This is a genomic window from Streptomyces sp. ST2-7A (assembly GCF_021390475.1).
Lineage (GTDB): Bacteria > Actinomycetota > Actinomycetes > Streptomycetales > Streptomycetaceae > Streptomyces.
This window is the reverse complement of record NZ_JAJUWS010000024.1, coordinates 1-98,086: the sequence shown is the minus strand read 5'-3', so window position 1 is coordinate 98,086 and position 98,086 is coordinate 1. Positions and strand designations below refer to the sequence as shown.

The 98,086-nt window shown below is 72.5% G+C and carries 79 protein-coding genes and 3 pseudogenes; 42 read left to right on the top strand and 40 right to left on the bottom strand.

Going from position 1 to position 98,086, the window contains the following annotated elements; translation table 11 throughout:
- Window positions 1-57: 57 nt before the first annotated feature.
- The 12 genes from LZF96_RS15970 to LZF96_RS15915 form a co-directional block, all read right to left on the bottom strand.
- Window positions 58-2,151: an ATP-binding protein gene (locus tag LZF96_RS15970; protein ID WP_374203252.1), complete on the bottom strand. Its 2,094-nt coding sequence runs from the start codon at window positions 2,149-2,151 to the stop codon at window positions 58-60.
- Window positions 2,152-2,326: 175 nt separating this feature from the next.
- Window positions 2,327-2,638: a hypothetical protein gene (locus LZF96_RS15965; RefSeq protein WP_233872249.1), complete on the bottom strand. Its 312-nt coding sequence runs from the start codon at window positions 2,636-2,638 to the stop codon at window positions 2,327-2,329.
- 21 nt (window positions 2,639-2,659) lie between these two features.
- Window positions 2,660-3,145, bottom strand: a complete 486-nt coding sequence (locus LZF96_RS15960) for a hypothetical protein (protein WP_233872246.1) — start codon at window positions 3,143-3,145, stop codon at window positions 2,660-2,662.
- A gap of 79 nt (window positions 3,146-3,224) precedes the next feature.
- Window positions 3,225-3,467, bottom strand: a complete 243-nt coding sequence (locus LZF96_RS15955; protein ID WP_233872243.1) for a hypothetical protein — start codon at window positions 3,465-3,467, stop codon at window positions 3,225-3,227.
- Complete coding sequence (locus tag LZF96_RS15950; protein ID WP_233872240.1) at window positions 3,464-3,769, bottom strand: hypothetical protein; 306 nt, start codon at window positions 3,767-3,769, stop codon at window positions 3,464-3,466. Before LZF96_RS15950 ends, LZF96_RS15955 begins: the two co-directional genes overlap by 4 nt.
- Window positions 3,766-4,167 (bottom strand): RRQRL motif-containing zinc-binding protein, encoded by a 402-nt coding sequence (locus LZF96_RS15945; RefSeq protein ID WP_233872238.1) that lies wholly within the window; start codon window positions 4,165-4,167, stop codon window positions 3,766-3,768. The genes LZF96_RS15950 and LZF96_RS15945 overlap by 4 nt, the downstream gene beginning before the upstream one ends.
- A complete protein-coding gene (locus tag LZF96_RS15940; protein ID WP_233872235.1) occupies window positions 4,164-4,790 on the bottom strand; it encodes a DNA cytosine methyltransferase in 627 nt (208 codons plus the stop codon). The genes LZF96_RS15945 and LZF96_RS15940 overlap by 4 nt, the downstream gene beginning before the upstream one ends.
- The gene (locus LZF96_RS15935) at window positions 4,787-5,953 is read right to left on the bottom strand and encodes a conjugal transfer protein (protein ID WP_233872231.1); all 1,167 of its coding nucleotides are present in this window, start codon (window positions 5,951-5,953) and stop codon (window positions 4,787-4,789) included. Before LZF96_RS15935 ends, LZF96_RS15940 begins: the two co-directional genes overlap by 4 nt.
- Window positions 5,950-6,330: a hypothetical protein gene (locus LZF96_RS15930; protein ID WP_233872228.1), complete on the bottom strand. Its 381-nt coding sequence runs from the start codon at window positions 6,328-6,330 to the stop codon at window positions 5,950-5,952. The genes LZF96_RS15935 and LZF96_RS15930 overlap by 4 nt, the downstream gene beginning before the upstream one ends.
- Window positions 6,327-6,587 carry a hypothetical protein gene (locus LZF96_RS15925; protein WP_233872225.1) on the bottom strand — a complete coding sequence of 87 codons (261 nt, stop codon included), beginning with the start codon at window positions 6,585-6,587 and terminating at the stop codon, window positions 6,327-6,329. The genes LZF96_RS15930 and LZF96_RS15925 overlap by 4 nt, the downstream gene beginning before the upstream one ends.
- 87 nt (window positions 6,588-6,674) lie before the next feature.
- Window positions 6,675-6,821, bottom strand: coding sequence for a hypothetical protein (locus LZF96_RS15920; RefSeq protein ID WP_233872222.1), 147 nt, complete (start codon window positions 6,819-6,821; stop codon window positions 6,675-6,677).
- 639 nt (window positions 6,822-7,460) lie between these two features.
- The gene (locus LZF96_RS15915; protein ID WP_233872219.1) at window positions 7,461-8,177 is read right to left on the bottom strand and encodes a GntR family transcriptional regulator; all 717 of its coding nucleotides are present in this window, start codon (window positions 8,175-8,177) and stop codon (window positions 7,461-7,463) included.
- A 59-nt stretch (window positions 8,178-8,236) separates the two neighbouring features.
- On the opposite strand from LZF96_RS15915, the gene LZF96_RS15910 reads away from it, so the two are divergent.
- The 3 genes and pseudogenes from LZF96_RS15910 to LZF96_RS15900 all read left to right on the top strand — a co-directional run bounded on the left by LZF96_RS15910 (window position 8,237) and on the right by LZF96_RS15900 (window position 12,635).
- Window positions 8,237-9,046, top strand: a complete 810-nt coding sequence (locus LZF96_RS15910) for a bifunctional 2-polyprenyl-6-hydroxyphenol methylase/3-demethylubiquinol 3-O-methyltransferase UbiG (protein WP_233872216.1) — start codon at window positions 8,237-8,239, stop codon at window positions 9,044-9,046.
- A gap of 259 nt (window positions 9,047-9,305) precedes the next feature.
- Window positions 9,306-9,392, top strand: a pseudogene (locus LZF96_RS15905) (glutamine synthetase); the annotation flags it as partial.
- A gap of 135 nt (window positions 9,393-9,527) precedes the next feature.
- Window positions 9,528-12,635 carry a bifunctional [glutamine synthetase] adenylyltransferase/[glutamine synthetase]-adenylyl-L-tyrosine phosphorylase gene (locus LZF96_RS15900; protein WP_233872213.1) on the top strand — a complete coding sequence of 1,036 codons (3,108 nt, stop codon included), beginning with the start codon at window positions 9,528-9,530 and terminating at the stop codon, window positions 12,633-12,635.
- Between the two features lie 412 nt (window positions 12,636-13,047).
- Here the strand turns inward: LZF96_RS15900 and LZF96_RS15895 are convergent.
- From LZF96_RS15895 to LZF96_RS15885, 3 genes and pseudogenes are all read right to left on the bottom strand, one after another.
- Window positions 13,048-13,881: pseudogene (locus LZF96_RS15895) on the bottom strand (phosphatase PAP2 family protein); the annotation flags it as partial.
- A gap of 36 nt (window positions 13,882-13,917) precedes the next feature.
- Complete coding sequence (locus tag LZF96_RS15890; protein ID WP_233872210.1) at window positions 13,918-14,985, bottom strand: LacI family DNA-binding transcriptional regulator; 1,068 nt, start codon at window positions 14,983-14,985, stop codon at window positions 13,918-13,920.
- Window positions 14,986-15,124: 139 nt separating this feature from the next.
- Complete coding sequence (locus LZF96_RS15885; protein WP_233872207.1) at window positions 15,125-16,516, bottom strand: extracellular solute-binding protein; 1,392 nt, start codon at window positions 16,514-16,516, stop codon at window positions 15,125-15,127.
- Window positions 16,517-17,030: 514 nt separating this feature from the next.
- Here LZF96_RS15885 and LZF96_RS15880 point away from each other — a divergent pair.
- From LZF96_RS15880 to pulA, 7 genes are all read left to right on the top strand, one after another.
- Window positions 17,031-18,293: an extracellular solute-binding protein gene (locus tag LZF96_RS15880; RefSeq protein WP_233872204.1), complete on the top strand. Its 1,263-nt coding sequence runs from the start codon at window positions 17,031-17,033 to the stop codon at window positions 18,291-18,293.
- 53 nt (window positions 18,294-18,346) lie between these two features.
- The gene (locus LZF96_RS15875) at window positions 18,347-19,387 is read left to right on the top strand and encodes a carbohydrate ABC transporter permease (protein ID WP_233872201.1); all 1,041 of its coding nucleotides are present in this window, start codon (window positions 18,347-18,349) and stop codon (window positions 19,385-19,387) included.
- Entirely contained in the window at window positions 19,384-20,424 is a 1,041-nt protein-coding gene (locus tag LZF96_RS15870; protein WP_233872198.1) for a sugar ABC transporter permease, read from the top strand. The genes LZF96_RS15875 and LZF96_RS15870 overlap by 4 nt, the downstream gene beginning before the upstream one ends.
- Before the next feature lie 75 nt (window positions 20,425-20,499).
- Window positions 20,500-22,161, top strand: coding sequence for a glycoside hydrolase family 13 protein (locus LZF96_RS15865; protein WP_374203251.1), 1,662 nt, complete (start codon window positions 20,500-20,502; stop codon window positions 22,159-22,161).
- On the top strand, window positions 22,158-23,210 hold the full coding sequence (locus tag LZF96_RS15860; protein WP_233872194.1) for a LacI family DNA-binding transcriptional regulator: 1,053 nt from the start codon (window positions 22,158-22,160) through the stop codon (window positions 23,208-23,210). Before LZF96_RS15865 ends, LZF96_RS15860 begins: the two co-directional genes overlap by 4 nt.
- A 493-nt stretch (window positions 23,211-23,703) precedes the next feature.
- Complete coding sequence (locus LZF96_RS15855) at window positions 23,704-25,440, top strand: carbohydrate-binding module family 20 domain-containing protein (RefSeq protein ID WP_233872192.1); 1,737 nt, start codon at window positions 23,704-23,706, stop codon at window positions 25,438-25,440.
- A gap of 213 nt (window positions 25,441-25,653) precedes the next feature.
- The gene (gene pulA / locus LZF96_RS15850; protein WP_233872189.1) at window positions 25,654-31,137 is read left to right on the top strand and encodes a pullulanase-type alpha-1,6-glucosidase; all 5,484 of its coding nucleotides are present in this window, start codon (window positions 25,654-25,656) and stop codon (window positions 31,135-31,137) included.
- Between the two features lie 103 nt (window positions 31,138-31,240).
- On the opposite strand, the gene LZF96_RS15845 is transcribed toward pulA, so the two are convergent.
- The 6 genes from LZF96_RS15845 to glnII form a co-directional block, all read right to left on the bottom strand.
- The gene (locus LZF96_RS15845) at window positions 31,241-32,005 is read right to left on the bottom strand and encodes a peptidoglycan-binding domain-containing protein (RefSeq protein ID WP_233872186.1); all 765 of its coding nucleotides are present in this window, start codon (window positions 32,003-32,005) and stop codon (window positions 31,241-31,243) included.
- Between the two features lies 1 nt (window position 32,006).
- Window positions 32,007-32,264 (bottom strand): hypothetical protein, encoded by a 258-nt coding sequence (locus tag LZF96_RS15840; RefSeq protein ID WP_233872183.1) that lies wholly within the window; start codon window positions 32,262-32,264, stop codon window positions 32,007-32,009.
- 341 nt (window positions 32,265-32,605) lie between these two features.
- Window positions 32,606-33,760 (bottom strand): alkaline phosphatase PhoX, encoded by a 1,155-nt coding sequence (locus LZF96_RS15835; RefSeq protein ID WP_233872264.1) that lies wholly within the window; start codon window positions 33,758-33,760, stop codon window positions 32,606-32,608.
- Between the two features lie 263 nt (window positions 33,761-34,023).
- Window positions 34,024-36,132, bottom strand: a complete 2,109-nt coding sequence (locus LZF96_RS15830; protein WP_233872180.1) for a hypothetical protein — start codon at window positions 36,130-36,132, stop codon at window positions 34,024-34,026.
- Between the two features lie 180 nt (window positions 36,133-36,312).
- A complete protein-coding gene (locus LZF96_RS15825) occupies window positions 36,313-37,413 on the bottom strand; it encodes a phosphatidylinositol-specific phospholipase C domain-containing protein (RefSeq protein ID WP_233872177.1) in 1,101 nt (366 codons plus the stop codon).
- 378 nt (window positions 37,414-37,791) lie between these two features.
- A complete protein-coding gene (gene glnII, locus LZF96_RS15820; RefSeq protein ID WP_233872174.1) occupies window positions 37,792-38,811 on the bottom strand; it encodes a glutamine synthetase in 1,020 nt (339 codons plus the stop codon).
- A 148-nt stretch (window positions 38,812-38,959) separates the two neighbouring features.
- Here glnII and LZF96_RS15815 point away from each other — a divergent pair, with 148 nt between their 5' ends.
- From LZF96_RS15815 to LZF96_RS15765, 11 genes are all read left to right on the top strand, one after another.
- Window positions 38,960-39,856 (top strand): Gfo/Idh/MocA family protein, encoded by an 897-nt coding sequence (locus LZF96_RS15815; RefSeq protein WP_233872171.1) that lies wholly within the window; start codon window positions 38,960-38,962, stop codon window positions 39,854-39,856.
- A gap of 384 nt (window positions 39,857-40,240) precedes the next feature.
- A complete protein-coding gene (locus tag LZF96_RS15810) occupies window positions 40,241-40,891 on the top strand; it encodes a polysaccharide deacetylase family protein (protein ID WP_233872169.1) in 651 nt (216 codons plus the stop codon).
- A gap of 158 nt (window positions 40,892-41,049) precedes the next feature.
- Window positions 41,050-41,493 carry an SPW repeat protein gene (locus tag LZF96_RS15805; RefSeq protein WP_233872167.1) on the top strand — a complete coding sequence of 148 codons (444 nt, stop codon included), beginning with the start codon at window positions 41,050-41,052 and terminating at the stop codon, window positions 41,491-41,493.
- A gap of 451 nt (window positions 41,494-41,944) precedes the next feature.
- Window positions 41,945-43,297, top strand: coding sequence for a polysaccharide lyase family 1 protein (locus LZF96_RS15800; protein ID WP_233872164.1), 1,353 nt, complete (start codon window positions 41,945-41,947; stop codon window positions 43,295-43,297).
- Window positions 43,298-44,854: 1,557 nt separating this feature from the next.
- Entirely contained in the window at window positions 44,855-45,604 is a 750-nt protein-coding gene (locus LZF96_RS15795; RefSeq protein WP_233872161.1) for a GntR family transcriptional regulator, read from the top strand.
- A gap of 180 nt (window positions 45,605-45,784) precedes the next feature.
- Window positions 45,785-46,288 (top strand): hypothetical protein, encoded by a 504-nt coding sequence (locus LZF96_RS15790; RefSeq protein WP_233872158.1) that lies wholly within the window; start codon window positions 45,785-45,787, stop codon window positions 46,286-46,288.
- Window positions 46,288-46,968, top strand: a complete 681-nt coding sequence (locus LZF96_RS15785; protein WP_233872155.1) for a hypothetical protein — start codon at window positions 46,288-46,290, stop codon at window positions 46,966-46,968. Before LZF96_RS15790 ends, LZF96_RS15785 begins: the two co-directional genes overlap by 1 nt.
- A gap of 5 nt (window positions 46,969-46,973) precedes the next feature.
- Entirely contained in the window at window positions 46,974-47,339 is a 366-nt protein-coding gene (locus LZF96_RS15780; RefSeq protein WP_233872152.1) for a hypothetical protein, read from the top strand.
- Window positions 47,336-48,832 carry an ATP-binding protein gene (locus tag LZF96_RS15775; RefSeq protein WP_233872149.1) on the top strand — a complete coding sequence of 499 codons (1,497 nt, stop codon included), beginning with the start codon at window positions 47,336-47,338 and terminating at the stop codon, window positions 48,830-48,832. Before LZF96_RS15780 ends, LZF96_RS15775 begins: the two co-directional genes overlap by 4 nt.
- Before the next feature lie 178 nt (window positions 48,833-49,010).
- Entirely contained in the window at window positions 49,011-49,205 is a 195-nt protein-coding gene (locus LZF96_RS15770) for a helix-turn-helix domain-containing protein (protein ID WP_233872146.1), read from the top strand.
- Between the two features lie 177 nt (window positions 49,206-49,382).
- Window positions 49,383-50,633 (top strand): site-specific integrase, encoded by a 1,251-nt coding sequence (locus LZF96_RS15765; RefSeq protein ID WP_233872143.1) that lies wholly within the window; start codon window positions 49,383-49,385, stop codon window positions 50,631-50,633.
- A 107-nt stretch (window positions 50,634-50,740) separates the two neighbouring features.
- Here LZF96_RS15765 and glnA read toward each other — a convergent pair whose 3' ends face one another.
- Window positions 50,741-52,156 carry a type I glutamate--ammonia ligase gene (gene glnA / locus LZF96_RS15760; protein WP_233872141.1) on the bottom strand — a complete coding sequence of 472 codons (1,416 nt, stop codon included), beginning with the start codon at window positions 52,154-52,156 and terminating at the stop codon, window positions 50,741-50,743.
- Between the two features lie 230 nt (window positions 52,157-52,386).
- Here glnA and LZF96_RS15755 point away from each other — a divergent pair, with 230 nt between their 5' ends.
- Window positions 52,387-52,851, top strand: coding sequence for an RDD family protein (locus tag LZF96_RS15755; RefSeq protein WP_233872138.1), 465 nt, complete (start codon window positions 52,387-52,389; stop codon window positions 52,849-52,851).
- Window positions 52,852-53,274: 423 nt separating this feature from the next.
- On the opposite strand, the gene LZF96_RS15750 is transcribed toward LZF96_RS15755, so the two are convergent.
- The 3 genes from LZF96_RS15750 to lipB all read right to left on the bottom strand — a co-directional run bounded on the left by LZF96_RS15750 (window position 53,275) and on the right by lipB (window position 56,132).
- Complete coding sequence (locus LZF96_RS15750) at window positions 53,275-54,012, bottom strand: DUF4191 domain-containing protein (RefSeq protein WP_233872135.1); 738 nt, start codon at window positions 54,010-54,012, stop codon at window positions 53,275-53,277.
- Between the two features lie 229 nt (window positions 54,013-54,241).
- Window positions 54,242-55,186 (bottom strand): lipoyl synthase, encoded by a 945-nt coding sequence (lipA, locus tag LZF96_RS15745; RefSeq protein ID WP_233872132.1) that lies wholly within the window; start codon window positions 55,184-55,186, stop codon window positions 54,242-54,244.
- 157 nt (window positions 55,187-55,343) lie between these two features.
- The gene (lipB, locus tag LZF96_RS15740) at window positions 55,344-56,132 is read right to left on the bottom strand and encodes a lipoyl(octanoyl) transferase LipB (protein WP_233872129.1); all 789 of its coding nucleotides are present in this window, start codon (window positions 56,130-56,132) and stop codon (window positions 55,344-55,346) included.
- A gap of 235 nt (window positions 56,133-56,367) precedes the next feature.
- Between lipB and LZF96_RS15735 the strand changes: the two genes are divergently transcribed.
- Window positions 56,368-58,014: a regulator gene (locus LZF96_RS15735; RefSeq protein WP_233872126.1), complete on the top strand. Its 1,647-nt coding sequence runs from the start codon at window positions 56,368-56,370 to the stop codon at window positions 58,012-58,014.
- Between the two features lie 175 nt (window positions 58,015-58,189).
- Here the strand turns inward: LZF96_RS15735 and LZF96_RS15730 are convergent, their stop codons facing one another.
- The 3 genes and pseudogenes from LZF96_RS15730 to LZF96_RS15720 form a co-directional block, all read right to left on the bottom strand.
- Window positions 58,190-59,599 (bottom strand): FAD-dependent oxidoreductase, encoded by a 1,410-nt coding sequence (locus LZF96_RS15730; protein WP_233872123.1) that lies wholly within the window; start codon window positions 59,597-59,599, stop codon window positions 58,190-58,192.
- Window positions 59,600-59,969: 370 nt separating this feature from the next.
- Complete coding sequence (locus LZF96_RS15725; protein WP_233872120.1) at window positions 59,970-60,983, bottom strand: TIGR01777 family oxidoreductase; 1,014 nt, start codon at window positions 60,981-60,983, stop codon at window positions 59,970-59,972.
- Window positions 60,984-61,103: 120 nt separating this feature from the next.
- Window positions 61,104-61,631 (bottom strand): annotated as a pseudogene (locus LZF96_RS15720) (DUF4240 domain-containing protein); the annotation flags it as partial.
- 308 nt (window positions 61,632-61,939) lie between these two features.
- On the opposite strand from LZF96_RS15720, the gene LZF96_RS15715 reads away from it, so the two are divergent.
- On the top strand, window positions 61,940-62,860 hold the full coding sequence (locus LZF96_RS15715) for an SDR family oxidoreductase (RefSeq protein ID WP_233872261.1): 921 nt from the start codon (window positions 61,940-61,942) through the stop codon (window positions 62,858-62,860).
- Between the two features lie 215 nt (window positions 62,861-63,075).
- On the opposite strand, the gene LZF96_RS15710 is transcribed toward LZF96_RS15715, so the two are convergent.
- From LZF96_RS15710 to LZF96_RS15690, 5 genes are all read right to left on the bottom strand, one after another.
- Complete coding sequence (locus LZF96_RS15710) at window positions 63,076-64,122, bottom strand: YafY family protein (protein WP_233872116.1); 1,047 nt, start codon at window positions 64,120-64,122, stop codon at window positions 63,076-63,078.
- A gap of 154 nt (window positions 64,123-64,276) precedes the next feature.
- On the bottom strand, window positions 64,277-66,055 hold the full coding sequence (gene sucB / locus LZF96_RS15705) for a 2-oxoglutarate dehydrogenase, E2 component, dihydrolipoamide succinyltransferase (protein ID WP_233872113.1): 1,779 nt from the start codon (window positions 66,053-66,055) through the stop codon (window positions 64,277-64,279).
- 56 nt (window positions 66,056-66,111) lie between these two features.
- Window positions 66,112-67,500: a dihydrolipoyl dehydrogenase gene (gene lpdA, locus LZF96_RS15700; RefSeq protein WP_233872111.1), complete on the bottom strand. Its 1,389-nt coding sequence runs from the start codon at window positions 67,498-67,500 to the stop codon at window positions 66,112-66,114.
- Window positions 67,501-67,911: 411 nt separating this feature from the next.
- Window positions 67,912-69,507, bottom strand: a complete 1,596-nt coding sequence (locus LZF96_RS15695) for a leucyl aminopeptidase (RefSeq protein ID WP_233872108.1) — start codon at window positions 69,505-69,507, stop codon at window positions 67,912-67,914.
- A 167-nt stretch (window positions 69,508-69,674) separates the two neighbouring features.
- Complete coding sequence (locus tag LZF96_RS15690) at window positions 69,675-70,589, bottom strand: adenosylcobinamide-GDP ribazoletransferase (RefSeq protein WP_233872105.1); 915 nt, start codon at window positions 70,587-70,589, stop codon at window positions 69,675-69,677.
- Between the two features lie 149 nt (window positions 70,590-70,738).
- On the opposite strand from LZF96_RS15690, the gene LZF96_RS15685 reads away from it, so the two are divergent.
- On the top strand, window positions 70,739-71,536 hold the full coding sequence (locus LZF96_RS15685) for a hypothetical protein (protein WP_233872102.1): 798 nt from the start codon (window positions 70,739-70,741) through the stop codon (window positions 71,534-71,536).
- Between the two features lie 31 nt (window positions 71,537-71,567).
- Here LZF96_RS15685 and cobT read toward each other — a convergent pair whose 3' ends face one another.
- Window positions 71,568-72,842 (bottom strand): nicotinate-nucleotide--dimethylbenzimidazole phosphoribosyltransferase, encoded by a 1,275-nt coding sequence (gene cobT, locus LZF96_RS15680; protein ID WP_233872099.1) that lies wholly within the window; start codon window positions 72,840-72,842, stop codon window positions 71,568-71,570.
- Between the two features lie 47 nt (window positions 72,843-72,889).
- Window positions 72,890-74,089, bottom strand: coding sequence for a bifunctional adenosylcobinamide kinase/adenosylcobinamide-phosphate guanylyltransferase (locus LZF96_RS15675; RefSeq protein WP_233872095.1), 1,200 nt, complete (start codon window positions 74,087-74,089; stop codon window positions 72,890-72,892).
- 96 nt (window positions 74,090-74,185) lie between these two features.
- Here LZF96_RS15675 and LZF96_RS15670 point away from each other — a divergent pair, with 96 nt between their 5' ends.
- Window positions 74,186-74,416 (top strand): hypothetical protein, encoded by a 231-nt coding sequence (locus LZF96_RS15670; protein WP_233872092.1) that lies wholly within the window; start codon window positions 74,186-74,188, stop codon window positions 74,414-74,416.
- 134 nt (window positions 74,417-74,550) lie between these two features.
- Here the strand turns inward: LZF96_RS15670 and LZF96_RS15665 are convergent, their stop codons facing one another.
- Window positions 74,551-75,147, bottom strand: coding sequence for a DUF3043 domain-containing protein (locus tag LZF96_RS15665; RefSeq protein WP_233872089.1), 597 nt, complete (start codon window positions 75,145-75,147; stop codon window positions 74,551-74,553).
- Between the two features lie 374 nt (window positions 75,148-75,521).
- On the opposite strand from LZF96_RS15665, the gene LZF96_RS15660 reads away from it, so the two are divergent.
- The 5 genes from LZF96_RS15660 to LZF96_RS15640 all read left to right on the top strand — a co-directional run bounded on the left by LZF96_RS15660 (window position 75,522) and on the right by LZF96_RS15640 (window position 79,347).
- The gene (locus LZF96_RS15660; protein WP_233872258.1) at window positions 75,522-76,301 is read left to right on the top strand and encodes a PspA/IM30 family protein; all 780 of its coding nucleotides are present in this window, start codon (window positions 75,522-75,524) and stop codon (window positions 76,299-76,301) included.
- Between the two features lie 287 nt (window positions 76,302-76,588).
- Window positions 76,589-76,885 carry a hypothetical protein gene (locus LZF96_RS15655; RefSeq protein WP_233872255.1) on the top strand — a complete coding sequence of 99 codons (297 nt, stop codon included), beginning with the start codon at window positions 76,589-76,591 and terminating at the stop codon, window positions 76,883-76,885.
- A 104-nt stretch (window positions 76,886-76,989) separates the two neighbouring features.
- Entirely contained in the window at window positions 76,990-78,432 is a 1,443-nt protein-coding gene (locus LZF96_RS15650) for a histidine kinase (protein WP_233872086.1), read from the top strand.
- Entirely contained in the window at window positions 78,429-79,184 is a 756-nt protein-coding gene (locus LZF96_RS15645) for a response regulator transcription factor (RefSeq protein ID WP_233872083.1), read from the top strand. The genes LZF96_RS15650 and LZF96_RS15645 overlap by 4 nt, the downstream gene beginning before the upstream one ends.
- Before the next feature lie 7 nt (window positions 79,185-79,191).
- Entirely contained in the window at window positions 79,192-79,347 is a 156-nt protein-coding gene (locus LZF96_RS15640; RefSeq protein WP_233872080.1) for a hypothetical protein, read from the top strand.
- A gap of 84 nt (window positions 79,348-79,431) precedes the next feature.
- Here LZF96_RS15640 and nadA read toward each other — a convergent pair whose 3' ends face one another.
- Window positions 79,432-80,622, bottom strand: coding sequence for a quinolinate synthase NadA (gene nadA, locus LZF96_RS15635; protein WP_233872077.1), 1,191 nt, complete (start codon window positions 80,620-80,622; stop codon window positions 79,432-79,434).
- A 623-nt stretch (window positions 80,623-81,245) separates the two neighbouring features.
- On the opposite strand from nadA, the gene erpA reads away from it, so the two are divergent.
- On the top strand, window positions 81,246-81,599 hold the full coding sequence (erpA, locus tag LZF96_RS15630; RefSeq protein ID WP_143617914.1) for an iron-sulfur cluster insertion protein ErpA: 354 nt from the start codon (window positions 81,246-81,248) through the stop codon (window positions 81,597-81,599).
- Between the two features lie 151 nt (window positions 81,600-81,750).
- Here the strand turns inward: erpA and LZF96_RS15625 are convergent, their stop codons facing one another.
- Entirely contained in the window at window positions 81,751-83,556 is a 1,806-nt protein-coding gene (locus tag LZF96_RS15625; RefSeq protein ID WP_233872074.1) for a hypothetical protein, read from the bottom strand.
- A gap of 239 nt (window positions 83,557-83,795) precedes the next feature.
- Between LZF96_RS15625 and LZF96_RS15620 the strand changes: the two genes are divergently transcribed.
- On the top strand, window positions 83,796-84,776 hold the full coding sequence (locus tag LZF96_RS15620) for a carbohydrate kinase family protein (RefSeq protein ID WP_233872071.1): 981 nt from the start codon (window positions 83,796-83,798) through the stop codon (window positions 84,774-84,776).
- Here LZF96_RS15620 and LZF96_RS15615 read toward each other — a convergent pair.
- A complete protein-coding gene (locus tag LZF96_RS15615) occupies window positions 84,766-86,298 on the bottom strand; it encodes a cysteine desulfurase/sulfurtransferase TusA family protein (RefSeq protein WP_233872068.1) in 1,533 nt (510 codons plus the stop codon). The genes LZF96_RS15620 and LZF96_RS15615 overlap by 11 nt on opposite strands.
- 269 nt (window positions 86,299-86,567) lie before the next feature.
- Between LZF96_RS15615 and coxB the strand changes: the two genes are divergently transcribed.
- From coxB to LZF96_RS15595, 4 genes are all read left to right on the top strand, one after another.
- Entirely contained in the window at window positions 86,568-87,527 is a 960-nt protein-coding gene (coxB, locus tag LZF96_RS15610) for a cytochrome c oxidase subunit II (protein WP_233872065.1), read from the top strand.
- A complete protein-coding gene (gene ctaD / locus LZF96_RS15605) occupies window positions 87,524-89,284 on the top strand; it encodes a cytochrome c oxidase subunit I (RefSeq protein ID WP_233872062.1) in 1,761 nt (586 codons plus the stop codon). The genes coxB and ctaD overlap by 4 nt, the downstream gene beginning before the upstream one ends.
- Window positions 89,281-89,679, top strand: coding sequence for a cytochrome c oxidase subunit 4 (locus LZF96_RS15600; protein ID WP_233872059.1), 399 nt, complete (start codon window positions 89,281-89,283; stop codon window positions 89,677-89,679). The genes ctaD and LZF96_RS15600 overlap by 4 nt, the downstream gene beginning before the upstream one ends.
- Before the next feature lie 218 nt (window positions 89,680-89,897).
- Entirely contained in the window at window positions 89,898-91,349 is a 1,452-nt protein-coding gene (locus LZF96_RS15595; protein ID WP_233872056.1) for an Ig-like domain-containing protein, read from the top strand.
- A gap of 93 nt (window positions 91,350-91,442) precedes the next feature.
- Here the strand turns inward: LZF96_RS15595 and LZF96_RS15590 are convergent, their stop codons facing one another.
- Window positions 91,443-91,844 (bottom strand): hypothetical protein, encoded by a 402-nt coding sequence (locus tag LZF96_RS15590; protein WP_233872053.1) that lies wholly within the window; start codon window positions 91,842-91,844, stop codon window positions 91,443-91,445.
- A gap of 420 nt (window positions 91,845-92,264) precedes the next feature.
- Here LZF96_RS15590 and LZF96_RS15585 point away from each other — a divergent pair, with 420 nt between their 5' ends.
- The 5 genes from LZF96_RS15585 (at window position 92,265) to trpD (ending at window position 97,922) form a co-directional block, all read left to right on the top strand.
- Window positions 92,265-92,885 carry a heme-copper oxidase subunit III gene (locus LZF96_RS15585; RefSeq protein ID WP_233872050.1) on the top strand — a complete coding sequence of 207 codons (621 nt, stop codon included), beginning with the start codon at window positions 92,265-92,267 and terminating at the stop codon, window positions 92,883-92,885.
- A gap of 180 nt (window positions 92,886-93,065) precedes the next feature.
- Window positions 93,066-93,875, top strand: a complete 810-nt coding sequence (locus LZF96_RS15580) for a c-type cytochrome (RefSeq protein ID WP_233872047.1) — start codon at window positions 93,066-93,068, stop codon at window positions 93,873-93,875.
- Window positions 93,872-94,954, top strand: coding sequence for a ubiquinol-cytochrome c reductase iron-sulfur subunit (locus LZF96_RS15575; RefSeq protein ID WP_233872044.1), 1,083 nt, complete (start codon window positions 93,872-93,874; stop codon window positions 94,952-94,954). Before LZF96_RS15580 ends, LZF96_RS15575 begins: the two co-directional genes overlap by 4 nt.
- Window positions 94,951-96,597, top strand: a complete 1,647-nt coding sequence (locus tag LZF96_RS15570; RefSeq protein ID WP_233872041.1) for a cytochrome bc complex cytochrome b subunit — start codon at window positions 94,951-94,953, stop codon at window positions 96,595-96,597. Before LZF96_RS15575 ends, LZF96_RS15570 begins: the two co-directional genes overlap by 4 nt.
- A 218-nt stretch (window positions 96,598-96,815) precedes the next feature.
- The gene (gene trpD / locus LZF96_RS15565; RefSeq protein ID WP_233872038.1) at window positions 96,816-97,922 is read left to right on the top strand and encodes an anthranilate phosphoribosyltransferase; all 1,107 of its coding nucleotides are present in this window, start codon (window positions 96,816-96,818) and stop codon (window positions 97,920-97,922) included.
- Window positions 97,923-98,086: the final 164 nt, after the last annotated feature.

Below are 98,086 nucleotides of genomic sequence, written 5' to 3'. Positions count from 1 at the left end.
GGGTCGGGGAGGTGGGTGGGGAGTTCTCCCCGCCTCCCCGACCGCCTCCCCTCACTCTCAGTGGGATTCGGTGGGGTTCTCGTCCCGTGCGGCGAGGGCGTCGCGGACCCGCTCGCGGGAGACGACCATCACCCCGCCGGACTTGTAGGCGTCGGCCCCGGCCGTCTCCAGGACGGCGGCGAGCCGCTGCGCGGTCCAGGCCCGGTACTCGCCCGGGTTGCGTTCGGCCAAGCGTTGGCGCACCTGGTCGGTGCGCATCCGCTTGGCGTCCCCGAGCACGGCGGCGATGTCGGCGAGGTGGTCGGCGGGTTCGTCGGTGGCCGCGGTGGCGGTGGTCACCAGGCCGCCGCGCCGGTCCTTGGCGCGGGTGGCGATCTCCTCGGCGGTGGTGTCGTCGATGAAGTGGGTGCGCACGGTGATGCTGCTCTGGGAGCCGGGGACCTTGATGCCGTCCCCGGCCACGACGACCGTGCCCTTGTCCAGGCCCTGGCGCAGCTTGTGCGGGGCCGCGCCGCCGTCGACGGCCTTGTCGCCCAGCGCCATGCGGCCCTGTTCCTCGGTGCCCAGCACCAGCGAGGCGCGGATGTGGGCGCCCTCGCGCACCAGCTTGGGCAGGTTGTCGTTGGTGGGGTCCTGGGTGCCCTGCCACAGCGTCACCGACACCGCCCGACCCTGGTTGTGGATCTTGCGGACGGCGTTGAAGTACCGGCTGGTGGCCTTGGTCCCGCCATAGGGGCGCTTGTCCTCGCCGACGGCCGGGCACATGAACGCCACCTGCGCCTCATCGACCAGCAGCACCAGGGGCGCGAACGTTGTGCCCCGGGGGGCCAGCAGGCGCCGCTCCATCTCCGCGACGCCCTCCTCGATCATCTCGGTGGCCTCGATGACGTGCTCATCGGTCGGCCCTTCGATCAAGGTGGTGGCCAGGCCGGCGAACATCGACCAGTCGCCCACGCCCTTCAGATCGGCGATGCGCAGTTCAACGGTGGGGTCCAGGGCCAGCCACAGCGCGACCGCCCGCAGCGAGGCGGTCTTGCCCTGGTTCGACAGGCCGGTGATCAACAGGTGCCGTTGGAAGACCGACAGGGCGGCGGCGTCCCCGCGCAGGTCCTGACCCCACGGGGCACGGCCGCTCTTGTAGTCGGCCGTGATGTCGGGGTCGATGGCCAACGGGGAGGGACCGATGGGTTCGTCCAGCGCCCCGGAGTCGGCGATCCACAGCCGCACGGTGCGGGCGGCGGTGGGGATGGTGATGAACACCTCGTGCTCGTGCCGGTTGAGGTTCTCCGCGAGCTTCTTGCGCCGCTTTTGCACCTCCTCGGTGGACACCCCGGAAGGGAGCGTCACATCCACCTCGACGCCGCATCCGGCGATCACGATGGGGGAGAGCATCTGCGCGCCGTGGTCGCCCATCTCCTTGATGGCCTTGCGCAGCGCCGGGATGCCGACATCGCGCAGGGCGGTGACCACGATCGAGGGGGTGATCGGAGCCCCGGCGTCCCCGGCCGCCCGTTGGGCGGCGGGCAGGGCCCAGGCGGGAGCGGTGTGGGCGCGGCGACCGATCGCCCACAACGCGGTCAGGGCCAGCCAGGGGGCGGCGGCCACGACCGGGCCCCACACCACACCGATCACGATGGCCGTCCAGTGCACCAGGCGGATCACGGCCAGGGTCGGGGTCAGCACATCGGCCCAACTCCCGGTGGCCCAGGCCAGCGCCCCGCCCAGGGCCAGCAGCACCCCGGCCCCGGCCGCCCCGCCGACGACCAGGCCGCGCGCGAGCTTGGCCGGTGCGGACAGCAGGTCCATGCGACGCTGGTGCCGCGCGGCACGGAAGGCCCGGCCGCGTTCCTCCCACACCATGGCCTGCTCGTGCAGCCCGGCTGCCTGCGCGGCCTCCATCGCGCGTTCGTAGCGGGCGGCGGTGCGCGCCGACCACGCCCGGCGGGCGACCACCCGCACCCCACCGGCGAGGTAGAGGGTGTGGCGGGCGGTGAACCGGGCCACGGTGCGGGTGCGCTCATCGCGCACCGCCGACGCCACCGCCCGGTAGGCCACCGTGATGCGGCGGCGGGGTGCCGAAGCCGCGGGCTCCTGAGCCGTCGCGTTCCCGGCGTTCTCGCGCTCGGGGTGCAGTCGCACCACCCGGGCCATCCGGTCACCCGGCTTGGCCAGGGAAACCCGGGTCCGGCCGGTGGGAATCGGCGCCCGGTGACCGGGCGCGGCCTGTGTATCGGTCATGCTGGTGTTCTCCTGTTCTCAGTCGTTGGGAACCGGGGCCCGGGGACGGCCGCGAGCTGCCAGGCGGGCAGCCGTCCCCGGGGCGCAATCAACCGCGCGGGCGACAGCGCTCCAGACGCTTGACGCGGGCCTCGGCCTCCTTGACCGCCGCCCGCGCGTCCTTGCGGGCCTCGCGGGACGCGGCCCGCTCGGCCACCCGGGCGGCGGCCAACAACGCGGTGGCCTCCTGGTGCTCGACCTGCCAGGCGGCGGCCTCCTCGACCGCCCGCAGCCGACCGCGCTCGTTGAGGGTGTCCATCCGGTTCAGGTGCCGGTCGCGGTCACCGACACCGCCCAGGTAGCCGCACACGGTCGCGATCCGGGCGGCCTTCTCGGCCGGGGTGAACCTCGGGGTGCTCATGGTTGATGTGCTCCTTTCGAGTCAGGCGACGGGGATGCCGCGACAGGCGGCGGCGTGGGCGGCGGCGGACCGTTCGGCGTCGGCGAGGTACTGCGCGCCCTCGCCCGGGCCGGGGCAGCCCTGGCACTCCCAGGTGTAGGGGTGGGGCTCCCACTCGGTGCCCCGGTCGATGACGTCGGTGGTCAGGGAGCGGTCGGCCAGGTGCTGACCGGCGAGGGTGAGGTAGCGGGCGCGGGTCTCGGGCTCGAATGCCTCGGTGGCGTCCCGGGCGTCCTGCCACTCCCGGTGGGCGCGCTCGTACATCAGGCGCAGGAACTCGTGGTCATCGGGCCCCGGGATGTTGTTGCCGGGCACGCGGGTGTCGGGCCGAACCGGCTCCGGCTCGGTGCCGTCGAACGGCCCGAACTCGAAGTCGATGCCGCCCTCACGGGTCGGTTCGGCGGCGATGAAGTGCGGGTGGTGCCACCGGGCGGTGCGGGAGACGAGCGTCTCGATACGGTGGAACACGGGTTTCTCCTGTCGGTGTCGGCCGGGGCTGTCCCGGCTCCCCTCACCGCCGGTACGCGACCGGCGGATCGGGCAGCCGTCAGCAGCGGCGCATCAGGCGACAGTTGGCGGCGTGCTCCTGCGCGGCCGGGATGAGCACCGGCAGGCCGGAGGCGACGTCCACCGTGCCGTCGGGCAGCCGAACGCCGGTGGCCTTCTCCCAGGGGCAGCACGCGCCGGTGCACACGGCGACCAGGCGGCCGTCGGCGTACTGCACGATGTCGACCGACGCACCCCCAACCGTCAGCAGTCGGGCCACCGCCCCATGGGGCCAGGCGCTCACCGCCCGGCCTCCGGCTTGGGCAGGGCCCGGCAACGCTCGGCGTGGCTCTGCGCCCACCGCCGGGCCCCGGCGGTGGCGCCTGCGCCACCGGAGTCGAGCCGCTCGCTCTGGTCCTCTCCCCGGTCCCGGGCCTCGAAGTCGAAGCCCCAGTCGCGGACGTGGCGCTCACCGCACCCGCCGCACAGTGCGACGGTCTCGGTGGGGCCCTCCACGCTGGGGTAGGCGGCGACCTCGGTGACGTCGACGGTCGCGGTGCCGACGGTCAGGTAACGGGCGACCGTGCCCGTGGGCCAGGTGCTCACAGTCGTTCTCCTTCGCTCGGGGCGGTCACGGTGGGATAGGCGCACGGCACACACATGCCGAGCGAGGTGGGGATGCAGTAGTCCGCGACCCGCCCGCAGTCGGGACAGGTACGGCGCGCGAGCAGGGCGGCCTCGATCGCCCGCCACCGGCCCGGGGTCATGGGACGGACCGGCTTGGCACGCTCGATGGCGTAGAGGTGGCCGACCAGCGGGGCCCGGCCCCGGCGGCGCAGGCGCATCACCTGCGCCGCCGGTTCCTGACCACCGGGCCGCAACCCGGCCGCCCGAAGCTGTCGGCGGGTGGCCAAGCCGTCCGGAGCGGCCCGCCACTGATAGGTGGGGATCCCGTACCGGGTGCCGTCGGGGTCGTGGACCTCGGTCCGTGCGGTGGGCCTCACGGCGTGCTCACCGCCGTGGTGTGGTCGATCGCGCGGTGGCCGATCCATTGGGTGTAGACGGGTGGGATGGCCTGGCGGCCCTCGGTGTTGGTCATCCAGGTGCAGCCCATGGCGTCCGCGTAGGCGCGCTCGCCCTTGTGGGCGAAGGGCAGGATGCGGGGGTGGTGCCAGCAGGGCGGGAGGAGTTCCCCGCCCCCGCCCCAGGAGGTCTCGAACGCCCGGTGGCGGCGGATGTTCAGGCCGAACATCGAGCCGCACAACAGGTAGTCCGGGCGGATCGGGGCCTCGGGCACGTTCTCCATCACCCACGGCCGCCCGCACCGCTCCAACAGCTCCCGGCCCGGGGTCAGCAGATCCGGATGGGAGTCGCGGGAGCCGCGCCAGGCGGTGACCCGGGCGAAGGTCTGACACGGCCAGGAGGCGTGCACCAGGTCGTAGCGCTCGATCCCCCCGGTGGCGATCAGGTCGGCCAGGTGGCCGATCGCGTCCGCGAGAACGAAGCGGTAGGGATAGTTCGGCTGGGGGCGGATGTCCACGCCGGTGACCTCGTACCCGGCCTCGGCATAGCCCCGCCCCGCACCCCCCGCGCCGCAGCACAGGTCCAGCACACGACGCCGGATCACGCCGCGCTCACCCTCTCGGCACGCTCGGCGCGCAGCGCCTCGCGCAGCTTGCGGGCATTGTCGGCGGAAGTGCGCACCGCCTGTCGGATGGCGTTGGCGGTCAACGCCTCATCGCTCCACCCGTCGGTCACCGTCCGGGCGTCGGTCAGGAGTTGGTCCCACGAGCGGCGCGGCACAGCTGTGCGGGTCGCGGACGGCGGCACCGGTGTGGTGACCCGACTCGGTCGGGGTCGGTCGGCGGCGGCCACCAGCGGTCGGGGCGGGGAGTCGGGAGCGACCGAAGCGCTCCCGGACTCGGAGTCGGGCCCGACCGGCGGGGCGACCGACTCGGACCCGGCCCCGGGGACGGACGGCTGTTCGGGCAGGCCAGGGGGCGACCACTTTGCGGTTGTCCGTGTGGATTCCTCCGCATTCGCGATCGCGTCGACCGGGGCGGCCTCCACTGCCGGGAGCGGGGTGGTCACCGGCAGCACCGGAACCCCGGTGGGGACCTCGGTCGGGGTGGTGGGGGTGCCGCCGAACATGGCGGCCAGGGCGGCGTCCGCGCCCGACTGGAGTCGGTCGCGTTGGATGGTCAGCAGCCGACCGGCAAGGGCGGGGTCGTCCCGGCCGACCCGGCGGGCGAGCTTCCACGCCCGCCGCTCGGATGCCTTGCGCTTGCGGGTGTCGGGGTGGGAGGTGGCGCGGGCCCGGTGGTAGGCCAACTCCTGGACCACCGCCGCCGCCCGGGCGTCGGCCTCCACGTCCCGGCCGCCGTTTTGGTGGACCACGATCCGCCGGGCGAGGAAGGCCATGCCCTCGGCGGCCACGGTCATGCCCATCGGGGTGATGGCGTAGACGATCATCTGCCCCGGGTCCTCGGCGGCCGTCAACGACATCGCGGACGCGGCGGCCGGGAGCAGCCACAGCCCCGCCCGCACCACCGCCGGGGAGGACTGCCCCAACAGCGTCAGCCCCAGCAGCACCAGCGCCAACACGGCCGTGGCGCCCTCACCGGCGGCCACCGCGCCCATCGCGGTGCCCGAGCCGTAGGCGGACTCGATGTTGCTGTACGTCCCGATCCCACCCGCGATGCCGGTGGCCAACATCGGCACGAACGCCGCCGTCAACACGACCTTCTGCACCCGGGTCAGCCGGGTTCCCCCCGGCGTCTGCCCGCTCATCGCTCCTCCCGGTAGCCGATGCGGGCCAGGGCAGCATGGGCGTGCCGCAGACCATCGGCCAGGCGCCCGGCGGTGCCCGCGGCCTCCCGAGTCTCGACCCCGAATGCGGCGACGTCGGCGGCCGGCTGCTCGCCGTCACCGGAGTCGTGCCGCAGCCGCCCGGTGCCGTGCAGGGACTCCAGCAACTCGCTCGCCTGACCAAGGGTCTGGGGCAGGCGCCCGACCAGGTAGGCCAGGGCGCCGATCACGTCGTAGACATCCCCCGGCATCTCCCACTGGGCCCGCTCATCGGGCCGGAAGGTCAGGTGGTTGAGCGTGCGGATGGCCTCGGCGGCGGCCCGGGCGGTCCCGGCCGCCGTGGTGGTCGGCTGGTTCATCGCACACCCCCGACCGGGGTCGGGAGGGTGGCCAGGGGGCCGGGGCGGTGGGTGATGGCCTCGGTGATGACCGCGACCACGGCCGGGGCCAGGTCGGGGTCATCGGCCAGGATGTCCAACCCGGCATCCAGCCGGGCCGCCCGCTCGCTCGCGCTCTCCCCCTCCACGCCCAACCACAGGGCCGGGTCGGTGCCAAGCGAGAGTTCGAGGTAGTCGTGGTGGTCGCGCACCTCGTGCCGACCGATGAAGCTCTTCACAGCAGGTCTCTCCTGTCGGAACACACCGTGGCACCCCACCCCCCGATCCGGGGTGGGGCGCCACGGGTGGGCTGAATGGTCGGGCGGTCAGCGACGGTTGCCCTTGAGCTGGGCGTCGCGACGGGACTGCTCGTTGCGCTCGGCGACCTTGCGCCGCAACTCCTCGCGCCGCTGCTCCTCACGCTCCTTGTCGGTCAGCGCGGTGGTGGCGGATGCGATGATGAAGACGTTCACAGGGAGTCCTTCCAGGTCATTCCTGTGGCGCGCGCCCCCGAAGCTGCTACTTCGGGGGCGCACCTGGTGGTGACCGATCGGTTCGAGCGGTCACGACCGCCCGGCAGGACCGGAGCCGCGGGCGTCGCGGTCCGGAGGGCTGCCGGGGATCGAGTGCGCTCGACGCACCGGGCCCCTGGCCACCGGCTATCCCGGCTTCACGGCGAGGGGCGGGACACACAGGCATCGGGTGCAGGGCCGGTCCGGCACGCCGCACCCGCCCCGGGTCTTCGTCGGATCACGGGCCTTCCTCTCCTCGTTCGGGCAGGGGTTGAGCACTGCAAGGGGGACTCGTGGTCCCCACACTCCGGCCGTTGCTCGCGGTCACCGGGCCACCTCGCCAGTCGGGCCGAAGCCCTGCTCACCTGGCCTTTGGCGGGATCGCAGCGTCCCCGCCCTCTTCGCCGGAAGGCAGCCCGAAGAAGGCCCCTCCGAGTGGTCGTCGACCACAGGAATAGACTGGACCGGTGGACCGGTCCAGTCAAGCTGCTCGGAGTCGCAGGGTTGCCGAGGGTGGGTGTTTTCGCAGGTAGAAGCTCTAGGATGGGCAAGAAAAAAGCTGAACCGGTGGACCGGTCCAGCTTGATTTCTCTGAGGAAGTTACATCGGGTACGTCTCCACTTGCTCCCACAGGGGCCCCGGCGTGACCCCCTCTTCACACACCAGGGGACGCCCCTCTTGGTCGCGAGCGGTGTGCAGTACGACGGCCACGGGAGTGGGCTCGGTGAGAAGCAGGTGGTGGGACTCGATCTCCGTGGCCATGCGCACGGTGGTCACGTCCGTTCCTTCGACGGGGTGTCGCCCGGTCCGTCGCTGGACGTATCGAGTGGTTCCTTCCGTGATGGGCGCGTGCTGCTCCAGGCGTGGTGCCGCGTCGGCGATCTCTGCGGGAAACCAGGCTTCGATGTAGCTGTGGGGGGTTCCGTCCGACTGCTTCATCAATCGCACGCGGCGCAGCGCTTCCATGGCCTCGCCCAGGTCAAGTGCGGCGGCCACGTGAGGAGGTGGCAGCACGCGCTCGGGAGCTCCCACTCTCGTGAAAGGCATGCCGCCGGTCGTGCGAGGGGCGCCGGGGCGCCGGTTCCCGGCGGGGCGGCCCACAGGCGTTTCGACCACCATGAACCCGGCGCCCTGCTTGGCCTCGACTACGCCATCGTTGCGCAGGACGTCCATTGCCTTGATCACGGTTGCCCGCGAGACCTGCCACTGCTCCGCAAGGTCGCGTCCGGAGGGGAGTAGTTCACCCGGCGGGAACTCACCCTTTTCGATGCGGGAATTCAGGGAGGCTGCAATCTCTTCGTACTTCAGTAGCGCCATGGTTCCTCACAGGGATTGGCAGGCTGGACCGGTCCACCGGTACAAAGCATACTGCTCACATGTCTCATCCGAAGATGTCGCCCGAAGTCGTGCACTTCTACTCGAACGTCGCAGACGAAGGGGTCAGGCTGGCCTCTTCCGCTGATGGGCGGCTTGAGATGCTGCGAACGCAGGAACTCCTCCGTCGTTTCTTGCCCTCCGCTCCTGCCCGGGTACTCGACGTAGGGGGAGGTACCGGCGTTCACGCGCGATGGTTGGTCGAAGACGGGTATCACGTCGATCTCGTCGATCCGGTGCCTCGGCACGTCGCGCAAGCCCAAGAGATCTGCAATGCCACGGTTGGGGACGCACGAAGCCTTCCGGCATCCGATGACTCCTACGACGTGATTCACCTATTGGGGCCGCTCTACCACCTCCCGGAGCGTGAGGATCGGCGACAGGCACTTGCCGAGGCGGTTCGCGTGGCTCGCTCCGGGGCCATGGTCGCGGCGGCTGCCATCAATCGCTACGCCTCTCTCTTCGAGCACGCCGCGTTGGGGAAGTTGCACGTGGAGTCACTTCAAGAGTCGGTTTCCGGGATTCTCGCCTCCTCCGTGTACGACGGGCGAGGAAGATTCACCGTTGCCTACTTCCATCGCGCTGAAGAGTTGGCCGCAGAACTGAGGGAGGCCGGGTTGGTCGATGTGGAAGTCTTCGGCATAGAGGGGCCCGCCTGGTCACTCCTCAAGGCTGTCGAGCAACAGTCGGGCAACCTGCCAAGCGAGGAATTCTTCTCCTCGGCCCTCATGGCTGCGCGGCTTGCGGAGCCCTACCCCGAGCTACTGGCCGCAAGTTCTCATCTGCTGGCAGTCGGCCACTTGCCTGACTGACGACCTGTGAGGCTGTCCCTGAAGCTCGCTTCACCGGCTGTTCGGGCGCATCCGCGACAGGCGAGCCGTCAGTTGTGCGGGCGTGGGCGCCCGAAGAGGAGAGGCCCGGGCTGTTAGCCTGAGCGCGCTCTTCCGGGGCCGTCCGGGGGCCGTGGAAGGACGACCAACGACGACCAACGACGACCAACAAGGACGGCTCAACCGCTGATCAGGGTGGTGCTCGGCGTCATCCCCCATGGTCACCGGAGCGGCACACAAGTTCCTGCGCAACAAGAAGCAGGAGTGGGAGGAGTACCGCTCCGAGGTCACCCCCTTCGAGCTGCGCAAGAACCTCCCGGTGCTGTAGAACCCCCGGTGTCGTGACCGGCACCCCTCCCGGGGGACCGGGAGGGGGCCGGGCGCATCCGGGGCGGGAACACCCCCGGCGGGGCGGGGACCACGGGCAACGGGCACACACCCCACGCAACCAAGGAGAACCACCGTGTCGCAGGGCGGGCGACGGGACAGCCGGTTCGGGCAACTGCTGCGCCGGGGGTTCACCGACCCCACCGGCGCCGTCCGGCTCCTGGACACCATCGAACCCCGGACCATCGGGGGCGGTGACACGGTCCTGCTCGACGCGCTGGGCGCCACCGCCGATCCCGACCTGGCGCTCCGCTCGTTGGCGCGCATCGTCGAGGCGCAACCGCCGGACCGGCGGTCGGTCCTGGTCGACACCGTGCTCTCGGCCAAGCCCCTGCGCGACCGCCTGCTCGCCGTCCTGGGCTCCTCCGAGGCGCTCGGCGACCACCTGGTTCGGCACCCCGACGAGTGGGAGGCACTGGCGGCCTTCCGCAGCGCCGCCGAGCTGCACCCCGGCATCACCGATTTCGAGACCGCCCTCGCCGGGGCCCGGGACGCCGACGGCCTGCGGTTGGCCTACCGACGGGCGCTGTTGCTCATCGCCGCCCGGGACATGAGCGGGACCAACGGTTTCGCCGAGGCCGCCGCCGAACTGGCCGACCTGGCCGGCGCCACCCTGCGGGTGGCCCTGCGGATCGCGGGGGAGGAGACCCCCGACGACGCCGCGCGGTGCCGGCTGGCGGTCATCGGCATGGGCAAGTGCGGCGGGCGCGAACTGAACTACGTCTCCGACGTGGACGTGATCTTCGTCGCCGAGCCCCCGGAGGGCGTGGAGGAGCACGTCGCCCTGCAGGCCGCGACCCGGCTGGCCGGCCGGATGATGCGGCTGTGCTCGGACACCACCGCCGAGGGGACGATCTGGCCGGTCGACCCCAACCTCCGCCCCGAGGGCCGCAACGGTCCCCTGGTGCGCACCCTCGGCAGCCACCTGGCCTACTACCGGCGCTGGGCGAAGACCTGGGAGTTCCAGGCGCTCCTCAAGGCCCGCCCGGTCGCCGGCGACGCCGACCTGGGCGCCGCCTACCACGAGGCGATCGCCCCCCTGGTCTGGGAGGCCGCCGCCCGCGAGAACTTCGTCCCCGACGTGCAGCGGATGCGCCGCCGGGTGGAGGAGTCCATCCCCGCCGGGCAGCTGGAACGGGAGCTGAAGCTGGGGCCGGGCGGGTTGCGGGACGTGGAGTTCGCCGTCCAGCTCCTGCAACTGGTCCACGGCCGCAACGACGCGGGCCTGCGCAGCCCCACCACCCTGGACGCCCTCGCCGCGCTCGCCGCCGGCGGTTACGTCGGCCGCCGCGACGCGGCCGATCTGGACACCTCCTACCGCTTCCTGCGCACCGTCGAGCACCGCATCCAGCTCTTCCGCCTGCGCCGCACCCACCTGATGCCGGAGGAGGAGAGCGAGCTGCGCCGGCTGGGCCGCTCGCTCGGCCTGAACCGCGACCCCGTCGCCGAGCTGCACACCGCCTGGCGCCGGCACGCCTCCGTGGTCCGCCGGCTGCACGAGAAGCTGTTCTACCGCCCCCTGCTGGACGCGGTGGCCCGACTGGAGGCCGGCGCCGCCCGGCTCGGCCCCGAGGCCGCGGGGGAGCGCCTGATCGCCCTCGGCTACGCCGATCCCGGCGCCGCTCTGCGCCACCTGCGCGCCCTCGCCTCCGGGGTGAGCCGCAAGGCCGCCATCCAGCGCACCCTGCTGCCGGTGCTGCTGGACCGCTTCGCCGACGCGGCCGACCCGGACTCAGGACTGCTCAACTTCCGCAAGGTCTCCGACGCCCTCGGCGCCACCCCCTGGTACCTGCGGCTGCTGCGGGACGAGGGAACGGCGGCGGAGAACCTCGCCCGGGTGCTCTCCGCCGGCCGGTTCGCCCCCGACCTGCTGCTGCGAGCCCCCGAGGCGGTCGCCCTCCTCGGTGGGGAGGAGGGGTTGACGCCGCGCGGCCGGGGGAGCCTGGACCAGGAGGTGATGGCGGCCGTCGGCCGGCACGCCGACCCCGGGGCGGCCGTCACCGCGGTGCGCGGGGTGCGCCGGCGCGAGCTGTTCCGCACGGCGGCGGCCGACGTGATCGAGGCCTACGCCATCGCCCCCGTCGCGGTTCGCGCCGACGACCCGACCGCGCACCCCGGCCCGACGGAACCCACCGGGCCGGGGGGCGGGTCGTCGGCCGGGTCGGACGCCGCCGACGGGGAGGACACCCCCTCGGTCCCCGGCGTGGCGGACCCCGAACGCTTCGACCGGATCGGCCGGGCCCTGGCCGACATCACCGCCGCGACCGTGGCCGGTGCCCTGCGAGCGGCGGAGCGGGCCCACAGCGGCGACGCCGAACCACCGGTGCGCCTGACCGTCGTCGGCATGGGCCGGTTCGGCGGGGGAGAGGCCGCCTACGGCTCCGACGCGGACGTGATCTTCGTGCACGAGGCCCGGGAGGGCGTATCGGAGGAGGAGGCCGGTAAGGCGGCCTTCGCCATCGCCAACGAACTGCGCCGCCTGCTCCAGATCCCGGCCACCGACCCGCCGCTGCTCATCGACGCGGACCTGCGCCCCGAGGGCCGCACCGGTCCCCTGGTCCGCTCGCTGGCCTCCTACGCGGCGTACTACCGTCGCTGGTCCGTGGCCTGGGAGAGCCAGGCACTGCTGCGGGCGGCCCCCATGGCCGGGGACCTCGATCTCGGGCGCCGCTTCGTCGAGCTGATCGACCCGCTGCGTTACCCGGAGGGCGGCCCCGACGCCGACGCGATCCGCGAGATCCGCCGCCTCAAGGCCCGGATGGAGGCCGAGCGGTTGCCACGCGGGGCGGATCCCACGCTGCACGCCAAGCTCGGCCGGGGCGGCCTGTCGGACGTCGAGTGGACGGTGCAACTGCTGCAGATGCGGCACGCCGCCCGGCTGCCGGAGCTGCGGACCCCCTCCACCCGCCCGGCGCTCACCGCCGCCCATCGGGCGGGGCTGCTGACCGACGAGGAGGCCCGGGTGCTGGAGGAGGCGTGGCTGCTGGCCGGCCGGGTGCGCAACGCCGTCATGCTGGTGCGCGGCCGGCCGGGTGACACCTTCCCCAACGAGAGCCGGGAGCTGGGCGCGGTCGCCCGTTACCTCGGCTATCCGCTCGGGCACGGCGGTGAGCTCCTCGACGACTACCGGCGCACCACGCGGCGGGCCCGGGTGGTGATGGAGGACCTCTTCTACGGGAGCTGAGACGCTCCGGAGGGCGGGCCTCCCGTCCCCGGATCCCGGGGTGGTCCGGTGAGGGGCTCGGTCGACCTCCGGTGGCGGGCGGGCCTCCCGTCCCCGGCGGGTCGGTGAAGGATCCGGCCGGCGCGCCCGGGTCGGCCGGTCAGATCGCCGGCGGACGCGGAGCCGGGGCCCGACCGACCTCCAACGGCAGGTGGACGCGCACCCCGCCCGCGCCCTCCGGGCCCCCGTTCCGCGTCGGACGGGGGATGTCGCGATCGTCCACGACCCGCTCCGGGGCCGATGCCCGGTCCCCCCGGCCCTCGCCGCCGGAGGCGCCCCCGGTGCCGCCCGCCTTCCCGGCGACGCCGGTCCGGGTGGGACCGCCGGGAGCGTGATCCCCGACATGGGTGGGGGTGTCCTCCCCGACGGGACGGCGCGGCAGCCGGTAGCACAGCCGCCCGAACCAGAGCGTGGAGACCAGGAACCCGAAGGCCAGACAGATCAGGCCGCCCACCGCGTCCAACCAGAAGTGGTTGGCGGTGGCCACGATCACGAAGAGCGTCGCCACCGGGTAGAGCGCGCCCAGGACCCGCACCCATCGTCGCCGGGCCAGCATCGCCAGGGTGATCCCGCACCACACCGACCAGCCGATGTGCATGGAGGGCATCGCCGCGTACTGGTTGGAGACCGTCTGCATGCTCTCCGAGGAGAGCGAGCCCCAGGTGTCGTGCACCAGACCGGTGTCGATGAAGTCCATGCCCTCCATCAGGCGCGGCGGGGCGAGGGGGAAGAAGTAGTAGCCGACCAGCGCCACACCGGTGGTGGCGAACAACACCAGTCGGGTCGCCCCGTAGCGCCCCGGGTGGCTGCGGAACAGCCAGACCAGTACGCCGATGGTGACGAGGAAGTGCAGGGTCGCGTAGAAGTAGTTCACCCCGGTGATCAGCCAGGTGATCTCGTTGACGGCGTGGTTGACGGCCTGCTCGAAGGCCAGCCCCATGGCCTGCTGGATGTCCCAGATCAGCTGGGCGTGCCGCTGGGCGACGGCCTCCTGGTCGGGCACCGCGTTGCGGATCATCGAGTAGACCGAGTAGCTCACGGCGATGAGCAGCAGCTCGAACCACAGGCGGGGTCGGCGCGCGACACGCAGTCGGGCGAACGGCCGGTCGCGTCCCGTCGGACGTTCACGGGGTGTGTCGCCCGCGGCCTCCGTGTTCACCCGCTGGTCTTCCTTCGCTCCGACGACTCCGGCAACCGTTTCCCCCATGGGACCTCAGTCTGCCAGAGCCGGGTGAACCGTCGATCATCCCCGGGAACGGTCTTCGCCGCCGCTCGTCCTCCCCGCGAGGGAGACACCCCCCGGGGCGGCGGTGGTGGAGCCCCTGACCACCAGCTCGGGCAGGAAGACGAACTCGCTGTGCGGGGCCGGGGTGCCGCCGATCTCCTCCAGCAGGGCCCGGACCGCCGCCTGGCCCATGGCCGGGACCGGCTGCCGGATGGTGGTCAGCGGCGGGTCGGTGAAGGCGATCAGCGGCGAGTCGTCGAAACCGATCACCGAGACGTCCCGGGGGACGGTGAGGCCGCGTCCTCGCGCGGCCCGGATGGCGCCCAGGGCCATCATGTCGCTGGCGCAGATCACGGCGGTGCAGCCGCGGTCCAGGAGCGCGGAGGCGGCCGCCTGGCCCCCCTCCAGGGTGTAGAGGGAGTGCTGGACGAGTTCCGCGCTCCCCGCCGCGTCCACCCCCAGCTCGTTCGCCATGGCGCGGACGAAGCCCTCGATCTTGCGCCGCACCGGCACGAACCGGGCGGGCCCCAGGGCCAGACCGACGCGGCGATGCCCCAGCGAGGCCAGATGGGCGACGGCCAGACCCATCGCGGCCCGGTCGTCCGGGGAGACGAAGGGGGCGCGGACCTTCGGGGAGAAGCCGTTGACCAGCACGAACGGAACGCCGTGGCCGCGCAGACGCTCGTAGCGCTCCATGTCGGCGGTGGTGTCGGCGTGCAGGCCGGAGACGAAGATGATCCCCGCCACGCCGCGCTCCACGAGCATTCCGGTGAGTTCGTCCTCGGTGGAGCCCCCGGGCGTCTGGGTGGCCAGCACGGGGGTGTAGCCCTGCCTGGTCAGCGCCTGTGCGATGACCTGTGCGAAGGCCGGGAATATGGGGTTCTCCAGCTCGGGGATGATCAGACCCACCAGGCCCGCGCTGCGCTGTCGCAGCCGGGCCGGTCGCTCGTAGCCGAGCAGATCGAGCGCGGCCAGCACGGCTTCGCGGGTGCCCGCGGCAACCCCCGGTTTGCCGTTCAGGACCCGGCTGACCGTGGCTTCGCTGACCCCCGCCTGGGCTGCGATATCGGCAAGCCGTGCGGTCACGAAATCGGACTGTACCGGTCACCGGGGGCGCTGCCCACCGTGCGGCGGTGATTTTCCGGGATTCAGCCGGAATGTGCGTGCCGTCGGGCGTCTCCCGGTCGGAATCCGCCCGACGGCACGTGGGGCCGGTGGGCTCGGCTCAGTCGCCGGAGGCGCCCGCCGTCGCCACGGTGTGGTCGTTCAGCAGCCCTCCCTGCCAGTCCAGGGCGAGGTCGGCCATGCCGTCGGCGGGCGTCGTCCCCCCGCGCAGCACGTCGGTGTACACCTCCTGCAGGTCGGCGAACATCCGTGAGCCCGCCGGCAGCGGCGTGCGGGGCACCGCCTTGGTGTGCGCGAAGTAGAAGGCGTTGCGGACCGGGTCGGCCAGCACCGCGTCGGTGTAGGCGGCCTTGCGGGTCGGCAGCAACCCCAATTCCAGGGCCACCTTCTCCTGCTGCTCGGCGGCGGTCATGAAGGAGACGAAGAGCTGCGCGGCGGTGGCGTTCGGGGTGCCGGCGGAGACCACCAGGTTGTGACCGCCGGTGGGGGAGCCGGCGGAGCCGCCGGTGCCCGCGGGCACCGGCGCGATGCCGAGGTTGGCGCCGTCGGCGAAGACGGGGGAGTCCAGCAGGTCGGCCACCGCCCAGGGTCCGTTGATCATCATGGCGGCCTCGCCCCGTTTGAACGCCCCCTGCATGGCCTCGTAGGCGTCCTTCTCCGGAGGTGCCGGCGCCGCGCCGGACTCCACCAGGGAGGCGGCGGCGGATATGCCGCGCACGGCGGCGTCCCCGGCGATCGTGATGGTCCGCGCGTCCGGGTCGATGAGATCGGTGTCCTCGCCGTGGAGGAAGGGCAGCGCGAAGTACCCGTCGGTGTTGAGCACGATCCCCTCGGCGTCGGTGGCCTCGGCGACGGTCAGGCCGTATGCCTGTGTCTCCGACCAGTACCGGGGTGGGCGGGTGAGGCCCGCGCGGTCGAAGAGGTCCTTGTTGTACATCAGTGCCAGGGTGTCGGTGACCTGCGGGGCGCCGTACACCGCGTCCCCGAACAGGACGCTGTCCACGGCGGTCTCCAGGAACTCCTCGGGGGCCGGTTCGGCCGGGGTGCCGGTGAGATCCGCCAGCAGGTCGCCCGCGACCATGTGCGCCGTCCACCCCACGTCCGCCCGCAGCACGTCGGGGGCGGACCCGGTGCCGACCGCGTCCAGGTACCGCTCCTCGGCCTCGAAGAACGGCACGGAGACGTGGTCGACGTCGATGCCGGGGTGCTCCCGCTGGAAGGCGGCCACCAGTTGGTTGAAGACGGGGGCCTCGGTCTCGTTGGAGGTGTCCCAGAAGGTGATGGAACCGCTGACGGGCTCGGCCTCCGGACCGCTGTCACCGGCCCCGCAGGCCGCCAGGGGGAGCAGTGCGAGGACCGTCACCAGGAGCGCCGCCCCCGCCGGGACGGCCCGGCGGGAATCCCGGCCGGGCCGTCGCCCGCCGAGCCGGTCCCCGGTGTTCCCCGGGTTCCCGGTGTCCCCGGACCCCTCCGGATCCCCCGTGTCGTTCATGCCGTTCACGCCGCCTCCCGCGTCCTCGCCCCGCCCCGCCGCGTCGTGCCCGGGGGCGTCCCCGGGACCGGGGCGCGTGCGGGGCCCTTGCAGATCTCCCCGGTCACGGTCCTTCCCTGAACCGCTTCCGGCCTGTAAGTACTTGCAGCAACCGCCGGCGGTGCCGACGGGCACGCGTTCCGGCCGCCGCGATCCCTCCCCGGTGCGGGGTCGCGCGGTGCCCTCGACCGGCTGTTGCCGGTTCGCCATACGGGTTCCGCGGGGGTCTCGGCGGCCCCGCGGGTCCGCGTTCGCCACCGTGGTGGTGGCCGGGAACGTAGCAGCAACGGCTGCGGAGCGGAACCCCGTCGACACGATGCGCCGATCGTTTGCAGAAAGTTGCCGCAAGCTCTTTCCAAACCGATTGCCCCACTGTTACGTTCCTGCTCGGCCCGGCGCCGCGGAGTAGCGACGCGAGGGGGTGCCGGCGCATCCGGAACACCCGGAAGAGGGCAAAACGCTTGAAGGAGTTCACATGCGGCGCAGCATAGGGACAACGGCGGTGATCGCGGCCCTGGCGCTTGCGGCAACGGCTTGCGGCGGCGGGGACAACGGTTCCAACGGCTCCGACTCGGGGTCCGGTGAGGGGCTGTCCGGCACCGTCACCTTCTGGGACACCTCCAACGAGACCGAGGCCGAGGTCTTCCGGGCGGTGGCCGAGGAGTTCTCGGAGCAGCACCCCGAGGTCACCGTCGACTACGTCAACATCGGCTGGGACGGGGCCCAGGACCGGTTCAAGAACGCCGCCGGCGCCAACGAGGCCCCCGATGTGATGCGCACCGAGGTCGCCTGGGTCTCCGACTTCGCCAACCTGGGCTACCTCGCCCCGCTGGACGACACCCCGGCCGTCGAGGACCAGGGGGACTTCCTGGAGCAGGCCTGGGCCAGCACCCAGTTCAACGACACCACCTACGCCGTGCCGCAGGTCATCGACACCCTGGCGCTCTTCTACAACAAGGAGCTGCTGGACGCCGCCGGCGTCGAGGTGCCCGAGAGCCTCGAGGACCTCAAGGACTCCACCGAGGCCCTCACCGGCGAGGGCCTGGACGCCCCCTTCTACCTGCGCGGTGACGACCCCTACTGGTTCCTGCCCTACATCTACGGCGAGGGTGGCGACCTGGTCGACGCCGACAACGAGACCGTCACCATCGACGACGCCTCCGGCGTGGCCGCCTTCGAGGCCGTGCAGGACCTGCTCGACTCCGGCGCCGCCATCACCGACACCACCGACGGCTGGCAGAACATGATGGGCGCCTTCGGTGACGGTTCCGTCGCCATGATGATCAACGGCCCCTGGGCGATCAACGACGCCCGTGAAGCCATCGGTGAGGAGAACCTGGGCGTCGCCCCGGTCCCGGCCGGCGGCTCCGCGCAGGGCGCCCCGCAGGGCGGCTGGAACTACGGCGTCTACGCCGGCTCCGCCAACCTCGACGCCTCCTACGAGTTCGTCGCCTACATGGCCTCCGCCGAGGTCCAGCAGCGCATCACCGAGGAGCTGAGCCTCCTGCCGACCCGTTCCTCGGTCTACGAGGCCGACTCGGTCGCGAACAACGAGATGGTCGAGTTCTTCGCCCCGGCCGTCGAGGTCGCGCACGAGCGCGCCTGGATCCCCGAGGCCAACTCCCTGTTCGACCCGCTGGGCGAGGAGGTCGAGGCCATGCTGCTGGGCCGCGCCACCGCCGAGGAGACCGCCGACGCCATCGGTGACCGCTACCGCGACCTGCTCGACTGGCAGTGAGTCCGAGGTGAATCGACGGTTGGAAGCCGAAGAGACGAGGGGCTGACCGACACATGGCCGGCACGAGCAGCCGGTCGGCGGTGACGACGGCCGGGGGCACCGGGAACGGTGCCCCCGGCCCGGGCCGCGCGACCGGGAGGAACGGGAAGCAGGGGCCCCCGCCCCCGCCCGGACGGTTCCGCAGGGGACTGTCCACCCACTGGTACGCCTGGGCGATGATCGCGCCGGTGGTCGCGGTGATCACCGTGATCATCGGGTGGCCGCTGGTCCGAGGCGTCTACCTGACCTTCACCAACGCCAACGAGGCGAACGTGGAGCGCCGGATCGGCGTCAACACCATCGAGGCGACCTACGAGTTCGTCGGACTGGAGAACTACCTCTCGGTCCTGGGCGGTTCCCAGTTCTGGGACCGCCTGACCTGGACGATCGTGTGGACGGTCGCCTGCGTGGCGATCACCTTCACCATCGGCCTGGTGCTGGCGAACATGCTCAACCGGCACGTGCGCGGCCGGGCGCTCTACCGCATGGCGTTGATCCTGCCGTGGGCGATCCCCGCCTTCGTCTCCATCTTCGCCTGGCGGATGCTCTTCAACGAGCGCAACGGCATCCTCAACGCCGCCCTGGAGGGCGGCGGACTGAGCGCGATGACCTGGTTGACCGACCCGTTCTGGGCCAAGGTCTCGGTGATCGGGGTCAACGTCTGGCTCGGCGTGCCCTTCATGCTCATCGCGATGCTCGGAGCCCTGCAGTCCATACCCGCCGAGCACTACGAGGCGGCGGAGATGGACGGCGCCAACGCCTGGCAGCGGTTCTGGAACATCACCCTGCCCGGTGTGCGCTCGGTCAGCTCCACGGTGGTCCTGCTCAGCTGCATCTGGACCTTCAACATGTTCCCGGTGATCTTCCTGCTCACCGGCGGCGGTCCCGCCGGCTCCACCGACATCCTGGTCACCGAGGCGTTCAAGCTCGCCTTCCAGCGCAGCCCGCGGGACTTCGCCGAGTCCGCCACCTGGGGCGTGCTCATCCTGCTGCTGCTGGTGGCCTTCGCCCTGGTCTACCGCCGGGTGCTCCGCAAGCAGGGAGAGGTGTGGTGACCATGGACACCCGCGACACCCGGGGAACCCCCGGGACCCCGGAGGCATCCGGCACCCGTGACGAGGCGGCGGTCCGCGAGGGCGACGCCCTTCCGCCCACCGGTGGCGACGCGGCTCCGGCCGTCACCGCGGTCACCGGCACCCCGGCCCCCGGTGGGGCGGCCGGCGCCGGCGCCCCGCCCGCCGACGGGCGCGCCCGTCGCGTGCGGCGGCGCGGCGAGCGCGGCCCACTGGCCTCCCTCGGCCTGCACGCGGGCCTGCTGGCGGCCGCGTTCATCGCGCTCTTCCCGCCGTTCTGGCTGTTGGTGACCTCCTTCAAGCCCCGGCAGGAGACGTTCTCGCTCACTCTGTTCGCCGGCTTCACGTGGGAGAACTACGACCACGTCGTCAACAACACCGCCTTCCTCACCTGGTTCGGGAACTCGGTCTTCATCGTGACCCTGACCACGGTGCTGGGGGTGTTCATCTCCTCGACCACCGGGTACGCGCTCAGCCGCTTCAGATTCCCCGGCATGCGATCGTTGATGTGGACCCTCCTGCTCACCCAGATGTTCCCGATGGCGGTGCTGATCGTGCCGCTGTACAACCTCATGGCCCGCTACGGACTGCTCAACCAGCCGGTCGGTCTGATCGTCACCTACCTGACGATCGCGGTGCCGTTCTGCGCCTGGATGATGAAGGGTTTCTTCGACTCCATCCCGATCGCGATCGACGAATCCGGACGGGTGGACGGGCTCAATCCCTTCGGGACCTTCTGGCGACTGATCATGCCGCTGGCCAAGCCCGGCATCGCGGTGACGGCCTTCTACAGCTTCGTCACCGGCTGGGCGGAGGTCGCCTACGCGACCGCCTTCATGACCGGGGAGCGCAACCTCACCCTCGCGGGTGGTTTGCAGACCTTCGTCAACCAGCACACCCAGGATTGGCATTACATGACCGCCGCCGCCGTCCTCATCGCGGTGCCCGCCGCCCTGGTCTTCGGGTACGCCCAGCGGCACCTGCAGGCCGGGCTCACCGCCGGGGCCACCAAGGCGTGACCCGCCCGTCCGCGCGGTCCGGCCGGACCCACCGGGCTCCGGCCGTCCCCCCTCCCGACACACCACAGGGATGACATGACCCAGCACCTCGCCGACCGCTCCCGGCCCGCAGGCGCGCATGCCGAGGCCATGACCGTGACCGACGACCGCGCGGACTGGTGGCGCGGAGCCGTCATCTACCAGGTCTACCCGCGTTCCTTCGCCGACGGCAACGGCGACGGCATGGGCGACCTGCCCGGCGTCCGGGCCCGCCTGCCGTACCTGGCCGAACTGGGCGTGGACGCCGTGTGGCTCAGCCCCTTCTACGCCTCCCCACAGGCCGACGCCGGCTACGACGTCGCCGACTACCGGGCCATCGACCCGATGTTCGGTGGTCTCCACGACGCCGACGCGCTGATCCGCGACGCGCACGAGCTGGGTCTCCGGGTGATCGTCGACCTGGTCCCCAACCACTCCTCCGACCACCACGAGTGGTTCAAGCGCGCCCTGCGCGAGGGCCCCGGCTCGCCGCTGCGCGAGCGCTACCACTTCCGCCCCGGCAAGGGGGAGAACGGCGAACTGCCCCCCAACGACTGGGAGTCCATCTTCGGCGGCCCCGCCTGGACCCGGTCCTCCAACCCGGACGGCACCCCCGGCGAGTGGTACCTGCACCTCTTCGCCCCCGAGCAGCCGGACTTCAACTGGGACAGCCCCGCCGTGCGCGACGAGTTCCGCTCGGTGCTGCGGTTCTGGCTCGACATGGGGGTGGACGGCTTCCGCATCGACGTCGCCCACGGCATGGTCAAGGCGCCCGGCCTGCCCGACATGGGCTCCGCCGGGCAGCTCAAGCTGCTGGGCAACCAGCAGCTGCCCTTCTTCGACCAGGACGGCGTCCACGAGATCTACCGCTCCTGGCGCGAGATCCTGGACGAGTACCCGGGGCAGCGCATCGGCGTCGCCGAGGCGTGGACCCCCAGCGAGGACCGCACCGCGCTGTACCTGCGCCCCGACGAGTTGCACCAGGCGTTCAACTTCCACTACCTGATGACCGGGTGGGACGCCGGTGACCTGCGACGGGTGATCGACTCCTCGCTGGACTCGATGCGGCCGGTCGGCGCCCCCACCACCTGGGTGCTCTCCAACCACGACGTGGTGCGCCACCGCACCCGGTTGGGCGGCGGCCTGCGGAGGGCCCGGGCCGCCACCCTGCTGATGCTGGCGCTGCCCGGCTCCGCCTACGTCTACCAGGGCGAGGAGCTCGGCCTGCCCGAGGTCGTCGACCTGCCCGACGAGGTGCGCCAGGACCCGTCCTTCTTCAAGGACAACGGCCAGGACGGCCTGCGCGACGGCTGTCGGGTGCCGATGCCCTGGGCTCCGAGCGGCGAATCGCTGGGCTTCGGCGAGGGCGGCAGCTGGCTGCCCCAGCCGGCCGACTGGGCCGAACTGTCGGTGGAGGAGCAGACCGGCGACCCCACCTCCACCCTGGAGATGTACCGCAGCGCGCTGGCGCTCCGCCGCGAGCACCCGGCCCTCGGCGCCGGCGACGCGGTGGAGTGGCTGGACGCCCCCGCCGGGGTGCTGGCCTTCCGCCGCACCACCCCTGTCGGTCGCTCGGTGATCTGCGTCGTCAACACCGGCACCACCCCCGCCGAACTCGCCGGAATTCTGCCGGAGAACGCCGAACTCCTCATCTCCAACGAGGACTTCGACGGAACCGGCCCGCTCCCCGGCGACACCGCCGGCTGGTGGGCCGCATGACGGAGGTGCCGGCGGCCCCCGCCCGGCTCGCCGACATCGCCCAGCAGGCCGCGGTCAGCGAGGCCACGGTCAGCCGGGTGCTGAACGGCAAGTCGGGCGTGGCCGCCGGCACCCGACAACGGGTGCTCGCCGCGCTGGACGTCCTCGGCTACGAGCGTCCGGTGCGGCTGCGCCGGCGCAGTGCCGGGCTGGTGGGGTTGGTCATCCCCGAACTGACCAACCCGATCTTCCCGGCGTTCGCGCAGGTGATCGAGCAGGCACTGGCGGGGCACGGCTACACCCCGGTGTTGTGCACCCAGTCCCCGGGCGGGGCCACCGAGGACGAGTTGGTCGAGCAACTCGTCGAGCGCGGCGTGACCGGGGTCATCTTCCTCTCCGGCCTGCACGCCGACACCAGTGCCGACCCCTCCCGCTACACCCGCCTCGCGGGGCGGGGGGTGCCGTTCGTCCTGATCAACGGCTACAACCCGCGGGTCCGTGCCCCCTTCGTCTCGCCGGACGACGCCGCCGCCACCCGCATCGCGGTGGGACACCTGCGGGACCTGGGCCACCGCCGGATCGGTCTGGCGGTGGGTCCGGAGCGCTTCGTGCCGGTGCGTCGCAAGTGTGAGGGCTTCCTCGGCGCGGTCGGGCTGACGGAGGCGGAGGCGATGGAGGCCGGCCTGGTGCAGCACACCCTCTTCAGTGTGGAGGGCGGGCAGGCCGCCGCGTCGGCGCTGCTGGACGCCGGTTGTACCGGCATCGTCTGCGGCAGCGACATGATGGCGCTGGGGGCGATCCGCGCGGTGCGTGGCCGGGGCCTGGAGGTCCCCGGCGACGTCTCCGTGGTGGGGTACGACGACTCCGACCTGTTCGCGTTCACCGACCCGCCGCTGACCACGCTGCGCCAGCCGGTGCGGGCGATGGCCGGGGCGGCGGTCAACTCGCTGCTGGAGGAGACCGGGGGGAATCCCGTCCACCACACCGAGTTCGTCTTCCAGCCCGAGCTGGTGGTGCGCGGCTCGACGGCACAACCCCGCTCGGGCCTCGTCCCCCGGGACACCCGCTGACACCGACCGTCCACGCCCCCGGGCCCCGGGGCGGGAACCCCACCGGTTTCCGCCCCGGGGCCCGGGGTCGTTCCGGGGGCGATCGTGTGGGCTCCGGTCGGCGCCCCGGGCCCGGGGGGGAGGGGCGGGGAGAGCGGGTGGGGCCGGGTGGGGCCGACGAAGTGGAACCCGGTCGGTCGGGCGCGTGGGGCCGTGGCCGGCCCCCGACCGACCGGGGGTGACGCGAGGTTAGCAGTCCGCAATTCCTTGCGAAAGAGGTTGCGTTGGGAAAACGCGTACATGACGGGGTTGTGTCCGGGGTCTTGACCGGGTTACCGGCGCGTTCTACGGTCTTCCCTGCAAGAGATTGCCGCAAGGTTCAACCACTTGCAGCAAGAGCCTTCCACGGCTCGACGGCCTTCCGGGCATGGCGCGTTGCCTTCCGGCCGCACGGACGTCCCGACGCGGGGACAGCGTCGGGACGGCACCCCCCACACCTCAACGTGGAGGACCCATGTCCGAAAGAGGCGTCAGGAGAGCCGTGCGCACCGCCCTGGTCGGGCTGGCGGCGGCCGCCACCGCCGCGGTGACGCTCGGCGCTCCCACGGCCCAGGCCGCGCCCCCCGGGAACAAGGACGTGACCGCCGTCCTGTTCTCCTGGAACTTCAACTCCATCGCCCGCGAGTGCACCGAGCGACTGGGCCCGGCCGGCTACGGCTTCGTCCAGGTCTCCCCGCCCCAGGAGCACGTCCAGGGCTCCCAGTGGTGGACCCAGTACCAGCCCGTGAGCTACAACATCTCCGGCCGGCTCGGCAACGAGCAGCAGTTCCGGTCGATGATCAACACCTGCAACAACGCGGGTGTCGGCGTCATCGTGGACGCGGTCATCAATCACATGTCCGCGGGCTCGGGCACCGGCACCGGCGGCACCTCCTACTCCAAGTACAACTACCCCGGCCTCTACGGCACCAACGACTTCGGCTCCTGCCGCGAGGACATCCGGGGCAGCGACTACGCCAACGACCGCTGGCGGGTGCAGAACTGCGAACTCGTCGGCCTCGCCGACCTGAACACCGGCAGCCCCTACGTCCAGCAGCAGATCGCCGGCTACATGAACCGCCTGCTGGGTTGGGGCGTCGCCGGCTTCCGGGTGGACGCCGTCAAGCACATCCCGGCACGGCACATGGAGCAGATCCGCGCCCGGGTCAACGGCGGCAACGTCTTCTGGAACCAGGAGGTCATCTACGGCGCCGGCGAGGCGATCACGCCCGAGGAGTACCTCAACGCCGGTCACGTGCAGGAGTTCCGCTACGCCTTCGACCTCAAGCGGATGTTCCAGGGCGACCGGATCGCCAACCTGCAGAACTTCGGTGAGAGTTGGGGCTACCTGCCCTCCAACCGCTCCGGCGTCTTCGTCGACAACCACGACACCGAGCGCAACGGTTCCACCCTCAGCTACAAGGACAACGCCGCCTACACCCTGGCCAACGTCTTCATGCTGGCCTGGCCCTACGGCAGCCCGGACGTGCACTCCGGCTACGAGTTCAGCGGCTTCGACGCCGGCCCGCCCAACAACGGCAACGTGACCGCCTGTTACCAGAGCGGGTGGAAGTGCCAGCACGCCTGGCAGGAGATCTCCTCCATGGTGGGCTTCCGCAACACCACCCGCGGCCAGGCGGTCACCCACTGGTGGTCCAACGGCAACAACGCCATCGCCTTCGGGCGGGGCAACCGCGGTCACGTGGTCATAAACCACGAGAACAGCACACTGAACCGGACCTTCCAGACCTCCCTGCCGGCCGGTGACTACTGCAACGTCCAGAACGGCACCCGGGTCACCGTCAACGGCAGCGGCCAGTTCACCGCGAGCCTCGGCGCCCGCACCGCCCTCGCCCTGCACGTCGATGCCCGGAACTGCGGTACCGGTGGCGGCGCCGGTGGCGGTGGGGACCCGGTGACCGGCGGCGCCTCCTTCGGGGTCAACGCGACCACGCAGATGGGCCAGAACATCCACGTGGCGGGCAACATCTCCGCGCTGGGCAACTGGAACACTGCCAACGCTCCCCGGATGAGCGCCGACACCTACCCGATCTGGCGCCTGGAGCTGGACCTGCCGCCCGGCACCACCTTCCAGTACAAGTACATCCGCAGGGACGCCAACGGCAACGTGACCTGGGAATCCGGGAGCAATCGCACCGCCACCGTGCCGTCCTCCGGCCGGGTGACGCTCAACGACACCTGGCGCAACTGACCCTACGCCCCCGCGCGCCCGCCCCCTTCTCACGGGATCCCCGGTGGTGGGCGCGGGGGCGCGGACACGACGCCCGGCGGGACCACTCCCGCCGGGCAGCTCGGTTCCCCCTCTCCCGTCCCCGTGTTCGTCCACCCCCCAGCCCTTGTGGCCCGACCGATCCGTTCCGCCGCTCGGTCCCCGCCCCGTTCCCCGACCCGGAGGAGCAGCCCCGTGCTGTTGCGCACGCCCACCGCGCGCAGAGGTCTGGCCGTCGCCACGGCGGCCGGTGTCCTCGCGACGCTGATCCACGCGGTGGCGGCCCCCGCCGCCCAGGCGGCACCACCGCCGCCGACCGACGCCGAACTGGCCGCCGAGCCGACCCGACACGCCCTCACCACCGAGCAGTTCTACTTCGTGCTCCCGGACCGCTTCGCCAACGGCGACCCCTCCAACGACACCGCCGGCATCCCCGGCGGCCCGCTCGACCACGGGCACGACCCCGACGACGAGGGCTTCTACCACGGCGGCGACCTGAGCGGCCTGATCGAGAACCTCGACTACATCGAGGGCCTGGGCACCACCGCCCTCTGGATGGCGCCGATCTTCGAGAACAAGCCGGTGCAGGGCGAGGGCGAGCACGCCTCCGCCGGCTACCACGGCTACTGGATCACCGACTTCACCCGGGTGGACCCGCACTTCGGCACCAACGAGGAACTCGCCGAACTGGTCGAGGCCGCCCACGAGCGCGACATCAAGGTCTTCTTCGACGTCATCACCAACCACACCGCCGACGTCATCCACCACGCCGAGGGCGTCCACGACTACCTCTCCAAGGGTGCCTTCCCGTACCTCGACACCGAGGGGCGTCCCTTCGACGACCTCGACCACGCGGGCGGGGAGGCCGGGGACTTCCCCGCCCTCGACGCCGACTCCTTCCCGTACACGCCGGTGACCACGGAGGCCGAGGCTGACCTCAAGGTCCCCGACTGGCTCAACGATCCGACGCTCTACCACAACCGCGGGGACTCCTCCTTCGCCGGCGAGAGCTCCCTGTACGGCGACTTCCACGGCCTGGACGACCTGTTCACCGCCCGCCCCGAGGTCGTCGAGGGCATGGTGGAGATCTACCGCACCTGGGTCGAGGAGTTCGGCATCGACGGCTTCCGGATCGACACGGTCAAGCACGTCAACATGGAGTTCTGGACCCGCTGGTCCGCGGCCATGAAGGAGCACGCCGCCTCCCTCGGCAACGAGGACTTCTTCATGTTCGGCGAGGTGTACTCCTCCGATGTCGCGGAGAAGGCCCGGTACGTCACCGAGGGCGGCCTGAACGCCACCCTGGACTTCGGCTTCCAGGAGGCCGCGCGGTCCTTCGCCTCGCAGGGCGGCTCCGCGAAGCGCCTCTCCGCCCTCTTCGGCGAGGACCACCGCTACACCACCGTCGACACCAACGCCCAGCAGTCGGTCACCTTCCTCGGCAACCACGACATGGGCCGGATCGGGCACTTCCTGCGCGCCGACAACCCGGACGCGGACGACGCCGAACTGCTCGGTCGCTCCCGCCTCGCGCACGAGCTGATGTTCCTCTCCCGGGGCAACCCGGTGATCTACTACGGCGACGAGCAGGGCTTCACCGGCTCCGGCGGCGACAAGGCCGCCCGTGCCACGCTCTTCGGCTCCACGACACCGCTGTACCTCCGGGACCCGCAGCTGGGCACCGACCGCACCCACGCGGAGGACGCCCACGACACCGATCACCCGCTGTACCGGGCGATCGCCGACCTCTCCGTCCTCACCCGCGAGCACCCGGCCCTGCGCGACGGCACACAGACCGAGCGGTACGCGGAGGACGGCGCCGGCGTGTGGGCCCACACCCGCACCGACGCCGACGAGCGGGTGGAGTACCTGGTCGCCGCGAACAACGCCGAGGGCGAGCGCACGGTCACCGTGCCCACCGACACCCCGGACGCCGCGTTCGAGGTGCTGTACGGGGAGGCCGCCGGCCCCGGCGCCGGCGTGACCGCCGACGCCGACGGCGTGGTCGAGCTCACCGTGCCCGCCCTGTCCACCGTGGTGTTGCGCGCCGACCGACCGCTCCCCGACCCGCAGGTCGCGCCCGTGATCGAACTCACCGCGCCCGACGCCGGCGCGCACGGCGTCGTGGAACTCTCCGCCGCGGTCACCGGCGGCGCGCTCAACCGCGTCGCCTTCGCCGCGCAGGTCGGCGACGGCGGCTGGGAGGTGCTCGGTGTCTCCGACGCCCCGCCGCACCGCGTCACGCACACCGTCCCCGCCGGCACCCCGGCCGGCACCCCGCTGCGCTACCGCGCGATCGCCGTGGACTCCTCCGGCACCACGGCCGCGACCGGCGCGGATACCACCGCCGGCACCCCGCCCCCGGAACAGGCGCCGCGCGCCGTGAGCCGGGAGTGGGCCGTCGTCCACTACCACCGACCCGATGGGAACTACGACGACTGGTCGCTGTGGGCGTGGGGGGACCTCCACGAGAGCGAGAGCTTCGAGGACTGGCCCAAGGGCCGGCCCTTCGTCGGCCGCGACGCCTTCGGCGCCTTCGCCTGGGTCCGCCTGGCGCCCGACGCCTCCGAGGTCGGCTACCTGATCGTGGACGGCGACGGCACCAAGGACGGTGACCTCGACCGGGTCATCGACCTCTCCGAGACCGGTGAGGTCTGGGTCGAGCAGGGCGAGCCGGAGGCGCTGATCGAGGCGCCCGAGGGTGTGTACCCGCCCGCCGACGAGTCGCGCGCCGTCCTGCGGTACCACCGACCCGACGGTGATTACGATGGATGGGGAGTGCACGTGTGGACCGGCGCGGCCGAGCCCACCGACTGGAGCCGGCCCGTCCCGGCCTCCGAGGTGGACTCCTTCGGCGCCGTCTACGAGATCCCGCTCGCCGAGGGCGCGACCTCGCTGAGCTACATCATCCATCGCGGCGACGAGAAGGACCTGCCCGCCGACCAGTCCCTCGACCTGAGGGCCGTCGGCCACGAGGTGTGGCTCGTGTCGGGAGAGGAGACCCCCCTGTTGCCCAGTGGCGGAGCCGCCCCCGACCTGAACCCCGAACGGGCCCGGGCCCACTGGATCGACGCCGGGACCGTCGTGTGGCCCGGTACCGTGCCGCCCGGTGGCAGCCGCCAACTGCTGTACCACCCCGAGGGCGCCATCGCACTCGAGGAGGGCGCCCTCACCGACCAGGGGCAGTGGATCCGGCTCATCCCCACCGAGCTGACCGACGAGCAGCGCGACCGCTTCCCGCACCTCGCCGACCAGCCAGCCCTACGGGTGGACCCGCGCGACGCCCACCGGATCGAGGAGGCGCTGCGCTCCCAACTGCTCGCCTCCGAGCGGGCCGCCAACGGTGCCCTGACCCGGCTCACCGGGGTGCAGATCCCCGGCGTCCTGGACGACCTGTACGCGGAGGGGGCACTGGAGGCCGGCCTCGGCCCGACCTTCCCCGACGCGAAGTCGCCCGGCAAGTCCGCCGGTAAGGGCAAGGGGGACAAGAAGGGCCACCGGGGCGACCCCGTGCTCTCCGTCTGGGCCCCCACCGCGCAGCGTGTCGCCCTGGAGCTGGACGGCGACGGGAAGAAGCTCGTCCCCATGACCCGCGACGACGCCACCGGCGTGTGGTCGGTGAAGGGGAAGAAGAACTGGTACGGCAAGTCCTACCGATACCACGTCACCGTCTGGGCGCCCGAGGCCGGCGCGGTGGTCACCAACAAGGTCACCGACCCCTACTCGGTCGGTCTGACCACCGACTCCGAGTACAGCCTGATCGTCGACCTGAACGACCCCGCCCTCGCCCCGCGGGGCTGGGCGAACCGGAACGCCCCCGAGCCGGTCGACCTCGCCGACGCCACCATCCAGGAGATCCACGTCCGCGACTTCTCCGTCGCCGACGAGCGGGCCCGCAACAAGGGGAAGTACCTGGCCTTCACCGAGCACGGCAGCCACGGCATGCAGCACCTGCGGAGGCTGGCCGAGGCGGGCACCACCCACGCCCACCTGCTGCCCACCTACGACATCGGCTCCGTCCCGGAGCGCGCCGCCGACCGGCGCGAACCCGACTGCGACCTCGCCGCCCTGCCCGCCGACTCCCCGGGGCAGCAGGCCTGCGTGGCGGAGGTCCGTGACCGGGACGCCTACAACTGGGGCTACGACCCCGTGCACTTCAACGTCCCCGAGGGGTCCTACGCCACCGACCCCGAGGGCACCGCCCGCATCGTCGAGTACCGCCGCATGGTGCAGGGGCTCCACGCCGCCGGCCTGCTGGTGGTGAACGACGTGGTCTACAACCACACCTTCGCCTCCGGCCAGGACGACAAGTCGATCCTCGACCGCGTCGTGCCCGGCTACTACCACCGCCTGCTCGCCGACGGCACCGTCGCCGACTCCACCTGCTGCCCCAACACCGCGCCCGAGCACGCCATGATGGGCAGGCTCGTCGTCGACTCGGTGGTGTCGTGGGCCGAGCACTACGGGATCGACGGCTTCCGCTTCGACCTCATGGGGCACCACCCGAAGCAGAACCTCCTCGACGTTCGCAAGGCGCTCGACGCCCTCACGGTCGAGGGGCACGGGGTGGACGGAAAGTCGGTCATCCTCTACGGCGAGGGCTGGAACTTCGGGGAGGTCGCCGACAACGCCCGTTTCGAACAGGCCACCCAGGCCAACATGGCCGGCACCGGCATCGCCACCTTCTCCGACCGGGCCCGTGACGCCGTGCGCGGCGGCGGCCCCTTCGACGAGGACCCGGGCGTGCAGGGCTTCGCCTCCGGCCTGTACAGCGACCCCAACGGGTCGCCGGCCAACGGCACGCAGGCCGAGCAGCGCGAGCGGCTGTTGAATTACCAGGACCTCGTCAAGGTCGGCCTGACCGGCAACCTCGCCGACTACTCCTTCATCGCGAGCGACGGCGAGCGGGTCACCGGTGCGGAGGTGGACTACAACGGCTCACCCGCCGGGTACGCCGCCGCACCCGGTGAGGCCGTCGCCTATGTCGACAAGCACGACAACGAGACGCTGTTCGACGCCCTGGCCTACAAGCTCCCCGACCGGGTCTCCCCGGCCGATCGGGCCCGGGCCCAGGTCGTCGCCCAGTCCACCGCCCTGTTCTCCCAGGGCCCGGCTTTCGGCCAGGCGGGCACGGACCTGCTGCGCTCGAAGTCCCTGGACCGCAACTCCTACAACTCCGGTGACTGGTTCAACGCCATCCAGTGGGACTGCCGGGACGGCAACGGTTTCGGCCGGGGCCTGCCCCCGGCGTGGGACAACGAGGCCAAGTGGCCCTTCGCGGAGCCGCTGCTGACCCACCCGAACCTCACCGTGGGCTGCGCGGAGATCCGGGCGGCGGGTGACGCCTACCGCGACCTGCTGCGGATCCGCTCGGGTGAGGACGCCTTCCGGCTGCGCACCACCGAGGAGGTACAGGAGGCGGTCTCCTTCCCGCTCTCGGGAACGGACCGGGAGATCCCCGGCGTCATCGTGATGGAGGTCGGTGACCTCGCGGTGGTCTTCAACACCACCCCGCACCGGCAGCACCAGCACCACCCCTCGCTGGTCGGGAAGGACTACCGCCCGCACCCGGTGCAGGCGGAGGGCTCCGACGAGGTCGTGCGCTCGGCCCGCTTCGACGCGGAGCAGGGCAACTTCGAGATCCCGCCGCGCACCACGGCGGTGTTCACCCTCCGGTGAGGCCGCCCGCTCCCCGCCGGTCAACCGGCGGGGAGCGGGCGGCCGATCCCGTGCCCCCGGCGCTCGAGGCGCCGGGGGCACGGTCCGTTCCGGGGATACCGGGTCAGGTGATCGGGGCGGTCCAGGCGGCGTCCCAGGTGGCGGGACCGACGATGCCGTCCACCGTCAGCCTTTTCTCCCGCTGGAACGCCAGACAGACCTCCCGGGACCCCGCGCCGTAGTGCCCGTCCACGGTGATGCTCCAGCCGCGGTCGCGCATCCGCTGCTGCCAGGTGCGCACCGAGGAGTGCGAGGTCACCGGCGGATAGCGGAAGTACACCCCCGGCCAGGGCGGGGGAGTGGGGGTGCCCCCGCCGCCACCCGGGTCCAACCGGCCATCGGTCACCAGCGCGTACAGGTTGCCCGGACAGGCCGTGGAGGTGTGGTTGCGGTGACCGTTGATGCCGTTCGCCGCCCCGCCCCGCGCGCGGAGCCGGGAGATCGCCAGGTGGAAGGCGTCGATCAGGCCGTTGGTGATGGTGTCGTAGTTGCTCGCGCTCCCGCCCACCAGGCCACAGACGGCGTACCAGTTCTGATTGCCGGAGTCGGTCCCGTTGGCGGCGGACCGGATGCCCTCGCCGCGCCCCTCGAACACGTAACCGTGTACGCACGTGAGGTGGTTGTAGGCGATGTCCTGCCACCCGTTGGTGTCCATGTGGTGGTTCTGGATCCCGCGCACCTGCGAGGCGCAGTCGGTGTGGCTCCCCCGTGCGACCCGGACCCCGTCCACATGGTGCACGGTCACCCCGCCGTTGCCGGGGGTGATGTTGGTGCTGCGGCTGCGCGGGGCCCTGGCCCCCCACTGGGCGCGGCTGACGAAGACGGCCACCTCAGATCCCCCTCCCGGCCGACAGGCCGCACCCCACGGAGGCGTTCAGCGGTTCCGCCTCCACCTCGGCGGCGCCGGGCCCCGCCCACCGGGCGGCGGGGTGGTCGGGGTGGTCGACCACCGTCGGGTCCGCCCCGGTGGCCGGCGCGGCGGCCCGGGCGGAGCCGGTGCCGACCGTCCCGAGGGCCGCCGCTCCCCCCACCGCCGCCGCGGCGGCCCCCAACAGGCCGCGTCTGGAAGGTCCGATCCGTTCGCGCATGGCGTGTCTCCTCGTCTCCCCGTGGTCGGGGGCTCCTCCTGTGCCGTGGCGTGCACGGCCGGGGCGCGACGCGGCCGTGTGGTTGGGGCCTCGACCGATCCGTCCCGGCCGAGAGGTCGCGCCCCCGGTGTTCCGAGAAGTGACATCCCCCTCCCCGGGGGTGGTTGACGCGCGTAGCGCGTGCGGATCGGGAGCGGGGCTCCCGCCGATCGTGCACCGGAACCCCACGCGTGCCCCCCTTGCACATCCCGCGCTCTCTGCTATCGGGGCCCGGTCGGCCGCGCGCTCTCCCGGACCCTCCGGGGGACCTGCGCGCGACCGACCGGACGCGGAGCCCGGGGTCAGCGTCGGAAGGGGCCCGACATCTCGTAGGTGATGCCGCCCAGGCCGGCCGGATCGCCGGCGGTGCCGCGCTGGGAGGAGAAGTACAGTCGGCTGCCGTCGGGGGAGAACGCCGGGCCGCAGATCTCCGAACGGTTCTGACCGTCGATGCGCATGATCGGCGCCACCACACCCTCGGGGGTGATGACGTTGATCTCCATGTTGCCGCCGTCCTCGGCGACGTACAGGTCGCCGCCGGCGGTACCGGTGATGTTGTCCACCCCGTCCAGCGACCCGTCCGCGTCGTAGGCGATGGACAGCGTGCCGGCCTCCGCGTCGTACGCCCACACCCGGTTGTCGCCCTTGGTGGTGAAGTGGGCGACCCCCGCGTGGTAGTGGCAGCCCTCACCGCCCCGGAAGCGCAGCGCCGAAGCCACCTGATTGCGGGTCTGCCGACCGAAGACCGGTCCGGTGGGATCGGGTACCCGCTCCCACCGCACCCCGCCGCCGGAGGTCTCGCACAGCACCTCCAGTCGCCCCCGGGAGAGGTCACCCCAGGTGTCCGGGACGTACCGGTAGAAGCAGCCGTCGCTCTCGTCCTCGGTCAGGTAGACCACCCGCCGATCCGGGTCGCAGGCGGCGGCCTCGTGCTTGAACCGACCCATCGCCTCATGGGCGACCGCCGACCGGTTGCCGTAGGGGTCGGTCTCGAAGACCTTCCCCCGGAAGGTCTCCTCGCAGGAGAGCCAGGTGTGCCAGGGGGTGGCGCCGCCCGCGCAGTTGAGGGTGGTGCCGGACAGGATCCGGTAGGCCCGGTCGATCACGCCGTCGGCGGTGAACCGCAGTGCCGAGACGCCACCGACCAGCGGCACCTCGGAATTGGAGACGTAGATCCAGCCGTCGCCGTCGGGGAAGCAGGCGCCGCCGTCCGGCGCGGGGTGCCACAGGATGCCGCGCACCCACTGGCTCGAGCGGGCGACCACGCGGATGGAGAAACCCTCGGGGAGTGCGACACCGAGGCTGTTGGGCGGGAGCAGGGGGCCGTAGGGACCGGCGGCGGCGGTGGTGCCGGCCCCCGGGGCGACGGCCCGGGCGGCTCCCTGCCAGAGACCTCCGGCCAGGGCGACGGCCCCGGCGCCCGCCGTGCCGACGCGGAGAAGGGTGCGGCGCTCCATCAGTACTCCTTCGAGGACCCGTACGCGGAAGGTGGGGTGGTACCAGGCGGTAACACCGTGCCGCACCCCGCCGCGTCCCGCCGGACCGTGTGGGCGAACTCTCGCCGACGCGGGGGTGAGCACTCGGTGCGGCGGTCCCGCTCCCGGGCGCCCCCGGCGCGACGGCCGGGTGGCGTGCCGGGCGGGCACACCGGTGCCCCGGTCGCGCGGAACACTCCGCACGACCGGGGCACCGGACACCGGAACCGCGAACCGGGCCGTGGTCAGCCGACCCCGAGGGCCCTCAGCCCGTCGCCGTCCTCGAGCCGGGCCGTCAGCTCGGTCTCCACACCCGGTTCGGCGGGCAGGATCATGGTTCGGCCCGTCACCTCGCCGGTCACCCCGCCGGCGGCGGAGATCCGGACGACCTCCTCGCTGCCGGCGGCCAACAGGTACCACTCGCCGTCCGGCGCCTGCCACAGCCCGCCCGCCAGGACGTGCGGCGAGCGCGGCCCGCACTCCGGTCCGTCCTCGGCGCGGGCGACGACCGCCCCCGGCGTGGCGGGTCCGGACTCGTCCCCGGTGTCGCCGTCCCCGCCCGACCTCTCCGTTGGGCGCGGCGGCTGGAACTGCACCAGCGTGTGGGAGCCCGCCGTCCGCCAGGTGTCCGCCCGGGTGCACACCCAGCTCGCGCTCCGCTCGCCGCCGGGCAACTCCTGCCGGGCGAACTCCCAGACCCCCACCGTCCGCACACCGGAACCGGCGACGGTCAACAGGTGGCAGGCGGTCGACGCCCACACCTGCCGGGCCCGCTCGTCCGGCGCGCCCTCCGGGCCTGCCTCCGGTCCTCCGGTGGTCAGCAGGGCGGGGGTCAACTCGCCCAGATCCGCCAACAGGTACGGGCCACGACCGGCTGGATCGGCGGTGGTGAACTCCAGCACCGGGTACGCCCCGCACTCGGTGTCCCCGGCCGGGGTCGGGAGCGCGTCGGTGGCGCCGTGCTCGTCCACCACCGCCGGACGCCCGTCGTCCCCGGTCTCGCGCAGGTCCCGCACCAGAGCGCCGGATACCCAGGGGGCGGTGAGGTAGCGGACGGTGCCCCCGCCCCGGTTGAGGACGACGACCGAGGCCATCGCCGCCTGCGCCCCATCGGTGCGGGCCAGGTCCAGTACGGCGGGGCCCCCGGCCGTGCCCGCCGCCTCGGCGTAGCGCATCAACCGCAGGCCGTCGTGCATCAGCACCACGACCGCGCCGTCCACCTCACCGGCGTACAGCAGCCGGGGCGGACCGGCCGGGGGACCGGGGTCGGTGCCCCGGGTGGTGGAGATCGTCACCCGGGAGTCGGGGGAGGTCCAGGCGGTCAGTACCCGGTCCAGCAACTCCCGGTCCCGCACGGCCGGTCCCCGGGCGGGCCAGGAGGTGAAGTCGAGTCGTCCCGCCCGCTCCCAGGCGCCGGCTTCCGCGCGCACCAGCAGCGAGGGATCGGCGGCCGCCGCGCCGGGGGCCCGGTCACTCCCACCGCCGTCGGGCTGCACCGCCATCAGACCGGCGAGCAGGGCCAGCACGCCGGCGGAGACGAGCGCCGTGCGGGTGTGCCGCCGGCGACGCAGCAGGTCGGTCGGCCCCGCCCGCAACACACACGGGTCGGGCAGGGGCAGGGCCCCGGGGGTGATCTCCCTCGGTCCCGCCGGGGCGTCGGGGTCGGCCCCGTCCCGCTCCTCGCCGAGGGCCCGCCCGACCAGGGCGTCGGCCGCGCGCACGGCGGCCCGCGCGATGTTCCCCTCGACCCCGGCCTCCTCCAGCAGCCCCCGGGCGGCCTCCGGGCTCAGCCCTTCGAGGTGTCGCAGGGCGAAGGCGGCCCGGGTGCAGGGCGCGGCGGTGCCCAACTCCCGTTCCAGGGCCGGTTCGGCGGTTCCGTCGGCACGGGGGAGGAGCCGTAGTCCGATCACCCGGGGGAACGCCCCGCCGGTGCGTCGTGGTGACAGCCGGGCGAGCAGTGGGAACTCCCGTCCGGCGATCAGGAGTGGGCGTCCGACGTCCAGCGCGGCGCGCAGCACCCGCAGCCGCGCGTACGCGTAGGCCGGGTCGTCGGGCGCCGCGCCGGCGGCGGAGCGGGGGGAGGGGACGGCCCCGGCGACCCGTCCGACCCGGCCGCGCGGCAGGGCGGCCTGGGTGATGCCGTGCGCGACGATCACCCCGCGGTGACGGCCGAGGGCGGGCGGCAGCACGAGGTAACCGAGCCGCACGAGGCGGCCGTAGTGCTCGACGATCGCCGCCGCGGCCCTCTCCGGGCCGACCTCCGCGGTCGGCCGGGCCGGGTCGCGGTCCGGTGCGCCGCGGGGTGGGGCGGGCGGGACGGTCGAGGCGGTCGGGGCAGCATCGGTGGGAGACACGCCCGGCTGAACGAGTGGATCGACGGGATGTCACCGTCCCCCGCCGATTTTCCCCCGATGGGGTGAGGCGGGTGGGACGGAGGCCGCGCGGTGAAGGTGCCGGGCGGTACCGCCGGGCCGCCTCACCCGCGCTCACACGGGTGGTCCGGGGCGGGAGGCCCGGCGGAGGTGCCCGCGGGATCAGCCGCGCGGTACGACGGTGGAGAGGACACCCGGCAGGCGGGCCCAGTCGGAGCTGACGACGCTCGCGTGCCGCCCCGACAGCAGCCGCACCCGGTCCAGGGCCTGCGCCTCGGTGGGGTTGGTGGCGGAGATCGCCGGCGCCACGGCGTGGGCGGAGGTCATCACCAGCAGGTAGTTGCGGGCGGAGTACCAGGAGGTGTCGATGGAGCCGTAGGCGGAGGCGTCGCCGTCGAAGACCACGAACCAGGGCCGGATCGAGGTCTCGGCGTATCGGGTGCGCGGGTCACCGGAGGCGGCCCGGTGCACGGCGGGGAAGGCCATCGCGCGACCGAGGTTCCCGGCGGCGGCCAGATCGCGCAGGTGGCGGGCGTACTCCACGTCGGTCCACAGGGTGTCCAGCGGGTTGCCCTCCTCGAGGGTGCCGGGGATGAGGTGGATGATGACGCGTCCGGCCAGCGACTCGTGGGTGGGCCAGCCGTCGGCGCGCACGGCGTCGTCGAGGGTGGCGTGCGCGCCGCGCAGGTCGGCGGGGCGCAGCACGGCGTCGCCCAGGATGTCCTCGATCAGCGCGTCGAGTTGGGCGGGGCCCCGGCCGAGGTTGGCGGCGAACCCGTCCTTCATCTCCAGCTTGAGCAGGATCGGGCGGTGCCTGGGGTTGGCCTGTCGCCAACCGCGCAGGTCGTTCAGGCAGCCGGCCAGGCTCTGGTTGCGGGCGCGGGTGCGCAGTTGGGAGGGGTTCCGCGCGTTCTCGCAGTTGTTGTCGTTGACGAGTGGATTGTCGTGGGACACCCGCCAACCACTGCCGAAGAAGTTGGTCCACACGTCGAGTTCGAGCATCGATGCACCGGAGTCCAGGGCGTCGGCGAAATGGGTGAATGTGGACTTCTGATAGGCGTTGTGCACGCCCACGCCGGTGGCGTCGTCGTAGGGGAGACCGTTCGCGGCGGGGAGCAGCAGCGCCAGGAGGGCGATCAGCACGCCGGCGCCGGCGCGCAGCGGGTGCCGGGCCGCGTGGGCGGGCGGGGTGTCCGGTGGGGCGGGGGAGCCGGTGGGGGAAGCGGTGGGGGAGCCGTGCCGGGGTGTCCGGTCGGTGCGCATGCGCTGTCGCCTCTCGGAGGTGGGGTGAGGCCCGTGCCCGATCGGCGCACGGGTGTTGTGACAGGCAGAACAACAGGCAAAACGGCTTCAGATTAAGGCAGTTGGGCTGGAATCCGGGTGTGTGGGGAGTGAGGTTCGGGCGAACGAGCGGTTGCCCGGGGTGAGTTCGGGAAGACCCGGGAACGACGGGCCCTCCGGGGCGGCGCGTTCGCGGACGGGGGTGTTCCCGGATGGGGTGGGGTGGGTTCCGACGACGGACACGCCGAAGGCGCCCGCCCCCGATAGGGGACGGGCGCCTTCATCGCTCCCGTGCCGCGCGAGCTGCCGACGCGGCCGGGGGTCGGAGGGGCGGCCGATTCGCCGCCCGGTGGGCTCCGATCAGACCAGTCCGGACTTCTCCAGGCGGGTACAGACGGTGTCCACCATCAGACGGGTGACCACGTACGGGTCGCAGTTGGCGTTGGGGCGGCGATCCTCGATGTAGCCCTTCTTGTCCCGCTCGACCTGCCACGGGATGCGGACCGAGGCGCCGCGGTTGGAGACGCCGTAGCTGTACTCGTTCCACGGCGCGGTCTCGTGCAGGCCGGTGAGTCGGTCCTCCACGCCCACGCCGTAGTTCTTCACGTGCTCCAGCGGCTTGCCCTCCTCACCCAGCGACTCGCAGGCGTCGATGATGGCGTCGTAGCCCTCGCGCATCGCCTTGGTGGAGAAGTTGGTGTGCGCGCCGGCGCCGTTCCAGTCGCCCTTGACCGGCTTGGGGTCCAGGGTGGCGGAGACACCGAAGTCCTCGGCGGTGCGGTAGAGCAGCCAGCGGGCGACCCACAGCTGGTCGGAGACCTCCAGTGGGCTCAGCGGGCCGACCTGGAACTCCCACTGGCCGGGCATCACCTCGGCGTTGATGCCGGACAGCGACAGACCCGCTTTCAGGCAGTTGTCCAGGTGGCGCTCGACGACCTCGCGGCCGAAGATCTCGTCCGCGCCGACGCCGCAGTAGTAGCCGCCCTGCGGGGCCGGGAAGCCACCGGCGGGGAAGCCCAGCGGCCGGGCGCCCTCGAAGAAGGTGTACTCCTGCTCGATGCCGAAGAGCGGCTCCTGGGCGGCGTACTTCTCGGCGATCGGGCGCAGCCGGGCCCGGGTGTTGCTGACGTGCGGGGTGCCGTCGGTGTCGTACACCTCGCACAGCACGAGCCTGTCGTCACCGCCGCGGATCGGGTCGGGGCAGACGAAGACCGGCTTCAGGACGCAGTCCGAGGCGTGCCCCTCGGCCTGGTTGGTGCTGGAGCCGTCGAAGCCCCACTCCGGGGGCTCCGCGCCGTCCGCCAGGATCCTGGTCTTCGAGCGCAGTCGGGCGGTCGGCTGCGTGCCGTCGATCCAGATGTACTCGGCCCTGTGACTCACGCGGGTGCTCCTTCGAGGGGTCGTCGCGGGTGCGGTGACGTGACCGCCACCCTCACCAGGAGCTTTTTCGGGGTCGTTGCCCGGCTGTTAAACGGCCGTGAACAGCGGCTTCCGTAGGATTGGTGGTTCACGTGAGGAGAACACCCGTATGCGATTCGGACTGCTGGGCACCGGCCCCTGGGCCCGCGCGACACAGGGCCCGGCCCTGATCGACCACCCCGACACGGAACTCGTCGGGGTCTGGGGGCGACGACCCGAGGCGGCCGCGGAAGTGGCGGGGGAGCTGGGCACCACCGTCTTCGAGGACGTGGACGAGCTGCTGGCCGCCTGCGACGCGGTGACCGTGGCCCTGCCGCCCCACATCCAGCCCGACCTGGCGATCCGGGCCGCCCGCGCCGGATGCCACCTGCTGCTGGACAAGCCCGTGGCGAGTGAGGCGGAGGACGCCCGTCGACTGGTGGCCGCGGTGGAGGAGGCGGGGGTGGCCTCGGTGGTCTTCTTCACCCTGCGCTTCGCCCCGCGGGCGGCCGAGTGGATCGCCGAGCAGCGGGAGGTCGGCGGCTGGCTGACCGCGCGGGCCCAGTGGCTCTCGGCGGTGCTGGGAGGCAGGGAGAGTGCCTACTCGGCCTCCCCGTGGCGTCGCGAGCGCGGCGCGCTGTGGGATGTGGGGCCGCACGTGCTCTCGGTGCTGCTCCCGGTCCTGGGCGATGTCACCGACACCGACCGGATCGCGGCGGTGCGCGGGCCGGGGGACACCGTCAACCTGCTGCTGCCGCATGTGGGTGGTGCCGTCTCGACGGTCACCCTGAGCCTCACGGTGCCCCCGGAGGCGGCGGTGGTGGAGGCCGAGCTGCGGGGACCGACCGGGGCGACCCGGCTGCCCGAGCGTGACCGGGGAGTGGCCCCGCTCGCCTTCGGCCGGGCGATCGACGCGCTGCTGGAGGCGGCGCGTGGGGGTGAACCGCACCCCTGCGACGTGCGCTTCGGCGCCCGGGTTACGGAGATCCTGGCCGTGGCGGAGGAGCGGGCCGGGAAACGGGGCTGATCGCGCCGGGGTCGCCGACCCCGGCTCACGCCACCGCCCCCGCCGGGTCCCCGACCCGGCGGGGGCGGTGGCGTACGGGCCCTCCGGTGGCCCGCACCCGATGGGGTGCGGGCCACCGGAGGGCCCGCGTGGTGTGATTCCCCCGGGCAGTCAGCATGAGAACAGTAAGGTATGACAAATGGGTCATCTGACAAATCATCCGGTGGGTGGAGTCGCCTGCCGGGCCGGCGCTCCCTCCTCGGCGTCGTCGGATGCGTCGGCCTGCTGGGGCTCAACCGTCTCCTGGTCGACGGCCCGGACCGCTTCCCCCCGGGCCCCGGGGGCGGTGTGAACCCGGCCGCCGGGGGGACCGGTGGATCGGCCCCGGCCGGGGACGTGAACCGCATGCGACCGTTCGCGGGCGGTGCGGGACCGCAGACGCCGCGCGGCGCGGTGCCGGTGCGCGAGGCCGCGCGGCTCACCCTCCCCGCGGACGGGACCCGTCGGATCGCCCTCACCTTCGACGACGGTCCGCACCCCGACTGGACCCCCGGGATCCTGGAGATCCTGCGCCGGCACCGTGCCCCGGCGACCTTCTTCGTCATCGGGGAGAACGTCCGGGCCCATCCCGACCTGCTGCGGGCGGTCGCGGCCGACGGCCACCTGATCGCCAACCACTCCTGGTCCCACCCCCGGCTGGACCACCTCTCCCGGACCCGGGTCCGGGAGGAACTGGGACGGACCTGCGACCTGCTCGCCGAGACCCTCGGCGGCCCGCCCGGCTGGGCGAGGGCCCCCTACGGCGCTTGGCACCGACCCTCGCTGGAGGTCTGCGCGGAACTCGGCATGGAACCCCTGGGATGGTCCATCGACACCGAGGACTGGACCCGGCCCGGCAGTTCCGCGATCTCCGGCACGGTGCTGGACGGTGCCCACCCCGGCGGGATCGTGCTGGCCCACGACGGGGGCGGGGACCGTTCGCAGAGTGTGGCGGCGCTCGACCACTACCTGCCACGGCTGGTGGATCGGGGTTGGACGATGGTTCGTCCGGTCTGAGTCCGCCGCCCCGATCGTTGTCGATGCCCCGTTCGGTACGGGCCCTGTTCGGCGCAGGGAAAGCGGGGGCGCTTTTGTAGTGATTCGCCCATAATTGGAGTGTGGTCCGTGGCAGTCCTGTGCAGCCGCACTCGCCCGGACCGGAGGAGGTGAGTTCGATGGCGGACGTCTCTTCGCGGCGGGGTGACTTCGCCGGGCACCCCGACGAGTCGGAGATGCAGGCCCGTTACTCCCGCGTGCTGGGAGGCCGGGACGTGGCGCTCGTGGACGGTCCGGTGTTCCTCGCGGGCCTCTACTGCGCCATCTCCCCATGGGTGGTGGACGCGATCGGGACCGGACAGTCCGATCTGGCCGCGCACAATCTGGTGCTGGGCCTCGCCATCGCCCTGCTGGCCCTGGGGTTCGCCCTGGCGCCCGCGCGCATGTACGGCCTGAGCTGGGCGATGTGTGCGATGGGAGCCTGGTTGATCTTCTCCCCTTGGGTGGTCGGCACCGATCCCACGGCCGCCGCCATCTGGAACAACATCCTGGTGGGCGGGGTGGTGCTGGTGCTCGGTCTGGTCTGTGCCCAGCAGGTGATGCGCAACCGCTCCTCGCGGTAGCCGGCGCGGACGGGAGCGCCGTCCAGCGCCCCCTTTCGCCCCGGACGTCCCGGTGTTCCCCGGTCGGTCGATCGATCGGTGGGTGCCGGGACGTCGCCGTGTGCGGGGCTCCCGGGTGGTGGGATCCGGGCGGGTCGGACGGCGCGTCCCGGTGGGGCGAATCGGGCCACTGGCCGTCACCCCCCGTGATGATCAGTGCAACCGATTGCATTATTGCCACGCTCGAAGTCGGTGAACGACCGGGTGAACCCGGGTTTCCGTGTGACATCTCTTGTCCGGCCAGGCTTTTACCACCACGATGTAGCCCCATCGCACCCGATCTCGGTGGCCATGACAACAAGCCTTTGCAGGAATCCGCGGACTTCCCGGTCCGTGAGCCTGCGTACGGGTCGGCTGTCGGAGGACGGGGCGCGATCTGGAGAGGACGACTCCGAGGGGAGACAGCTCAACGATGAGACTCAGCACGAAGGTCCTCGCCGGGGCCTGTGCCGTCGTGATGGTGGCGATCACCGCCCCCGTCGCGATGGGAGCGCCCGGCGGCAAGCCGGGCAAGCCCGAGATCCCCGGCAAGCCGGGTAAAGGGGCCGGTTACGAACTGGGCCACGAGGTTCTCGGTCCCCGGGACGGCTGGGCCGCCTACGGGGCCGGCACCAGCGGTGGCGCCTCGGCGTCGCCGGAGAACGTCCGGACCGTCACCAACCGCGCGGAACTGCTCGCCGCGCTGGGGCCGCAGAACAACGACACACCCAAGATCGTTTACGTCGAGGGCACCATCGACATGAACGTCGACGCGGCCGGCAACCCCCTGGAGTGCGCCGACTTCGCCGACCCCGAGTACTCCCTGGAGGCCTACCTCGAGGCGTACGACCCGGAGACCTGGGGCATGACCGCCCGGCCCTCCGGCCCGCTGGAGGACGCCCGGGTCCGCTCGTACCGCAACCAGTCGCAGCACATCTACCGCGTGCCCTCCAACACCACCCTGGTGGGCCTGGGCAAGGACGCCCGCATCGAGGGCGCCGCGATGTACATCCGCGACGCCCGGAACGTCATCGTCCGCAACATCACCTTCGCCGAGGTCGAGGACTGCTTCCCGCAGTGGGACCCGCTGGACGGCTCCTCGGGCAACTGGAACTCCGAGTACGACGCGATCTGGGTCTACGGCTCCACCAACGTCTGGTTGGACCACAACACCTTCAAGAGCGGCGGACGCCCGGACACCGAGTACTTCGGCCGGCCGTTCATGCGGTACGACGGCTCGGTGGACATCACCCGCGGATCCGACCTGGTCACCGTCTCGTGGAACCACTACGACGACTACGACAAGGGGATGCTGATCGGCGGCGGCGACGGCCACTCCGAGGACATCGGGAAGCTGCGCGTCACCTACCACCACAACCTGTTCGAGAACGTCCTGCAGCGCTCCCCGCGGGTGCGGCGCGGCCAGGTGCACGTCTACAACAACCACTACCTGGTCAACGACGAGGCCTCCGGCCCCTTCGACTATGCCTGGGGCGTCGGCCTGGACTCGAGGATCCACGCGGAGAACAACTACTTCGAGGGACCGATCCGCCCCGAGCAGATCGCCTACCGCTGGAACGGCACCGACCTGTACGAGACCGGCACGTACCTCAACGGCTTCGGCAAGAAGCACCGGGTCGACGTGGTGGCCGAGCACAACGCCGCCCGCCCGGGCCAGGAGATCGGCACCGATGTCGGCTGGACCCCCTGGCTGTACGAGGGTGCCGACCCGGTCGCCAAGGCCGTGAAGGACATCGCGAAGAGCGCCGGGGCCGGCAGGCTCTGACCCGCTCCGAACCGGTCACCGGTCGTCGGGCCCGCTCCGCAGGGAAACGGCCCGGGACCGACCGGCCCTCCGACGGCGGCGCCCGTCACGGGGGAAACCGGGCCCGCACGCGCCGGGACCCCGGCCGCCGATGGCGGCCGGGGTCCCGGAGGTGCTCCGACCCGGAGAGGCGAGCGGGTCACCCGGCGCGACTCACACGTCGAAGAACTGACCGCCGCTCGGGACGCCCCTGCTCACAGGGCCGTTGACCAGTGGGGGAGTGGAACGGGGCGGTCATTGTTGGTCATCGTTGGTCGTCCCGGGCCGTCCTCTCACGGCCCGGGGACGGCCCCGGGACCGTGACAGCAAGAGGAGCACGCGGCGCCTGGTGCTCCTCTTGCTCTCACAGCCGACCGCTCTCACGGCTTGTCGCTTGTCGCCTGTCTTGTCGCTTGGCGTCTCCCTGGTCAGGGGGAGGGACGCCCGGGCTGGAGCCCGTTCTTGCCGGACGGCAGATGACAGGCGACAAGCGGCCCGTACTGGCTACTGGCTACCGCCAAGTTGGCGGTAGCCGGTGACCCCCTCGGGGCGCCATCCGCACCCCGCCAGGGTCGCCCGTCGCTTGCCGGTAACCGGTAGCCGGTAGCCGGTACAAGGGCATGAAGGAGCGGCCTTCGGCCGCGCGTTCCTCGGTCGCCTCCGGCCGGGAAGGGTGCGCCCGGTACGGCGGGGTGCCGGTACACAGTGGCCGGGCGTGGTCTCTTAGGGGAGCGGAGGTTCGGCGGGGCACCTGTCATCCGGCTTGTCACTGTCACCTGTAACTCACAGGTCAGAACCGCCTTCCAAGGGGGGTGGACGCCGCTCACCCTGGGGTGACAGGTGACAGACCGGGGAGTCGTCCCACGGTCGGGCACCTGGTGTCGAAGTCTTGCCCGGAGAGACACCCCTCTCCCTTCCTCCTTGGAGATTGAGGGAATACAGCGTCCGCAGCGTCCGCCTCCCCTTGGAAGGCCTCTTTGACCTGCGAGAACGTGGCGGACGCTGAGGCGGACGCTATCTCGGTCAGCGTCCGCCCTCCCATTTCCTCGAAGGCATCACCCCAGGTCAGAGCGGTCTTCCGTGGGGAGGCGGACGCTAGGGCGGACGCTGCCTCCCCTCCTAAGAGCCCACGCCCGGCCACCGTGTACCGGCACCCCGCCGTACCGGGCGCACCCTTCCCGGCCGGAGGCGACCGAGGAACGCGCGGCCGAAGGCCGCTCCTTCATGCCCTTGTCACTGACCGCGACAGGGAGGCCGCAGGGATGCGGGGAGAACTCCCTACCTGCCTCCCTCACCCTGCCTCCCTCAGCTGATCAGGGAATTTCCATAGGAGGGAGTCAGGAGAGGCGCCTCGAACCGGGTTCTCCCGGGGCCTGAGCGCCCATTTCCCGAGCGTCCTCCTGCCTCCCTCCCCGGTGCGCACTGTCACGAGAGAGCGGCACACAGGAGGCGTGACGGACCTCATGCGCACCCGCCCCGATAGCGCGCTACAGTTGGTGGTGGCCTAGGCCACCACCAACTACCGAAGGACAAGATCCCATGTCTCCGAAGATCGAAAGGCCGTTGCCGCCCTATCTCCAGATCCTCCAGTCGATCCGAGCGCAGATCACCGACGGCGTTCTCGAAGAGGGCAGCGCCGTGCCGTCCGAGCGGCAGATCAGCTCCGAGTGGGGTGTGTCGCGGGCCACGGCCACCAAGGTGCTTGCCGCCTTGCGTTCGGAAGGGCTTGTCGAGTCCATCCAGGGCGTGGGCACGGTGGTGAGTGCCCAGCCGTCGGCCGGGGGTTCGGCGCAGGCTCGCTTCACCGCGATGCGGCGCACCGGCCGCATCTACGGCACCGGCGAGTACGCGAAGATCGTGTCCGCCGAACTGGTGAGCGCTGACGAAAGGGTCGCGGCGGCTCTGGGGCTTGAAGCGGGCGTCGAGGTGATTGAGCGGCAGCGCGTCACCTACAAGGACGATGAGCCGGTCTCGGCCTCCCGGTCTTGGTTCGACGGCTCCTTGGCCGCCTCCGCTCCCAAGCTGCTGGAGACCGAGCGAATCCCGGAGGGGACTCCCGGCTACATCCAGACGGCCACCGGCCGCCGTTACGTCACGGGGCGGGACCAGGTGACCGCCCGGGCGGCGACCGCAGAGGACGCGGCGCGTCTGGGAGTGGCCGAAGGGTCGCCGGTGCGGGCCGGGCGGAATTGGCTCTACGACGGTGAGGGCAGCGTGATCGAGTACGGCGAGTCCGTCTCGCACCCCGGTCGATGGGCTTCCTACGACTACGACGTGACCAGCGACTAGCAGAGGCCCCACAGGGAGCTCCAGGCGGCCGGGTAGGGAAATTTCCTCTACCCGGCCGCTTTTGGTAGACAGTGGCCTAGGCCACCGCTAGGCTGTGGTCCACGCAAAAAGGCGGGGAGCGGCTTCCTACCGCCAAGCAGACAGCCGCTCCCCTGAACCCCTGAAAGGGGCTGTTTCATCATGCCTGATCTGTTGGTGGCGCCGCGCGTTGGAGCGGCTTCCAGCCCTTCACCGAGCGGAACGGTGAAGCTGTCGGACCTGTCGGACCTGTCGGACCTGTCGGCCGGGGAGCGGGGGATGGCGTTGTACGTGTCGGAGATGCCCACGGGGTACCGGTACCGGCGTGGTGACGAAGGTCTGGTGGAGACCTGGATCAGCCAGGGGGCAGAGCGGGTCGGCACGGAGACGCTGCACGAATGGGACCTCCTCCAGCGCGGGTACGTGCTGCTGGATCTGGAGGAGCTGGCCACCGAGGAGATCTCGACCCGGCACCGGGCGCTGTTCCCCAACGCCCGGCGGGTGGTGCGCAGTCGGCAACTGGGGGCTCTGACGATTCTGTGGCAGTCCTCCTCACCGGAGACCATCGCCCGGGGCGCCGTTGACGCCGCCGCCCACACCTGGCGGGCCTACACCGGCACGGACCTGTACCCGGGCTACGAGTGGGACACCGAGGGGGACTTCTGATGCGGCGCGGGGAGAACGCTTCGGCGGCTGTGCTGACCCATCGGGTGTTGCCGGGGGCGTTGCTGCCGACAGTGCCGCTGCTGGGTGTGGAGCTGACCTATCCGGAGGTGGGCACGGCGTTGTTCGAGTCATGCGCGGAGATGCTGCCCGACCACCGGTTCGGACCGTTGACCGGCGCGGTGACCAACGCGCTCCTGACCTTCGGGGTGGACGGCATCCGGGAGACCGTGGCCGTGTTCACCGACCTGGAGGACGAGGAGTTCCCCGAGGTGGCCGCCTGCCGGTACGCGGCCTACCGGCTGTGCCTGGCCCACTGGTACGCCCGGGCCACCACCCGGCCGATGAGTGCGGGGGAAGCGACGGTGTGCCTGTACCTGGCCACCGACGGCCCGGCGGCCGGGGCGCCACCGCTCCCGGCGCCGGTGCTGGCCGAGGTGGGCGAGATGGTGACGGTGGAGTTCGCCGACCGCCGCCACCCGGCCGACCCGACCGGCCTCTACCGGTCCCTGCTGCCCGACGCCACCCGACGGGCGAGCTGCTGGAGTCGGGCCCTGTACGGCACCCACCGCACCTTCCCGCTGATGGTGCGACCCGACGGCGGGGGACCGGTGACCTACGGCACCACACCCCCACCCCCACCCTCGACCGCCCCCGACCGACCCGTCCGCGAGGGGTGGTGACCACCGTGAACCACACCACCCGGCGCCGGGTGTTCACGACCGCTCCCGGACTGTTCATCCCCGGCCGACCGGCCACCGGTCGGTTGCCGGTCGGCGGGCGACCGGTCGTCCCGGCCATCGTGAGTGGTCGCCCCCTCACCAGCGACGCTGCCATCGTGAACACCCGACCGGTCACCGTGAACACCGACGGGATGACCAGCGGGGCGCCCCTCGGAGTGACCGCCCAACCGGTACCCCGACCGGTCGGGGTACCGGTCATCCCGGTGGTCGCCGTGAACACCCTCCGGGACGCGGGGAACGCCCACCGGTTGGCCGTGAACACCACCGGTCGGCCGACCGACCCGATGACCGGTCGGGGGGTGGTCGCGTGAGCGGGGAGAAGAAGCAGTCGGTCGCCTCCCGACTCGTGGAGCTGGCCACCGCCCGGTACGACCTGGTGACCGGGGCCGACGGGAACCGCCCCTACGCCATCGAACGCGACGGGCCGAACGTCGTGCTGCCGCTGCGGGGCAAGGCCGGGTTGCGCCAACGTCTGGCCCGGACCTTCACGGCCGCCAACGCTGGTGAGGTGCCCTCTCAATCCGCGCTCGCGGACGCCATGACGGTGCTGGAGGGCATCGCGGGGGAGTCCGATCCGGTACCGGTGCACATGCGGTGCGGACGGGCCGCCGACGGCTCGATCGTGGTTGATCTGGGCACTGCGGATGGCCGGTGCGTGGTCGTCTCCCCCTACGGCTGGGAGCTGACCGAGCGGTCTCCGATCCTGTTCCGCCGGTCCGGGGCCATGGCACCGATGCCCATCCCGCGCGCCGACGACGACTTCGGCGGCCTGGAACGTCTGCGCGCACTGATGAACATCGACGACACCGGCTTCCGGCAGCTCGTCGCCTGGATGGTCGCGGCCTGGATTCCGGATCTGCCCCACCCGATCCTCACCCTGAAAGGGGAGCAGGGGACGGGCAAGTCCAAGGCCGCGTCGATGGTCATCAACCTGATCGACCCCTCCGACGCCCCCAAGCGCTCTCTCCCCCGGGACGTGAAGTCGTGGTCGGCGCAGGCGTTCAACTCATGGGCGCTCTGTCTGGACAACGTCTCGGTGATCCCGCCGTGGCTCTCGGACACGCTGTGCAAGGCCGTGACCGGTGACGGCATCGTGGATCGAGCCCTGTACACCGATGACGACGTGGTGGTCCTGTCCTTCCGCCGGGTGCTGGCCATGACCACCATCGACGCCGGGGCGCTGGCCGGGGACCTGGCGGAACGGCTGCTGATGTTGGACCTGGAGCTGATCGACTCCAGCCGCAGAAGCGGTGAGGCCGAACTCGACGCGGCCTTCGACGCCGCCCGACCGGCCATCCTCGCGGCCCTGTTCGATCTGCTCGCCTCGGTGATGGCCGTGCTGCCCGGGGTGCGCCTGGCCTCTCTGCCCCGCATGGCCGACTTCGCCCGTGTGCTGGCGGCCGTCGATGCGGTCCAGGAGTGGAACACCCTGTCCGCCTACCTCTCCGCCAGTGCCAACGTCGCCGCCGACGCGCTGGAGGGCGACCCCTTCGGCGCGGCCGTCGCCGCTCTGGTGGAGCGCCACGGCACCTGGTCGGGGACCGCCGCCGCGCTACTGGAACTCCTGCTGCCCGCCGGTGTCGAGGGCCACCGGCCCCACGGCTGGCCCAAGGACGCCACCCGGGCCGGAGGCAAGCTCAAGCGCCTTGCCCCCCTGCTGCGCTCCATCGGCATCAACGTGAACGAGGCGCGCACCGGCAAGCAACGTCAACGGATCTACACCCTGACCACCGGACCCCGGCAACCAGCCTTGCCCGAAGCGGCTCCTCCGACCACCCGTGCCAGCGCTTATCACACGCGGTAGCGAAATCCGGGGCGGTCGCTGCAATCCGTAGCGTCCGCCCAGTGTCCGCCCTAGCGTCCGCCCCGTTTCCGCAGCTCACAGCGGCTTTCCCGGGGGGTGCGGACGCTGCGGACGCTGCGATGCACGAACTCTCTCCTTCCCCCTCCCACGCCCGTGACCGGCACAAGGAGTCACCACCGTGTCCGCACCCTCCACCGGCCTCCCGGACCGCTACCTGACCCCCACCGAACTCGCCGACCTGCTGAGCGTGCCGCTGGAGACCGTCCGCGCCTGGCGCCGACGGCGCACCGGCCCCCCGGCCGTCCGCGTCGGCAAGCACCTGCGCTACGACCCCGCCGCAGTCCGCGACTGGATTCACCGCCACACGGTCTGAACGGCCGCTAGGGCTAGCGGCCGGTGCCGCTAGCCCTAGCACCCCCGCTAGCGCCTCACACCCTCGCTGAGCTGCCCGCTAGTGCCTAGCGGCACTGTCGGCGACTCGCCCCGAAACGTCTCCCGCCCCGGTCCCGGCCGGGGCCCCTCCCGCCGCTCGAAGGAGTGCATCCACCCCATGGCCGGACACATCCAGGATCGCTGGTTCAAGGACGTGAAGCAGCCCGACGGCAGCGTTCGCCGGGTCAGGACCGACCGCCACGGCACCGGCCTGCGCTACCGCGCCCGCTACATCGGCCCGGACGGTGGCGAGAAGTCCAAGAGCTTCCCCGACCGCCAAAAGCGCCTTGCCGAACAGTGGCTCGCTCGCATCGAGGCCGACATGCTGAGGGGGCAGTACATCGACCCCTCGGACGGCAAGGCGACCTTCAAAGAGTTCGCCACATCGTGGCTGGCCTCACAGGTGGTCGATCCGTCCACGGCCGTGTCGATGGAGCTGCGGTTCCGGCTGCACGTCTTCCCCCACCTGGGGGCGCGCTCGATGAACTCGTTCCGCCCCGGCCATATCCGGGAATGGGTCCGCGCTCTCAAGGACTCGGGAATGGCGGCCTCCTATCAGCGCACCATCTTCGCCAACGTCTCCGCGGCTTTCGGGGCCGCCGTGGATGACGGGCTCATCGCGCGGCACCCCTGCCGGGCCACCTCCGTGCGGGCACCGAAGCTCGACCCCCGCAAGGTGCGGCCGTGGACCCGGGAACGTGTGCTCGCCGTGCAGGCCGGGCTGCCCCGCCAGTACGCGGCCGTGGTGGACGTGGGCGCGGGATGCGGCTTGAGGCAGGGAGAGATCTTCGGCCTGTCCCTTGACGACGTGGACTTCGAGGAAGGCGTGATTCACGTCGTGCGACAGGTGAAGCTCATCGGGGCGCGCATGGTCTTCGCCCCGCCGAAGGGTGGGAAGCTGCGCGACGTGCCGCTACCCGACACGGTGTCGCGGGCTCTGGCGACGCACATCACCCACCGGCCCCCGGCCGAGGTGGCGTTGCCGTGGAAGACGCCGGACGGGCCGATGGAAAAGGCTCTGCTGCTGTTCTACTCGCGGGAACGGAAGGCACTGAACCGGAACTACATCAACGGGTTCCTGTGGAAGCCCGCTCTCGTGTCCGCCGGGGTGATCCCGGAGCGCGTTCCGGGCCGGACCTTCGAGAGGTCCCGTGAGCACGGGATGCACGCCTTGCGGCACTACTACGCCTCGGTACTGCTCGACGCGGGGGAGAACATCAAGGCGTTGGCCGAGTACCTGGGGCACTCCGACCCGGGCTTCACCCTGCGGACGTACACGCACCTCATGCCGAACAGCCATGACCGCACCCGGAGGGCGATCGACTCGGCATTCGAGCGGCCCGACTCCGCGAACGAGGGCACCGACTGAGGGGACGGGAACGGCCGTCGGCCGCTCGCTTGCGGGGAGCGAAGCGAGCGGCCGACGGCCCACAGACGGCCCATGGGCACTGACAAGCGCCCTGAGCTGCGGTTATGTCACACGTCGAAGTAGAGCTCGAACTCGTGCGGGTGCGGACGCAGCTGCATCGGGGCGATCTCCTTCTCCCGCTTGAAGTCGATCCAGGTCTCGATCAGGTCGGCGGTGAAGACGCCACCGGCCTGGAGGTACTCGTTGTCCTCCTCGAGGGCCTTGAGGACCTCCGGCAGCGAGGTCGGCACCTGCGGGATGCCCGCGTGCTCCTCGGGGGCCAGCTCGTAGAGGTCCTTGTCGACCGGCTCGGCGGGCTCGATCTTGTTCTTCACGCCGTCCAGGCCGGCCAGCAGCAGCGCGGAGAAGGCCAGGTACGGGTTGGAGGACGGGTCCGGGGCGCGGAACTCGACGCGCTTGGCCTTCGGGTTGGAACCGGTGATCGGGATGCGCATCGCGGCGGAGCGGTTGCGCTGCGAGTACACCAGGTTCACCGGGGCCTCGAAGCCCGGCACCAGACGGTGGTAGGAGTTCACCGTCGGGTTGGTGAAGGCCAGCAGCGACGGGGCGTGCTTGAGGATGCCGCCGATGTAGTAGCGGGCGGTGTCCGACAGGCCCGCGTAGCCCTGCTCGTCGTAGAACAGCGGGTTGCCGCCGCTCCACAAGGACTGGTGGACGTGCATGCCGGAGCCGTTGTCGCCGAAGATCGGCTTGGGCATGAAGGTCGCGGTCTTGCCGTTGCGCCAGGCGACGTTCTTCACGATGTACTTGAAGAGCATCAGGTCGTCGGCGGCGGCCAGCAGGGTGTTGTACTTGTAGTTGATCTCGGCCTGACCGGCGGTGCCGACCTCGTGGTGCTGGCGCTCGACCTCCAGGCCGCCCTTCATCAGCTCCAGGCTGATCTCGGCGCGCAGGTCGGCGAAGTGGTCCACCGGCGGGGCCGGGAAGTAACCACCCTTGTACCGCACCTTGTAGCCGCGGTTGCCGCCCTCCTCGATGGCGCCGGTGTTCCAGGCGCCCGCCACGGAGTCGATGTAGTAGTAACCGGCGTTCGACTTGGTCTCGAACCGCACGTCGTCGAAGACGTAGAACTCGGCCTCGGGACCGAAGTAGGCGGTGTCGGCGATGCCGGAGGAAGCCAGGTAGGCCTCGGCCTTCTTCGCGATGTTCCGCGGGTCGCGGCTGTAGGCCTCGCCCGTGATCGGGTCATGGATGAAGAAGTTGATGTTGATGGTCTTGTCCTTGCGGAACGGGTCCACCCGCGCGGTGGACAGGTCCGGGACGAGAGCCATGTCGGACTCGTGGATGGCCTGGAAGCCGCGGATCGACGAGCCGTCGAACATCAGCGACTCGGCCGGGTCGAAGGACCCGGCCGGAACGGTCACGTGCTGCATGATGCCCGGCAGGTCGCAGAAGCGGACGTCGATGAACTTGACGTCCTCGTCCGCGATGTACTTGCTGATCTCGTCGGCGTTCTGGAACATCCGAATGTCCTCCCAGCCCGCCGGGACCGGCGGGACGTTTCGCAGCTCGGGGTGCAGTCCGGTGGCCTGCCGCGGTCGACACTAAAGACCCGCCATTACTCGGGCATGACCCGACTGTTTCGCCGATGTTAACCGGCGAACCCTCTTCCGAACGGGTCACCGGGCCGCCCCGCCGGTGTTTCTCCGGCCCGCCCGCCCGGCCCCGTGCGCGCCGCGCTACGGTGGGAGGCGTGGACAAAAGGCAGGCAATCGGATCATGGCTGTCCGGCCCGCGGGCCGGTGCGGAGAGCATGGGCGCGGACCTCGGGCACCGGGGAAGCTCCTTCGGTCTGCCCGAGCACGGGCCCGGGTCGGTCGCGCCCCCCGGTCGCAGGCTCCTGGCGATCACCCTCGACTGGGGTCTGTGCATGCTGATCGCATACGGTTTCCTGACCCGCGGGCAGGCCGGTCTCGGCAACTGGACCCTGGCCGTCTTCGTCGTGATGGCCGTGCTCACGGTCGGCACCATCGGCTGCACGCCCGGCAAACGGCTGCTGGGCCTGCGGGTGATCTCGGTGGAGGGACGTCGGCTGTCCTTCCCCCGTACGGTGCTGCGCACCCTGCTGCTCGCGCTCGCCGTCCCCGCCCTGATCTGGGATCGGGACGGCCGCGGTCTCCACGACCGCTTCTCCCGCGCGGTGCAGGTCCGCATCTGACCACCGGGCCCCGGGACACCGGACGCGTTCCGGGGAACTCCCGGCGCCGACCACCGCCCCGTGCCCGCCCCGACCACCGTTCCCCGCCGCCCGGACACCGCCCGGTCCGCGGGGCGTCCGCGGTGGCCGCCCGGTCGGGCGATCCGGTTGCCCCGACGTCCCTCCGGCGCGCTCCCGGTGCCCGTGCCGTCGGTCGGGCGCGTTGCCCTCTTCGCGGCCGGGAACGGCCGCGGTGCCGGGGCCCGCGCGCGCGTGGGCCCCGGCCGATGGCGTACGGCCGGGGCCCGGAGGCGGTGCCCCGCGAATTCCCGTCGGCGTCTCACCCGCCCGGAGGAGTGGGAGACGCTCGGGGAAGCGTCGAGGGAACGTCGCGTGTGTTTTTTTCCCGGGAACGGCCCCGGGAGGAACGCCGCGGGCAGGAGCTCAGCGACCCCGGGGCATCTGGCCCTTGGGCAGCTTCAGCCCCTTGGGCATCGGCCCCTTCGGCACCGGCATGTTGCTCAGCAGATCACCCATCGCGCGCAGTCGGTCGTTGACCTCGGTGACCCGCGGGCCCGCCAGCACCCGCGGGAACTTCAGGATGGTGGAGCGCAGCTTGCGCAGCGGCACCTGCCCCTCCGCGTCCCCGACGATCACGTCGTGCACCGGGACGTCGGAGACGACCCGGGCCATCTTGCGCTTCTCGCCCGCCAGCAGGGTCCGCAGCCGGTTCGGGTTGCCCTCGCCCACCAGCACGATGCCGCACTTGCCGACCGCGCGGTGCACGATGTCCTGCTGCCGGTTCATCGTCACCGCCGGCGTGAAGACGATGCCGCGCTTCATGTTCTCCAACACGGCCGCGGCGGCGCCGGGTCGGCCCTCCATCTGGGAGAAGGCCGCCCGCTCGGCACGTCGGCCGAAGACGATCGCGGTGGCCAGCAGCGCGATGAGGACGCCGAACAGCCCCAGGTAGATCGGGCGACCGATCAGGAAGCCGATGGCGAGCATGACGCCGAACGTGCCGAGGCCGACCGCCGCCAGGATCCAACCGATCCTGCGGTCGACCCGCCTGGCCATCTTGTAGGTCAGGCCGATCTGCTTCAGCCGCCCGGGGTTCTCGGTGCTCTCCGGGCTCTCCGTGCTCCCCGGGGCAGCGGAGTCCGCCTTCTTCTTCCTCGCCATGTCGGCAAGTCTACGGCCAGGGGCACGGGGGCGGATCCCGGGGCGCCGGTCGATCGTCCGAGCCCCGGGCGGGGACGGTGACACCCCGCTCCCGGGACCCGACGCCGGGGCGCCGGTGCCCCTCACGGGGTGGAGCGGAGGGGTGCGGGGGCGCCGGACCGGCGTCGCGGGAACCGGACCCCGGTACCGAGCCGCAGCGCCTCGGATCGGGGTCCGGGCCGGCGGTCGCTCAGGCCGCGGGGGAGGCCGCGCCGCGCTTCTCCAGGGCCTGCTTGTACAGCCGTCCGGCACGGTAGGAGGAACGCACCAGCGGCCCCGACATCACACCGGCGAAACCGATCTCCTCGGCCTCCGTCCCGAGCTCGACGAACTCGTCGGGCTTCACCCACCGCTCCACGGGGTGGTGCCGGGGGGTGGGCCGCAGGTACTGGGTGATGGTGATCAGCTCGCATCCCGCGGAGTGCAGGTCGCGCAGGGCCTCGGAGACCTCCTCGCGGGTCTCGCCCAGCCCCAGGATCAGGTTCGACTTGGTGACCAGACCGTCCTCGCGGGCCCGGCGGATCACCTCGAGGGAACGCTCGTACCGGAAGGCGGGACGGATCCGCTTGAAGATCCGGGGCACCGTCTCCACGTTGTGCGCCAGCACCTCCGGCCGTGAGGAGAAGACCTCGGCCAGTTGCTCGGGCACCGCGTTGAAGTCCGGGATCAGCAGTTCCACACCGGTGTCCGGCATCAGGTCGTGGATCCGGCGGACGGTCTCCGCGTACAGCCAGGCACCACCGTCGGGCAGGTCGTCCCGGGCGACACCGGTGATCGTCGCGTACCGCAGTTCCATCTGCCGCACCGACTCCGCGACCCGTCGCGGTTCGTCACGGTCGAACTCGGCGGGCTTGCCGGTGTCGATCTGGCAGAAGTCGCACCGCCGGGTGCACTGCTCGCCGCCGATGAGGAACGTCGCCTCGCGGTCCTCCCAGCACTCGAAGATGTTGGGACAGCCCGCCTCCTGGCAGACCGTGTGCAGGCCCTCCCGCTTCACCAGACCCTGCAGTTCGCGGTACTCGGGGCCCATCCTCGCCCGGGTCTTGATCCACTCGGGCTTCCGCTCGATGGGGGTCTCGCTGTTGCGGACCTCCAGCCGGAGCAGCTTGCGACCGTCGGGTGCGACAGCGGACACGTCCGACTCCCTACGACTTTCGATTCCTCGGCACACCCCAGGGTACGCCTTGACTTCCGGGGCCCGGAGCCGGTCCTTCCCCACTTTCCCGGGGCCCCGCCACCGGGGCGGGGCCGTTCCCCGGCGGCGGGGCCCCGGTGGCGGGAGGGGCGTCCGGTCAGACCGGACGCGGTTCGGCCACCTCGGCGCCCATGACGGCCGCCAGTTCCCGCTCCACCACCGGCAGCACCTCCCCGACGGTCACCTCCCGCCCCAGCTCCCGGGAGAGCGAGGTGACCCCCGCGTCCCGGATGCCGCACGGCACGATCCGGTCGTAGGAGGTGTTGTCGGGATTGCAGTTCAGGGCGAAGCCGTGCATGGTCACGCCCTTCGCCACCCGGATCCCGATGGCGGCCAGCTTGCGGTCCTCGCCCCGCTGGCCGGCGTTGGACGGGGCGTACTGCGGGCCGCACAGGCGCGGGTCGAACTCCTCGTCGTTCAAGCGGGGGTCGAAGTCCAGTGACAGTCCACCGGTGGGGGCGGGAATCGTCCCGGTCGAGGTCTCGCCCAGTACCCACACCCCGCTGCGGCCCTCCACCCGGGTGGTGGTCAGACCGAAGACGGCGCAGGTGCGGATCAGGGCCTCCTCCAGTCGGCGCACGTGGGCGATCACGTCCACCGGGCGGGGGAGCTTGAGGATGGGGTACCCCACCAACTGCCCCGGGCCGTGCCAGGTGATCTTGCCCCCCCGGTCCACGTCCACCACAGGGGTGCCGTCCAGGGGTCGTTCCGCGTCCTCGGTCCGCCGACCGGCCGTGTAGACCGGTTGGTGCTCCAGGAGCAGGCAGGTGTCCGGGATCACGTCGGCGAAGCGGTCGGTGTGCACCCGACGCTGCTCCTGCCATCCCGCGTGGTACTCGACCGCCTCCGGACCGAACCCGAGGTGGACAAAGCGCAGCTCACTCACTGCGGCGCTTCCTCTCGTCTCCGCGCCGCTGGAGCCGGTCGTTCCGATCCAGGAGGGCGCCCGGGACTCCACTCTACGACTGCCGGAGGGCCACGGGATACGCCCCCGGTGCTCACACGTACGGATGAATCATGAGGCGAAACGCCCGAATGCGGCAATCCTCCGGCTACATTCACGCCGTTCCAGCAGGGCACCCGGGTGCCGCACGGCCGTATGGCAGGAGACCGCATAGCTGATGTCCACGGAACGCCCCGGAGACTCCTCCACCCCCCAGTCCCCCCGCCGCCCCCCGAACCGCCAGCTCGCCGCGCTCATCGCGGAAGCGGGCTTCTCCCATGCCGGGCTGGCCAGACGGGTCGATCAGTTGGGCCTCGAGCACGGGCTGGACCTCCGCTACGACAAGACCTCCGTCACCCGCTGGCTGCGCGGCCAGCGCCCCCGGGGCACCACCCCGGCGCTGATCGCCGAGGTGTTCACCCGTCGACTGGGTCGCCGGCTCTCGGCCCGCGACCTGGGCCTGGAGGCCTGCGCACCGGTCTACGCCGGATTGGAGTTCGCCGCCGGCCCGCACGAGGCGGTGGAGATCGTCTCCGGCCTGTGGCGCAAGGACACCGGCGGGTACGCGGAGCTCAGACGCATCGCCTTCACCCCGGCGGGACTGGTGGTGCCCAGCCGCGACTGGCTGATCGGCCGGCCCGACGAGCGGGTCTCGCGCGGGGTTCCCGCGCCCGGCGGGCCGGGCGGGCTCCTCGCGGACCGCCCCGACCGTCCGGCCCGCGTCCCCGAACAGGGCAGGAGCACCGGCGGGCGCCCCCACCTCGGCACCGCGGGCACACCGGGCATCCCCGGCCCCGCCGCCCCGGGCCTCCCGGCACCCCTGGCCATCGGCGCGCGGGGCGGGGCCCCGATGGCCGGGCGGGATCCGGTCGAGCGGGGCCCCGGCCGGCGGGTCACCGCGGGGGACCTCGCCGCCCTGCGCTCGGTGGCCGAGCTGTTCCGCACCCTCGACCACGCCTACGGCGGCGGCCACGCCCGACAGGCCCTGATCCGCTACCTCGAGCACGAGCTGGAACCGCTGCTGCGCGGCACCTACGGGGAGCAGATGGGCCGGCGGCTCTTCGGGGCCGCCGCCGACCTCACCCGCCTGGCCGGGTGGACCGCCTATGACATCGGGGCGCACGGCCTGGCCCAGCGGTACTTCGTACAGGCGCTGCGGCTCTCCCAGGCCGCCGGCGACCGCGTGCACGGCGCCTTCGTGCTCGCCGCGATGAGCCGTCAGGCCGCCCATCTGGGGCACGGCCGCGAGGCGGTGCAGCTCGCCCGGGTCGCCCAACAGGGGCTTTCCGGTACCGCCCCGCAGCAGGTGCAGGCCCTCCTGCACGCCGCCGAGGCCCGGGGGCACGCCCTCCTGGCCGACACCCGCTCCTGCACCGCGGCGCTCACCCGGGCCGAGCGGGCGATGGAGACCGTCCGTCAGGGGGAGCGCCACACGGAACGTCACGGCGAGCGCCACGGGGAGGACGTCCCGCCGTGGATCCGCTTCTTCGACGAGGCGCAGCTCGCCGACGAGTTCGCCCACTGCCACCGCGACCTCCAGCAGTACCGCTCGGCGGCGCGGTACGCCGACCGGGCCCTGCAACTGCGGGCCCCCGCCTACGCCCGCAGCCGGCTCTTCACCCGGGTGGTGCTGGCCACCGCCCGGTTGGGGCTCGGTGAGGTGGAGCAGGCATGTGTGCTCGCCGCCGAGGCCGCCCAGCAGGCGGTGGAGATGCGTTCGGTGCGTGCCCACGAGTACCTGCGGGATTTCGAGCGACGGCTGGAGCCGCACCGCGACACCACCGCGGCGCGCAGCTATCGCGAACGGATCTCCGCCACGGGCTGATCCGGGCCCGTGCCGGAAGTGGTCCCGTCCTCGGCCCCTCCCCGGTCCCGGCCATGACCGGCGGGGATCGGGCTCGGGGGCGTACGGGAAGGGCCGACGGGTGCCCCGTCTCCTCCTCCGGGGTTCCCGCCGGCCCGTCGGCGGGTACGGAACCCGTCCCGTGCCCCGGGCGGGATCAGGCGGCGACGCGGTCGTCGGCGGTCGTCCGACGCCCCCCCAGGTCGGCCAGCACGGCCTCGGCGGCCAGCCGGGCGGAGGCGAGTTCGCCGCCCGCTCCGGGGGTCGCCCGGTGTCCGCCGCAGACGTACAACCCCTCCAGCAGCCGGGTCCGCCGGCGCGGGGCGTAGGGCGGCGGCAACGCGGGAGCGGCCCGGGGGTCGTGGCAGGCCGCCAGCAGTTCCCACTCCTCGGCGCGGACGCCGTGCAGCCTGGCCAGTTGGCTCCGGGCCGCTTTGTCCAGGGTCTCGATCGGTTCCCCTGCCTCCGCGCCCAGCACCACCGAGGTGATCAGGGCGCGTCCGTCCGGGGCCCGTTCCGGGTCGACGGCGGAGACCGCCGTGGTGTGCGCGATCGGTCCGCCCCGGGCGGTGTCGACGATCAGGGTCGGGCCCGCGTCGGGGAGGTGGTCCGCCGTGTGGTGCAGCACCGTCACGGGGTGGTGGTCGGGCCGGCGCAGGCCGGGCAGCAGCCGAGCGGCCTCCTCGGCGTCGGTGGCCACGACCACGGCCCGGCAGCGCAGCGTGCCGTGGCCCTCGGTCTCGACCTCCCGGGTGCGCACGGCCGAGACCCGGACACCGGTGCGCACGCAGCCGGGCGGCAGGTCGGCCGCGAGCCGCGCCGGCAGCCGATCGGTTCCGCCGGCGACCAGTGCCAGGCCACCGCGTGCGAAGGCGCGCAGTCGCAGGTCACCCAGCCGGCAGGAGGTGGTCAACAGGGGGTCGCACAGCAGGGCGGCCAGCAGCGGTCGCAGGAAACCCTCGGCGATCCTGGCGGGGACGCCCCGCGCCTCCAGCGCCCGGTCCACGGAGGTCTCCGGGCGGGAGGCCAGTCTCTCCTCGTCGAGGAGGGCCAGGCGGCCGAGGTTGGCGCGCAGCCACGCGTGGTCGAGCGCGCCGGTCAGGGAGCGACCGCCGTGGCGGGGCAGGCCGTCGGAACGGTGGCCGGAGCCCCCCAGCCGGTGGGAACGGCCGTCGGCGTGCAGCAGGACACCGCCGGTGAGGGCCCGGACACGGGGCGGATCGGGGAGGTGGGAACGCAGTTCCGGGCCGTCGAGTCCGGGCAGGGCGGGCCACCAGCCGCGATCGAGGCGGAAACCGTCCCGGTGGTCGGTCGCCATGCGTCCGCCGATCCGGTCGCGGGCTTCCAACACGGTCACCGGGATGTCGGCCAGGGCGAGCAGTCGGGCGGCGGCCAGGCCGGCGGGCCCGGCGCCCACCACGACGACATCGGCCGCCGGCGCGGGTCGGTCGGTGTCCCCCTTCCCGGCCGGGTGGGGGTCCCCGGAACCCGGGAGGGGGAAGTTCCCGTCGGGCGGTCGGGACGTGTCGGGCACGCCCCGGGGGGCGGGACGTTCGGGACGATCCATGGGATCGGGTGTTCGACTGTCGAGCACATGCCCTCCCGTGGGTGATCGGCCGGCGCGACCCGGGGACGGGCCGTTCCGCCGTCGGAAGTCTGTTCGCCTCATGCCCACCGACGCGTCGGGAAATACCCGGAATCTCCCCCCGGCGGGGAAGGGGGCGGATGGCGGGAGACGGCGCGGGGAGAGGAGGCGGTTGGAACCGTACGGTGGCTCCGGTGCCCGGTCCTCCGGGCACGGACCGGGCACGGGGGCACCGGGGGCGCACGCCACGGCGGGGTACCCGGGGTCGCACCGTCCGAACGACCCGCCACCGGCGCGTCCCCGGGGGAAACGGGTCGCCGGCGGCGCCCGCCGGGCCCGGCGCCCCCGGTGCTCAATCGCCCGTTTCCAGGGCCGCCCGCACCGCGTCCTCGATACCGGGATGGGCGAACCGGAAGCCCGCCTCCAGCAGTCGGCGCGGCACCACCCGTTGGCTGCCCAGCACATCCGTGGCGAACTCGCCGAGCGCCAACCGCAGGGCCGGCCCCGGCACCGCGAAGACCGTCGGCCGCCCCAGGATCCGCCCCATCGCGGCGGTCGCCTCCCGGTTGGTCACCGGCTCCGGCGCGGTCAGGTTCACCGGCCCGGAGAGCGCGTCGGGGGTCTCCCGCAGCAGGAAACGCGTCGCGGCCACGTGATCGGCCAGGGAGATGTGACTCCAGTACTGCCCGCCGTCGCCCAACCGCCCGCCCAGCCCGGCCCGGAAGATCGGGAACAGTCGCCCCCAGGCCCCGCCCCGCCGGGAGACCACCAGTCCGGTGCGGAGGAAGACGGTGCGCACCCCGGCCGCGACGGCCGGCTCGGCAGCCGCCTCCCAGGCCACGCTCACCTCCGGGAGGAAACCGGTTCCCGGTGGAGCCGACTCGTCCACCCGCCGCTCTCCGGTGTCGCCGTAGAAGCCGATCGCGCTCCCGCACAGGAACACCCGGGGACCGGTTCCCGTCTTCGCGAGTTCCGCGACCGCCTCCGCCACGGCGGTGGTGCCCAGCACCCGGCTGTCACGGATCTCGCGCTTGTAGGAGTCCGTCCACCGCCGGTCGCCGACGCCGGCACCCGCCAGGTGGACCACGGCGTCGCACCCCTCGAGCGCGGCGACGGTCGTTCCCGGGTCCCGGGCCAGGGCGTCCCAGCGGGCCTCGTCGGGCGCGGAGGGCGCGCGGCGGACGAGACGGACGACCTCGTGGCCGTCCGCCCGCAGGGAACGGACCAGGGCGGAGCCGATCAGCCCGGAGGCGCCGGTGACGGCGATCCGGTGCGGGGTGTCGGGCGCGTCCTCGGACTCCGGCCCCGACGGGGTGTCCGACGGCGGGTCGGGGGGAGCGGGGAAAGGGGGAGGAGGGGGTGTCATGCGGTAACCCTAGGCAACACCGGGCATTCGACCCGCGTTTCCGCGCGCCGCGTCGCACCCGGGTTCACCGCCCGTTCCACCGTTCCCCTCCCCGGTCGCCGGGGCGTTCGTCGCCCCGGACCGGTACCGCGCCCACAGCCGGGGGTAGGCGCGGGCCAGCTCCCGCTCCTCCTCGAAGTCCAGGGGCGTTCCCAGCGGTTCCCGCGGTACCACGGGCAGGCCGAGGTCGGGGAGTTCCTCGCCGGTCAGCTGCTCGTGCGCGTCGAAGGCGGCGAAACCGATCTCCTCGGCCTCGCCCTCCGCGTCGGGGTCGAACCCCGTCAACAGGTGGGCGAGGGCGTCCGGATCGTGCAGGGCCCCTTCGAACACGCGTCGGCCCCGTGAGATCAGCCAGCACCGGAAGTTCTCGAAGCAGTCGTCGCTGGCGCCGTTGAGCAGCACCCACGCCGCCCCCCACAGATCCCAGCGGTAGGCGCGCACGAACCGGGACTCGAAGTGCCGGGCGAAGTCCACCACGGTCTGCGGATCCAGATCGGTCAGCCGATCCACCAGGAGTTCGGCATGGCGGTCCGGATCGCCTCCCGCCGCCTCGCGGGTGGAGTCGATCAACTCCCAGAACTCCGTCTCGTCCAGCACGTCATCCAGCATCCGGCCTCCGGGCCGGTCCCGCACCCGGAGAGCGGCCCCGGGGACGGGGTCCACCGGCCCCACCGGGGTACCCGGCGGGACGGCCGGGAGAAGACGCCGGTGGCGAGCCCGATGGAGTACCGGATCAAAAACCGGACAAGAGGTGTCGGGTATCGCCGGCAGTGTCGTTCGGGCGGGGCCGATCGGTCCCGCCGCTCGAAGGGAACAGTGACGTGACATCCGCCGAAGTCGGTACCGAAGCCACGACCGCGCCCACCCCGCCCGGAGCCGGTCGCTCCCCCGCCGTCGATCCCACCGCCGGGGCCCCGTTGCGCGACCGGATCACGCTCGTCGCCGGCGCCACCCGGGGCGCCGGCCGCGCGATGGCCGTGGAACTGGCCAGGGCCGGGGCCCTGGTCTGGGTCACCGGTCGCACCACCCGCGAACGGATCAGCGAGGTGGGGCGTGCCGGGGAGACCATCGAGGGAACGGCCGAACTGGCGACCGCCGCCGGTCGGGAGGCCGGTTCCGGCGGCCGGGCCGTCGCCGTGCCGACCGACCACCTGCGGCACGAGGAGGTGCGGGCCCTGGTGGAGCGGATCGACGCCGAATCCGGCCGGCTCGACCTCCTGGTCAACGACATCTGGGGAGCCGACCACCTCGTCGAATGGGACCGACCCCTGTGGGAGCACGACCCGGAGAAGGGGATGCGGGCGCTGAGGCTGGGCGTGGAGACGCACCTGATCACCTCCCGGTACGCCCTGCCGCTGCTGATGCGCCGTCCCGGAGGACTGCTGGTGGAGGTCACCGACGGGACGGCGGAGAGCAACAGCGACTACCGGGCACCGCTCTACTACGACCTGGCGAAGAACGCGCCGATCCGGATCGCCCGCTGCCTGGCCGGGGAGCTGCGTCCGCACGGGGTCTCGGTGGTCTGCCTGACGCCCGGCTGGCTGCGGTCGGAGGCGATGCTGGACACCCACTTCGAGGTCACCGAGGAGAACTGGCGGAAGGGGGCGGAGAAGGACCCGTCGTTCGCGATCTCCGAGTCGCCGGTGTACGTGGCCCGTGCCCTGGTCGCCCTCGCCGGCGATCCGGCGGTCGCCCGGTGGTCCGGCCGTTCGCTGTCCGCCGCCGATCTCGCCCGGGAGTTCGGCTTCACCGACGCCGACGGCTCCCGTCCGGACGCCTGGGGGTACCTGACCGCCCGGGCCCGGGACGCCTCCGTCGACCCCGCCGACTTCCGCTGAGCCGGGGGTGAGCCCACCGCCGGTAGCGGTGGGGTCGGTGAAACGGGGTGGTGGCCCGGTCGGCCCGGAGCCCCGGCCATGCCGGCGCGGCCGGTGTCGGGGCCGATGACGGCGGTTGGGCGGGGTGGCCGGGGCCGCTCGAAGCGGCCGTGCCCGACGCGGTCGTCGATCCCCGCGCCGGGCCCGGGACGCCTCCGGCACCGGATGGGGGTTTTTTACAGGGCCGGGTCGGGTGGGGGCGGTGCGACCGGGTCGGGTGGGGGCGGTGCGACCCGGTCGGGTGGGGGGTAGAGGGCGGCGGCGCGGTGCAGGAGGTCGGTCAGGCGGGCGCGGAACCCCGGCGGGGCCAGCGCCTCGGCCTCCGGCCCCAGCCGGAGCACCTGGTCGGCGGCGACCTCCACCGACTCCACGGCCAGGACGACCGTCCGTCGGCCCGTCGGGTCCGGCGGTTCGGCGGACGCCAGCGCCTCCTCGGCGGCCCGCCGGTCGGTGACGTGCGGCAGCCGACGGGCCCCGGCCTCCGTGAGCCGCACCACGACGGTCTCCCGCAGCAGTGAGCGGGCGAACTCCACCGCCCGCCGTTCCCACAGCGCCGCCAGGTCCAGCCCGGGGTCCCGCTCGAAGCGGGCCCCGGTCGGCTCGGCGGCGAGAAACCTTTCGGCGCGATAGGTCCGGTGGTCGTCCGTCCCGCTCCCGGCGGGGCGGGCGACGAGGTACCAGACACCCGCCTTGAGCACCAGGCCGTGCGGTTCCAGCGGTCGCTCCACCACCTCGCCGTCACCGCGCCGGTAGCGGCAGGACAGGCGCAGGTCGTCGCGGACGGCCCCGGCCAGCACGGACAGCAGCGGGGGAGTGGGGGCGGAACGCCACCAGTCGGGGGCGTCCAGGTGGAAGCGCTCGGCGGTCCGGCGGCCGAGGTCGGCCGCCTCCGGTCCCAGCGCGGCGGCCAGTTTGAGCCGGGCCGGACCCGCGGCGCCGTCCAGCCCGAGGTCGCGGACGGCGGCGGGTACCGCCGAGAGCAGCAGCGCGGCGGCCTCCCGGCCGTCCAGGCCGGTCAGTCGGGTCCGGTAGCCGGCCACCAGGGAGTAGCCGCCCGCTCGTCCGCGCTCCGCGAGCACCGGGATGCCGGCCTCGGCCAGGGCCGTGACGTCCCGGGCCACCGTGCGTTCGGAGACCTCCAGCTCGGCGGCGAGCTCGGCGGCGGTCATCCGGTGGCGTTGCTGGAGGAGCAGGACCAGGTGGATCAACCGGGCGGCACGCACGGCACCATCCTGCCCCGGGACCGGAGGGGCCGGGCGGTTCGGGGCCGGCCTCGGCGACCGGTACCCGGGGTTCGGCGACCGGTCGGCCCCGGACGCGACGGTGCCCCGTCGGTCCGCGGGGGACCGACGGGGCACCGTCGAGCGGGCGGGGAGGTTACAGCCCCAGCTCGCCCTCGAACCCGCCCGCCTCCAGGCGGGTCTTGATCTCGTTGAGGTAGCGGGCCGCGTCCGCGCCGTCCACCAGCTGGTGGTCGTAGGACAGGGTCAGGTAGACCATGTCGCGGATGGCGATGGTCTCGCCCAGCTCCGGGTGGTCGATGACCACCGGGCGGCGCACGGTGGCGCCGATCCCCAACTCGGCGACCTGCGGGTAGTTCACGATGATCGTGTCGAACAGCGCGCCCCGCGAACCGGTGTTGCTGATGGTGAAGGTGCCGCCGGACATGTCGTCCGGGCTCAGCTTGCCGCTGCGCACCTTGCCCGCCAGCTCGGCGGTCCGCTTGGCGATCCCGGCCAGGCTGAGGTCGCCCGCGTCCTTGATCACCGGGACCATCAGGCCCTTCTCCGAGTCCACCGCGATGCCGACGTTCTCGACGTCGTGGTAGGTCACGGTGCCGTCGTCGTTGATCCGGGCGTTGATGACCGGGTGGGCCTTCAGCGCCTCGGCGGCGGCCTTGACGAAGAACGGCATCGGGGAGAGCTTGACGCCCTCGCGGGCCAGGAAGTCCTCCTTGGCCCGGGCGCGCAGGCGCATGACCCGGGTGACGTCGACCTCGACGACGGAGGACAGCTGCGCCTGGTTGTGCAGCGCCTTCATCATGTTCTCGGCGATGACCTTGCGGATGCGGGTCATCTTGACCGTCTTGCCGCGCAGCTCCGCCGCGGCGGCGGGCACGGCCGCCGGGGCGGAAGGAGCGGAGGGGGCGGCGGCCGGGGCCGGCCGCTCCTTCGCCGCACGGGCCTCCTCGGCGGCCGACAGCACATCCTGCTTGCGGATGCGGCCGCCGACACCGGTGCCCTTGACGGTGGACAGGTCCACGTCGTGCTCGCCGGCGAGCTTGCGCACCAGCGGGGTGACGTAGGCGCCGTCGGTCCCCGGAGCGGGGGCGGCGGGCTTGGCCGCCGGGGCGGGGGCCGACGCGGGCTCCCGCTTCGGCTCGGCCTTCGGCTGCTCGGCCCGCGGCGCGGGGGCCGGGGCGGGCTTCTCCTCGGCCTTCGGCGCGGGCGCGGGCTCGGGCTTCGGTTCGGCCTTCGGCTGCTCGGCGGCGGGGGCCGGGGCGGCACCCTTCTCGCCGACCACCGCGAGCCGCGCGCCGACCTCGGCGGTTTCGTCCTCGCCGACCAGGATCTCCAGCAGGGTCCCGGAGACGGGGGAGGGGATCTCGGTGTCGACCTTGTCGGTGGAGACCTCGAGCAGTGGCTCGTCGGCCTCGACCTCCTCGCCGAGTTCCTTGAGCCAACGGGTGACGGTGCCCTCGGTGACGGACTCGCCCAGCGCGGGCAGGGTCACGTCGGTGCCCTGCGCCGAACCGCCGGAGTCGGCCGATTCGGCCGCTTCGGGGGCCGGGCCGGAGTAGTCCGCTCCGGAGGAGGAGGCGGAGGAACCGGCGGGCTCGGAGGAGGTGGAGGCGGCCGGCTCGGCCTCCGGCTCGGGAGCGGACTCCTCCGCCGGGGCCGGGGCGGAGTCGTCGCCGGTGCCGTCGTCGATGATCGCCAGCTCGGCGCCCACCTCGACGGTCTCGTCCTCGGCGACCTTGATGGCGGAGAGCACGCCGGCCGCCGGAGCGGGGATCTCGGTGTCGACCTTGTCGGTGGAGACCTCGAGCAGTGGCTCGTCGGCCTCGACCCGTTCACCCTCGGCCTTCAGCCAACGGGTGACGGTGCCCTCGGAGACGCTCTCGCCGAGCGCCGGAAGGGTTACGGAAACCGCCATGGTTTCGGTTGCTCCTTACGGGAAGTACGGATGGGGGCGCGCCTCGGGCGGGCCGGTCAGTCGTGCGAGTGCAGCGGCTTGCCGGCCAGCGCCAGGTGCGCCTCGCCGAGGGCCTCGTTCTGGGTCGGGTGCGCGTGGATCAGCTGCGCGACCTCGGCGGGCAGCGCTTCCCAGTTGTAGATCAGCTGGGCCTCGCCCACCTGCTCGCCGAGCCGGTCGCCGACCATGTGCACACCGACGACGGCGCCGTCACGGACCTGGACGAGCTTGATCTCGCCCTGGGTCTTCAGGATCTTGCTCTTGCCGTTGCCGCCCAGGTTGTACTTGAGGGTGACGACCTTGTCGGCGCCGTACAGCTCCTTGGCCTTGGCCTCGGTGATGCCGACGGAGGCGACCTCGGGGTGGGAGTAGGTGACCCGGGGGACGCCGTCGTAGTCGATCGGCACCGGGTTCTGTCCGGCGAGCCGCTCGGCCACCAGGATGCCCTCGGCGAAGCCGACGTGCGCCAGCTGGAGGGTCGGGATGAGGTCTCCGACCGCCGAGATGGTGTCGATGTTCGTGCGGCAGTGCTCGTCGACGGTCACATAGCCGCGGTCCATCGCGACCCCGACCTCCTCGTAACCCAGGCCCTGCGAGACCGGGCCGCGACCAATGGCCACCAGCAGCAGTTCGGCCTCGAAGGTCTTGCCGTTGGCCAGCGAGACCTTCACGCCGTCGTCGGTGTACTCGGCCTTCTCGAAGAAGGAGCCCAGGGAGAAGGCGATGCCGCGCTTGCGGAAGGCGCGCTCCAGCAGCTTGGAGCTGTTCTCGTCCTCGGCCGGCACCAGGTGCGGGAGGCCCTCGACGATGGTGACCTCGCTGCCGAAGGAGCGCCACGCGGAGGCGAACTCGCAGCCGATGACGCCGCCGCCCAGGATGACGACCGACTTCGGCACCCGGTCCAGCTTCAGGGCGTGGTTGGAGGAGATGACGCGGTCGCCGTCGATCTCCAGGCCCGGCAGGGACTTGGGCACCGAGCCGGTCGCCAGCAGGATGTGGCGGCCGGTGTAGCGCTCGCCGTTCACGTCCACCGAGGTGGCGGAGGAGAGGCGGCCCTCCCCCTGGACGTAGGTGATCTTCCGGGAGGCCACCAGGCCCTGCAGGCCCTTGTAGAGGCCGGAGACCACGCCGTCCTTGTAGGAGTGCACCTTGGGCATGTCGATGCCCTCGAAGGTGCTCTTCACGCCGAACTGCTCGCCCTCACGGGCGGCGTCGGCGACCTCACCGGCGTGCAGCAGTGCCTTGGTGGGGATGCAGCCGTAGTGCAGGCAGGTGCCGCCGAGCTTGTCCTTCTCGATCAGGGCGACGTCCAGCCCGAGCTGCGACGCGCGCAGGGCCGCGGCGTAGCCGCCGCTCCCGCCGCCGAGGATCACTAGGTCGAAAACGGTGCTGGCGTCGTTCGCCACGTCACGTCCTCCATGCATGGGGTTCGCCGGATCCGGTCGCCCATGACCGTTCCGGCGGATGTGTGTGCGCCGCTGGAAAAACGGCTAGTGGTGACTCGTACTCCCGTTCAGCGGATGAGCCGGGCCCCTGTCCTGCCGGAACACCATCTTCGCACCTGTCCGGGGCCGGCGGGACGCGGGGCCGTCGGACGAAGTGGTGCCGAATGGTGTTCATCGGGCATTGCGGGCGGTTCTCGGGCGCAGTCGTGCCGATTACCCGTCGGTAGTACCACTCGGTGCCGCTCGGTGGCGTTCCACACCGCCCACCGACATCCCCGACCGTCCGCCGATCCCCGCCACCCGCCCGCCGGGCCGGCGATCCGCCGCCCGCCGGTGCCGACGCGGGGTCGGCACCGGCGGGACGTGCCGGTGTCAGCCCGGCAGGCCGTCCTCGGCCACCCGCTCGATCAGCCGCACCAGGGTGCGCACGGACGAGCCGGTGCCGCCCTTGGGGGTGTAGCCGAAGGGGGAGCCGTCGTTGAAGGCCGGACCGGCGATGTCCAGGTGCGCCCACGGGGTGCCGTCGGCGACGAACTCCTTCAGGAACAGCCCGGCCGACAGGCCGCCGCCCATCCGGTCGCCCACGTTGGCGATGTCCGCCACCGAGGACTTCAGGCCCTCCATCAGGTCCTCCGTCAGCGGCATCGGCCACGACTGCTCGCCGACCTCGCCCGCGATCCCGTGCACCAGGTCGCGGAAGGAGTCCTCGTTGGACATGACGCCGAAGGTCCGCTTGCCCAGCGCCACCACCATCGCGCCGGTCAGCGTCGCCACGTCCACCAGCGCGTCCGGGGAATCCTCGCCCGCGCGCGCCAGGGCGTCGGCCATCACCAGCCGCCCCTCGGCGTCGGTGTTGAGCACCTCCACCGTCTTGCCGCTGTACATGGTCAGCACGTCGCCCGGACGGGTCGCCGAACCGGAGGGCATGTTCTCGGCCAGCGCCAGCCAGCCGGTCACGTTGACCCGCAGGCCCAGCCGCGCCGCCGAGACCACGGCGGCGAAGACCGCCGCCGCGCCCGCCATGTCGCATTTCATGGTCTCGTTGGACCCGGCCGGCTTCAGCGAGATGCCGCCGGAGTCGTAGGTGATGCCCTTGCCGATCAGCGCCAGCGAGTGCTGCGCCTTGGAGTGCCGCCAGGTCAGCCGGACCAGCCGGGGCGGGCTCTGGGAACCCTGGCCCACGCCCATGATGCCGCCGTAGCCGCCCTTGCCCAGGGCCTGCTCGTCCAGCACCTCGATCTTCAGGCCGTGCTCCTTGGCGGCCGTACCCGCCAGAGCGGCGAACTCCGCCGGGTTCAGGGCGTTCGGCGGGGTGTTGACCAGGTCCCTGGCCCGGGCGATCTCCTGCGCGAGCACCTCGGCCCGCTCGGCGACCGCCTTCAGCTCCGAGCCCTTGGCGCTCTTGGCGTCCAGACCCGCGATCGTCACCTCGGCGAGCGGCGCGGAGGCGTCCCGGCCGTCCTCCTTGCGCCCCCGACCGAACCGCCGGCCCCGACCGGACTTCCCGTCGCCGTCCTCCCCGGCGCCCCGGAACTCGGTGAAGGCGTAGGAACCCAGCAGCGCCCCCTCGGCCACCGCGGCGACCGCGGCCGGGTCCGAGGAGGACAGCGCGAAGGCGGCGTGCCCGGTGCCGGTCAGCGCGCGGGCCGCCGCGCCGGCCGCCCGCCGCAGCGTCTCGGTCGCCGGGGCGGTGTCGTCGGCCGGCGCCGGACCGAGCCCGACCGCCACCAGCAGGTCCGCCTCGAAGCCCTCGGGCGCCGGCAGCTTGGTGATCTCGCTCTCGGCGCCGGTGGCCCCGAGCGTGGTCAGCAGCGCGGCCAACCGGCCGCCGAAGGCGGCGTCCACGGCGTCCGAGGCCTCGACACCGGGTGTCGGCAGCGGGCCGTCCCCGCCCTTGACGACGCCGATCACCACGGCGTCCGCACGCACTTTCGCGGCGGTGGAGGAACTGAGGGTCAGTGCAGTCACGGTGAGGAGAGTCCTGTTCGTTTCGATGATGGATCGTCCGGACACCGGAGGGGGATCCCGGGAGGGTCGCCCCCGGGGCCGCGCTCCGGGCTCCCGAGCCTACGCCCCGCCCCACCGGCACCGCTCGGCCGACACCTCCTGTCGGAGCAGCCCGGGTCACCCCCGCGTCACCCCGCGGCGATCCCCGCGGCCACCGCCGCGACGACCAGTGCCGTGGTCGTCGCGCTCTCCGCCAGCGCCCCGAAGACGTCCCCCGTCACCCCGCCCAACCGGCGACGGCAGCGTCGCAGCACCGCCTCGGAGACCACCGTTCCACAGATCACCACCGCCGCGCCGGCCACCCCGCCGAGCACCGCGCCACCGACCCCGCCGGCCGGGACGCCGGGCGGGCCCGCGGCCCCCGCCACCGCGCCGGCGCCCGCGCCGAGCAGTGTCACCGCGCCCGTCCGCAGCATCGCCCCCGTCCTCGGCACCGTGCCCGCCACCATCGCGCCCAGCCCGCCGGGGCGGGCCGCCGGCACCCCCCGGCGCGCGGCCAGGGTCAGGGCCGTCCGGCCGGTGACGTGCGCGAGGCACACCGCCGTCGCTCCCATCGCCCAGCCGTGTGCGAACAGCGCCTGCGCAGCCGCCACCTGACCCAGCAGCACCAGGACCAGGGTCACCACGCCGAACGGTCCGATGTCCGAGCGCTTCATGATCCGCAACGCCTCGTCGGCGGGTTTCCCGCTGCCCAGCCCGTCGGCCACGTCGGCCAGCCCGTCCAGGTGCAGGCCGCGGGTCAGGACGGCCGGCACCGCCACGGCGGCCACCGCGCCGAGCAGTGTCCCCGTCCCGGCCGCCACCGCTCCGGCCCCGGCCGTCCCCGCCGCGACGCCCACGACCAGACCCGCCAACGGTGCCCAGCCCATCCCGGCCCGGGCCGCCGCCCGGTCCCAGCGCCGTACCCGCACCGGCAGGATCGTCAGGGTGCCCAGCGCGAACCGGGGACCGTCCGTGGGGCCCGGCCGCCCCGGGCTCCCGGCCCCGGCATCGGGCTCGCCGGCGGGCGGGTGATCGGGGGGCGGCTGCGGCGTGGCGTCCATGGCCGGGCAGCGTAGCCGCCGCACCCTTGGCGGCCATGGAGTGGTTCCCGCCCCCGGCCCGCCCTTCCCCCGGATCCCTCTTCCCGGCGGCGTTCCCCCCGGGCCCCGCCCCGATCCCGTCGGGTGACCCCGGAGGGGCGTCCCTGGCCGTGGCCGCCACGGATCGACCCGCGCTGTTGTGGGCGTTCGCCGCCTTCCTGCTGACCTTCGCCGGGGTCCGCCTGGTCACCCGGATGATCCGCGCCGGACGCGGACCCTTCCGGAACGTGTCCACCGGCGGACTGCACGTCCACCACGCGGTGCCCGGCGTGGTGCTCATGACGGTCGGCGGCTTCGGCGCGGTGGCCGCCGGCGACGACGGATGGCCCGCCGTGGTCTGCGCCGTGGTCTTCGGCGCCGGGGCGGGCCTGGTGCTCGACGAGTTCGCCCTGATCCTGCACCTGTCCGACGTCTACTGGAGCGACGAGGGGCGGCGCAGCGTGGAGGTGGTCGCGCTGACGGCCGCCGGGGTCGGACTGGTGCTGGCCGGCTATCTGCCCCTGGGCGTGGAGAACCTGACCGAGGAACAGTCGCGCAACGGCTGGGCGGTCACCGGCACGGTCCTGTTCCATTTCGGGTGCGCGCTGGTCGCGCTGATCAAGGGCAAGCCGTGGATGGCCGTGGTGGGGGTGCTGGTCCCGTTCGTCGCGCTGGTGGGCGCGGTACGGCTGGCCCGACCCGCCTCGCCCTGGGCCCGTCGCCGCTACCGGGGTCGCCGGGCCCGCGCCATGACACGGGCCCGGCGACGGGCCGAGCGGCACGACCGCCGCTGGGATCCGGCACTGCGGCGGATCTCCGACCTCCTGGGCGGCACGCCGGACGAGGAGATCCCGGCCCCGACCCCGGTGACCGGTGGGGCGGCGGGGGACGGCGGAGCCCCGGCGAGCCCGCCCCGGCGGACCCCGTGAGCCCGCGCACGGGGTCCGGGGCCGGGCGGGGTCAGGCGGGACCGGGGTGGGCCGGGCGCCGGGGAGGGGCCCCCTCCCCGGCGCCCGCGTCCGGGGTGGGCCCGCCGGGGGCTCCGACGGGCTCCGACGGCGCGGCGTCCCGGGAATCCTCCCCGGGGGCGGTGTCCGCGATGTCGCCGCCGGCCCCGTCCTCATCCGCCCCGTTCCCATCGACCCCGGCGTCGGCATCCCCCGCCGGGGCACCGGTCCCGGAGCCGGCCGGCACCGGCGCCTCGGCGGTCAGGGCGGCGGCGGAGAGCACCACCGGCAGCGCGAGCAACGCGCCCACCCCCTCCCCGGTGGTCACCCCGAGGTCCGTCACCGGCTCCAGATTCATCCGGTCCAGCGCCTTGGCCTGTCCCGGCTCGCTCCCGGCGTGACCGGCCAGCCACCAGTCCGGCGCCCGGAAGGCGATCCGCTGCGCCAGCAGCGCGCAGGCGGTGGTGACCACGCCGTCCAGGAGCACCGGGGTGCGCCGCACCGCCGCCTGCAACAGGAAGCCGGTCATCGCGGCGAGGTCGGCGCCCCCCACCGCGGCCAGCAGGCGCACCTGGTCGCCGAGCACGGGACGGGCGCGCCGCAGTCCGTCGCGGATCGCGGCACACTTGCGCATCCAGAGGGCGTCGTCGATCCGCAGTCCGCCGCGCCCGGTGACCACCGAGGCGTCGGTACCGCACAGCGCCCCCGTGAGCACCGCGGCGGCGGTGGTGCCGCCGACCGACAGGTCACCGAGCACGATCAGGTCGGTGCCCGAGTCGGCCTCCTCGTCGGCGATCGCCATGCCGGTGCGGAAGGCCCGCTCGGCCTCCTCCCGGGTGAGCGCGTCCTCCACGTCCAGCCGGCCGGACCCCCGACGCACCCGATGCCGAGTCACCTCCTCGGGCAGACCCAGCGGGTCGCAGTCCAGGGCCATGTCCACGACCCGCACCGACACCCCCGAGCGCCGGGCCAGGATCGCCGCCGGGCTCCCGCCGTCCAACAGCGCGCGGACCAGCAGGTGGGCACCGGCCACCGGGCGGGCGGAGACCCCGGCCCGGGCCACGCCGTGGTCGCCGGCGAAGACCACCAGACGGGGGCGCTCGATCGCGGAGGCAGGGGAACGGCCCTGCACCCCGGCCAGCCACACCCCGAGGTCGTCGAGGCGGCCGAGGGCCCCGGTACCCGGTGCCCGGGCCGCCCGCAGGGACTCGGCGGCGCGTCGCACGGCCGCGTCCGGACGCTTGATCAGATCGCCGAAGACGTCGAGGTCGAGACTGCCGTCACTCATGCGCCCGAGCGTACCCGCGGCGGGTCGCCGACTCCGCCCGGAGGGGCTCAACCGCGCAGTGGCAGGGCGGTTCCGGCCACCACCAGCAGCACCTGTTCGCACTCGGCGGCGACCGCCGCGTTCAACCGGCCCAACTCGTCGCGGAACCGCCGCCCGGCCGGTGTCGCGGGCACCACCCCCGACCCCACCTCGTTGCTCACCGCCACCACCGTGCGGGGGGTGTGCCGGATGGCGTCGGCCAACTCCCCGATCCGCCGTCGCACCTCCGTCGCGGCCCCGTTCCGCCAACGGTCCTCCTCCCAGGCGCCGGCGGTGTCCATGACGGCGGTCAGCCACAGCGACAGGCAGTCCACCAGCAACGGGGGGCCCTCGGCCCGCAGCAGTGGCACCGGATCCCGGGTCTCCTCGGTGGTCCAGCCGGCCGGTCGGCGCTCGCGGTGCGTCCGCACCCGTTCCCCCCACTCGGCGTCACCCGCCCGCCCACCGCCGGTCGCCGCGTAGACCACCTCGGGGAAGGTCTCCAACCGTCGTTCCGCCTCCAGGGACTTGCCCGATCGGGCGCCGCCCAGCACCAGGGTGCGGCGCGGGACCACGGGGGCGGGTACCGGGCCGTCGGTGGCGAACACCGCTCCGTCCGGCGCGGCCCTGGCCCCGGCGGCGGCCAGTCGGCGGTGCAACTCGGGTCCCGGCGGTACGTCGTGGTCGAGGTGGACGGCCACCAGATCCGTGGCCGGACCGATCGCCCCGCCGGCCCGCAACCGGGCCACCGCGTCCGGGCGTTTGACCACGTCCACCAGGCACAACTCCAGCGGTGTCCGGTCGGTGCGCTCCCCGGCCGGTCCGGCGCCGGGCGGCAGGTACAGCAACCGGTGGCCGTCCGGGCCGGTCACCGCGTAGCCGGTGCCGGGGGAGTCCGGGGCCACGGCCCGGACCCGGTGTCCGGTCAACAGCGCCAACTCCTCCCCGGCCGGCAGTCGCACGGCGGGCGGCAGGTCGCCGGGGAACTCGGGCACCGGGCCGTCGTGCGGGTGGGCGAGCACCACCTGCCGCACGCCGTGCAGCGTGCGGCCCGCCCTGGCGGCGGCCAGCGCCGCGCCCGGAGTGAGATCCAACAGCAACACGCCGTCCACCAGGACCGAGGTGGCGGCCCGGGCCTCGGGGCCGAGAGCGCGGGCGCAGGCCGCGCAGGAACAGTCGGGCCGCGGCAGCCCGGTGGGCGCGCCGGTGCCGAGCAGGGTGATGTCCACCCCTCGATCCTGCCGCCTGTCCACCCCTTCGCGCTCGGAGGGCTACTCTTCCGGGCAGTGTTCCCAGAACATCACCGACGACCCCGGGAGGCGCGCATGGCCTGGCAGTGGCGGTTCGAGAAGGCGGACGGGACCGAGCACCCACCCGCCGATCCGCCGGGCGGGTTCGGCACCCAGGGCGATGCCGAGAGCTGGTTGGGGGAGAACTGGCAGGGTCTCGCGGAGGAGGGCATCGACCGGGTCGTCCTGCTGGAGGACGACGCGGTGGTGTACGGGCCGATGGGCCTGCACGCGGAGGACCCGCCCGCCGACGTGCCCGACGCGTAGCCCCCGATCCGGGACCCGGCCGCGTCGGTGCGGACCCGCACGGCGAGGGGGCGGTCGCGACGGATGTCGCGACCGCCCCCTCGGACGTTTCCCGGACCCGACGGGGCCCGTGCCGATGCCCCGTCGGGACGGTGTCAGCGTGGCGACTCGCCGCGCTTGACCTGCGGCTTGGGCAGCCGCAGGCGCCGCACCTGGAGGGTACGCATCAGCGCGTAGGGGAAGGCGCCCTTGTGGCTCTCGTTCGGGAAGCGCTCGTTGAGGGCCCGCTTGAGGCGGAAGCGCAGCGCCACCCAGTCGGCGATCATGGCCAGGATGATGCCCATCCACAACAACAGCGCGAACGGCTGCTGGCCCGGCACCATCGAGAGCACCAGGATGATGATCGCGTAGATCAGGAAGTACTCGGCGACGTGCCAGCGGGTGTCCACGAAGTCGCGGGCGAATCGGCGCACCGGACCCCGGTCCCGGTGGGGGAGGAACTCCTCCCGGCCGGTGACCAGCGCCTCGCGCTGCTTCTCCATGGCCCTGCGGCGCGCCTCGCGGGCCCGGCGGGCAGCCTCCTTGCGGTCGGCCGGCGGGCGCGCCGAGGCCTTGCGCAGGGCCTCGGCCTCGCTGCGCTTGGGGGTCGGGCGGCCCTTGGGGGCCTGCGGATCCCGGATCCGCGCCTCCTCCTCCGCGGCGGTCTCGGCGGCCGGTGACGACTGGTTTTCTTTCGAGCGGCTTCGGAACACACGCCCAGGGTAAGCGGTGCCCCCCTTCCGCGGACCCCCCGGTGGGGCACGATCCGGCACCGATGCCCGCACCGTTCGATCACCCTTCGGTCACCGGCGGTTCCCCGGCACGTGTCGTTCCGACGCGCGCGCCGACGCGCGCGGGACACCCCGCCCCGGGCGCCCCGGGGCGGGAGTGACGGGCGGGCCCGCCCGGGGGATCCCCCGTCATCCTCCGGCGGTAGGCCGGCCGGGGTGATCGTCCCGCAGGAGGAGCCCTTTCGGAGGCATCCGGTGCTCTTATGGAGGTGGGACCCGTAGGGTAGTAGGGGTACCAGGAACGGTGAACACTCGAGGCAGTCCGAAGGGGGCGCGCGAGACCCATGAGCGGTGTCATGAAGCGGATGGGGATGATCTTCCGCGCGAAGGCCAACAAGGCCCTGGACCGGGCGGAGGATCCGCGCGAGACGCTCGACTACTCGTACCAGAAGCAGCTCGAGCTGCTCCAGAAGGTACGGCGCGGTGTGGCGGACGTGGCCACCTCCCGCAAGCGACTGGAGTTGCAGCTCAACCAGCTGCGCGGCCAGTCCGACAAACTGGAGGACCAGGGCAAGAAGGCGTTGGCGCTGGGGCGCGAGGACCTGGCCCGCGAGGCGCTCACCCGCCGCGCAGGGCTCCAGCAGCAGGTCACCGACCTGGAGACGCAGCACCGGACCCTCCAGGGCGAGGAGGAGAAGCTGACGCTGGCCGCCCAGCGGCTGCAGGCCAAGGTGGACGCCTTCCGCACCCGGAAGGAGACCATCAAGGCCACCTACAGCGCGGCCCAGGCGCAGACCCGGATCGGTGAGGCGTTCTCCGGCATCTCCGAGGAGATGGGCGACGTCGGCATGGCGATCCAGCGTGCCGAGGACCGCACCCAGGAACTCCAGGCGCGTTCCGGCGCGATCGACGAGCTGTTGGCCTCCGGTGCCCTGGACGATGTCACCGGCACCTCCAAGGACAACCTCAGTGCCGAGCTGGACCGGGTCTCCGGCGACGCCGGCGTGGAGCTGGAGCTGGAGCGGATGAAGGCCGAGCTGTCCGGGGGAAGCGCCGAGCGTCAGGCACTGGAGGGCGGCGCCGGTGGGGCCGACCGGGCCGCGCAGCAGGACCCCCGGTTCGACAAGCAGCAGTGATCCGACGGTCGGTCCGCCGGCGGTGATCGCCGTCCGTCACCCCTCGGGGGTGACGGCGGCGTCGTCCGCCGGCCCGGCGTCCGAACGCCGGTGTCCCGGTTCCCCGGCTCGTCCGGGGTCCGGTACCCGGCCGGTCGCCCCGCACGGTCGTCCCGTGCCCCGTCCGGGGGCGCGCGGCGGGCGTGTGGTCGGGGGCGACGGGGGAGCGGTCCGGTAGGACCGTGCCACCGCGCGCATCCCCGAGCAGCAGACGAAGCGTGCAGGCAGCCCGTAGCAAGGAGCGCGGTGTGATCGTACGGATCATGGGGGAGGGGCAGGTCCGGCTGGACGACAGCCACTTCCCCAAGCTGAACGAGCTCGACGACGAGCTCATGACCGAGGTGGAGCAGGGCGACCACGAGGGGTTCCGACGGACCCTGGCGGCCCTGCTGGAGGCGGTGCGCTCGATGGGCACCCCGTTGCCGGACGACTCCCTGGAGCCGTCCGAGCTGATCCTCCCCGCCCCGGAGGCCACCATCGAGGAGGTCCGGGCCATGTTGTCGGAGGAGGGCCTGATCCCCCTCGAACCGCCGGCCCGGTCCTGATGCGTGTCGCGGCGCCCCGTTTCCGTTCCCGGAAGCGGGGCGCCGCCGCGTCGGAACCGGACACACCGGACACACCGGACACGCCGGTCGCCCCCGCGCCCCCGGTGATCCCGCCGGCGCGGACGACCACCGACCCCGGACCGTCGGATCCCCCGCGATCCCCGGCACCGGAGAGGGCCGCCCCCGGCGTCCGACCGGTCGCGCGTCTCCTCCGTCCCGCCGGCCACCCCCTGCTGTCGGTCGGACTCACCGCCGTCACGGCCCTCGCCGTCATCCTGCTGCTCTCGGCGACCGTCCTGCACTACCCCAAGGGCGGGAACGAGATCGGGTTCCGGTCCCTGCCCCCGCACACCGTGCTGTTCGCACTCCTCGCCTGCGCGGCGCTGGTCGCCCGATGTCGGCATCCGCGCGCGGTGCTCGCCGTCACGGTCCCGCTCGCCCTCGTCGAGTGGTCGCTCACCGCCGCGCTGCTCCCGGATGAGCAGCGCAACAACGCACTGGTGGTCGCCCCGGTGATCGCACTCTTCTCGGTCGCGGCGGGCATCGATCGTCCCGCCGCCCGGCGGTCGGTGGCGCTCGCACTGCCCCTGCTCCTCGCCGGCACCCTGCTGCTCGGCCCCCGCCCCTGGTACGCCGCCGACAACGTCGCGGTCCTGGCCTGGGGCCTGATGGCCGTGGCGGCGGGCGAGGCGGTGCGCAGTCGTCGGGCGGTGGTCCGGGCCATCCGGGAGCGCGCCGAGCGGGCGGAGCGCACCCGGGAGGAGGAGGCGCGTCGCCGGGTGGCGGAGGAGCGGTTGCGGATCGCCCGTGAACTGCACGACGTGGTGGCCCACACCATCGCGCTGATCACGGTGCAGGCGGGGGTGGCCTCGCACCTGATGGACAGCAGGCCGGACCGGGCCCGTGAGGCACTGGCCCACGTGCGGGAGGCCGGCCGACGGGCACTGACCGAGTTGAACGGGACGGTGGAGGTGCTGCGCCGACCCGACGAACCCTCCGCCCCCACCCGCCCGGCGGGCGGATCCGCGGACCTCGGCGAACTGGTCGAGGACTTCACCCGTGCCGGGATGCGGGTGTCGGTGCGGGGGCCCGCGCCGGGGCCGGCGCTGCCGGTGGCGGTTGATCTGGCGGTCCACCGCGTGGTGCGGGAGGCGCTGACCAACGTCCACAAGCACGCCGGGGCGACCGCCCGGGCGACGGTGCGGCTGAGCCGCTCGGGCGCGCCGACCGAGCCCCGGTTGACGATCGAGGTCCTCGACGAGGGCCCGCCGGAGTCCGGGGCGGAACCGCCCGGGGGGCCGGTGCCCTCCCCGTCCCCGGAGGCCGTCCCCCACCGGCCGGTGACGGGCGGTCACGGACTGACCGGGATGCGCGAGCGGGCGGCGGCGCTCGGCGGAACCTGTGTGGCCGGCCCGCGACCCGACGGTGGTTTCCGGGTCCTGGTGACACTGCCGCTCCGGCCACCGACGGCCGGCGGAGCGGAGACCGGGGCGGGGGAGCGCCGACTCCGCTGCCTCCTGCCGTGCTGCGGGGAGGAACGGAAATGATCAGGGTGCTGCTCGCCGACGACCAGGTGCTGCTGCGCAGCGCCCTGCGGGTGCTGGTGGAGTCCGAGCCGGACATGACGGTGGTGGGGGAGGCGGGGAACGGTCGCGAGGTGCTGGAGGCGCTGTCCGCCCCGGAGGCCGGGGCGGACCCCGGGGTGGACGTCGTGCTGATGGACATCCGGATGCCCGGCACCGACGGCCTGGAGGCCACCCGGGCGATCGTCGCCGACCCCGCGACGGCGGGGGTGCGGGTCGTCGTGCTCACCACCTTCGAGCAGGACGACCACGTGGTGGCCGCGCTGCGGGCGGGCGCCTCGGGCTTCCTCGGCAAGGGGGCGGAGCCGGAGGAGCTGATCACCGCGATCCGACGGTCGGCGGCGGGGGAGTCGTTGCTCTCACCGGCCGCGACCGGCAGCCTGATCCGGCGGTTCCTGGAACAGGAGGAGGGCCGGTCGGCCGCGTCCCGCGAGCCGGTGGGACTGGAGGCGCTGACGGCCCGGGAACGGGAGGTGCTGGTGGAGGTCGCGGCGGGGTTGTCGAACGACGGGATCGCGGACCGTCTCTCGGTCAGCCCGCTGACGGTCAAGACGCACATCAACCGTCTGCTCACCAAGCTGGGTGCCCGGGACCGCTCCCAACTGGTGATCGCGGCCTACGAGTCGGGTCTGGTGCGGGCCGGCGGCGGGGGTGCCGGGGGAGGTGTGGAGGGAGGCCTCGGCCACGCCGCGCCGAAGGGCGACGCGCCGGCATGATCGGGCCATGAACACACGTTCCCGGATGATCGTCGTGCTGCTGGTCGGCTCGCTGCTGGGATTGTTGCTGCTCGCCGAGGCGTGTGAGCGCGGGGTGCCCGAGCCGGGGCCCGGGGGCGACATCTTCGACGCCGCCCCCGGGCCGGCGCCGGCGCGCGGCTGACGGACGGGCCCGTTTCCGCTCCGGCGGGTGTCGGGGCGGAAACGGGCCCGGCGGGCGCCGGACGTGCGGGGCGTGGCACGCCGCTCAGGGCAGCGCCAGCATCCGCTCCAACGCCACCCGCGCCCAGTGCGCGGTCTCCTCGTCCACCGTGATCCGGTTGATCACCCGGCCCTCGGCCAGCGACTCCAGGCCGCGCACCAGGTGGGGCAGGTCGATGCGGTTCATGGTGGAGCAGAAGCACACCGTGCGGTCGAGGAAGACGACCTCCTTGCCCTGCGGGGCGTACCGCTTCGCCAACCGGCGGACCAGGTTCAATTCGGTGCCCACTGCCCACTTCGATCCGGGCGGGGCCTCCTCCAGGGCGCGGATGATGTACTCGGTGGAGCCCACCCGGTCGGCGGCGGCCACCACCTCGTGCCGGCACTCGGGGTGCACCAGCACGTTGACGCCGGGGACCCGCTCCCGGACCTCGCGGACCGAGTCGAGGGAGAAGCGGCCGTGCACCGAGCAGTGCCCGCGCCACAGGATCATCCGGGCGTCGCGCAACTGCTCGGGGGTGAGTCCGCCACCCGGCCGGTGCGGGTTGTAGACCACGCAGTCCTCCGGCGCCATCCCCAGATCGCGGATGGCGGTGTTGCGGCCCAGGTGCTGGTCCGGCAGGAAGAGCACCCGTCGGCCGCCGCCGCCGGAGGAGTCGAAGGCCCATTCCAGGGCGCGCCGGGCGTTGGAGGAGGTGCAGATGGTGCCGCCGTGTCGTCCGGTGAAGGCCTTGATGTCGGCGGAGGAGTTCATGTACGACACCGGCACGGTGTCGCCCGCCACGCCGGCGGCGGTCAGCGTGTCCCAGCACTCCTCGACCTGCTCGGCGGTGGCCATGTCGGCCATGGAGCAGCCGGCCGCGAGGTCGGGGAGGATCACCTGCTGGGCGTCGGAGGTGAGGATGTCGGCCGACTCGGCCATGAAGTGCACGCCACAGAAGACGATGTACCGGGCCTGCGGCCGGGCGGCGGCCTCGCGCGCGAGCTTGAAGGAGTCGCCGGTGACGTCGGCGAAGTCGATCACCTCGTCGCGCTGGTAGTGGTGGCCGAGGACGAAGACCTTCTCCCCGAGGCGTTCCTTGGCGGCCCGGGCGCGCTCGATCAGGTCGGGGTCGGAGGGGGAGGGCAGGTCACCGGGGCAGTCCACCCCGCGCTCACTGGCCGGGTCGGCCCCGCGCCCCAACAGCAGCAGGGCGAGCGGGGTCGGCTGGACGTCCGGGGTCTGGGCGGTGGTCACGACACGCACCCTTTCTGGCGGGTGTTCCGGCGGGTGTTCCGGCAGATTTTCTGCCGGATTCTGCGGATGTATGCGGAAAATTCGCGGTGCTCCGTGCGACCCCGGCGCGGAGACGCGGGGGCATCACGGGGTGGGGCGGGAGGTCACGCGTCGCGCGCGGACGTGCGGGGTCGGCCCGTTCCGGTCCGACGCGCTGGGGCGGGGTCCGGCGGGTGCGGCTCCGACGCGGCCCGCTCGCGGGAGCGACCCCACGACTCTTTTCGTCTTATTGACGGTAATGATGATAACCGCTTTTCGTCGTTGTGACGATGCCCGCCGCCTGTTGATCGCGTCACTCTGACGCATACCGCCGGGTCCGGTCGGGGGAGGCGGCTTCCGGGGCGGGACCGACCATCATCGGGTGTGCGAGCATGGGAGGGCGGGTTCGCCCCGTACCCCCGCCGAACCGGCGGCGCCGGGCCCCATCGCCGGGACCCGGCCACCGCCCCGGAGCGGGCGGGAACCTTCCGGAGAGCCGAACCGGAAGCCCACGAGAAGCGAAGAACGCCGGCCGCGGAATGAAACCGGTCGGCCGACTGTTCGCGCAGACGGCAGAGCAGTCCAACGACCCGGGAGTGGAACACATGTCCGTTGAGGACAAGACCGTTGCGAGCGACGGCATCATCCTGTCCGACGCTGCCGCGGCCAAGGTCAAGAGCCTGCTGGAGCAGGAAGGCCGCGAGGACCTCTCGTTGCGCGTCGCCGTGCAGCCGGGAGGTTGCTCCGGACTGCGCTACCAGCTCTTCTTCGACGAGCGCTCGCTCGACGGGGACGTGGTGAAGGACTTCGACGGTGTCAAGGTCGTCACCGACCGGATGAGCGCCCCGTACCTGCACGGCGCCTCCATCGACTTCGTCGACACCATCGAGAAGCAGGGCTTCACGATCGACAACCCCAACGCCACCGGCTCCTGCGCCTGCGGCGACTCCTTCAGCTGACCCCCGACCCGGCTCCGCCCGGGCCCGTCCCGGGCGCGGAGCCCCTCGGCCGGGACGGCGTGGGGCCCCCCCCCCCAGGGGGGGGGCCGACGCCGTTCGTCGTTCCCGCCCGTCCCGCTGGTCCTTCCGGTCCTTTCCGAACCTTCCGGCGTCACCGGCGGGGCAGCTCCCGGCCCTCGCCGTCGAACACGACGCGGTCACCCAGCGGCTCCTCCAGCGGCACCCGGTCGGCCACCGGGACGGCGATCATGACGCAGACGGCCTCGGGGTCGTCGGAGGGCTCCGCCTCCACTCGCAGGGTCACGCTCTCCGGCGTCTCCTCCACGAGGATCCGGTACTCCCCGCAGACCCCCCACCAGTGCCGGTGGATCAATGAGCGGGGGTCCTTCGGGTCGGCGGAGACGTGCGGGGCCCCGGCCATCGGGTCCCCCGACCGGTCGCCCCCGCCGCCGGCCGACATGTCCCCCGGCGGGTAGAGGCCGGTCTCCGGATCCGGGTCCCTGGGCGCGCCGGTCGAGCCCTTGCCGGGGTCGTCGTCCGCGCCCCCGCCGGGAGCGACACCCGGGTCGAGGGACCCGACGCCTGTCTCCGGGCCGCTCCCGGGACCTCCGGCCGGGGGTCCCACGGCCTCCCCGGAACCCGGCCCGCCCCCGCGGCCGGTGTCGTCGATGTGGTCGGGGTGCACCGCCGGGTGCGAGACCGGGAAGCCGAGTCCGGAGCCGTCGGGGGACTCCACCGTGAACAGCCAGGAGGGCACCAGTACCGGCGCGTCGCCGGTCAGGTACGGTGCCAGGATCGGCTCGGCGTCCACCACCAGCAGGGTTTCGAGGGTACCGTCGTCCGTGGCGGCCACCGGCGGGACCTCACCCGGCATCCCGTCGGGGTCCCCGGGAGCGGCCGGGACGGCATCGGTCACCGGTTCCTCGGCCCCGCGCGAACCCTCCTCCGAGAGCCCGCTCGACGGGGCGGTCTCCCCGCCCACCGTCTCGTTGAGCAGGTCGAGCGTGCCCTCCGCGTTCAGCAGCGGGTACTCCTCGGCCGGCGCGGCCTTCAGCAGAGTGCCCGAGCCGGCCACCGGCGTGCCCCCGGGGCCGATCTCCACCAGGGTGTCCCAGTTGAGGATCCGCAGATCACCGATGGTCGGCGAGACCCGCACGGTGCGGTTCTCACCGAAGGCGGTCCCGGCGTCCGGCTCCGCGTCGCCCAGACCCAGGGCCTCCAGCACCGGCCGGGCGGCGGCCATCGCCTCCTTCTCGTCCACCGGCTCGGCCGGGGTGCGCGGGGCGGAACCGAGACCGAAACCGTCGTCGTCCCACTCTCCGTCCGGGGCGGAGTCCTCTCCGCCGTGCCGACCCTCGGAGCCACCGCCGTCGTTCACCGAGCCGTTGTCCACCGGCGTGTCCGGGTCCACCGGGGAGGGCATCACCAGGTCCACCTCCTCGGGCAGCGGCATCGGCTCCTCGGGGAAACCGTGGGTGTGGAAGGTCCAGGTGCCGGGCGCGGCCCGCTCCACCACCAGCGTCGGGTCGCCGGGCTCACCGCCGCCCACCGCCCAGTGGTCGTCCCGGTCCACGGGGTCACCGGCCACCCCCAGCAGTCCCGCCAGTTCGACCACCCGCTCCCGGGGGACCTCGCCCTCGAACCGGTGCACCCGACCGTTGGCCGGGCCCTCCGGCAGGTCGCCGTCGGCGATGTACCCGCCACCCGGCACCCCGTCCCACCCGGGCATCGTGGCGTGCTCGGCCGCCGCCGCGTCCGCGATTCCCCGCGCCAACGGCCCGTTCAGGACCAGCGGGGCCGTGGCGGTCGTGCCGTCCCCGTCGCCGAGCGCGCCGGATCCGGCCCAGACGGCACCGGCCACCAGGGCAACCGCCGCCGCCACCGCCGTGACGGCCGGCCAGTGGCGCCGACGCGGCGCACCGCCGCCCTCCGGCGCGATGATCTCCTTCTCCGTCACGGTCCTCACTCCTCGTTCGGGGGACGGGCGCGGGGGTGTCCCGCCCCTCTTGGACGGGGGGACCGCGACGGGGGTTCCCGTCCCGGACCGCTCCCGACGGCGCCGGTGTGTCCGACGTCCTCCTCGGGTTTCCGTTCGACGCCGGTCCAAGCCCGGTAGCCTGTGGAGGTTCCGTCCCGCGCCGTCGCGGCGCCGTTCCCCCGCTGTTCTTCCCCGTCGTCCTCCCCGGGAGTGCCCCCGTGCGCATCGCCGTCTGCGGCTCGATCGCGACCGACCACCTGATGACCTTCCCCGGCCGCTTCGCGGACCAGCTGGTCGGCGACCAACTGCACACCGTCTCGCTGTCCTTCCTGGTCGACGGGCTCCAGATGCGCCGGGGAGGGGTGGCGGCCAACATCTCCTTCGGAATGGGACAGCTGGGCGTCTGCCCGATCCTCGTCGGGGCGGTGGGCCCGGACTTCGCCGAGTACCGCGCCTGGCTCGACCGGCACGGCGTGGACACCGGCTCGGTGCACGTCTCCGAGATCCTGCACACCGCCCGGTTCATCTGCACCACCGACGCCGACCACAACCAGATCGGCTCCTTCTACACCGGAGCGATGAGCGAGGCCCGGCTCATCGAGCTGCAGACCGTCGCCGACCGGGTGGGCGGGTTGGACCTGGTGCACATCGGCGCCGACGACCCGGAGGCGATGATGCGGCACACCGAGGAGTGCCGCACCCGGGGCATCCCCTTCGCGGCGGACTTCTCCCAGCAGCTCGCCCGGATGGAGGGGGCGGAGATCCGCGACCTCACCGACGGCGCCGACTACCTGTTCAGCAACGAGTACGAGAAGGCCCTGATCGAGAGCAAGACCGGTTGGGACGCCGCGACGGTGCTGGAGCGAGTGGGCATCCGGGTGACCACGCTCGGTGCCCGGGGCGTGCTGATCGAGCGTGCCGGTGAGCCCGAGCTGCGGGTGGGCTGTCCGGAGGAGGAGCGCAAGGCCGACCCCACCGGGGTGGGCGACGCCTTCCGGGCCGGTTTCCTCTCCGCGCTGGCCCGCGGCGGCGACATCGAGCGCGCCGCCCAGCTCGGCTGCATGCTCGCCACCCTGGTCATCGAGACGGTGGGCACCCAGGAGTACGAACTGCGCCGGGAGTCCTTCATCGAGCGCTTCGCGAAGGCCTACGGCGCCGACGCCGCCGACGAGGTGCGCGGCTGGATCGTCACCTCCTGAGACCGTCGTCCGCCGGGTCCGCCGGGTCCGCCGGGTCCGCCGGACCTTCCGGGGACCCGGTGGTCGGCGCCCACCGGGCGGCCGGGTCGTCCGGTGGTACGGGCCGGTCGGTCCGGCGCACCCGGTAGGCCCGGGCGTCCCCCTCCGGGTTCCCGTTCAGCGGCTCCTCACCCAGGAACTCCTGTTCCCGCAGGTGGCACCAGGCACGGATGTCCAACTCCGCCGCCCCGTCGTCGGCCAGGACGGTGACCACGTCGCCGGGGCGCGTCCGCGACATCGCCCGGGCCAGCTCGATCACCGGCCGGGGGCAGGGCATCCCCAGCGCGTCCACCGTGACCCCACCCTCCTCGTCACCCTCCCCGACGGTCGTTCCCCCGGTCGCCGACGGGACCGCGTACCGTTCGCGGATCCCGGCGACCACCCGGGGCAGCACCTCCAGAAAACGGTCCACCTCCTCCCCGGTGGTCCCCGTGGGCAACGAGACCCGAACGTTCCCCGAGGACAACACCCCCATGGCGCGCAGCACGTGGCTCGGCTCCAGGGTGTCGGAAGTGCACGAGGAACCCGAGGAGACCGCGAAGCCCTCCCGGTCCAGCGCGTGCACCAACGCCTCCCCGTCCACGTACAGACAGGAGAAGGTCACCAGGTGCGGCAGTCGGCGCACCGGATCGCCCACCACCTCGGTGTCGGGGACCAGCATCGGGATCCGATCGCGGATCCGGTCCACCAACCCCCGCAGCCGCCCGTCCGCCGCGGCCGTCTCCTCCCGCACCGCGCGCAGCGCGGCCACCGCCGCGACCACCTGCGGCACCGCCGGGAAGCCCGGCGCCCGCCCGGCCTCGCGTTCGTCGCGGGGGGCGGGGGCGACGAAACGGGTGCCCTTGCGGACCACCAGCACACCCACCCCGGCGGGTCCGCCCCACTTGTGGGCGCTCGCCGCCAGCAGCGACCACGCCCCCGGCACGACCCCCCGCCCCAGTGATTGCGCGGCGTCCACCAGCATCGGCACCCCGGTGGCACGACACTCCCCGGCCGCCTCCGCCACCGGTTGTTCGGTGCCCACCTCGTGGTTGGCGCTCTGCAGGCATACCAGGGCGGTGTCCCCGGTCAGCGCGGCGGCCACGGTGTCCGGCTCGATCCGGCCGGTGCGCTCCGGGGCCATCCGCGCCACGGTGCCACCGTCCGCCTCGTGCGTCTCGGCGGCCCGCAGCACCGCCGAGTGCTCCACGGCCGAGACCACCAGACGACGGCCGACCCGGCGACGGCCGGCCAGCGCGCCGGCGATCCCGGTGTGCAGGGCCCGGCTGCCGGAGGAGGTGAAGGAGAGCTCGTCGGGCCGGCAGTCGACCAGTTCGGCGGCGGCCTCCCGGGCGGTGTCCAGCAGCAGCCGGGCCCGGCGCCCCTCGCGGTGCAGGCGGTCGGGATCGGCCCACCCCTCCTCCATCGCGGCGAGCAGGGCCTGCCGGGCGACGGGATGCGGGGGCGCGGTGGAGGCGACATCGAAGTACGAGAAGTACGGCACGCCGTCACGCTAACCCGCGCCACGCCGGGGGGCCCGACGCGACCGTTCACCCGGTCGGCGGAACCGGCGTCCCCGCTGGTCGGAGCGGTGGGGACGCGTCGGGGGGAATCACCGGGACGCGTTGGGCACCCTCCCCGCACGGCCCCCGGGGGCGTCGAGTAGGGTTTGGTCCGCATAAACATCCACACCCCTGCCCGCGCCGGGGCCGATCCCCCGCCCCGAGCGACGGAAGCGGCCGGACGCGGGCGAGACTCTCGGGAAGGCGCTACGTGAGTCCCAACGGCTCCGACCGCTCGTCGCGGCGCCCGATGCGGCGGATTCTGCCGCAGGCGCTGATCGCGGGCTTGGTCCTGGCGACCGCGACAGGTTGCACATACGAGGACTTCCCCCGCCTCGGTATGCCCAGCCCGGCGACGGAGGAGGCGCCGCGAATCCTGTCCCTTTGGCAGGGCTCGTGGGCCGCTGCGCTCGTCACCGGGGTGATCGTCTGGGGCCTGATCCTGTGGAGCGTCTGGTTCCACCGGCGCTCCCGGACCAAGGTCGAGGTTCCTCCACAGACCCGGTACAACCTCCCCATCGAGGCCCTGTACACCCTCGTTCCGCTGATCATCGTCTCGGTGCTCTTCTACTTCACCGCCCGGGACCAGACCGAACTGCTCAAGACCTCCGAGCAGCCCGACCACGTGATCAACGTCGTCGGTTTCCAGTGGAGCTGGGGCTTCAACTACCTCGAGCCGGTCGGCGCGTCCGACAACGACGCCCGCACGGCTCCCGAACTGGACGCCATCCCGGATCGCATGATGGAGGCGGTCCCGGAGAACGCCGACGGCGTGTACGACATTGGCACCCCCGCCGACGTCGACCCCGACACCGGCAACCCGGGCCCGACCCTGGTGCTGCCGGAGGGTGAGAGCGTTCAGTTCATCCTCACCTCACGGGATGTCATCCACTCCTTCTGGGTGGTGCCCTTCCTCATGAAGGTCGACGTCATCCCGGGGCACACCAACCGCTTCGAGGTGACCCCCAACAAGCAGGGCACCTTCCTGGGCAAGTGCGCCGAACTCTGTGGCGTCGACCACGCCCGCATGCTCTTCAACGTCCGGGTGGTCTCCCCCGAGGAGTACCAGCAGCACCTCCAGGACCTGGCGGACAGGGGACAGACGGGTTACATCCCGGCGGGCATCGCGCAGACCGACGCCGCCAAGAACGCGGAGACGAACCAGCCGTGAGCATCCTCGACAAGACCCGGGAGGCGGGCGCCTCGGCGCCGGAGCCGCCCGCGCGCCGCAAAGCACCCGGAGAGCCGGGGAACATCGTGGTCAAGTGGATCACCACCACCGACCACAAGGTGATCGGGTCGATGTACCTGATCACGTCGTTCATCTTCTTCGTCATCGGCGGTCTGATGGCGCTCATCATGCGCGCCGAGTTGGCCCGACCGGGCAACCAGATCGTCACCAACGAACAGTTCAACCAGCTGTTCACCATGCACGGCACGGTGATGCTGCTGCTCTTCGCGACGCCGCTGTTCGCGGGCTTCGCGAACTGGATCATGCCGTTGCAGATCGGTGCGCCCGACGTGGCGTTCCCGCGACTGAACATGTTGGCCTACTGGCTGTACCTGTTCGGCGGACTGATCGTGATGGCGGCCTTCCTCACCCCGCAGGGCGCCGCCAACTTCGGTTGGTTCGCCTACTCGCCGCTCTCCGACGCGGTGCGGTCGCCGGGTGTGGGCGCCGACATGTGGGTGATGGGTCTGGCCCTCGGTGGTTTCGGCACCATCCTGGGCGCGGTCAACTTCATCACCACGATCATCTGCATGCGCATGCCCGGCATGACGATGTTCCGGATGCCGATCTTCACCTGGAACGTCCTGCTCACCAGCGTGCTGGTGCTGCTGGCCTTCCCCGTCCTGGCCGCCGCCCTGTTCGCGCTGGCCTCCGACCGGATGTTCGGGTCGCACATCTTCGACGCCGCCAACGGCGGTCCGATCCTGTGGCAGCACCTGTTCTGGTTCTTCGGCCACCCCGAGGTGTACATCATCGCGCTGCCGTTCTTCGGCATCGCCAGTGAGGTCATCCCGGTCTTCAGCCGCAAGCCGATCTTCGGTTACGTGGGTCTGGTGGCCGCGACCATCGCCATCGCCGGCCTGTCGGTGACGGTGTGGGCGCACCACATGTACGTGACCGGCGCGGTGTTGCTGCCGTTCTTCTCGTTCATGACCTTCCTGATCGCGGTCCCGACCGGTGTGAAGTTCTTCAACTGGATCGGCACCATGTGGCGCGGCTCGCTCAGTTTCGAAACACCGATGCTGTGGACCGTGGGCTTCCTGATCACCTTCCTCTTCGGTGGTCTGACCGGCGTCATCCTGGCCTCGCCGCCGCTGGACTTCCACGTCTCGGACTCCTACTTCGTCGTCGCCCACTTCCACTACGTGGTCTTCGGCACGGTGGTGTTCGCGATGTTCGCCGGCTTCCACTTCTGGTGGCCGAAGTTCACCGGCAAGATGCTCGACGAGACCCTGGGCAAGATCACCTTCTGGACGCTGTTCATCGGCTTCCACGCCACCTTCCTGGTCCAGCACTGGCTGGGCGCGGAGGGTATGCCCCGTCGGTACGCGGACTACCTGGCCTCGGACGGGTTCACCACGCTCAACACGATCTCCACCATCGGGTCCTTCCTGCTGGGTATGTCGTTGCTGCCGTTCTTCTACAACGTGTGGAAGACCTGGAAGTACGGCGAGAAGGTCACCGTGGACGACCCCTGGGGCTACGGTCGGTCCCTCGAGTGGGCGACCTCCTGCCCGCCGCCGCGGCACAACTTCGTCACCCTGCCGCGGGTCCGGTCCGAATCCCCGGCGTTCGATCTGCACCACCCGGAGATCGCGGCCCTCGACCAGTTGGAGATCCGCGACCCGGAGCGCCCCGCGCCGGGCGCGGACGACGCGGCGGCCGACCGGGCCGACGGCAAGGAGGTCGGCAAGTGAAGTTCCAGGGGTACATGTTCGCCTGGCTGTCGGCGTTCCTGCTGGCGGTCGCGGTGGTCTACGGCCTGTGGTCGCGCGAGCCGGTCGGTACCACGGCGCTCTTCCTCTCCTTCGCCCTCGCCCTGATGATCGGGTTCTACCTGATCTTCACCGCCCGTCGGGTGGACACCGGGGCGCAGGACAACAAGGACGCGGACGTCGCCGACGACGCCGGTGAGCTGGGCTTCTTCAGCCCGCACAGCTGGGCCCCGCTGGCCCTGGGCGCGGGCGCGGCCTTCGCCTTCCTCGGCCCGGTCTTCGGGTGGTGGGTTGCGTACTTCACCGCCCCCCTGCTGCTGATCGGTCTGTGGCTGTGGGTCTTCGAGTACTACCGGGGCGAGAACCGCACGCAGTGATCCCCCGTCACCCGGTGAGCCCCCGCTCGCCGATCCGGTGACCGAACGCCCCCCGGACCCACCGGTCCGGGGGGCGTCACGCGTTCCGGGGGAGAGGTGTTCGAACGGGTCGGGGAGGGCCGGCGGGATCGTCCGGGAGGGCCGGACGGCGTCCCGGGGACCACCCGTTCGCACCCGTCCGACAGGCTATATCGGATGAAAATTCATACTTTGCGACTATGAGTCATGGCAAGGTTTCCTCCCCGGGCGCGCCCCCCAGGGCGCCGGCCCCCCGCCGGGCGCGCCGCCGCGCCCTGATACTCGTCCCCCTCCTCGCCTGTGGCCTGGCCGCCTGCACCGGCTCCCCCGCCGCCCCGGGATCGGTCGGGGGCGGGATACCGGCCCCGGCCCTCCCGGCCGCGGACACCGGACCGGAACCGGCCATCGGGCCGGTCGCCGCCCACCGGGGCGGCCCGATCGACCCGGCCGAGACCATCACCGTCTCCCTCCCCGACCCGACCGGTAAGGAGGGGGCCCGCCTCACCGACGTCGTCCTGGAGGACGACGCCGGTCGCCCGGTGCCCGGCCGGCTCTCCGCCGGCGGCGACCGATGGCGCAGCACGGCCCCGCTGACCGCCGGCAGCCACTACACCCTGCGCGTCGCCACCGAGGCCGCCGACGGGTCCCCCGGACGCCGCGAACACACCTTCCGCACCCGGGACCTGGCCGACCTGGACACCGAACTACTGGAGATCACCCTCGGCCCCTCGCCGGGTACCTACGGGGTCGGACAGCCGATCACCGCCCGGCTGAGCGAGGGGATCCCCGAACGCGCCCAACGCGCGGTGGTGGAACGCGCCCTGCGGGTGGAGTCCCGCCCCGCCGCCGCGGAGGGCTCCTGGTACTGGGTGGAGGACGACCTGTTGCACTACCGCCCCCGGGAGTACTGGCCCGCCAACGCCGAGATCACGGTCTCCGTCGACCTGGAGGGCGTACCCCTCCGGGAAGGGCTGAGGGGCGGCCCGGTGGAGGAGTCGCGCTGGCGGACCGGCGACCGGGTCGAGGCGTTCGGGGACATCTCGGCCCTCACCCTGACCGTGCGCCGCAACGGGGAGGTGATCCGCACGATGCCGATGACCACGGGCAAGGAGGGGTTCCGCACCCGCAACGGCAAGAAGGTGATCCTCGGTCGGGAGAGCCACGTGCGGATGCGCGGCAGTTCGATCGGGATCTCGCCCACCAGTTCGGAGTACTACGACCTGGACGTGTACTGGGCCGCCCGGCTCACCTGGAGCGGCGAGTACGTGCACGGCGCCCCCTGGTCGGTGGGGTACCACGGCCGGGACAACGTCAGCCACGGCTGCACCGGCCTGAACACCGAGAACGCCCGCTGGTTCTTCGAGAACGTCCGGGTGGGGGACATCGTCGAACACGTGGGTGGGGAGGGCGTTGACATGCCCCACTTCGGCAACGGCTTCGGGGACTGGAACATGGACTGGGAGGAGTGGCGACGCGGCAGCGCCCTCCTGCCCGTCGGCGCGCCCGGCGCGGGCGGCCCGGTGGGTGACGCGGTCCCGGAGACCCCCGACGCGCGGTCGGGTGCCGTCCCCGGTGCGGTGGAGAGCGGGGAGTCGGGGCGGGGCGGGCGGACCGACGGGAGCGAGCGGGCCCGGCTGCGGCCCGTGCTCTGAACGCGCGCCGTCCGACCGGGTGCCGCCCCGCTCCGGGGGCGGCACCCGGCTTCCCGAACGGACGGGGAAACCGGCGGCGGGGCCGTGGACGGCTCAGGCGGCCGCGGGGCGCCGCTCGCGCAGCAACGCGGCCAGGGCGGCGGCCAACTCCGCCGGATCCACCGGATGCGCCACCGTCGCCTCGGCGCGACTCCAGGTCGCCAGCCAGGCGTCCTGGGGGCGGCCGATGAGCAGCAGCACCGGCGGGCACTCGAAGATCTCGTCCTTCATCTGCCGACACACGCCCATCCCGCCGGCGGGCACGGCCTCGCCGTCGAACACGCACACGTCCACCCCGCCCCGGTCGAGGGCGTCCCGGACGGCGGCCGGGGTGGCGCACTCCAGGTACTCCAGATGAGGGGAGTCGGGCGCGGGACGACGACCGGCCGCCATCCGCACCTGCTCACGGGTGTTCACGTCGTCGCTGTAGACCAGCACCGTCGCGGTGCGCTGCATCCGTCCTCCTCGATGGATGGGACCGTTGGCGCGGATGTTACTCCGTCGCCGCCGGTGGGGGCAGGGGCCGGGTAGTCGACCGGTGTCGACACCCTTCGGGGACGCCTCCCCGGATTGCCCCGGCGGAACCGCGCGGCGGGTCGCGGGAGCGGATCGTCGCCTCCCCGCGGTCCCTCCGCGGTCTGGCCGTCGACCGGGCGGCGGTGGGGGAGCGGACCGGACCCCGTCGGTGCCGGAGGGGGTCCGGGACCCCGGCACCCCCGTGTCCGATCGCCACGGGACCGGGCACGGGACCGGTGTCCGACCGGTACGGGTCCGGGTGTCCGAAGCGCGGCGTTCGCGCAGCGTACGGAGCCGGCGGGACCCCGGACACACCGAACGGGACCCCCGGGGGTGAGTGCGGGATAAGCGACCGACATAATGTCGGGCGTGGCGACAGCAACAGCAGTAGAAACCGGGCACGCGCATCCCTCGGTCAACCGACCGAACCTCACCAGCGTGGGCACAGTCGTCTGGCTGAGCTCCGAGCTGATGTTCTTCGCGGCCCTCTTCGCGATGTACTTCACCCTGCGGTCGGTGATGGGCGCCGAGTACTGGTCGGAACAGGCCAATGCGCTGAACCTGCCCTTCGCCGCGACGAACACCACCATCCTGGTGCTCTCCTCGCTCACCTGTCAGCTCGGCGTCTTCGCCGCCGAGCGCGGTGACGTGGTCAAGCTCCGGATGTGGTTCATCGTCACCTTCATCATGGGGTCGGTCTTCATCGGCGGTCAGGTCACGGAGTACGTCGAGCTGGTGGTCCACGAGGGCGTCTCGCTCTCGTCGGACCCCTACGGATCGGTGTTCTACCTGACCACGGGCTTCCACGGCCTCCACGTGCTGGGCGGGCTCATCGCCTTCCTGTTCGTGTTGGCGCGGACCTACGCCGCCAGGAGGTTCACCCATGAACAGGCCACCTCGGCCATCGTCGTGTCCTACTACTGGCACTTCGTGGACGTGGTGTGGATCGGCCTCTTCGCCACCATCTACCTGATCCGCTAGGGGATCAGGGGGGTGTCGCGTCCGGGATCGACCACCATGGGTAAAATCGGGACAAACCGCGGGAGCGTCGAAAGCTCCGACCGCGGTGGAAGCACCCGACAACCGTCCGCCCCGTGGCCGTCCCCAGCCGGACACCCGTTCCACTCACCGACGCAGAAGATCCTGACACCGGGGTAATCCGTGAAAAAGCTCTCCGCACGACGGCGCCATCCGCTGGCGGCGTTCGTCGTCCTCATCTTCGCGCTGGCGGCCACGGGGGGGCTGTACGCCGCGCTTGCGCCCGCGGGTGAAGCCAAGGCCGATGCCTCGGAGACCTCGATCGCCATCGAGGAGGGCCAGAAGCTCTACGCCGTCGGCTGTGCCAGTTGTCACGGTGCCGGCGGGCAGGGCAGCAGCGATGGCCCGACCCTGGTCGGCGTGGGTGCCGCCGCCGTCGACTTCCAGGTCTCCACCGGCCGGATGCCGCTGCAGCAGCCCGGTCCGCAGGCGCCGACGAAGCCGAACATCTACTCCGAGGAGGAGATCGCGCAGCTCGCCGCGTACATCGCCTCCCTCGGCCCGGGGCCCGGGGTGCCCGAGTCCTCCGCGTACGACCCCTCGGAGGGCAACGCCGCCCACGGCGGTGAGCTCTTCCGCACCAACTGCTCGCAGTGCCACAACTTCACCGGGCAGGGCGGTGCGCTGACCCACGGGAAGTACGCGCCCAACCTCCACGACGTGGACCCCAAGCACATCTACCAGGCGATGCTGACCGGCCCGCAGGCCATGCCCAGCTTCCCCGACGCCGTACTGCCGCCCGAGCAGAAGCGCGACATCATCGCCTGGCTGACCGCCGTCAACACCTCCGAGTCGCCGAGCGAGGGCGGATTCGGCCTGGGCGGGTTCGGTCCCGTCTCCGAGGGCCTGTTCGCCTGGACCTTCGGCATCGGTGCCCTGATCGCCGTGGCCGTGTGGGTCGCCGCCCACACCGCGAAGGCGAGGAAGTCATGAGTAGCCAGATCGAATCCCACGATGACGTGAACGACGGGAAGCAGCCCGTCCGGACGGCCGACGAGGCCGCCCTCCCGGCGACCCGGGAACACGACCCGCTCGCCGATCCCGGTCTCCCGGTCCACCGGCCGCGCGTCCAGGACCTCGACGAGCGGGCCGCCAAGCGGTCCGAGCGCGTGGTGACCCTGCTCTTCACGGTCTCCATGCTGGCGACGGTGGGGTTCATCCTCTCCTACGCCCTCATCCCGATCGACGCGATCACCTACATCTGGCCGTTCGGCAACGTCAGCCCGCTGAACTTCTCGCTGGGCATGACGCTGGGTATCGCGCTGTTCTGCATCGGGGCCGGCGCGGTCCACTGGTCCCGCACCCTGATGTCGGACCAGGAGACCGCGCAGGAGCGGCACCCGATCGAGGCCCCGGTCCCGGTCAAGGAAGCCGTCCTCCAGGACTTCCGTCAGGGCACAGAGGAGTCGGGCATCGGCTTCGGTCGTCGCAAGATGATCCGCAACTCGATGTTCGGCGCGCTGGCCCTGGTGCCGCTCTCCGGTGTGGTCCTGCTGCGCGACCTCGGCCCCTCCCCCGAGGGCGGCGCCCCGCTGCGCCGCACCATGTGGGAGGAGGGCACCCTGATCATCAACGAGAACACCGGTCAGCCGCTGCGGCCGGAGGACATGGTGATCGGGTCCCTCGTCCAGGCGATGCCCGAGGGACTGGACGTCCACGACCACCACTTCCACGAGGAGATCGCCAAGGCGGCGGTCATGCTGGTGCGTCTGGAGCCCGAGGACATCAAGGACCAGCAGTCCGCGGACTGGGGTTACGAGGGCATCCTCTGCTACTCCAAGATCTGCACCCACATCGGTTGCCCGGCGACACTGTACGAGCAGCAGACGCACCACGCGCTCTGCCCCTGCCACCAGTCGACCTTCGACCTCGCGGACGGCGCCCGGGTGCTGTTCGGCCCGGCCGGACACGCGCTGCCGCAGTTGCGGATCACGGTCACCGAAGACGGCTACCTCGCGGCGATGGGTGACTTCGACGAGCCCCCGGGCCCGAGTTTCTGGGAGCGTGGATGAGTACCACAACCAACCCCCCGACGCGGGAATCGCGTTCCGGCAAGGCACCCGCGGGTGAGCGGGTCGCCGACTGGGCCGACGGCAGGCTGGGTGTCTACAGCCTGGCCAAGGCCAACATGCGCAAGATCTTCCCCGACCACTGGTCCTTCCTGCTCGGTGAGATCTGCCTCTACGCCTTCGTCATCCTCATCCTCACGGGTGTCTACCTCACCCTCTTCTTCGTGCCGAGCATGGCCGAGATCGAGTACGAGGGCTCCTACATCCCGATGCAGGGCGTGCTGATGTCGGAGGCCTACGCCTCCACCCTGAACATCAGCTTCGACGTCCGCGGCGGTCTCCTCATGCGGGAGATCCACCACTGGTCGGCGCTGCTGTTCGTGGTCGGCATCTTCTTCCACATGATGCGGGTGTTCTTCACCGGTGCCTTCCGCAAGCCGCGCGAGATCAACTGGCTGTTCGGCTTCGCGCTGCTGGTGCTGGCGATCCTGACCGGCCTCACCGGTTACTCGCTGCCGGACGACCTGCTCTCCGGTGTCGGTATCCGGTTCATGGAGGGCGCGATCCTCTCCGTCCCGGTGGTCGGCACCTGGCTGCAGATGCTGGTCTTCGGCGGTGAGTTCCCCGGCTCGCTGATCATCCCGCGCTTCTTCGTGGCACACGTGCTGTTGCTACCGGGTCTCATGCTGGGTCTGCTGGTGGCGCACCTGCTGCTGGTCGTCTACCACAAGCACACCCACTTCGCCGGTCCCGGTCGGACCAACAACAACGTCGTGGGCATGCCGCTGTTCCCGGTCTACATGGCGAAGGCGGGTGGCTTCTTCTTCCTGGTCTTCGGCGTGATCGCGATGATCGCCGCGACCACCAGCATCAACCCGGTGTGGGTGCTGGGGCCGTACCGACCCGACCAGATCTCCACCAACGCCCAGCCGGACTGGTACCTCGGCTTCTCCGAGGGGCTGGTCCGTATGATGCCGGGCTGGGAGATGGTCATCCCCGGCGGCTACACGCTCAACCTCGGCCTGCTGGTGCCGCTGATCGTCTTTCCCCTGGTCTTCGCGGTCATCGCCCTCTACCCGTTCTTCGAGAGCTGGGTGACCAAGGACAAGCGCGAGCACCACATCGCGGAGCGCCCGCGCAACGCCCCCACCCGGACCGCGTTCGGTGTGGCCTGGCTGAGCTGGTACTTCGTGGCGCTGGTCGCCGGTGGAAACGACATCTGGGCGATCCACTTCGACCTGTCGATCAACGCCATCACCTGGTGGTCGCGGATCTCCTTCTTCGTGCTGCCGGTGATCGTCTTCATCGTCACCCGTCGGATCTGTCTCGGCCTCCAGCGTCGGGACCGCGAGAAGGTGCTGCACGGTCGCGAGACCGGCATCATCAAGCGTCTCCCGCACGGTGAGTTCATCGAGGTGCACGAGCCGCTGAGCGCCGAGCAGCGTTACGCGCTCACCGCGCACGACCAGCAGCGGCCCGCCGAGATCGGCCCGCCGGTCGACGAGAACGGTGTACCGCGCAAGGTCGGTGTGCTGGAGAAGGCGCGCGTGCGCATAAACCGCGGGTACTACGGTCCGAGTGGGCAGATCACCAAGCCCACCGCCGAGGAGTACCGCGAGATCACCAGCGGACACGGCCACCACTGACCCCCACCGGGGGCGTGAGCCCGTCGTGAACCGCCGCGAAGCGGCCCCGTCCGGAGATCGGACGGGGCCGCTTCGGCGTTCCCGGGCGCGGCTAGGCTGGCCCCGGGCCCCGCGACGCCGCCCGGGCGTTCCGTACGGACGGCGGCCGTGGACGCCCACCGGCCGCACCGCCGGCACCGGTAGCGATCAGTCCCCCCACCGACTCCAGGAGCCCAGCCATGAGCACGGCGACCCCCGGAACACCCGGCAGCCCCGGCGCACCCGCCGCCGGCGGATCCGAGCACGGCCCGGCGACGCCGAGCTGGCCCGGGGTACTCGCCGGGCTGCTCGCCGGTCGGGACCTGACCACCGAGGACGCGGCCTGGGCGATGGACCGCATCATGCGGGGTGAGGCCACCGACGCGCAGATCGCCGGCTTCGCCGTGGCGCTGCGGGCCAAGGGGGAGACCGTCGCCGAGGTGGCCGGGTTGGTGCGCACCATGTACGCGCACGCCCGGACCATCGAGGTGCCCGGGCCGGCGGTGGACATCGTCGGAACCGGTGGGGACCGGGCCCGGACGGTCAACATCTCGACCATGGCGGCGATCGTGGTCGCCGGGACCGGCGCCCGGGTGGTCAAGCACGGCAACCGGGCCGCCTCCAGCGCCAGCGGGGCCTCGGATGTCCTGGAGCGGCTGGGCGTCAACCTGGACCTGCCGCCCGAGCGGATCCCGGACGTGGTGGCCGAGGCGGGCATCGGTTTCTGCTTCGCGGTCAGGTTCCACCCGGCGCTGCGACACGTCGCCGCCGCCCGCCGGGAACTCGGCGTGCCCACCACCTTCAACTTCCTCGGGCCGTTGACCAACCCCGCCCGGGTGGGCGCCCAGGCCACCGGTGTGGCGGACGCCCGGATGGCGCCGATCATGGCCGGCGTGCTGGCCGAGCGCGGTGTCTCGGCGCTGGTGTTCCGGGGCGACGACGGACTGGACGAACTGACCGTCACCGGCACCTCGACCGTCTGGGTGGTGCGTGACGGCTCCGTCCACCGGGAGGGCTTCGACCCGCGCGACGTCGGCATCGAGCCGGTGCCGCTGGAGGCCCTGCGCGGCGCGGACGCCGAGTACAACGCCGGGGTCGCCCGGCGGTTGTTGGACGGGGAGACGGGGCCGGTGCGCGACGCGGTGCTGCTCAACGCCGCCGCCGCGCTCGTCGCCCTGGACCCGGGCCCGGCCGCCGAGTCGCTGACCGCACGGCTGGCCGCCGGCATGGAGCGGGCGGCGGAGTCCATCGACTCCGGCGCGGCGCGCAAGACGCTGGAGCGGTGGGTGGCGATCACCCACCGCTGAGGTGTTCCCGTCGGCCGGCGGAGCTCCGGGGGCTCACCCGTCCGGGCGCCACCGGCCGCGGACGCTCACCCCTCGGGTGCCCTCCCCGCCCCGGGATGTCTGCGGCCAACCCGTCGTGGTGCGGCACCCGGTCCATCGCGATCAGGTCGTGGGCCCCGGTCACC

Bases quoted from the DNA above. Each gene is read 5' to 3' on its own strand.
- LZF96_RS15970 (WP_374203252.1), bottom strand. From the start codon at position 2,151: ATGGCCCGGGTGGTGCGACTGCACCCCGAGCGCGAGAACGCCGGGAAC.
- LZF96_RS15965 (WP_233872249.1), bottom strand. From the start codon at position 2,638: ATGAGCACCCCGAGGTTCACCCCGGCCGAGAAGGCCGCCCGGATCGCG.
- LZF96_RS15935 (WP_233872231.1), bottom strand. From the start codon at position 5,953: ATGAGCGGGCAGACGCCGGGGGGAACCCGGCTGACCCGGGTGCAGAAG.
- LZF96_RS15930 (WP_233872228.1), bottom strand. From the start codon at position 6,330: ATGAACCAGCCGACCACCACGGCGGCCGGGACCGCCCGGGCCGCCGCC.
- LZF96_RS15915 (WP_233872219.1), bottom strand. From the start codon at position 8,177: ATGGCGCTACTGAAGTACGAAGAGATTGCAGCCTCCCTGAATTCCCGC.
- LZF96_RS15910 (WP_233872216.1), top strand. From the start codon at position 8,237: ATGTCTCATCCGAAGATGTCGCCCGAAGTCGTGCACTTCTACTCGAAC.
- LZF96_RS15885 (WP_233872207.1), bottom strand. From the start codon at position 16,516: ATGAACGACACGGGGGATCCGGAGGGGTCCGGGGACACCGGGAACCCG.
- LZF96_RS15880 (WP_233872204.1), top strand. From the start codon at position 17,031: ATGCGGCGCAGCATAGGGACAACGGCGGTGATCGCGGCCCTGGCGCTT.
- LZF96_RS15875 (WP_233872201.1), top strand. From the start codon at position 18,347: ATGGCCGGCACGAGCAGCCGGTCGGCGGTGACGACGGCCGGGGGCACC.
- LZF96_RS15865 (WP_374203251.1), top strand. From the start codon at position 20,500: ATGACCCAGCACCTCGCCGACCGCTCCCGGCCCGCAGGCGCGCATGCC.
- LZF96_RS15860 (WP_233872194.1), top strand. From the start codon at position 22,158: ATGACGGAGGTGCCGGCGGCCCCCGCCCGGCTCGCCGACATCGCCCAG.
- LZF96_RS15855 (WP_233872192.1), top strand. From the start codon at position 23,704: ATGTCCGAAAGAGGCGTCAGGAGAGCCGTGCGCACCGCCCTGGTCGGG.
- LZF96_RS15840 (WP_233872183.1), bottom strand. From the start codon at position 32,264: ATGCGCGAACGGATCGGACCTTCCAGACGCGGCCTGTTGGGGGCCGCC.
- LZF96_RS15835 (WP_233872264.1), bottom strand. From the start codon at position 33,760: ATGGAGCGCCGCACCCTTCTCCGCGTCGGCACGGCGGGCGCCGGGGCC.
- LZF96_RS15825 (WP_233872177.1), bottom strand. From the start codon at position 37,413: ATGCGCACCGACCGGACACCCCGGCACGGCTCCCCCACCGCTTCCCCC.
- LZF96_RS15815 (WP_233872171.1), top strand. From the start codon at position 38,960: ATGCGATTCGGACTGCTGGGCACCGGCCCCTGGGCCCGCGCGACACAG.
- LZF96_RS15810 (WP_233872169.1), top strand. From the start codon at position 40,241: ATGCGACCGTTCGCGGGCGGTGCGGGACCGCAGACGCCGCGCGGCGCG.
- LZF96_RS15805 (WP_233872167.1), top strand. From the start codon at position 41,050: ATGGCGGACGTCTCTTCGCGGCGGGGTGACTTCGCCGGGCACCCCGAC.
- LZF96_RS15800 (WP_233872164.1), top strand. From the start codon at position 41,945: ATGAGACTCAGCACGAAGGTCCTCGCCGGGGCCTGTGCCGTCGTGATG.
- LZF96_RS15795 (WP_233872161.1), top strand. From the start codon at position 44,855: ATGTCTCCGAAGATCGAAAGGCCGTTGCCGCCCTATCTCCAGATCCTC.
- LZF96_RS15790 (WP_233872158.1), top strand. From the start codon at position 45,785: ATGCCTGATCTGTTGGTGGCGCCGCGCGTTGGAGCGGCTTCCAGCCCT.
- LZF96_RS15785 (WP_233872155.1), top strand. From the start codon at position 46,288: ATGCGGCGCGGGGAGAACGCTTCGGCGGCTGTGCTGACCCATCGGGTG.
- LZF96_RS15765 (WP_233872143.1), top strand. From the start codon at position 49,383: ATGGCCGGACACATCCAGGATCGCTGGTTCAAGGACGTGAAGCAGCCC.
- glnA (WP_233872141.1), bottom strand. From the start codon at position 52,156: ATGTTCCAGAACGCCGACGAGATCAGCAAGTACATCGCGGACGAGGAC.
- LZF96_RS15750 (WP_233872135.1), bottom strand. From the start codon at position 54,012: ATGGCGAGGAAGAAGAAGGCGGACTCCGCTGCCCCGGGGAGCACGGAG.
- LZF96_RS15735 (WP_233872126.1), top strand. From the start codon at position 56,368: ATGTCCACGGAACGCCCCGGAGACTCCTCCACCCCCCAGTCCCCCCGC.
- LZF96_RS15730 (WP_233872123.1), bottom strand. From the start codon at position 59,599: ATGGATCGTCCCGAACGTCCCGCCCCCCGGGGCGTGCCCGACACGTCC.
- LZF96_RS15725 (WP_233872120.1), bottom strand. From the start codon at position 60,983: ATGACACCCCCTCCTCCCCCTTTCCCCGCTCCCCCCGACCCGCCGTCG.
- sucB (WP_233872113.1), bottom strand. From the start codon at position 66,055: ATGGCGGTTTCCGTAACCCTTCCGGCGCTCGGCGAGAGCGTCTCCGAG.
- LZF96_RS15690 (WP_233872105.1), bottom strand. From the start codon at position 70,589: ATGGACGCCACGCCGCAGCCGCCCCCCGATCACCCGCCCGCCGGCGAG.
- cobT (WP_233872099.1), bottom strand. From the start codon at position 72,842: ATGAGTGACGGCAGTCTCGACCTCGACGTCTTCGGCGATCTGATCAAG.
- LZF96_RS15670 (WP_233872092.1), top strand. From the start codon at position 74,186: ATGGCCTGGCAGTGGCGGTTCGAGAAGGCGGACGGGACCGAGCACCCA.
- LZF96_RS15660 (WP_233872258.1), top strand. From the start codon at position 75,522: ATGAAGCGGATGGGGATGATCTTCCGCGCGAAGGCCAACAAGGCCCTG.
- LZF96_RS15645 (WP_233872083.1), top strand. From the start codon at position 78,429: ATGATCAGGGTGCTGCTCGCCGACGACCAGGTGCTGCTGCGCAGCGCC.
- LZF96_RS15640 (WP_233872080.1), top strand. From the start codon at position 79,192: ATGAACACACGTTCCCGGATGATCGTCGTGCTGCTGGTCGGCTCGCTG.
- erpA (WP_143617914.1), top strand. From the start codon at position 81,246: ATGTCCGTTGAGGACAAGACCGTTGCGAGCGACGGCATCATCCTGTCC.
- LZF96_RS15595 (WP_233872056.1), top strand. From the start codon at position 89,898: ATGAGTCATGGCAAGGTTTCCTCCCCGGGCGCGCCCCCCAGGGCGCCG.
- LZF96_RS15590 (WP_233872053.1), bottom strand. From the start codon at position 91,844: ATGCAGCGCACCGCGACGGTGCTGGTCTACAGCGACGACGTGAACACC.
- LZF96_RS15585 (WP_233872050.1), top strand. From the start codon at position 92,265: ATGTCGGGCGTGGCGACAGCAACAGCAGTAGAAACCGGGCACGCGCAT.
- LZF96_RS15575 (WP_233872044.1), top strand. From the start codon at position 93,872: ATGAGTAGCCAGATCGAATCCCACGATGACGTGAACGACGGGAAGCAG.
- LZF96_RS15570 (WP_233872041.1), top strand. From the start codon at position 94,951: ATGAGTACCACAACCAACCCCCCGACGCGGGAATCGCGTTCCGGCAAG.
- trpD (WP_233872038.1), top strand. From the start codon at position 96,816: ATGAGCACGGCGACCCCCGGAACACCCGGCAGCCCCGGCGCACCCGCC.